Origin of the sequence: Myxococcus sp. CA056 (assembly GCF_013336715.1) — a bacterium.
Lineage (GTDB): Bacteria > Myxococcota > Myxococcia > Myxococcales > Myxococcaceae > Myxococcus > Myxococcus llanfairpwllgwyngyllgogerychwyrndrobwllllantysiliogogogochensis.
On the sequence record NZ_JABUMT010000013.1, the window covers coordinates 172013 to 281192 of the forward strand.

The 109180-nt window shown below is 67.1% G+C and carries 85 protein-coding genes (1 of these 85 only partly in view); 43 read left to right on the plus strand and 42 right to left on the minus strand.

The features are described from left to right. The 4 genes from ahcY to HUA76_RS35550 form a co-directional block, all read left to right on the plus strand. Positions 1-1219, plus strand: the 3' portion of a protein-coding gene (gene ahcY, locus HUA76_RS35535) for an adenosylhomocysteinase (protein ID WP_174463345.1). It extends 212 nt beyond the left edge of the window; only the last 1219 of its 1431 coding nucleotides appear in the window; the start codon falls outside the window, past its left edge; the stop codon is at positions 1217-1219. Positions 1220-1435: 216 nt separating this feature from the next. Then, positions 1436-3793: a patatin-like phospholipase family protein gene (locus HUA76_RS35540; RefSeq protein ID WP_254614686.1), complete on the plus strand. Its 2358-nt coding sequence runs from the start codon at positions 1436-1438 to the stop codon at positions 3791-3793. Between the two features lie 34 nt (positions 3794-3827). Continuing rightward, positions 3828-5036 (plus strand): extracellular solute-binding protein, encoded by a 1209-nt coding sequence (locus HUA76_RS35545; RefSeq protein ID WP_174463347.1) that lies wholly within the window; start codon positions 3828-3830, stop codon positions 5034-5036. A gap of 80 nt (positions 5037-5116) precedes the next feature. Then, the gene (locus tag HUA76_RS35550) at positions 5117-5431 is read left to right on the plus strand and encodes a hypothetical protein (RefSeq protein WP_174463348.1); all 315 of its coding nucleotides are present in this window, start codon (positions 5117-5119) and stop codon (positions 5429-5431) included. Positions 5432-5513: 82 nt separating this feature from the next. Here HUA76_RS35550 and HUA76_RS45805 read toward each other — a convergent pair whose 3' ends face one another. From HUA76_RS45805 to HUA76_RS35565, 3 genes are read right to left on the minus strand one after another with little or no spacing between them, the layout of a single operon-like run. Next, the gene (locus tag HUA76_RS45805) at positions 5514-5615 is read right to left on the minus strand and encodes a hypothetical protein (protein ID WP_141641538.1); all 102 of its coding nucleotides are present in this window, start codon (positions 5613-5615) and stop codon (positions 5514-5516) included. A 3-nt stretch (positions 5616-5618) separates the two neighbouring features. Further along, entirely contained in the window at positions 5619-6419 is an 801-nt protein-coding gene (locus tag HUA76_RS35560; RefSeq protein WP_174463349.1) for a hypothetical protein, read from the minus strand. Next, entirely contained in the window at positions 6395-6733 is a 339-nt protein-coding gene (locus tag HUA76_RS35565) for a hypothetical protein (RefSeq protein WP_174463350.1), read from the minus strand. The genes HUA76_RS35560 and HUA76_RS35565 overlap by 25 nt, the downstream gene beginning before the upstream one ends. 279 nt (positions 6734-7012) lie before the next feature. Here HUA76_RS35565 and HUA76_RS35570 point away from each other — a divergent pair, with 279 nt between their 5' ends. From HUA76_RS35570 to HUA76_RS35590, 5 genes are all read left to right on the plus strand, one after another. Beyond that, positions 7013-8395: a hypothetical protein gene (locus HUA76_RS35570; RefSeq protein ID WP_174463351.1), complete on the plus strand. Its 1383-nt coding sequence runs from the start codon at positions 7013-7015 to the stop codon at positions 8393-8395. Between the two features lie 87 nt (positions 8396-8482). Beyond that, positions 8483-9427: a type 1 glutamine amidotransferase domain-containing protein gene (locus HUA76_RS35575; RefSeq protein ID WP_174463352.1), complete on the plus strand. Its 945-nt coding sequence runs from the start codon at positions 8483-8485 to the stop codon at positions 9425-9427. 34 nt (positions 9428-9461) lie between these two features. Continuing rightward, positions 9462-10400, plus strand: coding sequence for a helix-turn-helix transcriptional regulator (locus HUA76_RS35580; protein ID WP_254614687.1), 939 nt, complete (start codon positions 9462-9464; stop codon positions 10398-10400). A gap of 68 nt (positions 10401-10468) precedes the next feature. Further along, positions 10469-11092 carry a hypothetical protein gene (locus HUA76_RS35585; protein ID WP_174463353.1) on the plus strand — a complete coding sequence of 208 codons (624 nt, stop codon included), beginning with the start codon at positions 10469-10471 and terminating at the stop codon, positions 11090-11092. Between the two features lie 265 nt (positions 11093-11357). After that, entirely contained in the window at positions 11358-11666 is a 309-nt protein-coding gene (locus HUA76_RS35590) for a hypothetical protein (protein ID WP_174463354.1), read from the plus strand. 32 nt (positions 11667-11698) lie between these two features. On the opposite strand, the gene HUA76_RS35595 is transcribed toward HUA76_RS35590, so the two are convergent. Beyond that, positions 11699-13012, minus strand: coding sequence for a M91 family zinc metallopeptidase (locus HUA76_RS35595; RefSeq protein ID WP_174463355.1), 1314 nt, complete (start codon positions 13010-13012; stop codon positions 11699-11701). Positions 13013-13082: 70 nt separating this feature from the next. After that, a complete protein-coding gene (locus HUA76_RS35600; RefSeq protein ID WP_174463356.1) occupies positions 13083-13352 on the minus strand; it encodes a hypothetical protein in 270 nt (89 codons plus the stop codon). Positions 13353-13385: 33 nt separating this feature from the next. On the opposite strand from HUA76_RS35600, the gene HUA76_RS35605 reads away from it, so the two are divergent. Next, positions 13386-13526 (plus strand): hypothetical protein, encoded by a 141-nt coding sequence (locus HUA76_RS35605; protein WP_174463357.1) that lies wholly within the window; start codon positions 13386-13388, stop codon positions 13524-13526. Here HUA76_RS35605 and HUA76_RS35610 read toward each other — a convergent pair. The 5 genes from HUA76_RS35610 to HUA76_RS35630 all read right to left on the minus strand — a co-directional run bounded on the left by HUA76_RS35610 (position 13511) and on the right by HUA76_RS35630 (position 17547). Further along, on the minus strand, positions 13511-13792 hold the full coding sequence (locus HUA76_RS35610) for a hypothetical protein (RefSeq protein ID WP_141641531.1): 282 nt from the start codon (positions 13790-13792) through the stop codon (positions 13511-13513). The two genes, HUA76_RS35605 and HUA76_RS35610, sit on opposite strands and share 16 nt — an antisense overlap. Before the next feature lie 159 nt (positions 13793-13951). Further along, positions 13952-14398 (minus strand): lipocalin-like domain-containing protein, encoded by a 447-nt coding sequence (locus HUA76_RS35615; protein ID WP_174463358.1) that lies wholly within the window; start codon positions 14396-14398, stop codon positions 13952-13954. Positions 14399-14454: 56 nt separating this feature from the next. Beyond that, positions 14455-15297 carry a hypothetical protein gene (locus tag HUA76_RS35620; protein ID WP_174458023.1) on the minus strand — a complete coding sequence of 281 codons (843 nt, stop codon included), beginning with the start codon at positions 15295-15297 and terminating at the stop codon, positions 14455-14457. 193 nt (positions 15298-15490) lie between these two features. After that, entirely contained in the window at positions 15491-16750 is a 1260-nt protein-coding gene (locus HUA76_RS35625) for a PKD domain-containing protein (RefSeq protein ID WP_174463359.1), read from the minus strand. 20 nt (positions 16751-16770) lie between these two features. Further along, a complete protein-coding gene (locus tag HUA76_RS35630; RefSeq protein WP_174463360.1) occupies positions 16771-17547 on the minus strand; it encodes a hypothetical protein in 777 nt (258 codons plus the stop codon). 178 nt (positions 17548-17725) lie between these two features. Between HUA76_RS35630 and HUA76_RS35635 the strand changes: the two genes are divergently transcribed. Both HUA76_RS35635 and HUA76_RS35640 read left to right on the plus strand, forming a co-directional pair. Continuing rightward, positions 17726-18796 carry a hypothetical protein gene (locus HUA76_RS35635; RefSeq protein WP_254614688.1) on the plus strand — a complete coding sequence of 357 codons (1071 nt, stop codon included), beginning with the start codon at positions 17726-17728 and terminating at the stop codon, positions 18794-18796. Between the two features lie 240 nt (positions 18797-19036). Then, entirely contained in the window at positions 19037-20650 is a 1614-nt protein-coding gene (locus HUA76_RS35640) for a cell division protein FtsK (protein WP_371823559.1), read from the plus strand. Positions 20651-20696: 46 nt separating this feature from the next. Here HUA76_RS35640 and HUA76_RS35645 read toward each other — a convergent pair whose 3' ends face one another. The 10 genes from HUA76_RS35645 to HUA76_RS35690 all read right to left on the minus strand — a co-directional run bounded on the left by HUA76_RS35645 (position 20697) and on the right by HUA76_RS35690 (position 40934). Beyond that, positions 20697-21938 (minus strand): hypothetical protein, encoded by a 1242-nt coding sequence (locus HUA76_RS35645; RefSeq protein ID WP_174463362.1) that lies wholly within the window; start codon positions 21936-21938, stop codon positions 20697-20699. 96 nt (positions 21939-22034) lie between these two features. After that, a complete protein-coding gene (locus HUA76_RS35650) occupies positions 22035-25505 on the minus strand; it encodes a PD40 domain-containing protein (RefSeq protein ID WP_174463363.1) in 3471 nt (1156 codons plus the stop codon). Next, a complete protein-coding gene (locus HUA76_RS35655) occupies positions 25499-26038 on the minus strand; it encodes a DUF1318 domain-containing protein (protein ID WP_141641522.1) in 540 nt (179 codons plus the stop codon). The genes HUA76_RS35650 and HUA76_RS35655 overlap by 7 nt, the downstream gene beginning before the upstream one ends. Then, positions 26035-29724 (minus strand): hypothetical protein, encoded by a 3690-nt coding sequence (locus tag HUA76_RS35660; RefSeq protein ID WP_174463364.1) that lies wholly within the window; start codon positions 29722-29724, stop codon positions 26035-26037. Before HUA76_RS35660 ends, HUA76_RS35655 begins: the two co-directional genes overlap by 4 nt. A gap of 187 nt (positions 29725-29911) precedes the next feature. Beyond that, the gene (locus tag HUA76_RS35665) at positions 29912-30541 is read right to left on the minus strand and encodes a hypothetical protein (RefSeq protein WP_174463365.1); all 630 of its coding nucleotides are present in this window, start codon (positions 30539-30541) and stop codon (positions 29912-29914) included. Continuing rightward, entirely contained in the window at positions 30534-37628 is a 7095-nt protein-coding gene (locus tag HUA76_RS35670) for a polymorphic toxin-type HINT domain-containing protein (RefSeq protein ID WP_174463366.1), read from the minus strand. The genes HUA76_RS35665 and HUA76_RS35670 overlap by 8 nt, the downstream gene beginning before the upstream one ends. 107 nt (positions 37629-37735) lie before the next feature. Beyond that, positions 37736-38809 carry a hypothetical protein gene (locus HUA76_RS35675; protein ID WP_174463367.1) on the minus strand — a complete coding sequence of 358 codons (1074 nt, stop codon included), beginning with the start codon at positions 38807-38809 and terminating at the stop codon, positions 37736-37738. A 140-nt stretch (positions 38810-38949) separates the two neighbouring features. Beyond that, positions 38950-39600, minus strand: a complete 651-nt coding sequence (locus HUA76_RS35680; RefSeq protein WP_174463368.1) for a hypothetical protein — start codon at positions 39598-39600, stop codon at positions 38950-38952. Between the two features lie 123 nt (positions 39601-39723). Further along, complete coding sequence (locus tag HUA76_RS35685; RefSeq protein ID WP_254614689.1) at positions 39724-40407, minus strand: hypothetical protein; 684 nt, start codon at positions 40405-40407, stop codon at positions 39724-39726. Positions 40408-40409: 2 nt separating this feature from the next. Continuing rightward, positions 40410-40934, minus strand: coding sequence for an RNA polymerase sigma factor (locus tag HUA76_RS35690; RefSeq protein WP_174463369.1), 525 nt, complete (start codon positions 40932-40934; stop codon positions 40410-40412). A gap of 208 nt (positions 40935-41142) precedes the next feature. Between HUA76_RS35690 and HUA76_RS35695 the strand changes: the two genes are divergently transcribed. The 5 genes from HUA76_RS35695 to HUA76_RS35715 all read left to right on the plus strand — a co-directional run bounded on the left by HUA76_RS35695 (position 41143) and on the right by HUA76_RS35715 (position 47918). Then, positions 41143-42405 (plus strand): DEAD/DEAH box helicase, encoded by a 1263-nt coding sequence (locus HUA76_RS35695; protein WP_174463370.1) that lies wholly within the window; start codon positions 41143-41145, stop codon positions 42403-42405. A 71-nt stretch (positions 42406-42476) separates the two neighbouring features. Beyond that, entirely contained in the window at positions 42477-45071 is a 2595-nt protein-coding gene (locus HUA76_RS35700; RefSeq protein ID WP_174463371.1) for a hypothetical protein, read from the plus strand. Next, positions 45068-45907: a hypothetical protein gene (locus HUA76_RS35705; RefSeq protein ID WP_174463372.1), complete on the plus strand. Its 840-nt coding sequence runs from the start codon at positions 45068-45070 to the stop codon at positions 45905-45907. The genes HUA76_RS35700 and HUA76_RS35705 overlap by 4 nt, the downstream gene beginning before the upstream one ends. Before the next feature lie 205 nt (positions 45908-46112). Further along, a complete protein-coding gene (locus HUA76_RS35710; protein WP_254614690.1) occupies positions 46113-47066 on the plus strand; it encodes an Ig-like domain-containing protein in 954 nt (317 codons plus the stop codon). A gap of 69 nt (positions 47067-47135) precedes the next feature. Then, the gene (locus tag HUA76_RS35715; RefSeq protein ID WP_174458039.1) at positions 47136-47918 is read left to right on the plus strand and encodes a hypothetical protein; all 783 of its coding nucleotides are present in this window, start codon (positions 47136-47138) and stop codon (positions 47916-47918) included. Positions 47919-47951: 33 nt separating this feature from the next. Here HUA76_RS35715 and HUA76_RS35720 read toward each other — a convergent pair whose 3' ends face one another. Further along, positions 47952-49595: a serine hydrolase gene (locus tag HUA76_RS35720; RefSeq protein ID WP_174463374.1), complete on the minus strand. Its 1644-nt coding sequence runs from the start codon at positions 49593-49595 to the stop codon at positions 47952-47954. A 253-nt stretch (positions 49596-49848) separates the two neighbouring features. Next, positions 49849-51312: a hypothetical protein gene (locus HUA76_RS35725; protein ID WP_254614691.1), complete on the minus strand. Its 1464-nt coding sequence runs from the start codon at positions 51310-51312 to the stop codon at positions 49849-49851. Between the two features lie 298 nt (positions 51313-51610). Here HUA76_RS35725 and HUA76_RS35730 point away from each other — a divergent pair, with 298 nt between their 5' ends. Both HUA76_RS35730 and HUA76_RS35735 read left to right on the plus strand, forming a co-directional pair. Further along, on the plus strand, positions 51611-53023 hold the full coding sequence (locus HUA76_RS35730; protein ID WP_174463375.1) for an amidohydrolase family protein: 1413 nt from the start codon (positions 51611-51613) through the stop codon (positions 53021-53023). A gap of 94 nt (positions 53024-53117) precedes the next feature. Further along, positions 53118-53852 carry a TetR/AcrR family transcriptional regulator gene (locus HUA76_RS35735; protein ID WP_174463376.1) on the plus strand — a complete coding sequence of 245 codons (735 nt, stop codon included), beginning with the start codon at positions 53118-53120 and terminating at the stop codon, positions 53850-53852. Positions 53853-53981: 129 nt separating this feature from the next. Here the strand turns inward: HUA76_RS35735 and HUA76_RS35740 are convergent, their stop codons facing one another. Continuing rightward, positions 53982-54251, minus strand: a complete 270-nt coding sequence (locus tag HUA76_RS35740) for a hypothetical protein (RefSeq protein ID WP_246137408.1) — start codon at positions 54249-54251, stop codon at positions 53982-53984. Between the two features lie 517 nt (positions 54252-54768). On the opposite strand from HUA76_RS35740, the gene HUA76_RS35745 reads away from it, so the two are divergent. From HUA76_RS35745 to HUA76_RS35765, 5 genes are all read left to right on the plus strand, one after another. Next, the gene (locus HUA76_RS35745; protein ID WP_174463378.1) at positions 54769-57621 is read left to right on the plus strand and encodes an SBBP repeat-containing protein; all 2853 of its coding nucleotides are present in this window, start codon (positions 54769-54771) and stop codon (positions 57619-57621) included. A gap of 75 nt (positions 57622-57696) precedes the next feature. Further along, complete coding sequence (locus tag HUA76_RS35750; RefSeq protein WP_174463379.1) at positions 57697-58563, plus strand: hypothetical protein; 867 nt, start codon at positions 57697-57699, stop codon at positions 58561-58563. Between the two features lie 40 nt (positions 58564-58603). Further along, positions 58604-60121 carry a kelch repeat-containing protein gene (locus HUA76_RS35755; protein WP_174463380.1) on the plus strand — a complete coding sequence of 506 codons (1518 nt, stop codon included), beginning with the start codon at positions 58604-58606 and terminating at the stop codon, positions 60119-60121. Between the two features lie 183 nt (positions 60122-60304). Further along, positions 60305-60985, plus strand: coding sequence for a DUF2490 domain-containing protein (locus HUA76_RS35760; RefSeq protein WP_254614692.1), 681 nt, complete (start codon positions 60305-60307; stop codon positions 60983-60985). A 351-nt stretch (positions 60986-61336) separates the two neighbouring features. Beyond that, positions 61337-62134: a zinc-dependent metalloprotease gene (locus tag HUA76_RS35765; RefSeq protein ID WP_254614693.1), complete on the plus strand. Its 798-nt coding sequence runs from the start codon at positions 61337-61339 to the stop codon at positions 62132-62134. Positions 62135-62280: 146 nt separating this feature from the next. On the opposite strand, the gene HUA76_RS35770 is transcribed toward HUA76_RS35765, so the two are convergent. After that, a complete protein-coding gene (locus tag HUA76_RS35770; RefSeq protein WP_174463381.1) occupies positions 62281-62814 on the minus strand; it encodes a hypothetical protein in 534 nt (177 codons plus the stop codon). A 171-nt stretch (positions 62815-62985) separates the two neighbouring features. Here HUA76_RS35770 and HUA76_RS35775 point away from each other — a divergent pair, with 171 nt between their 5' ends. After that, complete coding sequence (locus HUA76_RS35775) at positions 62986-63318, plus strand: MazG nucleotide pyrophosphohydrolase domain-containing protein (protein WP_141645212.1); 333 nt, start codon at positions 62986-62988, stop codon at positions 63316-63318. A 25-nt stretch (positions 63319-63343) separates the two neighbouring features. Here HUA76_RS35775 and HUA76_RS35780 read toward each other — a convergent pair whose 3' ends face one another. Further along, the gene (locus HUA76_RS35780) at positions 63344-65164 is read right to left on the minus strand and encodes a hypothetical protein (RefSeq protein ID WP_174463382.1); all 1821 of its coding nucleotides are present in this window, start codon (positions 65162-65164) and stop codon (positions 63344-63346) included. Positions 65165-65700: 536 nt separating this feature from the next. On the opposite strand from HUA76_RS35780, the gene HUA76_RS35785 reads away from it, so the two are divergent. Together HUA76_RS35785 and HUA76_RS35790 are read left to right on the plus strand one after the other, a co-directional pair. Continuing rightward, positions 65701-66951 carry a Tat pathway signal protein gene (locus HUA76_RS35785; RefSeq protein WP_174463383.1) on the plus strand — a complete coding sequence of 417 codons (1251 nt, stop codon included), beginning with the start codon at positions 65701-65703 and terminating at the stop codon, positions 66949-66951. 55 nt (positions 66952-67006) lie between these two features. After that, complete coding sequence (locus HUA76_RS35790; protein WP_174463384.1) at positions 67007-69901, plus strand: hypothetical protein; 2895 nt, start codon at positions 67007-67009, stop codon at positions 69899-69901. A gap of 88 nt (positions 69902-69989) precedes the next feature. Here HUA76_RS35790 and HUA76_RS35795 read toward each other — a convergent pair whose 3' ends face one another. After that, a complete protein-coding gene (locus HUA76_RS35795; protein WP_174463385.1) occupies positions 69990-71105 on the minus strand; it encodes a hypothetical protein in 1116 nt (371 codons plus the stop codon). After that, complete coding sequence (locus HUA76_RS35800) at positions 71075-71443, minus strand: hypothetical protein (RefSeq protein WP_174463386.1); 369 nt, start codon at positions 71441-71443, stop codon at positions 71075-71077. The genes HUA76_RS35795 and HUA76_RS35800 overlap by 31 nt, the downstream gene beginning before the upstream one ends. 112 nt (positions 71444-71555) lie before the next feature. On the opposite strand from HUA76_RS35800, the gene HUA76_RS45810 reads away from it, so the two are divergent. From HUA76_RS45810 to HUA76_RS35830, 6 genes are all read left to right on the plus strand, one after another. Beyond that, the gene (locus HUA76_RS45810; protein WP_174458053.1) at positions 71556-72209 is read left to right on the plus strand and encodes a peptidoglycan-binding domain-containing protein; all 654 of its coding nucleotides are present in this window, start codon (positions 71556-71558) and stop codon (positions 72207-72209) included. 21 nt (positions 72210-72230) lie between these two features. Further along, positions 72231-74183, plus strand: a complete 1953-nt coding sequence (locus tag HUA76_RS35810) for a hypothetical protein (RefSeq protein WP_174463387.1) — start codon at positions 72231-72233, stop codon at positions 74181-74183. A gap of 257 nt (positions 74184-74440) precedes the next feature. After that, the gene (locus HUA76_RS35815) at positions 74441-76279 is read left to right on the plus strand and encodes a DUF1549 domain-containing protein (protein WP_174463388.1); all 1839 of its coding nucleotides are present in this window, start codon (positions 74441-74443) and stop codon (positions 76277-76279) included. Further along, complete coding sequence (locus tag HUA76_RS35820) at positions 76279-77316, plus strand: hypothetical protein (RefSeq protein ID WP_174463389.1); 1038 nt, start codon at positions 76279-76281, stop codon at positions 77314-77316. The genes HUA76_RS35815 and HUA76_RS35820 overlap by 1 nt, the downstream gene beginning before the upstream one ends. Before the next feature lie 12 nt (positions 77317-77328). Continuing rightward, entirely contained in the window at positions 77329-78906 is a 1578-nt protein-coding gene (locus HUA76_RS35825) for a DUF1501 domain-containing protein (protein ID WP_174463390.1), read from the plus strand. A 60-nt stretch (positions 78907-78966) separates the two neighbouring features. Then, the gene (locus tag HUA76_RS35830; RefSeq protein ID WP_174463391.1) at positions 78967-79590 is read left to right on the plus strand and encodes a hypothetical protein; all 624 of its coding nucleotides are present in this window, start codon (positions 78967-78969) and stop codon (positions 79588-79590) included. 223 nt (positions 79591-79813) lie between these two features. Here the strand turns inward: HUA76_RS35830 and HUA76_RS35835 are convergent, their stop codons facing one another. Next, positions 79814-80476, minus strand: coding sequence for an START domain-containing protein (locus HUA76_RS35835; RefSeq protein WP_217440652.1), 663 nt, complete (start codon positions 80474-80476; stop codon positions 79814-79816). 287 nt (positions 80477-80763) lie between these two features. Here HUA76_RS35835 and HUA76_RS35840 point away from each other — a divergent pair, with 287 nt between their 5' ends. Both HUA76_RS35840 and HUA76_RS35845 read left to right on the plus strand, forming a co-directional pair. Beyond that, on the plus strand, positions 80764-81660 hold the full coding sequence (locus tag HUA76_RS35840; RefSeq protein ID WP_174463392.1) for a type VI secretion system accessory protein TagJ: 897 nt from the start codon (positions 80764-80766) through the stop codon (positions 81658-81660). Positions 81661-81738: 78 nt separating this feature from the next. Next, positions 81739-82266, plus strand: a complete 528-nt coding sequence (locus HUA76_RS35845) for a DUF6609 family protein (RefSeq protein WP_217440654.1) — start codon at positions 81739-81741, stop codon at positions 82264-82266. Positions 82267-82335: 69 nt separating this feature from the next. Here the strand turns inward: HUA76_RS35845 and HUA76_RS35850 are convergent, their stop codons facing one another. Next, positions 82336-83109 (minus strand): RICIN domain-containing protein, encoded by a 774-nt coding sequence (locus tag HUA76_RS35850; protein WP_174463394.1) that lies wholly within the window; start codon positions 83107-83109, stop codon positions 82336-82338. A gap of 205 nt (positions 83110-83314) precedes the next feature. Between HUA76_RS35850 and HUA76_RS35855 the strand changes: the two genes are divergently transcribed. The 3 genes from HUA76_RS35855 (at position 83315) to HUA76_RS35865 (ending at position 88028) form a co-directional block, all read left to right on the plus strand. After that, the gene (locus HUA76_RS35855; RefSeq protein ID WP_141645209.1) at positions 83315-83653 is read left to right on the plus strand and encodes a PadR family transcriptional regulator; all 339 of its coding nucleotides are present in this window, start codon (positions 83315-83317) and stop codon (positions 83651-83653) included. After that, positions 83650-84600: a hypothetical protein gene (locus HUA76_RS35860; RefSeq protein ID WP_174463395.1), complete on the plus strand. Its 951-nt coding sequence runs from the start codon at positions 83650-83652 to the stop codon at positions 84598-84600. The genes HUA76_RS35855 and HUA76_RS35860 overlap by 4 nt, the downstream gene beginning before the upstream one ends. Positions 84601-84800: 200 nt before the next feature. Continuing rightward, entirely contained in the window at positions 84801-88028 is a 3228-nt protein-coding gene (locus tag HUA76_RS35865) for an RCC1 repeat-containing protein (protein ID WP_174463396.1), read from the plus strand. A 160-nt stretch (positions 88029-88188) separates the two neighbouring features. Here the strand turns inward: HUA76_RS35865 and HUA76_RS35870 are convergent, their stop codons facing one another. Further along, positions 88189-90378 (minus strand): NBR1-Ig-like domain-containing protein, encoded by a 2190-nt coding sequence (locus tag HUA76_RS35870; protein ID WP_174463397.1) that lies wholly within the window; start codon positions 90376-90378, stop codon positions 88189-88191. Between the two features lie 340 nt (positions 90379-90718). Between HUA76_RS35870 and HUA76_RS46590 the strand changes: the two genes are divergently transcribed. Next, positions 90719-92743, plus strand: a complete 2025-nt coding sequence (locus tag HUA76_RS46590; protein WP_217440656.1) for a right-handed parallel beta-helix repeat-containing protein — start codon at positions 90719-90721, stop codon at positions 92741-92743. A 182-nt stretch (positions 92744-92925) separates the two neighbouring features. Further along, a complete protein-coding gene (locus HUA76_RS35880) occupies positions 92926-93546 on the plus strand; it encodes a hypothetical protein (RefSeq protein ID WP_174463399.1) in 621 nt (206 codons plus the stop codon). Between the two features lie 75 nt (positions 93547-93621). On the opposite strand, the gene HUA76_RS35885 is transcribed toward HUA76_RS35880, so the two are convergent. Next, on the minus strand, positions 93622-94341 hold the full coding sequence (locus tag HUA76_RS35885; protein ID WP_371745741.1) for a response regulator transcription factor: 720 nt from the start codon (positions 94339-94341) through the stop codon (positions 93622-93624). 589 nt (positions 94342-94930) lie between these two features. Between HUA76_RS35885 and HUA76_RS35890 the strand changes: the two genes are divergently transcribed. Next, positions 94931-95119 carry a hypothetical protein gene (locus tag HUA76_RS35890; RefSeq protein WP_174463401.1) on the plus strand — a complete coding sequence of 63 codons (189 nt, stop codon included), beginning with the start codon at positions 94931-94933 and terminating at the stop codon, positions 95117-95119. Positions 95120-95567: 448 nt separating this feature from the next. Beyond that, entirely contained in the window at positions 95568-96812 is a 1245-nt protein-coding gene (locus HUA76_RS35895) for a polysaccharide deacetylase family protein (protein WP_174463402.1), read from the plus strand. Between the two features lie 64 nt (positions 96813-96876). Here HUA76_RS35895 and HUA76_RS35900 read toward each other — a convergent pair whose 3' ends face one another. From HUA76_RS35900 to HUA76_RS35950, 11 genes are all read right to left on the minus strand, one after another. Then, the gene (locus HUA76_RS35900; RefSeq protein WP_174458068.1) at positions 96877-97386 is read right to left on the minus strand and encodes a hypothetical protein; all 510 of its coding nucleotides are present in this window, start codon (positions 97384-97386) and stop codon (positions 96877-96879) included. Between the two features lie 658 nt (positions 97387-98044). Continuing rightward, complete coding sequence (locus tag HUA76_RS46595; RefSeq protein ID WP_371823560.1) at positions 98045-98770, minus strand: immunity 52 family protein; 726 nt, start codon at positions 98768-98770, stop codon at positions 98045-98047. Positions 98771-98783: 13 nt separating this feature from the next. Further along, positions 98784-100028: a Tox-REase-5 domain-containing protein gene (locus HUA76_RS35910; RefSeq protein WP_371823561.1), complete on the minus strand. Its 1245-nt coding sequence runs from the start codon at positions 100026-100028 to the stop codon at positions 98784-98786. 339 nt (positions 100029-100367) lie between these two features. Next, positions 100368-101528: a hypothetical protein gene (locus HUA76_RS35915; RefSeq protein ID WP_254614694.1), complete on the minus strand. Its 1161-nt coding sequence runs from the start codon at positions 101526-101528 to the stop codon at positions 100368-100370. A 391-nt stretch (positions 101529-101919) separates the two neighbouring features. Next, on the minus strand, positions 101920-103176 hold the full coding sequence (locus HUA76_RS35920) for a protein kinase (protein ID WP_174463405.1): 1257 nt from the start codon (positions 103174-103176) through the stop codon (positions 101920-101922). A gap of 165 nt (positions 103177-103341) precedes the next feature. Next, positions 103342-105150, minus strand: coding sequence for a serine/threonine-protein kinase (locus tag HUA76_RS35925; protein WP_174463406.1), 1809 nt, complete (start codon positions 105148-105150; stop codon positions 103342-103344). A gap of 10 nt (positions 105151-105160) precedes the next feature. Further along, positions 105161-106060, minus strand: coding sequence for a DUF2381 family protein (locus HUA76_RS35930; protein ID WP_174463407.1), 900 nt, complete (start codon positions 106058-106060; stop codon positions 105161-105163). A gap of 262 nt (positions 106061-106322) precedes the next feature. After that, positions 106323-106622, minus strand: a complete 300-nt coding sequence (locus HUA76_RS35935) for a hypothetical protein (protein WP_174463408.1) — start codon at positions 106620-106622, stop codon at positions 106323-106325. After that, positions 106619-107071, minus strand: coding sequence for a hypothetical protein (locus HUA76_RS35940; protein WP_174463409.1), 453 nt, complete (start codon positions 107069-107071; stop codon positions 106619-106621). Before HUA76_RS35940 ends, HUA76_RS35935 begins: the two co-directional genes overlap by 4 nt. A gap of 12 nt (positions 107072-107083) precedes the next feature. Continuing rightward, entirely contained in the window at positions 107084-107617 is a 534-nt protein-coding gene (locus tag HUA76_RS35945; protein WP_174463410.1) for a M15 family metallopeptidase, read from the minus strand. Continuing rightward, positions 107617-107901 (minus strand): hypothetical protein, encoded by a 285-nt coding sequence (locus HUA76_RS35950; protein ID WP_371823562.1) that lies wholly within the window; start codon positions 107899-107901, stop codon positions 107617-107619. Before HUA76_RS35950 ends, HUA76_RS35945 begins: the two co-directional genes overlap by 1 nt. 110 nt (positions 107902-108011) lie before the next feature. Here HUA76_RS35950 and HUA76_RS35955 point away from each other — a divergent pair, with 110 nt between their 5' ends. Next, positions 108012-109082: a hypothetical protein gene (locus HUA76_RS35955; protein WP_174463411.1), complete on the plus strand. Its 1071-nt coding sequence runs from the start codon at positions 108012-108014 to the stop codon at positions 109080-109082. Positions 109083-109180: the final 98 nt, after the last annotated feature.

Below are 109180 nucleotides of genomic sequence, written 5' to 3' on the forward strand. Positions count from 1 at the left end.
GCTGCAGGCGCTGGGCGCCGAGGTGCGCTGGGCGTCGTGCAACATCTTCTCCACGCAGGACCACGCCGCCGCCGCGCTCGTCGCCGCGGGCACGCCCGTGTTCGCCCACAAGGGCGAGACGCTGAAGGAGTACTGGGACTTCACCCACCGCATCTTCGAGTTCGGCCCCGCGGGCAGCGACCACGAGGGTCCGAACATGATTCTGGACGACGGTGGTGACGCGACGCTGCTGATGCACCTGGGCAAGCGCGCGGAGAAGGACGCGAGCGTCCTCGCCTCGCCCCAGAGCGAGGAGGAGCGCGAGCTGTACGCCTCCATCAAGGCGAAGCTGGCCCAGGACTCGACCTGGTACTCGCGCAAGGCGGCGAAGATCCTCGGCGTCACCGAGGAGACGACGACGGGCGTGCACCGCCTCCAGGAGATGTCCGTGAAGGGCACCCTCCTGTTCCGCGCCATCAACGTCAACGACAGCGTGACGAAGAGCAAGTTCGACAACCTGTACGGCTGCCGCGAGTCGCTGGTGGACGGCATCAAGCGCGCCACGGACGTGATGGTGGCCGGGAAGATCGCCGTCGTCGCCGGCTACGGAGACGTGGGCAAGGGCTCCGCGCAGGCGCTGCGCGCGCTGTCCGCCCAGGTGTGGGTCACCGAAATCGACCCCATCTGCGCGCTCCAGGCCGCCATGGAAGGCTACCGCGTCGTCACCATGGACTACGCCGCGGACAAGGCGGACATCTTCGTCACCGCGACGGGCAACAAGAGCGTCATCACCCACGACCACATGGCGAAGATGAAGGACCAGGCCATCGTCTGCAACATCGGCCACTTCGACAATGAAATCGAGGTCGCCTCCCTGGAGAAGTACCAGTGGGAGGAGATCAAGCCGCAGGTCGACCACGTCATCTTCCCGGACAACAAGCGCATCATCCTGCTCGCCAAGGGCCGGTTGGTGAACCTGGGCTGCGGCACCGGTCACCCCAGCTACGTGATGTCCAGCTCGTTCGCGAACCAGACCATCGCGCAGATCGAGCTGTACTCGCACAGCGACAAGTACCAGGTGGGCAAGGTGTACGTGCTGCCCAAGCACCTGGATGAGAAGGTCGCCCGGCTGCAGCTCCGGAAGCTCAACGCGCAGCTCACCGAGCTGACCCCGGAGCAGGCCTCGTACATCGGCGTGGAGAAGAGCGGTCCGTACAAGCAGGACACCTACCGCTACTAATCCTCCGACCGGAGGACTCCTGCTGGAGCGCGAACCCGTCCGGGTTTGAGCTCCAGCAGGCCGGTGTCCCGTCGAACACGTGAGCGGTCATGAGCCGCCGCTGATGGAACGACCTCCGCTGGCGCAACATCCCTTCGCGCCAGTGGAGTCGACGATGTGGCACCCCGTCAGGAAGCCAGATGCGCCCGGGACAGGGCGGGTCTACGTTGCCGGGCCATGGGTTCCGTCGCAGCCAGCGAGGCACGCGCCGCACCGGCCGTCGCCAGGCCCTCCCCGCCCATCCGCCCTTCCATGCGCTTCCCGCTCTCTTTGTCTCCGCTCGCCCTCGCGTGCGCGCTGTTCCTCGCCACCGCGCCGGCGAAGTCACAGCCGATGGACCCGGAGGCCGCGCCCCCTTCGGCCGTCTCCCTCACCGTGAGCGGAGGCGTGTCCCTGGGTGTGTATGAAGCGGGCTTCCTGTACTACGCGCTCGCCTCGTCCCGGGGCAGTCAGCGCGTGGACCTCCGGCTGCTCACGGGCGCGTCCGCTGGCAGCCTGAACTCGCTGCTGGCGGTGCTGGCCGCCTGTGGCGTCGAGGCGCCCTCCCCCGAGAAGTCGCTGTTCTGGCGCACCTGGATTCCCATCGGGTTCGACCGCCTCTTCCTCCCGTCCTCGACGACGCCGCTCGGGATGTTCTCGCGGGAGTGGCTGGAGCGCGGAGCAGCCGGCATCGAAGAGGCCTGGAACCAGGGAGTGAGTCCCTCGTGCGACGTGGTGCTCGGCGTGTCCACCACGCGCGCGGAGCCTCGGGTCCTCTGGGCCGCGAATGGGCGCCTGTCGCTGCCGCGCATCGAGGAGAAGTTCGCCATCCGCATCCAGGGCCGAGGCCCCGGAAAGGCCCCCCGCGCCACCAACTACACGACGCCCGGCAGTCGTCGCCTGGAGCCGCTGCTCGTCACCGATGCCCAGGGCGAAATCCCCTTCGAGCACCTGCGAAACCTCATCCTCGCCTCCATGTCGTTCCCGGTGGCCTTCCCTCCGCACTCACTGCCCACCTGCGAGTCGAGCTCGTCCACCACCACGCCCGCGGTCTGCCCGCTGTCGGAGGCGAAGACCGCCCGGTTCATCGACGGAGGCATCTTCGACAATGCGCCGCTGCGGCTGGCCGTGGGGCTCGCGCGCGACGGGCTGCGGCCTGTCGACGGCAAGCTGAAGTGGCGCGACGTCCCCACGCCGGGGGTGCGCGACACCCCGAAGGGCATCGCCTTCGCGTTCGTCGACCCCGATGCCACCGAGTACCCCGTCCAGCTTCCCGCCGAGTCCCAGGCCGAGGCGGAGTCCCTGCCGGCCGAGTTGGCCGGGCTCGTCGCCGCCCTCGTGGACACGGCGCGCTCGAAGGAACTCTCCATGCTGCTCGAAGAGGAGCCCGAAATCGCCAGGCACCTCGTCGTGCCACGTCGGCACTTCCCCGCCGCGAGCGCGCCCCTCTTCGCCTTCCTCGGCTTCTTCGAGACCGAGTTCCGCACGTTCGACTTCTACCTGGGCATGTACGACGCCCGCAGGATGCTGGAGGACGTGAGCGCCGGCACGGCGCGCTTCGCGGACCCTCTTGGCGAGCCGACGGAGGAGCCCGGCGGGTGGGCGCCGTTCACCTGCATGCGCGCCGTCTATGACGGAGCCTCGGACGCCACGCGGGCCTGCCAGGGTGACGCCATGGCGGACTTCCGCGCGCTTTTGCAGGTGTCCCTGGACCAGCTCTACTTCGCGTGCAGCACCGCCCGGAAGCAAGCCGAGGGTACAACCTGGCGCAACCCGCACTGCGACCGCGCCATGGCGGGGCAGCCTCCGCCCCACGTCCCCGGCATCGCGCCGAACCGCTGGCCGGACTGGAAGAAGGGCGCCACGGAGCCGGAGCTGGACTACTCGATGCGGCTGCTGGGTGCCTATGGGTTCCAGTTTCGCGACCTCGGCGTGGAGCCGGGGCGTGGAGACCTCGCCATCGTGCGCATCCGGGAGTCCATCGGGCGGGCCCTCCACCGACTCACGTCCGCGCAGCCCGGCGCCGACAAGCAGGTGGTCGGCTTCGCGGGCAAGCTCGCCGCGGACAGCGTGGCCTTCGCTCCGCCGGACACCGTGATGCATTTCACCATGGGCCCCACGCAGAGCGAGGTCGGCCTGAGCCTGGGGGCCTTCGCGTCGAGGCTCCCCACGGGCCTCCGGTTCGCGAGCGCCGTCGGCTTCCGGGGCCTCGAGGACGTCTTCTCGTCGGGAGGAGGCGAGTCCTTCTCGGTGGCCCTCGTGGGAGGACTCGAGTACCGGCCCCGCACGGACCAGTCCTTCCTCGCGCAGAGCCGCTTCGGACTGCGTGGCGGGTGGATGTTCAGCGCCAATGACAACTATGGGACCACCGACTGCGAGGACCGCGGTGCCAGCCGGGTGACGGCCTGCTCGCGCCCCGTCGTCCAGGCCCTGGCGGGTATGGCCTTCCTGGAGCGGTTCCGCGTCCAGCTCGTCGGTGAGTGGTACCCGGGGTCCACCAACCGGAAGACGCTCTGGTCGATAGCCCCTGGCCTCGGTGTGGAAGTCGCGCTCTGATCTCTCCCTCACAGCGCCCAAAGGAAGCCACGCCATGCATTGGAGAGCCCTGCTCTGTCCTGTCGTCCTCGTCCTCGGTGCGTGCTCGGAATCACCCGACCCCACGCCCACCCCGCCTCGTCCGCTGAAGGCCGTCCTCTTCCCCTACATCCCAGACGCCGCCGGAGATGGCTTCGCGAGCCTCAAGCAGCGGCTCGAAGCAGACTTCGAGCGGGCGAACTCGGACATCGACCTGGACATCGTGTTCGACTCACAACTGGACCTCTATGACCTGGATGAAGGCGGCGCGCTGAACCAGCTCCTCGGTCAGGGCACGGGCGCCGCCCAGGTGGTGGAGGTGGACACGTTGATTCTCGGCTCGCTCGCGTCGAAGGGCTGGATTCAGCCAGTCCCCGTGCAGCCGGGCGTCTCACATCCCGCCGCCGAGGAGGCCGTGCGCATCTCCGGTGAGGACTATGGCGTCCCCACCTATCTGTGCACCTACGTCGTCTATTCGCGCAGCCCCCAACTCCAGACGGCCACGGATGGAGCGTCGCTCGTCCAGATTCTGGGCGATGTGTCCCCCGGCAAGCGCCCGCTCGCCGTGAACTTCGACGGGAGCTGGACGCTGCCCTCCTCGTACCTGGACGCCTGGGCGGACACGCATCCTGGCTCAGCGCTCGCGAGCGCCATCACCCTGCCGCTGGACTCGCCGTCCGTGGCGTCCTTCAAGACAGTCGTCGACAGCTGCGCGCTCGAGCAGGGTATCAATCCGTGTCTGGATGGCACCTACGACTCGAACACCGTGGCGGAAGAGGCCTTCGCGACAGAGCAGGCCAATGGCTTCATGGGCTACACCGAGCGGCTGTTCTTCATTCGCCAGGCCCGGCCCTCCCAGCCGCTCCCGCAGGTCATCTCCGTGCCGCTCGGCACCGGCTCGGCTCCGGCGGTCTTCGTGGACGCGCTGGTGCTCAACGCGAACTGCACCGGGACTTGCGCACAGGATGCCCACGCCTTCACCGAGTTCATGAGCGACCCCGAGGTTCGCCGGCTGATTGCCTTCAGCGAGGACGCTCCCGCGGGCACCTCGCCGCGCTACCTGCTCCAGGCCAACCGCGCCTTCTACCAGCAGGAGCCCGCGCGCTCCGACCCCATGTATCAGAAGTTCGAGCCGCTCCTCACCGGGGCCCGGCCCTACCCCAACCAGGGCTTCCCGGAGAACAGGAAGGCGCTTCAGACAGCGTTGCTGGAAGACTTGCGGTAGCACGCGAAACGGGAGGAGAAGGTGCCCGTTTCACCTTCGCCTGACGTATTCTCGTGGACCCCTTCTTCTCCGAGTCCCCCATGCGACTGACTGTTCTGAGCTTGCTCTGCCTCATGTTCACCCCTGGCTGCGGGTCCGACGTCCCGAAGTCCTCGCTCGCGGCCTGCTCGTTCACCGACAAGTGCGCGAGCGCCGAGGAGGTTTGCTACGTCAGCCAGGTCTGTGGCCCGCCCGCCTCGAACGGGGAGTCGCTGTGCCAGCAGGAGACGGGCGACCGCAAGTGTCACCGCCGCTGCCAGGACGATGACGCCTGCGGGTCTGGCGAGTCCTGCGAGACGGTCCGCTGGGTCCAGCGGACGGACATACTGAGCAACACCACCCTCTGCATCAAGTAGCAGGAGGCGCGACGTCTTGCTTTTGTGAGCAGTTGAGGGGCTGAGGACTCAGGTCCCCAGCCCCTCGACTGCTCACGGCCGCTCAGGGCTGGCCGAGGTTCGTCCAGGTGTTGGTGGCAGGGTTGTACCGCTCGATGGAGTCGTTGAGGTTCGTGGCGAGGAGGTAGCCGCTCCAGCGCCCCACCTCTCAGGGGCCGCAGGGAGATTGCATGTCCAGCCCCATGTCCAGATAGGCGCGGGCACCGCTGTTCCAGAACTTCTTCATGACGTGCTCCGCGTTGGGCATGGAGTGGCCCACTCCACACACATCCACCTTGATGGCCCCTGAGTTGGAATTGAAGTCAGCCTGGTCCAGGAAGTCCAGGTTGGGGTCCGTGGAGGACATGTGGCAGGTGCGGCAGTAGGGCTTCACGACGCCCCGATAGAGCCCCAGCCCCTTCTGCTTGGTGTTCTTCCAGTTCGGAGGCACGTAGGTGTCATTGGCCACGGCCGTCACATCCCAGACGGGCTTGGGCGCGTAGGTGCCCTCGATGAACTCACGGATGCCGTCGGTGGGGCCCGTCAGGGTCACCAGGTGGTTGAGGCGCCGCAGGGCGTCCGCCTGGGCCGCGTGGGTGAAACCCGCCGCCGTGGAGTAGCGGAAGCTGAAGACATCGAACGGGAGGAACTGCGCCTGTCCCACCACGGAGTTGGTGGCCGCGTTGTAGTTCGCCTTGATGCCATGGCAGGACAGACAGTTGCCGGGCACGAAGGTGTTGAACCCGGTGTTGTCGAGCTGCGCCGCGGGCGTCAGGAAGCCCGCGGCGTCGTAGACCATGAACTTCACGCTGTTGGGGGAGCCAGCCGGAGGCGTGAAGGTCATGGCCACGGTGGCGAACGAGTTCGTCCGGGCCACGGCGTCCTGAAGGGCGGACGCGGAGCTGCCGCCGAAGACCGGCTGGCCATTGAGCACCCCGTAGTTCTTCACATAGCAGGCAAGGCCCACCATGGACGGGGGGGCGCGGCCGTGACACTCCAGTGGAAGAGGGGCTCGGGCCGGTTGACGTGGGTGGGCCTGGTGGTGGTGATGGCCGTGGCGAACTGCTGCCAGTGGGACTCCACCGCCGGGTCCAGGTCCGGGGCCCTCAAGACCTGGAGGGAGATGGGCGTGCTCGGCTCGGGGTAGTAGCCCTCGAACAGGAACGTCTCTCCAATCACCGAGTCCCCGGTGGTGGTTCCATTGTGAGGGCCCGTCATACAGCCCGAGGTGGCCAGCAGCGTCAGACAGGACAACACGAGACGCCAGAACGAGAGCGGCGGCATGGTCGGAGCTCCTTCCGGGGAAGGCGCCCGAAATGGGGCACTTCCCCCCGAGGAGAACGGCCGCGCCCCTCCACGTCCTGACTCGCGTACCTCCAGGACGCGTCCGCGTCCAAGTCGAACGCGGCCTGCTGGGACACGGGGGTCTTGCCGACACCCCACGAGCGACACCGCTCAAAGCGTGGCCCTGGCGGACTCCCGGCACGGTGGCTGCAATCGAGGCTTCCGTGACGCACCCACCCGGGCACGGGGCTCCCCCACGCTCGACGATTGTGAGCCCGCATGATCATCAAGTGCAAAAGGTGTCATGAGAACACCTTCGTCTTCGAGTTCGAGAGCAAGAAGATGTGCAGGAGATGCATCCGCCTCGTCGCCCGGGGCCAACCCACGAAGGGCAAGTTCAAATACGGGGACAACAAGCTCGATCACCACAAGCAACGGGTCCAGAAGGTCGACATGCGGGTCAGCGGCATCTCGAAGACCCGGCACACGCTCCGGCGCACCCAGTCCGCCATGACGTTGTCAGAGGTCTCGGGGTCGGGCTCCGGGCAGGGGATGATTGAGGAGCCCACCACCGTCGACGACACGGCGCCGTATCTCCCGCCCAGCGTCATGCGACTGCAATGCATGACGCTCTTCATCCCCTTCGACGCGGGGAACAACTTCTACAAAACCAATGCGAAGAAAGGGACCTTCCAGGCGGACTTCATCCCCCAGCGAGACAACCACTTCGCATCGACGTCGGCTCCGACGACCTCCAGGGCCCTCTCCTCCCTCAACACCAGTGTCTATCCCGGTCAGCAGGTCTTCGAGGCCAGGTCGACTCCCATGACGCCCACGCAGATCGAGGGCAGCTACGACAACATCGTCCTCAAGCACATCATGGCCTGCACGAACTCGTCGGAATGGAAGCGGGTCCATGCCGCCAGTCCCATCGACCTGCATGTCCAGTTGAGCAGGCTCTGTCCCGAGGTCATCTTCCTCTCGGAGGAGCTCAAGGACGCCCCATTCCCCAAGGTCCTTCAGCCCTGCCCGGAGCTCAGGTACCGGAAGATCGGCAGCATCAAGGACATCCTCGGTCCCGACGCCGGCGTCGACGCGAAGAACGAGATTGCCGCCTACGCCCTGGTGGACGAGAAGTTCATGTCACATGTCCTGTACGACGCGAAGGTCCTCTTCCGACAAGGCGTCAAACACAAGGAGAAGTGGCTCTGCGTCCAGAAGATCAGTCCCGAGTTCCAGGTCCATATCGATATCGCTGGCGTCCACCTGGATGCCGGATACACGGGCTTCACGTCCGACACCAAGAAGCAGCAGGCCCTTGCGGCGGTAGGCGAGTTCGCGCGCCAGAACGATATCGACGCGCTGCTAGGTGACCTGAACATGGACTCATTCGAGCTGAACGGAGGGTTCTTCCCGAATCAGTTCAACTTCACGACGCTCGCGGACAACACCGTCAAGCCCACCTACACCCTGTCGCATTCCAATACCAATTCACAGAACAACTACATGGGTGGGTTGATCGCCAACACCGACCAGGTTGAAACCGAAGCCATGAACCTGAGAGGCGAAGACACGGTGTCGCTGTCCCGAACGCTGGATGGGAAGTTCTATTCAGACCACCCGGCCATCATGGCGAACTACTTCAAGTCCTTCCACGGCTGAGGCAGGCCGCGGATTGGCGCATTCGTTCAAGCCCGCGCGCTTTCGCGCTCCTACCCTGGCGATGAAGTTGTCACCAGGAGGACCCGCATGGCAGCGCCCGGCCCAATCCAGACTCCCGCCTTCCGCGTTGGAAGGACCTCGACGTCGTGGCTCGCAATCCTCTCGCTCGCGGTCGTCGGCGGTGCGTGTGGCTGCGCGACGACGCCCACCCGCCACCTCGTCTTTCCCTCCACCCCACTCTCTCAAGCAGAGGTCCGCGCACCTGGGACGGTGCTGATGGTCCTCTCCGCCGCGTCCGAGCAGCAGCTCGCGGACGGCTCCAGGCGTCAGACAGGGGTGTTCTTGAACGAGTTCTACGAACCCTATCGGGCGCTCGTCGACGCGGGCTACACGGTGGTGCTCGCGACGCCGGGGGGACGGACGCCCGCGTTCGACCCGGAGGGACAGAAGCCGTCGTACTGGAAGGAACGACCCGAGGCGCTCGCCGAAGCGCAGGCCCTGGTGGCGAAGCTCCCCGAACTGCTCGCGCCGCTCCCGCTGTCCGAGGTCCGCACGCGCGCGGAGGCGTTTCAGGCCATCCTCGTGCCGGGAGGACAGGGCGTCATGGTGGACCTGCTCCACGACACGGACCTGCACGGACTGCTCGTCGACTTCGGGGCCACAGCCCGTCCCGTGGGGCTCGTCTGCCATGCGCCCGCGCTCCTCTCGCGCCTGCCGGCCGGGCAGAGCCCCTTCGCGGGGCGGCGCGTCACCTCCGTGTCCGGCTTCGAAGAGTGGTACATCGAGACGTTCGTCATGGGCGCACGCGCACAGGTCCGAGGCATCGGAGAGCAACTCGACGACGCCGGCTATCACCATGAGACGGCGTTCCCGGGCCGCTCGCGCGCCGTGCGCGATTGCAACCTGGTGACCAGCCAGAACCCCTTCTCCGGCGCGGACTTCAACACGCTCTTCCTCGCCGCGCTCAGTGACTGGCGCAACGCGGGGCGGTGCGAGCTGGCGTCGAGCGCGGCTCCGGACACTTCTCCATGACTTGGGGCGGCTGACGATGGAGGACCAAGGCGTCATGACGAGCCCGGCCCTGAGCGCCGTGCTGAAGGCGGCCGTCGCTCGTGACTACCCGGAGATCGCCACGCAGGGGCGGGACAAGGTCGACATCCTCCAGGCCGTCATGGATGCCCATGGGTGGCGCCCGGTGTTGGAGCTGGGCCGCGAGCTTCGGACGCTCTCATCGCACCCCGTCTTGCGAGCCCTGGGCGCGGGGCAGACGCCCCGACACACCGTGGAACGATGGAGCACGCTCGAGCGCTTCATGCACTCCCGGCACCGTACGCGGCTCGTCGAGCATGACCAGGCCCGTGCGCGAATGACGCTGCGACACGTGGCCATCGACGGCGGGAAGATTCGCGTCGTCAACGACCTGTTCATCTGGGGCGTCCTCGTCGCCATCCTGGAGACCGCGGGCTTCACGGGGCTGACCGTGTCCCTCGAGTCCGTCGTCATCCACGGTGGGGCCTCACGCGCCGGCCCCAGGACGCTGCCGGAGGTGACGGACCTGGCGACCTTCTCGTGGAAGCCCACCCGACAGGCCCCCCCACCCGCCAGCGAGGCGCCGGGGACGGCGGAGCCACAGGAGGTTCGCGGCCGGCTCCAGAAGCTCATGGGCGAAGACCTGCTGCATCCCTGGACACTCGAGGAGAGCGCGCGGCGCCTCACCCTGTCCCGTCGCACGCTTCAACGCGCCTTGCGGCAGGAAGGCACGACGTTCTCGGAGATGCTGCAACGCTCCCGGGTCGACGCCGCGCATGCGCTGCTGGGAGATTCGGGGCTGACGCTCACGGACGTCGCGTTCTGTACGGGCTTCTCCGACCAGGCGCACTTCTCGCGGACGTTTCGCAAGTACAACGACATTCCTCCCTCGGCGCTGCGCGAGCTGGTGCGCTCCACGGGCTCCACGGCACGAGGCAAGGCCCAGGTCCTCGCGCGCCAGCGCTCACCGCGCTGATGTCATGGGTACGTCCAGGGATGCGTCCGGACGGGCGCATTCCCCACCGACACCCAAGGAGCGACGCCATGACCGACCATCTGCGACCTGAACCCGGGTCCTTCTCCCAGACTTCATCATCGTCCTATGAATCGGAGCTCGCGCGCCTCCTGATTCCGAACACCTCCTGGACGCTGCTCCTGGTGAGGATGCCTTCGTTTACTCCCGAGGAGGCGGTCTACATCCACGAGAAGTGGCCCGGTCCTCGCGTCATCGCGACCCGGATGGAGTCGATGCTCTGGCCCATCGTGAGAGACGCTTCGCGAGACACGGGAGGAACGCGGGCCTTGCCTTCGGTCGAGGTGGTCAGCGCGCCCATCGAGCCTCCACTGCTCGAGGCCCTGAAGCGACTCTGGAACGTCGCGCTCCTCAGGACGCGCTTCCCGCCCAAGGCCCATGTCTATCTGGACGGAACCAGCTACCACCTCGGCGCTTTCTGCCGCGGGGTGGGGAGCTTGACCGGACGGACCTGGAGCCCACCGCCCGCCTCCCGCATGGCGGGACTGGTCGACATCGGAGAGAAGCTGACGCGCTACGCGCGGGGGCCCGAGGAACAGCGCGCGAGCATCGCCGACGCGCTCATTGAAGAGAGCGCCGACCTGCTCCAACGGTTCGAATCCGAGGATGCCTTTGGGGGCCCGGCGCAGGAATAAGGAGGCGGTTGAACGGACAGGCCCCTGGGGCCAGTTGTCAGGGATGGCCCAATGATGATTCGTTGCGGCCCGGGTCGCCCGTGCGCCCCACAGGGGGAGTCCATGATGCGTGGCAGCCAGGGTGCATTGCGTCCTTGGAGTGGGCTGCTGTGTCTGGTGTTGCTGATGAGTTGCTCCGGGCAGGCCCCCGAGCCCGGCCCCGAACTCCCCGCCACGCTCGACGGTCATCAGCGAGACCGCGGCGCCCCACTGCGCCATTTCACGCGTGCGCGTTCGCAAGGACGACCGCTTCCCCACGGAGTGCCAGTCCTCTCCATCGGAAGCGGAGATCTCCTACTCCTACTCCGTCGCCTCGGACTGCAGGCTGTGCGGTGAAGGGGGCTGCCAATCGAATCCCGCGCCGACCTGGCTGGGCGTGCCGTTCGCGTTCGGGCAGAGCGAGGCGGTGGTGGACCTCTCGCCCTCCAGAGGAGCTCAGCTCTGCTGGAAGGCGACGGTTCGCAGTCCGAACTTCTCGTGCCAACCGGAGATCTTCAACGTGGACGTGGGCTACGAGGTCAGCCTCGTGCCCTGAGCCACGGCCTCCTCCGCGTGACGCCTCGCCCGTCAGTACTCCGGGCGGGGCGTCAGCCCGAGCTGCTCCCTGAGCTTGTTCTCGGTGGGGTGCGAGGGCCGGATGTCGGGCGTGCTGGCGTCGCCGTCGTGGTCATAGGGCAGCCCCACCGCGGCCAGCTCGCGGTTGTTCACGCCGTCCGTCTCTCCCGGTGCGCGCGTCCCCGTGGCGTAGTTGTAGCCATGCACCAGCTCATGGAAGAGCGTGGTGACGGGGGGCTTCACCTGCCAGGACTCGTCCCCCTCGTAGTACTCCGTGTCGGTGGGATTGTATTTGATGGTCGCGTCCGAGCCCGGCCCCGGCGTCCCATCGGGCCTCAACCACGAGTCGTCGTCGTTGGTCGGAGAGGCCGAATCTCCACCCGAGGTCTCCCGGATGGTGGTCGACCTGCCACTGGCATCCAGCCCCGAGAGCAGCTCCCGTCCCACCGGGAGGGATTCCAACGCCTCCAGGTCCGACTGCACACGCGCCTGGAAGTTCGCATCCCCCTTCACCGTCACCGACGTGCCCACGTCCTCGCTCAGGTCCACCGTGGTGACGGTGTCCTGGCGCGAGCGCGCCACGGTGTCGTTCTTCTGCGAATAGACCTCATCGCGCCCGGAGCCGCCGTCAATGGCATCCTTGCCGGCCCCTCCCGCGAGCACATCGCTCCCCGAACCGCCGGCCAGCGTGTCATTGCCCCGCCCGCCAATCACCTGGTCCTTGCCAGAGTCGCCCTTGAGGCTGTCATCGCCACGGCCGCCATCCAGGTAGTCCCGCCCCGCCCCGCCGCTCACGGCATCATTGCCGCCCAGGCCATACACCACGTCCCGGCCATCTCCGCCCCGGATGGAGTCATCACCCGAGCCACCCTGGAGATAGTCATCTCCCTTTCCGCCATGGATGGCCACGCCCGTCGTCACGTTGACGTCCACGGTAATCTTGTCGTTTCCGTCGCCGCCCTTGATGACCACATTCTCGGCCTGCTCCGCCGTGAGCTGGATGGTCGAGCTCCCGCTGGTGATGGTCAGCCCGCCCTTGGGGCCCTGGGAGACGGTCGCCGTGTCGTCCCCCGCGCCAAGATTCACCACCGTCCGTCCGGACCTGTCCTCGCTGACGGTCGGCGGGGTCGCGCTCGATTTCGCGCGAGGCGCGCCCGTCAGGTCCGGGCCAGGCCTCCGCTGCGCCACATCAAAGGAGTCTCGCGCGAAGGAACTCGCCGGCTTCGCGGCCTGAGGGAGGACCGGCTTCGGCTTCGCCAACTCGGCCTTCGGCGAGGACAAGAACGGCTTGGCGAGGACCTTCGCGGCGACCTTGGTACCGGACATGGAGGTGCTCCTCAGGGACGGAGAGACCTCTCCTACGGCGCGAGCATGAAAGCGGTTACACCCACGCACTTCAGGGGTGGCGGGTCCAGGGGTAGATGCGATAGCCCTGCCCGCGCGGAAGCTGCTCGATGGTGACGACATGGTCCTCCGTGCCCGTGTGACGCGCGCGGTAGATGACCGTCTCGTCGCGTCCCGCGTGGTGCTGGAAGACCCCTTGGAGTTCGTCGCCATGGACGACCCGGTAGCCGGCCCTGGAGCCGTCGATACCGTCGTCGAACTTGTATTCGGAAGACTGTCGTTCGAGGCCCTCAAACACCTCGGTGACCCAGGCGCGAGTCATCCCGCAAGCGTACCCGGCTGGAGAGCACGGGTCATGCGCGGCGAGACGCCGGACGTGCTCGTAGCAGGAGTCTCCCGCGAGGGGCGGCGTGACGGGCTCCTGCTCGGCGTGACACGCGAGCAGGAGCAGGCACAGCGGAAGGAGCGCGGCGCGCCGGCTCAAGGAGCGCAGTAGGCGATGCGCTCCTGGGTGTAGCGGCCCCGCTGCTCGCCGAACTTGTTGAGGATATCGGGGCAGTCGCAGTACTCGCGGCCGACCTCGATGTTGTTCACGTACCAGTAGCGGTTGAAGGCGCGCGTCCCGTCACACGCCCAGATGAGGGCCTGCTCGGTCGACTCGATGACCTCCGACCCGTCCACGGACAACTCCTCGGGTGCACCACCACAACCACTCAGGACCAGCGCGACGACACAAGCCAACTTCGCGGGCTGCTTGAACATTTTTCGGCTCCCATCCAGTGAAGGTATCGCCGAACGCATCTATCACAGGAGCAACTGGATTTCGAGCCAGTCTTGTTCTCCCCGCGTGAAACATATCCAGGCTCACGCGACGACAAAGCCGCCAGGGCAAGAATCCCTGGGGCTCCGCCGCCACGGGGCTCAGGTGGACGAGGGCGTCAACCTGCGCCATTCCAGGACGACCACGGCCTGGCTGCCCCCAAACGCGAGAGGCTCGGTGCGCAGGAAGAGCCGATGGCCATCCAGGACGGCCTTGCGTCGCTGCACAGTCCCCATCCAGTTCGGAAAGAGGCTGCCCTGGATGTGGTGAGAGACCGTGTCCGTCTCCTCGTCGACCTCGTAGGTCCCGAAGTACACGGCGGCTCCGTCCAGCGCGGCCTTCGCTTCCTTCTCCTGGCTCCCCAGCAGGTCCGCGGACTGGAAGCGGGCGCGGTCGCCCCGCATCAACTGCACCGACATGTTTCCATGTTTGTCATACATCAACATCCCCAAGAGCTGATGCCCGAAAGGATGGGCCCTGCTGCCATCGGGGAGGAGGCTCGCCAGGGATACGAGCTGCCAGGTGCCGACAAGTCCATCCTTGAGCATCGGTTCATCTCCTGCGGGGAAGGTTGAACGGCCATGCGGGCTGATTCAGCGGCGCCTCATCCATGCGAGTCGGGTCGCGCCTCGAGATGAAATGCAGCCAGGTGCTTGCCCTGGCCATTCTCCGCGATGAGCTTGAATTGGCCGGCCGCTTCGGCGATGCAGTTGAACAGCATGGGCTCCCCCGGGAGCGGCACGTCCTTGCAGGTGGCCAGACACTTGCTGATTCGATAGGCATCGAAGCCAGGGAAGTGACGCAGCAGTGAGAACGCATTCCCCGCCAGGAGGGACAAGGGACACAGCGCCCGCACATCGAAGTGGCCAACGAAGTCCTCGCGGGGAAACCCCTCCAGTTCGGCCCGCAGCACCTCACCGGGCTTCGTCCATTCCAGCTTCATCGGTCTCACGGGGTCCCTGTAGGGGCTGGGCTGGCCAGGAGCCCGCACGCCCACTGGTGAGGCATCAGCCCCCTTGATGGCCACGAACGCCGCCTCGGGGAGGGCAATGCACTCCCCATCCATGACCGCGTAGCGCTCGCCATCCTCCGTGAAGCACGTCGTGGTCGCCTTGAAGTAGGGAAACTGCTTGCGCTGTTCAATCCGCTCCACGCGCCCCACACAGTGAAAGGAGCCCGACGTGGTCGCCTGGATGGGGAGCACCTGGAGGTCCGCCCTGGCGGCGAGATAGTAGTGCCTGCCCTGACTGGGATTCGCCGCGGCACAGGTCAGCACCCCGTGGACCGCCAGAGTGCGAAGCGCCTCCGAACAGCTCATCAACGTCGTTTCGCCGTATCGCTGCTGCTCCGGCTTGAAGCGACTGTGCAGCACGCCATTGTCCACGACCAGGTCGTAGACATGGACATACGGCGCGGATTCCCCAATGAGGTCGAGTAGATTCGCCATCGAGTCCAGCCTTTCGTGTTCACACCCTGTCATTGGCAACATGTCCAGGAGGTGCATCTCAAGCCAATTGGACTCAGGTCGAATGCGACATCACTCCCAGACAAGCCCACCACCCGCACTCTGCGGGCAAGCGAATGCCATGCATTGGCCCGCATCGACAAACACGCCTACGGGACAACGCGTATGCTGTCCGCTACTTGAGGGGGAGTTGGGCCTCGACGGGGGACGTCACGGGCGCGGCCTCTCGTTTGAAGGAGGCCCACGACAAGGAGACCGCCCTGCCACCTTCGTCGCGTCCGTGAAGGACATCGACGACCCGTTTCACGGTCACCGCCAGCTCGGATGGGCGCACCGTGACGAAGCCCCGGAGGCCACCACGGCCCGCCTCCTCCTCCACCGTGATGACCTCGCGCCACGCGAGCGTGTAGGCATCCACCTGGTCGTTCCAGTGAATCATCGAGCGCTCCACACGCTCCCAGGTGACGACGCCTGGCTCCGGGACTTCGACGGACACCTCGCTCCGCCACTCCTCCGCGTCCGCACGAGCGCGTGACAACGCGAGCGTCGCCGGCAGCGGCTCCTTGGAAGGCGGCTGCCCGCGCGCACTCACGAAGGCGGTGGCGCTCAGCGCGGCCCCTTCGCCCCGCCCGGCCAGGAGCCTCACCGTGAAGGTCCGGACGTCCTGCGCACGGGTGTCATAGGCATGCGTGACTTCGGGCCCCGACGTGAACGCGGTGTTGCCGTCACCGAAGTCCCAGGCATGACCTGACAGCGACTCGGACTCCGCCGAGACGGCACGAAAGAGGAAGGCCCCATTGGCGCGCTGGATGACGTCGACCCGCAGCTGGCCCTCCTCTCGCGCGGCGCCGTCGTCGTCACAGTCACGGACCTCGATTTGGAGCAGCTCCTCGGCCAGGACGCCCACACGCCGTCCGCCCAGGTCCTTGCACACCTGGAAGCGCACGAAATAGGTGCCCGGCTCGGCGGGCGCGCGCCACTGGAGTCGAGCCCCTGGATGCAGCTCCGCCGCCGCATCCCTTCCCGGCCACACCCAGCGGTAGAGGGCACCTGACTCCGGCGCGCCCCCCACCCTGCCCGCAAGGGAGACCTGCCCACCCGCACAAGCCCAGGGCCGGTCCATCTCCAGGTGCTCGATGAAGGTGCTGGAGGCGAGCACCACCCGCTCCTCGTTCAGCGCCGTCGACAAGGCCTCTCCGGAGACATTGGCGGGAATGGGCGCCGAAGCCGCACGCGCTTCACGGACCTCGGGAGACCGAGGTGCCACCACCGGCGCGCTCGGAACCTCCGGCACCGCCGTCTCCGGGCGCCGGACCTCCCCCACCCCACCGTCACGCGCGGGGAGCACCACCGCCAGGGCCAGCAGCAGCACGGCGACGCCCGTGACGACGGCCACGCGCGTCCGAGAGCGGACTCGAAGAGGTTCGAGCGACATACGTCGGCTTCCGCGTGGCGCTAGAAACCGAAGTCGTTGAGGTGCCGGAAGGACCCCTTCGAGTTCGGCCGGTACCACTGGTCATCCCAGCCCTTGAAGTCGACGTCTTCGAGCAACCGCTCCGTCTTTCCGTTCAACACCACGGAGTTGATGAGAGGAACCCCTGTCGACCCCACGTTGCGGGACACCAGCGGCGCGGACGCCGTGTCCAGGTACTGGGCCACGTGGCGACTGCAGTAATCCTGGGCAAAGCACCCGCTGTCACAGGTGGCGAGGTTGTTGTATGTCGCGTGTTTGTCCTCGGCGACGTACAGCACGGGCCAGCCACGGTAGGCATTGCGTGTGTCGCGCGTGTCGTATTCGAGCTGCTCGTACGAATACCAGGCGGACGACTCACACACGCTCTTGCGGTGCGCCGACAGATAGACCCAGTCGAGATACCAGCGGCCCCCGGAGTAATGGACCTCGAAGATCTGGAACTCGGGGTCGCCGTCGTGGCCGGTGGTGACGCCCGTGTCCTCGAAGAAGGTGTCCAGATAGAAGATGCGCAGCGTCCGCGTCGCGAAGCCCTCGCTCTTCACCGCGAAGTAGGGACGGCGCTCGTAGCCACTCTCTCCCGTGTCGAACCAGAACAGCGGCATGAACCAGCGCGCGACCTGCTGCTCACAGTCGTCATTCAGGCCATCCCGGTCCGCGTCCGTCCCCGTGCCCCAGCAGTTGTCGCCGTAGGGAATGACGGACAGCCCATCCGCGCGCGCCCCCGTGGACGCGAAGGCGAGCAACAGGCCCAACGACACGGCGACGCAGCGCGCCGCACGAGCACCCGGGCGACCTGCCCCACGTCGTTCTCTCGAAGGACTTCGAAGCATTCTCTGCCGACCTTGAAAGATATGAAAGACTCACTTCATACCCTTCCAGGAGGCGGTGCAACACATGGTTCTCACCCCAGGGATTTCTCGTCGTGTCTTCTCCTGGATGAATCGCGTCTTGCTGTTCGGAGGCGTCCTCGCGGGCTGTGGCGGCCCTTTGGAATCCGACGGCGCGCTGGAGGCCCAGTCCCAGGCACTGGCCTATCCCAGCGGCGCCAGTAGGACGGTGGTGTCGCGGCGCGTCGTCTACAAGAACGCCTCGGGCGCCTATCAGGCGGCGGCCGGCTTCGAGCACTTCCGCGCGGCGGGTGCCTCCGACGGCACGCTCCACGACATCCGCATCGCGGAGGCGGATGCACCTGGGGTGCGCGAAGCGCTCGTCGTCATGTCGGCGGGCCAGAAGATTTCGAGCAGCGGCCACTCCAGTGGCGTCACGGGACAGTCGTCGAACTGGGACGCATCCTGCGACAGCGTCTCCTGCCCCAACGTGAGCCTGGACGGCCGCTCACTGGCGATGAAGCTGGACACCCTGGGATGGTTTCCTCGAGGGAAGACCTGGCTGGCCCTGGTCAATGACAGCAACTTCAACCACCTGGACGACAGCGACACGAAGCAGCGCATCGTCAACGGGTTCGCGGGCTGGCTGCAGGCCCAGGTCCGTCCGGAGACGCGCTCCATCTATCTCGCGGGCAGCTCGCGGGGCGGATGTCTGGTGATGCGCCTGGCCCAGGCGCTTCGCGCGAACACGGCGCTCGACGGCATCAACATCTATGTGTCGTCGTTCGACGGCGTGTGTCGCAACAGCCAGGACGAACTGGGGACCTTCGACAGCAAGATCAACAACCCCGTGCGGCCCTGGGGCACCTTCTATGGAGCGTGGGCCACGAACCTGACCGCCCAGTTCCCTCGTCGCGACAGGCTCCACATCTTCCATGTGGTGGGAGGCCAGGAGGTCGCCCCCGCCACGGGCATTCGAGCCTTCTCCGGGTACGCCGGCGGCACACCGCCGTCAACGGGAACGAACCTCGATTGGGGTTGGTACAAGCAGACCTGGGTGAAGTGGAAGCACAAGGAGATTGGCAACCCATACACCGAGCCTGGTGCATCCGAGCAAGCACAAGTCGTATCGGAGACCATCGACGCGCACCTGACGTGGCTCGACGCACGCATCCCCTGAGTCGCCGCCTCGAGCACCGGGTCCCGGCGACTTGACAGGAGGACCGCTGTTCCCTGCACTGCCCTCATGGCCGCGCCTCGTGAATTCCCATCATCCTGGGCGTCTTCGCCGCGTTGGCGCCGGTGCTGGCACACACCGTCGCGGCACCTGATGCGCGGGTCGCCGTCGAGGCGTAAGGGGCCCGGAGTAAGGCCCAGGTATTCAGAGGGGCGTCGGGCTCGAAGTCCTGAGGGAGGCGTCGTGCGCCGTTCTCCAATCGAGGTGACTTTGCTGGGCCTGATGACCTGGAGCCTCCTCTCCGTCAGCGTGGGATGTTCCGCCCTCGCGGCCACCAAGGAGGACGGCGCCCTGGACGACTCCAGCGCCGCCATCGCGGGCGACACCATCCTCTTCGTGGGCAACAGCTTCACCCACGGGCACGAGGAGCCGGCCTATTCGTACAACAAGGCCGCGGTCACCGACACGAACGGCTCCGGCGTGGGAGGAATCCCTGGCATCTTCAAGAAGCTGACCGTGCAGGCGGGCCTCTCGTTCAATGTCAGCGTTGAAACGGCCAGTGGCCAGACGCTCGGCTGGCATGCCTCCAACAGGGCCGCCATCATCGGCCAGCCGATCTGGACCGCCGTCGTTTTGCAGGAGCAGAGCACGACGCCGCTGCCCACGGCGCGAGGCGGCGCCCCCACGGCCTTCACGGACGCCGCGCGCACCCTGCTCTCACTGGTGCTCTCCAAGAACCCGGCCGCGAACCTGTTCCTGTATGAGACCTGGGCCTCGCCCACGGGCGTGGGCACGCAGGGCTACCCGAGCGGCACCTCGGGGCTGCAGGCGATGCAGACGGACCTGCGTGATTCCTACTTCAAGGCCTCCCGGGACCTGGGCTTCACGGGGGTCGCCCGCGTGGGGGAAGGCTTCCTGCGCGCGGTGGACCAGGGGCTTGCCGACCCGAACCCCGCGGATGGCATCTCCCCGGGCATGTTCAATCTGTGGAGCGCGCAGGACAGCCGTCACTCGAGCAAGTACGGCAGCTACCTGTCCGCGGCGGTGCTGTTCGCCAGGGTGACGCAGGACGACCCCCGAAGTCTCGCCACGGGCGCGGGCAGCGCGGCGGCCGAGCTGGGCATCAGCGCCACCGACGCGGGCAACCTCCACCGCATCGCCCATGAAATCACGACCCAGGCCGAGCCTCCCGTCGGAGGAGGCCCCACGCGCCTTCCCGCTACCCGCGCCACCTTCACGGGCGCGGTGACGGCGGGCACTCCGGCCGTCCTCACCGGCGTGGCCCAGTTGGCGTCGCTCACCACGGCGGAGGGAACCTTCACCCAGCTCGTGGGTGCGACGGCCCAGGGAATCACCGGCGGCAACACGCCGAGCGCCGTGGGCACCGCGCCCGCCAACGCCAACGTGGCCGCCTCCGGCCTGGGCATCCACGACGGCGCGAACAACGTCGGCACGGGCCACTTCCAGTTCGGCACCGCGTTCACCGCGAAGACGCGCTTCTTCATCGTCGACAGCACGACGACTTCCACCACCCTGGGCGACAGCGTCACCGTCACGCTGGTCAACGCATCCAATCAACCCGTGGGCAGCTACTCACTGGCGCTGCTCGCGAGCGACTTCACGCCCTCCGCCGCGGGCACCACGTCCACCGCCCTGGCGACTGTCTCGTACACGAGCGGCGTGGGCAGCATCACCGGCACCCCGCCCGGCACGGTGCAGTCCAAGCTGGGAGCGGTGTCATTCTCCCTGGCGGACCTGGGCGTGAGTGACGTCACGAGCGTCAGCGCCGCCACGGGCCTGCGGCTCTCCAGCGCCACGCTGGACCCGAACATCGTCGGGCTATACTCCGTGCCTTGAGCAATGAAAGCGCCAGGCGCTCCTCCAACCCGCCGTCACGTCCGCCTCAAGAGCCCCACACGAGGTGGAAGAGAGCCTGGCGAGGAGCCCGCGTGGAGTCGAGCGCGGCTTCCAGTGGAAGGAGCGCCTCCTCGGCGAAGGGGTCCTCCTGGTGGATGAACCCCAGGTCCAGGTCCTCCAGCTCCAACAGCGTCTCCACGGCCTCGGCGAGAGCATCAGGTGAGTCGAACGCGCGGACCTCGTGCTCATCGGCTGGAACCAGCGTGTCGATGAGGAAGCGGCGATAGCTCACCAGCGTGTCCTGGACGCGCTTGTCGAGAGGGACGCGCGAGAGACACTGTTCGAGCCAGGGGATATGGCTGCGCAGGCTGCCGATAAGCACCTGGTCATGTTCCCCTGTCCGCCGACGCGCCTCGGCCCAGAGAAACCAACGGCCGAAGTCGAGCTGCGCGGCGGGGAGCCGAGGAGAACGGAGGGGCTCCAGGTTGCGCTGGACACGCCCCGCCGTCGTCAGCCGGACAAGAGGGCCGTCCATCGTGACGAGTCCAGCGGAGCGCAGGCGCGCAAGCAGCGCGGACACAGACTCGACCTCGGTGAAGAGCCCGTCATAGGACTCCTGGAGCCGGCCGCAGTCAGGTTGCTCGTGGACCGCGTCGAGTGCGAGCTCCACCTCCGCGTCCTCCACCCAGGGGCCGCGACGACCTTCCGCGTGAGGACAGCCACGCACTTCGACCCCTTCCGGAACGGCGAGGGTGTTTCGTCGGGCGGGGAGGTTCTCCTGTCCCACGGACACGCGGCGCACGGAGGGATGGGGAAAGGCGTCGAACACAGGACGTGCCCCCAGCAGGTGAAGCTCCTGGAGATGGGGCGTCGCGGCGATGAGTGCGTCCCGCACCGTGTCGCTGACCTGCACACCGGGGCCGCTGGGGATGAAGGTGAGCTGAACCAGCCAGGGCCGTGGACGGCTCGCCAGTCGCGCCAGCGCCTGTTCATCACCGCGCACCGTGTAGCGCCGCACGAACGCCCCCAGCGGACTGTCGAGCAGGCCCGGAGGATGGAAGCGGTCATCGCGAAGCGCGTGGATGAAGCCATGCTGGACGAGGTGTCCCGCGCGGGCCGCGAGCGGCTCGCCCAGCCATTCCGCGAGCAGCGCCTGTCGTCGGTGCCGCCAGCCCCGGTCCTCGGGCGTGGGGTTCAGGTCCAGGGCCATCAGCTCGCCACGGGGGTCTCCCCGTTGCTGGAGGAGGTCGGCATGGACGGCCAGGGTCTCCAGGCGCCAGGACGTCACGAGTGACTGCTCGAGCTCGCTCCATTCACTGTCGGATGGCGGTGCCGGAGAGGTGCCATGACGAGTCATGCCTTCAGTCTCGCATGGGGGCGCCGATTACGGCTGGGCGGGCACCACCTGTGCGTCGCGGACCTCCGTGGGCGGGTGGGCGTTGAGCGCCATGTAGATTTCGAACCACGCCAGATACGCGCGCCAGGACGGGTCGCGCTGGTCGATGAGGGAGCGCCGCGCCTTGCCCAGGCGCTCGGGCACATCGAAGGGCATCCGTGTGCTCCCATTCGCCTGCAACTGCGCCGCGAACCAGAGCACGTCCAGTTGACCCGCATCGACGGGTGCATGGGTGCGCGCCACCAGCGCATCCGCGTGCTCCAGCGCCTTGCCCAGCCACCGGGCCGCCAGCGCCGGGTCCTGTCGGTCCACGGCATTCTCGGCCAGCCGCATCTCCGCCAGCGTCACCGCGCGGACGTCCTCATCCCGATCCAACTGGTCGAACTGCTCCAGGAACAGCTCTCGCCGCTGTTCGAGCGAACGGGCGGCGGCATCCAGTCGCCCGAGCCGCGTCTCCGCGTTCGCACGCAGGCCCGCGACGATGATGCGATAGGCGCGCAGCACGTGCTCCGGCGTGGAGCGTGCCCACTTCAGCGAGGCCCTCACCTCCGGAGCTGACAGGTCGCGCTCCACCTGGTCCAGGTCCGCCAACGTCCGCTCGGGCTGGCCCATCCCCAGCGACGAGGCGCAGCGGGCCAGCCTCACCACCAGCCGGTTGCGCAGCCCTTCCTCGTCACGAGCGCTCGCTTCAACGATGGGCAGCTCTCGGTCATAGAGCGCCAACGCACGCTCGAACTTGCCAGCAGCGAGGTTGTAGAGCGCCGCGCGGTCCACCGCGAGCGGGGTGAACCGGGCAAGCCTCGGGGTGGCATCCACCATGGCCAGGGCCTGGTCCGCCGCCTTCGCGGCCTCCTCGTCACGCCCGACATGCAGGAGCACTCGCGCCCGCGCCAGGGAGACGGCCAGCCCCGCCCAGTTGTCCACGTAGGGCAGCTTGTCCCGCTGGTCGAGGTAGCCCAGGGCGATGTGGTAGTTGCCCACCTGGGTGTGCAGCATCCCCAACGCCCCGAGAATCATCGCCTTGTAGCGGACGTTGTTGCGCATCAGGTCCAGGGCGACCATGTAGTGCCGGTTGGCTCGCTCGGCGGCGGCGGGGGCGCGGCTGCGCAGGAAGTCCTCGTGGTGAATGGCGCCCAGGAGGGCCTGCACCGCGCGCTGGTTCTTGAGCTCCGGCCACGCCAGGCGCAGCTCCTGCACGGCCGCCTTCACCGCCAGGGAATGGGCCTTGTCATCCAGCTTGGGGAGCTGGCGCGCCATGACGTAGGCCTTCACGAAGTGCGTGAGCGGCCTGGCCATGCTTGGGGACGTGGTGGTGACCTCCTTCTCCACGACCTCGGGGCTGACGTCGGCGCGCAGGCGCAAGCTCACCGATTCGACTGCGCTCTCCAGAAAGCCCGTCCGCTTCGTCACGAGGTCGAAGTCGGCGCGGGCCTCGTCCTTTCGCTGCCTCGCCAACCGGCGATAGGCGCGGCCCATCAGCGCGCGGCGGAACAGCCGCTCGGCCCGGCGACGCTCCTCGGTGCCGGGAGGGGCGTCGTCGACGTACACCGTCGCCAGGGCCTCCAGCACGCCGTCCGCGCCGAGCCCCGACGCACGCTCGACCGCGTCCTGCACCACCGCGCGTCGGCGCAAGGGGTCCTGCTGCTGACGGTAGAACGCCATCAACGCATCCCTCACGGGGCGAGGAGGCCGCTCGTCGTGCACCGCGTTGACGTGTCGCCCCAGCTCCAGGGCGAACGCGTAGGCGGAGCCAGCCGGGGCGGAGTCCAGGGCCTGGGCCATGGCGGCATCCGCCTCCGCATAGGGGCGCCCCCGGTACAGGGCGCTGACGGCGGCGCGCGCGAAGTCCAGCTGGTCATCCGCCGGGAAGACCTTGTGCATGGAGAGCCGGCGTCCCGCTTCGACCAGGGCCTCCCGGTCATCGAGCTTGCGGTACAGCGCGTCCGCCTGGGAGTACCAGGCCTCCAGCACCCCGCGGGGCGTGGTGTCGACAATCCGCGCCTGGGCCGACTCCAGCTCCTGACGTGCCAGCGAGAAGTCCCCCGCGGACTCCGCCAGCTCACTGCGCACGACGTGCTGGAGGACCTCGGTGGGCGGACTGGGCGCGACGGCGGGCGCCAGCGCGGCCATGCGTTTGCGTTCCGCGTCGCTCAGCTCCTCCACCATGCGACCGCGCTCGCGCTCCTTCAGCGCGCGCCGGTGGTCGATGAGGATTCGCAGCGGCTCCTCCAGGCCCGTGGTGGCGGGGTCACTCACCCGCCGCATCTGGTCGGCGTAGAACTCCGCCGCGCCAAAGTCCTCGGAGTCCAGATGGAGCCGGCTCAAGCGCATCATCAACAAACGGCGCACCTTGGGCCGAGCCTCGAGCAACAGGCGGTGGCGGTAGAGCAGGAGCTGGTCGGCGCGCCTGCCGACCATCTTCAGCTCCTCGTTGAGCTGAGGCACCTCCCACGTGCTGGGGACCTGCCCATCCAGTGGCAGTTGATACACATCCAGCGACTGCGCGCGTGAACAGGTCGCGATGAGGGACGCGGACGCGGGCGCGGGGTACTGGCAGTTCCAGGACGCGCTGGTGAGCTGGGTCGGACTGGCGGCGGCGGCCAGCGCGGGCGCGTCGTCGCGCTCCACCTCGAACGGCACCCGGAACAGCACCCCGGTGTCGCTGGCATCAATCATCCCGTCCCCGGTGGAGTCGGTGAAGAACTGCACCACGTACAGGAAGCGCCCATCGCGCGAGAACACCGGCTGCCCGGTCTGCCCCGGCAGGTCCAGGTCCATCGCGATGGGAGTCGCGCCTGGGACGTCCAACCGCAGCGCCTCCAGGTGGGTGGCGGCGCGCGCGGCGAAGCCAGGGCCCACCTGCGTCACGGAGCGCTCGACGGGGACGTACACCAGCCAGCGCCCATCGGGCGTGAGCGTGGGACTGGTCAGGTTGCGCTCGAGCAGCGTCTTGACGCTCCACTCGCGCCCCAGCTCCACTCGCGACAACCGCAGGTCCCCCTGGATGGTGGCCCGGCTCACCAGCGCGATGTGTGACGAATCAATCCACTCCGCCTGCAGCGCGTTGGCCTCCTCGTCGAGGCAGCGGCGCTCCTCCGTGCCGGGCAAATCCCTCACACACAACTGGCCGCCGGCCTGATTCCGGAACGAGATGTAGAGCAGCTGTTTCCCGTCGGGGCTGACGCGCGGCCACGTCACCTCGGCGCCTTCGTCGAAGAGGCGGCGCTCGCGGCCCTTCTCCAGGTCTTGCGTGTAGAGCTCGGTCGCGATGTTGCGGTTGGACGCGAAGATCAACGTGTTCTCATCGGGCCCCAACTGCCCGAGGAACTGGTCACCCACGCCCACGGTGAGCCGTGTCGGCATGCGCACACCGCCGTCGTTCTCGTCATCCTGCGCGCTCGCGCCGCTCGCGACGAGCAGGGCCAGCACCAGCAAGCACCGCCCCTGGGGCGTCAGCACTTCTTCTCTCCCCAGGTACCGTCAGCGGCCTCCACCCAGCCACCACAGACCACGCCCTCCGCGTGCATCTGATGCCAGCTCTGGCGCAGCGCCTCTTCTGTCACCGCCGGGCGCACGGTCCGCATCCACTTCCAGAGCTGGAGCCGGGACCGGTTCACCCGCTCCATCAGCGCGACGTCGTCGGACGTCAGACGCCCCGCCTGACAGCGACGACGGGTGTCGACGAGGAGCCCGTCCTTCCCCTCGCCCACGCAGTGGCGCCGCAGCAGCTCGTCCACGCGGTCCGCCTGTGTCCTGCCCAGGTTCTCCACCAGGGGCGTGGGCTGGATGCCCAGCTCCTCCAGTTGGTTGGGCGTGAGCGGCACCGGCGTCGGACTCATGCCCGCGCGCGCGAGCCGCTGCTCCACGTCCTTGAACGAGCCCGAGGCCTGCTCCTCGAGCGCCGTCGCGCGGTCCACCATGACGATTTCCGGGGCGCTGATGCACCCGGGAGCGGCCAGCGCGGCCACCAGCAGCAACCCGCGGTGTTTCATGGCGTGGCCTCCAGGGAGGGAACGGATTTGATGAGCTGATCGACGATGGGCCCCATGGGAATGCCCCGGATGTCGTTGATGCTGAGCAGCTTGGCCAGACCGCCCATGGTGATGCTCAGGCTGCCAAAGCCGTGGTTGAAGCTCACTCGCACGTGCTCCGGATAGCCCAGGCTCAAGGCATAGCGGACCCGGTTGGTGGCGGGGTCCACGTGGCGAGGGTCCTCCAGGTCGAGCAGGTCGAGCAGGTGCCGGTTGCCGATGCGCAGGATTTCCGCGCGGCCGTTGATGCTGCGGTCCTTGGCGGAGATGACCATGGCGGCATTTCCGTCGAAGGGCTCGCCGTGCGAGGACTTCACGCCGGTGGCCCGCACGCGCGCCTCCAGCGTCGACTGCTTTCCCTGCCAGTCCAGGAGCCACTGTCCGGTGATGCGCCCGCCGCGCACGCCCATCTCCAATTGGGTCATGGAGACCACGTGCTGGTTGATGGCCAGGTTGCCCGCCAGCGGTGAGATGGAGACCTGCGGCGTGGTGATGCGGGCCACCGACACGAACCCGCTGCGCGACAGCAAGGGGTGCTGGTCGGCGAACCGCAGCATCGGGTACGGGTTCACGTCGATGTCGTCCAGGAGCCGCACCTGGCCCTCGGTGAACTGGAAGTTCTCCGTGAGCGGGACGTTGCCGTCGAGCGCCTCGACGGCGATTCCCTGCTCGGGCAATCGGACATTCACGTTCTGGAACAGCAGGCTGGAGAAGGTCCGGAAGGCCACGAGGTCGGGAGACGCCACCCGGAACTCGACCGCGACCTTGCCGCTGCTCTCCAGGCGACCGGGCTGAGCGAGCTTGGACAGGTCCTGCGACAGTTGTCCCCGCAGCGCCAGGCGTCGGCGCTCCTCGCTGAGGTCCAGCCTGCCTCTCACCTTGAGCTCGGTGCTCGTCCCACCATTGGACAGGAACAGGTCGGGGACATGGATGACGCCCGAGGCCTTGCGGCGCGCGGTGAACGACAACGTCAGGTCCTGCACCGGATAGGGCAGCGCCGGCTTCTGCTCGAGCGTGCGCGCCTTCAGGTTCTGCTTCACCTCGATTTCGTCCGCCTCCCACTGGTCGGAGAAGGTGAAGGTGGCGTCGTGGGACAGGTCCGCGAAGGTGAACCGACGGTCCCGCAGGCCGACCGTGAGCTTCTCCGCGGTCAGGTCGCCGTGGACGCTCCGGCGAGGTCCATCGATGCGCGACTCGACGACCCAGCGCGCCGCGGGAAGGTTGATGGAGAGGGCATCCTCTCGCCAGCGGATGCCGAGCGCGTCCACCACGGCCTTCCCCTCGAAGCCCACGCCCCGCAGCGGAGGAGGCATCAGCCGCACCTCTCCCTCGGAGGTGATGTCCTTGAAGACGCCGAACAGGGTGCCGTGCACGTCGAGCTTCAGCGCGAACTTCGAGGCATCCACCGCCGCGGGCACATGGAACCGGGCCAGGAGCTTTGACAGGGGACCCAGGGGCGGAAGGTCCGCCGTCACATCGCCGCGAAGCGCACGGGCCTTCCGGTCGAAGGACAGCGCGACATCCGCCCCGCCCTTGAGCCCTTCCTTGCTGGTGACGACCAACCGGAGCGCCGGCTTCCGGCGGTCCAGGTCCAGGGTCATGAACTGGTGCTGGGTCCCCACCTCGAGCTCACCGGCGCGCAGCCCTTCGACCCGCGCGTCCAGTTCGCCCTTGTGTCGCCACGCATCTCCCCGCGAGTTGAGCACGAGGGCGATGTTGCTGGCCGTCACGTCGTCCCAGACCGGCCGCTGCACGCGCAGCTCCGTCCGGTGGTCCAGGCGAGGCGAGGGAGAAAAGAGCGCCATCACCGTGCCCTTGGACGTCAGGTCCACGCCCAGGTCCTTCCAGCCCAGACGCGCGGCGATGTCGTTGGGGATGAAGGGCCGCGCGATGACGAGGTCCGGCGTCTTGAGGGCCAGGGTGTACGCCACGTCGTCCGTTCCCTTGGTGGCATCCAGGGACGCGTGCACCGCGCCGACATCGAGCGTCACGCGGGCACGGGCCCGGCTGCGCCCCGGCTCGTCGGGCAGCGGGAACACCTCCGACGCGTCCAGCTTCAGGTGCACGGGGCCGTTCAGCACCTCGCGGCCATCCGCCATGACGACCTGGAGCGCGCCCACGGGCAGGTCCGCGCTCAACGCGAAGGGCGGCTCTTTGGCCAACGGGGCTCGGAGCTGGAAGCCCATCCGTTCGGCCTTCGCTTGGACACCCGAGGAACGGACGTCCAGCGCATCCACCGTGGCGGACAGCGTCGCGTCCCCCGCGACCATGAGCGGAGACGAGGGCTCCGGCCGCAGTTGGTGTCCCTTCAGCTCGCCGTGGGCCTTCGGGACTCGCAACGTGGTGGGCCCGTCGACCGCCAGCCCCCGCAGCGCGAAGGTGAGTTGAGCGGACAACCCCTGCTTCGAATCGGGCGTCGCGACCAGGGAGACGCGTCCATCTCCGAGCGCCACGTGAAGCGCGTCCTGGGCCATCCGGAGCGAGGTGACGTCGACGTCGAGCCCGAGCTTGCCCTGGGTGCCCAGGGTCGGCATCGCGCCCAGCGTGACGTCCCGCGCATCCAGGTGCGCCTTGCCGCGTTCGAGGGTGGCGGGTCGCCACTCGGAGGGAACCGCCTGCGACAACCGTCCGAGGTCCACATCCGCCAGGGCCCGCGTCACGACCACGGGCACGTCCGCCGCATCCGGCAGCACCGCCAGGACTTCCACCTGCGCGCTGTCGGTCAGTCGCGTGCGCTCCAACTCGATGATGCTGTGCCGCTTCTCGGCATCGAACCGCGCCGACACCGCGCCGTGCAGCAGGGTGCGAACGGTGAACCGTGAATCGAAGGTCTGCCGCGTGACCTCCAGGTCCACCTGGGCGCGAGCGGCCTCGGCCCCTGCCTCCACCGACAGGGCCAGCTCCAGCGCGGCCACCCCCGTGGGAGCGGCGGGGCCTTCACGGCTCAACTCCAGGGGAAGCGGAGCACCAGCCGCGCCCAGGTTCGCGAAGACCTTCCATCTTCCGTCCTGTTCCTTCAGGTCGAGCACGGCCGCGAGCCCGCGCAAGGACCAGCGGTCCACGACCTCGCCGCTCCGGACGCGGACGTAGGTCACCGACACGCCCGATACCTCGACCTTCGCGACGGGAGGCGCCGAAGCCAGGAAGGAAGCGAGCTGCTGGGAGGTTCCGAGGGGCGCTTCAGCGGGCAGTGGCTCCGGGGTTGCCTCGGGCTGCGTCAGGAGCGTGAGGGACGTGGGTCCCGCGTCGTCAGCCACCAGGACGACGGTCACGTCCCGCAGGGCCACCCGCTCCACCAGGGTCTTCCCACCGAGGAGCGAGCCCGGCGACCACCGCGCCTCCAGCGTGCCGACGCGCAGCAGCTCGGGCGCCAGGCCTTGAAACGGCGCCGGCGTCCGCACCACCAATCCTTCGAGTCGCAGCCCCGACAGGATGGCGACGTGGGCCGTCTGGTAGTCCAGTTGCAACCCCGTGGCCGCTTCCACCCTGGGGAGGAGGCGCTGCTTCACCCAGGGGCGGTCGAGGTTGTGCAGCACCACCCACGCCGTGAGCAGCGCGAGCGCGGGGAGCACGATGAGCAGCAGGAGCGCGCCCGCGACGATTCGAGCCCACCGCCGACGAGGCCTTTCAGCTCTGGGGGATTCCATGGTGCTCGATGAGGGCGAGCGGCCATCATCTCGGGGAGCCTGGGCGAAGTCGAGCACCCGTTGCGGGCAGGCGAGCGGGCGCGGGGAGGCAGGGAGGGCCGCTGGCGGGCCCCAGGGGCGGAGCGCGGAGATGGTGCACGGCCGTACGGTCCCGCACCTTCGTGGAAGAGCCCCTGCCGCGAGGGATTCAGGGCCCCGGAGGGAAGACTTCCTCCAGGACCTCTGGGTCCTTCACCGCGCCCCGGAAGGACTGCTCCAGCGCATCCGTGAACCACTCCGGCTTCAGGGCGAGCACCAGGTAGCTGAAGCACGCCCGCGCCGGCGTCAGCCCCGTTCCGAGCGGCGTCAGCCACCGCAGGTCGACGGGCATCCCTCGGCGCTGTCGGGTCAGCAGGGCGCGGACGACATCACGGATGAACCGGACGCCCACCACGGTGAGCGGAAACGAGGGCACGTCACACATCCGCCACAGCGCCAGCAGGAAGTCATCGCAGGTGCCCCCGGGAACGGCGAGCACCGCGTCGAGGACCTTGTCGAGCATCCCGCTGGACCAGCGCGGAGTGCCCGTGTCCACGTACATCGCCAGCAACGCCAACCTGCACGCGCCCTGGCGCTCCGACGCCCCGGGAAGGCCCCGCACCCCACCTTCCTCGGACAGGGGCGGGCTTCCCAGTGCGACCAGAACCGGGCCATAGGCCGCCCTGAGCGCGGGCGGCCAATCAGCGATCCGCGCGCGGAGGTCGTCCAGGTGGCCCGAATCACGGGCCCCCAGCAGCTCGGCCTCCGCGCCGTTCTTCAGTGAGGCGAGGTCAGTCATGAAGCAGGACTTTGACCATGGTTCCAGGGTCCATTTCACCACTCTGCACGCGCCGGATGATTTCCTCCGTCCGGTGGTGGCCACCCGACAGGCTCAATCCACCCTTCGCCCCGCTGGCGCTGATGGGGTCGTCGAGCCGGAACATGATCAGGTCGTCGTTGCTCATCTTCAGGATGCCCCCGCGCTGGATGTCATTCGTCGGGTGCAGTCGCGTGGCGATGCGCCCCGACAGCTCCCCGGCGGACAGCTCGTAGATTCGGGGATTGAACTCCGCGAGCGTGGGCGGGCGCGGATTCCTGGGACTGCCGAAACCGCCCTTGGAGATGCGGTACAGGACGCTCTCGGGCAGCTCGTTGAGGGCCACCCGGCTGGCGGCAATCGACGAGATGTTGTGGACCCAGGTGGACAGCTCGCCCACGAAGTAGGTGTGCGCGTGCTCGACCTCGAAGTTGTAGACGGTCTCCGGCCCCGGCAGCGACTGGAGCGAGTGGACCCGGATGGGATTGCCCGCCACCGTCTGCAGCGCGTCCCCCGGCGCCAGCATCTGCGCCTGGGTCCAGCCCCGGCCCTGGACCCAGAAGGGGTGCTCGGCGGTGACGCCCAGCGCCTCCAGCGACCCGGCGTCCTCGGAGATGAGCTCCAGCAGCAGCACGGCCCGGTCCGGCTTGACGAAGGTGCGTGACACCTGGTGCCAGCCGGGCTCCTGCGTCTCCTCGTCCCATGCCCAGACCCAGTCTCCCTCTCGGACCTCCTCGATGGGCACCGGCCCCGCGAGCGCGAGCACCGGTGTGCCCGCGACGAAGCAGCCTCCGCCCAACATGATGGCCCGGGCATAGGAGGTCGTGCTGGAGCCAGCCATCCGCAGCGCCATGGCTCCGTCGACGATGGCGGCCCGGAAGGCGAACTTCGCCACCCGACCCACGCCGCGCGTCAGCAGGTCCACGGCCACGAACTCCAGGCCGACCTTCACCACCTCGCCTGTCATGCGCCGGTAGTGCTCGAACCGCGCCATCTGCCATTCGTGCTCGGTGCCGTAGTACGTCCCCAGCGTGGGCTGGGACAGACCGTGCTGGGCCATGTAGCGCGGCAGGTTGCCGGGCTGCTGCCGGACCAGGGCCTTGTGCTGTGCCTCCAGGCTGCTGGTGCCGTTCTGGTCCGCGGAGCGAGACAGCTCCGCCGGAGGCCCCCCCCACTCCGCCGCGCCCGCGCCCGCCTCCAGGTTCGGCGGCTGGTATCGCGGCGCCCGGACAATCGTCTCGCCTCCATCCGGCAGGTCATCCCCCTGCGCCTGGAAGCCCGTCGGGTCCGTCCACCGGAGCGGGTTGTTCAGCGTGTAGGCGTAGCGGTTGTAGGACTGACCGTCATGCGGGAACTGGACGAAGGGGTCCGGCGTGAGGAAGCGCGCCGTCTCCGGGTCGTAGATACGCCCGCCCATGTTCACCAGGCCGAACTCGTCATCGGCCTCGTGTCCCGTGAAGCCCTTCTTCACCGAGCTGGTTCCCACCGACGCCGCCACGGGCAGCGCGTGCGGCATCCGTCCGGCGCCAAAGGGCTCGAACTTCATCCGCTCCCCGTCGAGCACGTTGCCCAGGGCATCCACCACGCGCTCGGTGGAGCCCAGGTGGTCGCCCAGCAGGTACAGCGTCTGGTCCGCGCCGCCGTCCGTCCAGACGACCTGCGCGACGGTGCGCGGGCCGCCCGACACATGGAAGACATGCTGCGTCTGGCCGCCCTGCTGACGCTTCTCGTAGAGGCCCCCCACGTACGTCGTGACACCGCCCAGGCTGCTGCGCTTGAGCACGCGCCCCTGGCCACCGTCGTACTTGAAGCTCACCTCGCGGCCCGCGCCAGTGATGCGCCGGGGCAGGTCGAACGCGGTGTAGGTCACCGCCCGGCTCGGCGCGCTCACCTGGTTGCCGTTCGCGTCGTAACCGTAGGCTCCCGCCTGCGTCTGCTTCACCGCGTGGGGCCCCGCTCCCGGGCCGGTATACGTGCTGGTGGTCGCCGTCCCGGTGCCTTCCAGCACGCGGCGCTCCAGCAGGTTGCCCAGGTCGTCGTAGTGGTACTCCAGGGCGGAGCGGCGGCAGTTCTGGAACACGGTCCACTTCTTGAGCCGGTCCAGGGTGTCGTACTCGAAGTCCTCCGTCGTCCTGGAGAGCACGTCGTTGCGGTTGAGGAGGTTGCCCTCCAGGTCCCACTCGTAGGCCAGGCCCTGGAGCGCGGTGGCGCCACGCTTCGAGTCGATGAAGCGCAGCCGGCCCCTGGGGTCGTGACGGCGGTGCGTCACCACGTCGTTGCCCAACTGCTCCTGCGTGAGCTGCCCCAGGTCGTCGTACCCCTGCGCCGTCCAGTACGCCTTGGGCTCGGTGGGGGAACGGACCTCCTTCAGGAAGCCGTAGTCCGAATAGGAATGGACCACGGAGAGGCGCCGGGCGCCCGCCTGCGGGTACTGCACCGTGGCCAGCCGCCCGTTCGCGTCATAGGTGCGGTTGACGGCGTAGGAGGAGCCCTCGATGTTCCAGGTGCTCTGCTCCAGTTGGCCCTTGACGTTGTAGAGGTGCGCGACGGTGACACCGTCCGGGCTGGTGGAGCTGGTAATCGCTCCCTTGAGCGAGGTGTCCCACTCCAGGGCGTACTGGCCATCCGGCGTCGTCACCCGCTTCTGGCGGCCCAGCGCGTCGTACTCGTCATAGACCGTCTGTCCGCCCTTCCCATCCGTCTCCAGACGCGGGTCGCCGAAGGCGTTGTAGAGGGTGGTGCTCACACCCGAGTCGGGGTCCGTCACCTGCGTCCTGCGGCCAAGCACGTCGTGTTCGAGCACGACCGAGTTGCCCGCGGAGTCGGTCACCTGGCGAAGCACGCCGAAGGGGCCGAAGGCATACGTCGTCCGCAGCTCCCGTCCGGTGGCTTCATAGGCACTGCTGGCCACGAGCTGACCGATGGCGTTGGACTCCGTGGTCGTCTTGTTGTTTCGCTCGTCCAGGCGCGTCGTCTTGCGGCCGTCGTACGTATAGGTGACGGCGCCCCCTTCCGGCGCGGTGAGGCTCAGCGGACGGTCCATCAGGTCATACGTGGCCACCGAGTAGCGCACCGGGGCCACCCCGGAGTACGGCCTCGACACGTTCACCTTGCGGCCCAGCGCGTCGTAGCTGCTCAGCACGGTGACGATGCGGTTGTCGAAGCCCCGCGTGTCACGGCGAATCTCGCGGCCGAGGTTGTCGGCGGTGACGGCCGTCTGCTGACCGCCCACCACCTGCGTGGTGACCTTCAGCCAGCCCAGGGAGTCCGCGCCGTAGTTGACGAGCTCCGTCTCACCCGACGGCGCGACGGTGCTGCGAAGCCGTCCGAAGCCGTCGTAGCGGTGATGGGTGAGCAACCCGTTGGAGTCCTCGATGACCAGCGGAATCCCAAGCCCGGGGTGATAGGCCATGCGATTGCGGTGCCCCTGGGCGTTGAAGGTGGTGGCCGGAAGCAGGTGCTCCACCGCGTCGTAATGCGTGCGCTCCACACGCGTCGTGCCCGAACCGGTGCGCGACACCTGCTCCACCAGTCCGAAGGCATCCCGTCCGTACAGGGTGGTCAACGTCACGTCCGCGCCGCCCGTCGGCTCCATCACGGTCTGCAGCAGCAGGCCCCGGCTGTCGTACTCGTGCGTCAGCACCCGCGTCTGGGTGCGCAGATCGGCGGTGGTGCTCGTCACCACCACCCGGCGAGGCAGGCCCATGAGCCAGTTCGCCACGAGGTTGTCGATGATGGGCACCTCCGTCTTGGTGTGCCAGGAGCGCCCGGTGAGCGCCCCCGCCAGCACCTCGTCATCGAACTGGTCGGTCGTGGTGGCGTTGCCGTGCGCGTCCTGCGCTTGCAGCTGCCGGCTGCGGCGCGTCAGGGGCAGCGTCGTCCCCGTGCCTTCCCGATACTCGTCCGTCACCTGGTTCGCGTAGAGGAAGGGCCGGCCTCCCGCGCTGGTCGCCACCGTGTAGAGGTGGCCGCGCTGGTGCTCGTGCCGGACGCCCGTGGCGAGCGTCAGCGCCGTCGCCTCCGTCGCGGGAATGAACGAGCGCAGGTACAGGCCGCTGGTCCGCGACTGGTTGTCATAGGTGGTCACCGTCGTGGCGTTCGTCTGCCGGTTGATGAGCGTGCGCTTGCCGAAGCCCTGCCAGCCATGGCCCTGGACGTCCGTGCGAGCGGCCTCATAGGCGTAGAAGAACTTGTTGAAGTTGCTGGTGCGCGTCCCGTCGTCGACGCCCGATTCGACGACGACCCACATGTTGCGCGGACACTGCTGCGGGTAGACGCAGGTGCCGGGGGTGTGGATGCGCGGCTGTCCCGACGCGGCCGGCTGCTGCAGGAAGTGCTGGTAGCGCGCCGTCACGGCCTTGCCATGCTTGCCCACCCGGACGGCCGTCAGCGCGTCCGGCAGCTCGCCCTGGCGCAGGTACACGCGGAGCACGCCGTAGGCCTTCTGCTGCGCCACGGGGACCGAGAGGTCGTCCTCCACCTGGATGATGTCGGCGAGGCCGTCTCCGTTCGCGTCGAAGACCTGGGAGAAGCGCTGCCCGTAGCCGAAGGGCTTCGCGACGGAGGTGCCTCCCGTCGAGTGGCCCACGGGGATGTCCAGCTCCCGCGGCTCGAAGTGGTCATCCCGGCCCAGCAGCACCCACACCTTCGCGCGGGTCTCCGTTCGGCCGCTGTAGTCCCCCGCGTCCGTCACCAGCAGGTCCTGCCGACCATCGCGGTCGAAGTCCATCACCCGCACGCCGGGGTCCAGGCCGCGAGGATTGGGGCGAATCCACGAGGGGCTCAGCTCGTGCCTCGCGTCCAGGTTCTGCGCCACGGGCGGCATGAAGCCGTTGCCCGTGTTGATGGAGATGAGCAGGTCGCCGTAGAGCGTCCCGTGCGAGTCGGTGTCGCGGTCCCTCCGGCTGCTCACCGCATCCGCGAGACCGTCGCCGTTGATGTCCACGAACCAGGTCCTGTTGTAGTGCCAGCGCCAGTTGAGCGAAGGCGAGGACGCCACCGGCACCGCGGACAGCCCGGCGTCGGCGTACCGGTATGCAGCCGCTGCCCCCACGCCCACCGCGAGGTACTGCGCGGAGAAGTCGTCGTCCGTGCGGGTGTCGGCGGTGCGCACCAGCACCTCGGTGCTGCCATCGCCGTCCACGTCGACGGTGTAGCCCGCGTGGTCCACGCCCGAGCGCAGCGGCACCTGCGTGTACGCCGACAGCACGAACCCGCCCTGGTTCATCCGGTAGCCCCAGTCATAGGGCTGCGGGGACTTGGTGGAGCGGAACAGCTCCGGCAGGCCGTCACCGTTCATGTCCGCGACCTGCATCACCGGGACGCGGACGGGGGTCGTGGACGTCGCGGCCTCCCACCAGAACTGGAACGTCTCCGCCGCCTGGATGTTGGCCGGCTCGAACGCCGAGCCGTTGAAGCGATACAACTGGTAGTAGCCGTTCTGTCCGCTGGCGTCCGCGCGCTGGAGCGCGACGACCTCCGACACGCCGTCGCCGTTCATGTCGACGATGCGCAGGTCGTCGTCGCCATTGCCCGACTTGGACATGGGGAGCTGGGCGTTGATGGGGGGGCCGAAGACGCCCGCGCTGGCGGCCAGACGGTAGTACCAGACAGAGTCACCCAGGCTGACCGTGTTGCCATAGACGGGGTCCGAGATGATGCGGGCCTGGTCGTTGCGGCGGTAGAGCAGGTCATCCCGTCCGTCGCCGTTGATGTCCAGCGTGTGGAGCGTCCAGAAGTCCTGGACGCCCGGAATGATCTGCCCACCCAGGGTGGCGTCCGGAGCCCCCAGCGTCTTGACGTCGCGGATGGGGACGTAGTTGCCACCCACGAGCTCCGTGGCCGTCACGGCCTGGAAGTCACGCAGCTGGACGACGGGGTCATCACAGTCGTTGTCCGGGCTGGCGCTGCAGTCCACGCCCTCCGTGTAGCTGAGCTCCACCGGGTCCCGGCAGATGCCCTGGCCGTCACATTCGAACACGCGATCAAGCAAGCTCCTGCGGGTGACGCGGGCGACGCGGTAGCTCAGCTCGTAGGCGCGAAGCAGCACGTCATTGCGCGTCGTGGGCGTCGAGGCCAGGCCAGGCCCATACATCTCGATGCGCGACAGCCGCTTCGACGCGCGCAGCTTCAAGCCCGACACGAAGCGCACCTCCGAGTCCGGACGGGCCGCCACCGGATAGACGAAGCGCACACTGCGACGGCGGAGGTTGTCCGTGGTGTCGCTCGTGTGGCCCGTGTAGTCGATGCGGTCGGGCACATGCTCGTAGCCACTGCTCGCGTTGCCATCCAGCACGTAGCGGATGCGCAGGTCATTGCCGGCGCGGTCACGGACCTCGGACAACGCCCAGCTCAACCGGACGGTGGTGTCGGGGCCCTGAGACACCACCCCGGTCGCCGGGTCCGTCGTGAAGCTCAGCCGCTGCCCCTCCAGACGGGAGAAGGTGGTGGCGTGCTTCCCGTAGGACAGGATGCGACCATCCTTCGAGTACACCTCGAAGTAGTCGGGAGCCCCCGTGCCATCGATGTGGGCGAGCACCTTGGAGAACGACTCCACCTCCGTCCGGTACTCGATGAGCGAGCCGCTGCTGGCGACAACCACCAGTCGCTTGCCATCCAGACAGAAGGCGTCCTCCGGGAGGAAGCGCACCGGGGCCGTCAGCCCGTCCTGGGCAAAGGTCTTCCGGCAGCGCATGACCTGCGAGAAGCCATTGACCGCCCAGCCCACGCCCACCAGCCCATTGCCCGCGCGGCTGTGGTAGCCGAGCGACAGCTTCGGCTCCAGGCCCGCGCGGCCCTGAGGCACCCAGAGCGGGAAGCCATAGGACGCCGCGCCGTCCGAGGTGACGTTGAAGTTCGCGTCCACCTGCCCTGGCGTGGTGCCGGTGGACTTCGTCTCCGTGTGCATCATGGAGAAGGGAGGAATGACGAGCGGGTCATCATTGAGCACCCGCTCTCGCGACTGTCCCAGCTCGGATTCTGGGGCAGGGCTCTGCTGGGATGACCCACAACCTCCCGCGCCGTGGAGCAGGGAGACGCTCAACACAAGCATCGACGTGAAGCGCTTCATTGCCACTTCCTTGCGAGTCCTTTGGACCCGGATTGGACCTACGGCCTGAATGGTCTGGAACACGTTGAAGGCAGCCTGAATCCGCGCGTCTTCCGACGCGGGTTCCGCTACCCGCCCTGGCTCATCCCGCAGGGGCCGCAATCCAGCGTCCCACCGCAAGTGTCCGTGATGACGCCGCAGTCCACGGCCTGCTGAGCACACGTCCTGGGCGCGCACGCCCCCACGCACACGTTGTTGTTGCAGATCTGCCCGGCGCCGCAGGCACCGCAGCTCAGCGTCCCGCCGCAGCCATCCGGGATGGAGCCGCAGTTCCTGCCCTGGGCCGCGCAGCTCGTCGGCGTGCAGGAGCAGGAGCCCAGGTCACTGCGGCAGATGTTGCTCTCGTCGATGGTCCCATCACAGTCATCGTCCAGGCCGTTGCACGCCTCGGGAGGGGCATTGCAGACGCCGGACCAGGAGCCCGTCGCACAGGCCTCCGTGGAACCAGGGCACGCGCCTCCGGGGCCCACACATTCACGCGTGAGGGTGTTCGTACCCTGGCCGGGGGCATTGTTGACGACGCCGTCCTGGTCATCGTCACATCCGTTGCAGAGCTCCGTGGTGGGCGTGTCACGAGTACAGGGCCCCACGGTGCCATTCTCCCGGCACCACCGCTTCGCCGAGTAGCCGCTGCAGTCATCCGCGCAGGAGAGATACTGGGTCCCCACCTGGACCTTGCAGACGAGCTGTCCGCTCACGCAGTGGAGCTTGCCGAAGCACCCGTTCTGCTGGGCGTCACAGAGGATGGTGGGGACATAGTCCTCGTCAATCTGTCCGTCGCCGTCGTCGTCACACCCGTTGCAGATGTCGTCCTGGGCCCGATAGGCCGTGCAGGAGGTCCCGATGACATTGCCGGTTTCGGAGCAGAAACGAGTGCCCGAGCGTCCACACACGGAGCAGGCGGTGGTGGACGAACCGTCGTATTCGCACGGCCCCCAGTAGTCGTCACAGGTACGGGTGCCCTGGCAGGTCCCCTTGCTGCACTCCTGGGTCGCTCCAGACGGATAACACGTGGCCCACGCCTCGGCGGGGACCAGTCCCAGGAGGAGCGCGAAGCCGCTCAGGAGGAGAGGGAGATACCGCCGGAGGATGCCCTCGGCCCCGGGAGACTGGCGTGGGCCGGGAACCGCATCACGGGACAACGGAGGCAGCACTCCGCTCACAGCAGGAGATGGGAAGGTACGCATGGTGTACCTGTCATACGAAGGGCTCCCGGTTTTCTGGTCGTCCCTCCCGCGCGGCGCACCTCCAGCGCCACTCGAAGACCTTCCAGCCCGTACCGCTATTCCTCGGCGTCGTTGGCGAGCAGCGCGTCAGGGTCCGTGAACAACTCATCCGCCCGTTCAGACAGCGCCAGGCGCTGCAATCCCTCGTTGGCGCCCTCACCCGCGAAGGCACAGGGCGTGTCGCGCAGCAGGAAGGCCTTCTCGGAGGACCTGACCGTTTCGGGCAGCTCGCCGTGGGTGTAGTACGTGTGGCTGGGGATGCTGATGGGTTCGTTGGTGTTCTGATACCGGTCCGTCACCCGCGGCAACACCTGCTCGGAATCAGCGCTCCTCCGACCGTAGGCGGCCTCGGTCATGTCGAAGCGGAGGAAGCACTGGTCCTCGCGTGTCGGCAGGAGGAGCTCCGCGAAGCCGTAGGGGACGTCGACGGAGTAGTGGATGACGGTGCCGGACGTGGGGTCCGTCAGCTTCACCTTGTGAGGGCCGCGACTGACCTCGAAGACGAGGTGGTCATCGTCCTTGCTCAGCTCCGGCGTCGGCTTCCCGTCCACGGCGAGCTCCACGGCGCTGCCTGCCACCGTCAAGACGTGCAGCCTGCCGACGCCGAGCGCCTGGTTGAGCACGGACGCGAGGCCCGCGCCGACGAACCCGACGACCACGACCACCACGGCGATGATCTGCACCTTGCGCACCACGACGACCCCCATTCCGGGTCGACTGACGACCCGTGCGCGCGGGACGATAATCCACTCCCCGGGCGCCTGTGGAAAAGGAGGAGCGCTCCCCGTGCGACCTGTCGCCCTTCTGGGCAGTGCGCACAGGAGACCCGGTTACTTCTCGATGCTTCGCGGCGACGCCTCGAAGGCCGCGAGACGGGCGAGTTGCTCGCGCGCCACGTTCAGGTTCGTCCCCGCGACGGCATGGGCCAGTCGCTGGAGCCACGCGGCCCCCGTGTGCCGCTTCGTGAGCCATCGACTGCCCACCACCATGATGGCCAGGAACACCATTCCGAAGAGCACATTCGCCGCCAGGTAGCCTGTCCCCAGCACCCGATAGGCGTCCACCCCGGCAAGCCCTCGCAGCCCGACGATGAGCAGCGGCGTCCACAGGAGCGGCGACAGCCACAGCACCCACTGTGTCGTGCGGACCGTGGAAGCCCTCAACGACTCCACGCCGGCCTGGAGCTGGGTGATGGGCGCGGCGTAGTCGAGCGCACCCACGCGCAGCCACTGGCGGGCCGAGACGGCCGTGAGGACGAGCGCCACGCCATGAAGGATGAGCGCGGGGACGACGAACCGGGGCTCGCGCACGTTCGCCGCGATGAAGGCCCCCAGCGCGACCAGGCTGACCAGCCCCAGCACCAGCTCGAACCCGAGCGACCATCGCAGCCGCCCCATCATGGTCCGCGTCCCCTCCAGCTCCGTCGCGCGCAGCAGCCGCCGGTTGAGGCGAATCACCTCGTCCAACCGCGCGTCATTCGCCTGCCAGCACTTCTGGAAGTCATCGAGTTCCATCGTCAGGTCTCCTTCGTCGTGTCGGTTGAGAGGCTGCGCATGTCCGCGCGCAGCCGGTCCTTCAGGCGGCCGATGCGCGTCGAGACATTGGCGGTGCTGATGCCGAGCACCTCGGCGATGTCCGCGTGGTCGTGGCCGTCCAGGTACAGCATCGCCAGGGCCTTGCTCAGGTCATCGAGCCGGGCGATGCACTGGTACAGGAGCGCGAGGTCCTCCGACGGAGGTCCCTCCACGTCCCGAGCCACCTCCAGCATCTCCTGGCTCTCGGGCGCGAGATGCCGCTTCCGGGTGCCCTCCCTCCGCTGGAAGGAGATGGCCACGTTGAGCGCCACCCGGTACATCCAGGTCGAGAACCGGAGCCGGTCGTCGTAGCGGGGAAACGACTGCCAGAGCTGGGCGATGGTCTCCTGGACCAGGTCGTCTGGCTCCACCCCGGGGCCGCCGTAGACGCGGGCGACCTTGTAGAGGATCCGCCGGTGCGCCTCCAGGAGGGCGAGGAAGCGGGAATGTCGGTCAGGTTCGGCCATCGAGGGTCCAGAGGTTGCGAGGGCGCGAGTGACGCGTCCATCGCCTTCACCCCATGGTTCGCGCCAGGAAGCGGAATCTCACACCGGCCCCTCTCTTTTCCGCTCGGGCCGGGCACGCCAGCCAGGGCGGCTGCCGCTGTGCCACCTCGCCTCCTTTGACGCCCTTTCGGACGGGTGCGTTCCCAACGGTGGGATAGGGTGCGCCGCCATGACCTTCTCCACCCTCGGTCTCTCGGACGCGCTCGTCCGCGCGATGAGCGACCTCGACTGCCTCGACCCGACCCCTGTGCAACGCGCGGCCATCCCGGCGGTGCTGCGCGGCGGTGACGTGTGGGCATCGGCACCGACGGGCTCGGGGAAGACCGCCGCCTTCGTACTGCCGCTCCTGGAGGCCCTGGCCCAGAGCCCTGGCGGCAATCCCCGGCGGACCCGCGCCCTCATCGTCGTTCCCACCCGCGAACTCGCCGCGCAAATCGCCGATGCCGTCGAGCAACTCGGCCGCCATCTGCCCCGGCGCCTGAAGACGTGCCTCGCGGTCGGCGGCGTCTCCATCAACCCCCAGATGCTGGCGCTGCGCGGAGGCGCGGACCTCATCGTGGCCACGCCGGGCCGCGCGCTGGACCTGGTGGACCAGAACGCGCTCCGGCTCTCCACTGTGGAGACCCTGGTCCTCGACGAGGCCGACCAGCTCCTGTCGCTGGGCTTCGCCGACGAGCTCACGCGCCTGCTCGCCCTGCTCCCCAAGCGCCGCCAGAATCTACTGTTCTCCGCCACCTTTCCGCCCGCGGTGGGGAAGCTCGCCGAGCAACTGCTGCACGAGCCCACCCGCATCGACATCCAGCCAGAAGCCCTGCCCGGCGCGGACCTCGTCGTCCAGCGCGCCATCGAGGTCGACGCGGGCCGGCGGACGATGCTGCTGCGTCACCTGCTGGAAACGCACGCCTGGTCCCACGTCCTGACCTTCGTGGCCAGCCGCTATGGGTCGGAGCACGTGGCGATGAAGCTCAACCGCGCCGGCATCACCGCGGCGCCGCTTCACGGAGAGCTCAGCCAGGGAGCACGCACGCGCGCGCTCGCGGACTTCAAGGCGAAGCGCGTGCAGGTCCTCGTCGCCACGGATGTCGCCGCGCGCGGCATCGACATCGTGCAGCTCCCCGCGGTCGTGAACTACGACCTGCCGCGCTCACCCGTGGACTACGTGCACCGGATTGGCCGCACGGGCCGCGCCGGCGAGCCGGGCATGGCCATCAGCTTCATCAGCGCGGACACGCAGGCGCACTTCCGGCTCATCGAGCGGCGCCACCAACTGCGCCTCGTGCGCGAGCAGCTCCCCGGCTTCGAGCCCGTCGACGTCCCCACCCCGCCCCTGGACGTGAATGGCGGCGTGAAGGGAAAGCGCAAGAGCAAGAAGGACAAGCTGCGAGAGGCCGCCGCCGAGGCCGCGAGCCGCCCGCCGTCGCGCCGCAAATAACGGGGCCATGAATCGAAGGCGGGAAGATCCGCGAACGCCTTCGTTCCTCTGGGGCACAACCCGGAGGTTTCATGCAACGCGGTGCATTCCTGTTGGCTCTCGCCAGTCTCATCCCCACATGGGCCCTGGCGGCGCCCCACGTCACGAGGCTTCCTCCCCAGAACGCCGCGGTCCACTGCGCTCCCGGCGCGACGTGTACCCAGCCCACGGTGGACGGCTGGGTTCCGCCGATGGAGTACGCCGACGGCAAGAAGTTCCCGTTGCAGGACTACGTGAACGGTGGCCCCAACGGCGAGCTCTACCTGTTCGTCAGCGACAACGCTGAATACACCTCGGACGAGTGCAACTTCGGAGTCCCCAATGCCGGGGGAATTCCCTCGGTCCAGACCAACCCCTGCCACTCGCAGACGCTGTTCATCGGCATGCGCCTGCCCCGGCCCAAGGACGCCAACGGGAACTTCCTGGACGCCTCCGGCATCATCGACGTCTGGCTCGATGCCCAGCGCGACGCCACCATCAACCAGGTCGCCGGGGCGAACATGCCCCGCTCCGAGGACCGTCACCTCCAGCTTCGCTACTCCACCGGCCCGAACGGAAACACCACGCTCTCGCAGCGGATGGGCAACAACGCGAATGGATGGATGGCGCTGACGGCCCCCAACCAGGCCTGGGCCACCAGCGTCACGGTGGCGACCCCGGGCGCGCAGCCGTCCCGCGTACACATCGAGTTCGCCGTGAAGCTGCGCTCGAGCGTGCCGCCCATCGCCGGCAGCGAGCCGCTGTCGGCGCTCGTCCGCAAGCTGGGCCTCGGCCTCCAGAGCACCGTCTTCTCGGTGGCCGGCGCCACGCAGAAGGTGGGAGGCGGCACCTTCCCCAACGTGAAGAACCAGCCGCCCGTCAACTTCATGCCCTCCACCTGGGAGACGCTCGAACTCAAGGAGCCCGTCTCCATCCCCCTGAGCTTCACGATGTGGAACGTGGGGCAGATGCCCGATGCGACCTTCTGGGTCAGCGACGGGGGCTCGGGAGAAATCGACACCGTCGCCGCGAAGATTTTCAGGAAGGAGGTCGCCTGCATCTCCGAAATCTGGATGTCCCATGAGCGCGGCGAGCTCATCGAGAAGGTCAACGCGCTGCGCGCCATCGAGTCGCTGCCACCCATGCAGGCCGTCACGGAGCTGAACGACGACGTCCTCAAGCTGGCCACCGAGAGCACGGGCCTGGTGCTGTTGTCCTCGCGGCAGATTCTCGAGGGAGGCGTGCACCACTTCCCCTCGCACATGTGCACCGGCAATGACTGCCTCCAGGACAAGGGCGTCATCTGGGCTCGCATCGCCACCCCCGCCGCGACCGAGCCGGTCATCGTCATGGAAGAGACCGGCGCATCCAGGGTCTCCACCGCGACGGACTACGGCGAGTTCGTCGACGTGTTCTGCACCCACGTCAACGCGGGAGAGAACGTCCCCGGCCCCGACACCGATGCCCGCGAGGACCAGCTCTTCGACATCAAGGCCTACGTTCAGCAGGTGCGGAAGGGCGGGCCCCTGCACGCCAACACCTTCCCGTACCTGCTCGGCGACGACGACATCTTCCCCCAGGGCACCTGGCCGAGCGGCCTGGACCGCCCCGCCTTCCTGCTCGGGGACATGAACACCCTGGGGCCCAAGGCCACCCAGGCCGACTCCAACTTCCCGGCCTATCAAGACATGGTGGGCCCCAGCTTCCTGGCCATCAACCAGCGCACCGAGTTCGAGAAGGCAAACACCCTGTTCTCCGAAGCCCGGGACCTGGCCCGCACCTCGTCCGGCCCGGACCCGATGGCGACCGGGACTTGGCTGAGCAGCCAATGCACGGACCTGGTGACGGACGAGCTGGGCTCCAAGGACCGCCTCGACTACGTGTTGGTGTTCCCCGCCGAGGACACGCTGGAGTTCCCCGCCTATGCCCTGCTCAAGGAGCCCACGGCGGACGTGAAGCCGCACTTCGACCCCGACTCCGGCTTCCTCCTGGAGAGTCCCCAGCAGTTCTTCCAGCAATGCCTGTCGGACCACGCGATGGTGGACGTGAGCGTGGCGTTGACGCGGGTGAAGGATGTCGTGAAGTACAACCCCGCCAAGCCGCACCGGATGGAGTACGCGGTGAAGCAGGTCACGGATTTGGAGACGGAGAGCGGCTGTTGCGCGGACTGGTTCACGCCCCGCGTACACATGACGGCGAATGGCTTCTTCCGGGAGAACGCCTTCCTGAACGTCGTCGAGGACCAGACCATCTACCCGAACTGGCTGGTGCACACCGGCCCTGACAATCCCACGCAGTTCCCTGACCTGCCGGCGAACTTCACGGGGGTGGTGAACATGACGTCGGCCATCTGGGAAGAGGATGTCGGCCCCAATGACCACTACGACTCCATCCCCGAGGGGGGCGCCGGGACGACGGTGGACGAGCGGGACGGCCACTTCAGCTTCTTCGCGGGGTCGGGAATGGTCCGCCGGGTGAAGGGTGAGACGAATCCCAATGATTGGTTCATGGGGCTCGAGCTGATGGGGAGCTTCCTCAATGGCTATGAGAACGGAATGACCCTGGAGACCGAAGGCAAGGACATGGACACCGGCGACAACGCCCGGGTCCGGCACTACATCCAACTGAAGGAGCTCGAGTCCCCATGAGCGCAATGAATCTGAAGTCCGCGGTGCTCGCGCTGCTCCTCGGGGGCACGGCGACCGCCCACGCCGTCGAGCCGATGGTGCCCTACGACAACTTCAACCCAACGGAGTCCAACCCGCCTCGCGCGACGAAGGTGCGCGGCATCGACCCGGCCCGGTGGGTCAGCCAGGAGAGCGGAAGCCGGCAGCAGGCCCTTCGTGAGCTGGCCTTCACCCGCCTGCGGCTGATGAGCCGCGCCAACACGGGCACCGGACGGTACGGACTGCGCTTCACCCAGCCGTCGACGGTGACGGCCATCGAGGCGAAGGTTCGCGTGAACAACGCCAGAAGCACGGGTTGCTCGGTCTCCAGATTCGGAGTCGCCCACGGCACGGCGGAGCTGTCCGGTCACTTCTTCAATGCCTCCTCTCCGGGCCGGGGCAGTGCGCGCGATGACATCACAGCCGCCATCCGCATCGTCTCCCGGTCGACAGACCCCGTGGGCTCGCAGGAGCTGCGGGTGGAGGCGGCCATCGAGCGGTGCAGGGACGCGTCCTGCACGGAGCGCAGCTCACTCTTCACCGCGGACCTGGGGCTGATTCACCAGGGCGAACAGGCGAGGCTGCGGGTCCAATGGGACGCGGTGAATGACCGCTTCGTGTTCCAGCGAGACACCCAGCCGGAGGTGCATGGCGCGTACACCGTCGCGGACACCCAGGCTCCCGGAGTCTCGAACAAGGAGTTGGTGGTGACCCATGCCCTGCCCACCTGCGCGAGCGGCAGTCCCAGTCCGCTGGGGTATGTGAATGCATACTTCCATGATGTCCTGGTGAACGAAGCGGCTGCCCCCGCGCTGTGAGGGAGCCCGGGACTGGGGGCATGCTTTGAGCCCCCAGCACCCGTCCTTCCTTGTCAAGGCCCCCTTCGAGGCGGGCTGTTTGATATGTCGATGCCGTGGTTGCTCCCAATCCATGCGAGCGCCACACCCCGAAGGGGGAATCCACATGGGCATCGTTTCGAGAAGTGGCCGGGGCCTGGTCGCCGCACTGGTCGGGGTGGGCGCAATGGCTTCCATCAATTGCGGTGAGGGTCAGGACCTGCCGGAGAATACCCAGGCACAGGTCCAGCAGGAGCGCGCGCCCCTGGATTGCGCCTCCTCCAGCGCGTGCGCCAGCCTCACGGCCCCCACCGTGGAGCTCACCGCTCCGGCTCCAGGCAGCTTCCTGCGTGGCACTGTCACGCTCACGGCGGACGCCTCGGATGACGTGGGCGTCACGCGCGTGGACTTCTTCGACGGGGCCACGCTCATCGGCTCCGCCACCCAGGCCCCCTTCAGTGTGAGCTGGAATACGACGACGGCCTCGGGTCCACGCACGCTGACGGCCCAGGCCTTCGACGCGAATGACGAGTCGGGCACCTCCAGCCCGGTGAGCGTCCTGGTGGACAACTTCGTCCCCATCATCCTGACCGGCTCCCCCCCGTACACGCCCCAGACCCTGAACTACGTGCGCGGCATCGTCAATCTGGGCTGGACGGTGACGGACCAGAACCTCTCGGGCGTCTCCCTGGTGGAGTTCCTCCTGAACGGAAACTTCGTGGCCTCACAGCCCGGCTACTCGGGCTTCACCTACAACTTCACGTGGGATACGCGGGTGCTGGGCAACACCTCCTACAGCCTGACCCTGCGTGCGACAGACCACGCGGGCAACGTCCAGACGAACACCCGGACCCTCATCGTCGACAACGCCCCGCCCTCGTCGTTCCTCTCCGCGCCGGCCAACGGCTCGGTGGTCAGTGGCGTCGTCACGCTGTCCGCCAATGCCTCCGACAGCCAGGCCTTGCTCTATGTTGTCTTTGAAATCGACGGTGTCATGCAGACGCCCTATTCAACCACCGCGCCGTTCACGAGGGCGTGGGACACGACGGGCAAATCAGGCACGCATGTGATTGTCGCCATCGCCTATGACCGGGCTGGCAACGGCCGACGCAGCAACGCCGCGACAGTCACGGTGCCCTGAGCCGCCCGCACCGGGGCGGGCCACGGGCGCAGGCGTGGCCCGCCCCGGTGCAATGAGGTGGGCCGCGCCTTGACGCACACCCGCCGTCATGTTCTCGTTGTAAACATGCCAATCATTCATGACGGAGTTGCTCTTCGGCGAGTGACGATTGCGATGACCGCACTCGTCCTATTGCTCATTCCCGCAGCTGATGCTTCGGCGCAGCCAGTTTTGACTTATTTGTCCGCAGCAGCACCGGGCAAAACGGTCCGTTTCTGGGATTGCTGCAAGGCAAGCGGTTCTTGGCCTGGGAAAGCCGCGGTCAACTCTCCGGTCAGGTCTTGCGACAAGGGTGGCGTAACAGTGAGCGATGTGAATGCGCAAAGCGGCTGCAATGGTGGCGCCAGCTACGCCTGCAATAACAACCAGCCCTGGGCCGTGAACTCGACCTTTTCGTATGGATTTGCCACGGCGGGCCTGCTTGGCAAACTGGAGAGCGACACGAGTTGCGCCTGTTACGCGTTGAAATTCACCAACACGGCCGTGAAGGGCAAGACGCACGTGGTCCAGGTGGTCGGCCAGGGGTCCACCACCAACTCGAACTTTTTCGAACTGCTGATTCCTGGCGGCGGGGTGGGACTTTTCAACGGCTGTTCGCCGCAGTGGGGCGCTCCAAGCTCTGGTTGGGGGGCACAATACGGCGGTGTCACCAGTAAAGCCCAATGCGCTCAATTGCCGGCGCAATTGCAGCCGGGCTGCAACTGGCGATTCGATTGGTTTCTCAACGCGGACAGCCCCGAGATGACCTTCCGTCGGGTCAAATGCCCGACGGCACTCACCGACAAATCGGGGTGCATCCGAAAGGATGGATGAGAAGAGAGGACAAAGACGCTCTGCTCCGAGCGACTAACGACGGGTGAACACGCCCAGCTTGTCGCGGTTCCACGCATTGATGGTCAGCGAAAGGACCTTCGTTCGTGGAGCCGCGAAGAGCGCCCCCGAGAACCCGCTCGCGTTCTCACCCGTGGTCTGGAAGTAGAACTCGTCACCGCTGTAGTGAGTGAGCGGGAATCGCTTGCCGGCGGGGCCGACGGTGAAGGACAGCGCACCGTCTCGAAGCGACACGGTGAGGTCACCGTAGACGCGATTCGGATAGGTTCCAACGTAGGCGCCAAGGTTCCGCGCGGGGGCCGGGTTCACCGCGGGCTTGGAGTACTTCGTCTGGTCCGGGGTGATGGGCTCGGCGACGATGGGCGCGAGGAAGGCCAGCCAGTCTCGCGTCGACGCATTGTAGCGGACGATGTCCACGAACTCGGCGGCGATGGCCTCCGGAACACCCCGAGGGTCCGAGTTCGTCAGCACGGCGATGGCCAGCTTCTTGGACGGATAGACGGTGATGACCGTGGACGCTCCGCGCCCGAAGCCTCCCGAGTGGCCCAGCCGCAGCTCCCCGGTGTCCTCGTAGTCGACGTTCCAGCCCAGCCCGTAGAAGCTCGCCCTCCCCCCCAGCTCCTCCGGACCATGGGTGACATTGTTGGGCCGCCAGATGGTCTGCAGCCCGGGCACGTCGACCACGAGGGTCTGAAGCCCCGGGAAGCCGCCCCCCGAAATCAACATCGTCAGCCATCTGGCCAGGTCGCGCACCGACGAGTTCGCGCCACCGGCGGGCGCCTGACCGTCATTGTTGGCGCCGAGGTCCGGCTTCCATTGGCCATTCACCAGCGTGTGCAGCGCCGCCCGGTTCTTGCTCGCCTGAAGGTCCGCGAAGGAATAGGAGGTACTGCTCATGCCGAGCGGCGCGAAAATCATCTCCCGCGCCAGGTCCTGCCAGGAGCGTCCCGTCGCCGTGGCGAATGCCTGCGCTCCGGCCGTCAGGCCATAGTTGGTATAGGCATAGTTGTCGCGAAACCGCGCCAGGGGATACAGCGCCAGCTTCGAGATGATCTGCTCACCGGTGTAGCCGAGGTCCTCGAGCAGGTCTCCCGCATGGTCGGGCAAGCCACTGCGATGCGAGAACATGTCGGCGACCGTGACGTGCTGCCCCACCCACGCATCGGCGAGCGTGAAGCCCGGACGAAAGGTCTGGAGCGTGTCGTTCCAGTCCACCTTGGCCAACCGCCGCGTCAACGCGGCGGCAATCACCGTGGAGCTCAGCGGCTTGGAGACCGAGGCGAGCTGAAACACCGTGTCCACATCGACGTCCCCCACCACGCCCGCCTGGCGTTCGCCCAGGCCCTTGAGGTACCGGACCTGGCCCTCGTACACCACGGCGACCGCGATGCCGGGCACGGAGGTGGCCGCCTTGTCCTTCTTGACGATGTCGTCGAGCACCGCCAGGGCTCGCGTCACGCCTTCGGCGGTGATCTGCCCGGAGGCCGTGGACGTCGCGGAGGCCACGGCCCTGGGGCCCGGTGCTGGCGCGGCCGCCGTCGAACCCGTCCCGGTGATGGCCGCCCCGACTCCCGCCGCGCCCAGGCCCCGCAGCAGCGTCCTGCGTGCCATTCCCGTCGCCGCCGTCGGTGCTGAACCCTGCCCATCGTCGTGCGCCATGACTCCCCCCGGAAGCCTCACGTCGAAACGGTTTCGACGCACCCGCGGAGCGCAGACTGAGAGGCCCGTGGAGGCACGCGCAAGAGACCCAGGTCCCATTGTGCCGCCGAGTCAACGCCCCCCCGTTTCCCAGCGGCCCCGCGTCGTCGCCGGAGCCAGCCGCGTCGCGGCGGACCGTCCTGGCGCCACGAAAAAGAGCCGCGCCCACCCTTGGAGTGGGGCGCGGCTCTCGGACATCAACACTGACAGCGGGCTACTGGCAGCCACCCGCCTGCAGGTAGTCGACCAGCGAACCACCGCCGCTCGAGTTCTCACGACTCACCAGGCACTGGCCCGCGCCGACGGTCACGCTCGAGTCACCCACGGTGAGCGACAGCTCGCCCGTCACCACCTGCACGCCGCCCTTGAAGCCGGTAGCGGCGTTGGCCCGCACCGGACGCAGGCTCGGGCCGCCCGTTCCACCCGTGAGGCGCACGCGATACGTCGCCTCTTCGTACGCCGACGGGACTTCCATCTCGGCGTCCGCCTTGAGCGGAGCCAGGAAGAAGCGCGCCACCAGGTCCACCTCCGGCTGCACGCGCACCAGCGGCAGCCCGTCATCCCCGCGCGACAGCGTCAGGTCGAAGTGGCGGCCGGACTGGCTGTTCAGGTCCAGGGTGAAGAGCTTGTCGGCACCCAGGCTCAAGAAGCTCTGCGCGTCGCCGAGCCCCACGTGGCCCACGGTGAAGTCCTTCTGGTTCTCCGTCGCCTCCAGGGTGAACGACAGGCCCGCCAGGGACACCGTCCAGTCCTTGCCGCGCAGCGCCGGCGCCAGGCCCGCGTACGGCAGGCGCACCTCGGTGGTGTTCAGGTCCAGCAGGAAGCGCGCGCGCTTCGCCGCGCCATCCGCCTCCAGCTCGACCAGCGGAGCAGCGCGCTCCGAAGAGATGGCGATGGTGCCATCCTCGCCCGTCAGCTCCAGACGCAGCGCCTGGAGGATGGAGCCGCTGACAATCCAGTGCTGTTCCCCCGCCTTCGTCACCTTCAGCTCCACCTGCCCCACCATCACCGTGGGCAGCGCCGCTGCCGCCTCCGCGTCGAGCTGCTGCACCGCGCTCTTCACGCCCCCCAGGTCCACCACCAGGGAGGTGGCCTTCGGCAGGAAGCGCAACGACACGGGCTGGGCACGCTTGGACCCGATGAGGAACGTCAGCTCCAGCCCGTCATCATCCAGGGTCGTCGCGCGCACGCGCAGCTCGGACTGGTTCACGAACTTCACGCAGTCGGCGTCCGGCAGCACGCTGCCATCGGTGCAGACCTTCTCGCCCTTGAGCAGGAAGATGGTGGAGTCACCCTCCGTCGACTCCACGTGCTCCGCGATGAAGACGCGCTCGCGGAGGTACTTCTCCAGTCGCGCGGACTGGGCATTCGTCTTGGCCTCGTCGGAGAAGTCGGGAAGCGCCGAGCCGCCCTCCTCATCCTCCTGACTCGGGAGCGCCGGCAGGGGGACGCCGTCAAAGCCCGCGCTGAAGACGGAGAGGGCCTCCTCCAGGCTGTCGACCGCGGGCAGGCCGTTCATCGTCCGCACGCTCGCGCTGACACCGCGCACCATCTCCGCCGAACGGCTGGCGGTGACATCCGCGACCTTCTGCGCATCGGGCGGGTTCTCGCTGTCGCATCCGGTGGCGACCAGGGCGAACACCGCGACGCCGGCAAGCCAGGACCTGGCGTTTCTCATGAGCTGCTCCTTGGAAAGGGTGTGAGTGCGTGCCCCCTCTTGAGCAATGCATGGGCCAACCGGGACTCCAGGTGTTTCCAGTGGTTACCACCACGACTGGGGGTGTAGCGCGCTGCACACCGCGACATCACTGTCACGAAGGCTACGCACCTCGCATCCCCGGCGCGCGCGCCCTGACACGGATTGGACGCACCGCGCGAGGCGGCTGGTTTGACTTAATATACACCGTACACTAATCAGGCAGGCCTTGATTCCGGCGGAGCGTGAGCACTGCACGTCCGGACAAAAGGAGCGACAGATGGCGGATCGTTGGCTTCTCCAGGGCGCCACCGTGGTGACAGGAGACCGGGAGCACGAAGACCTTCCGTGCGGCGATATCCTCATCGAGGACGGGCGCATCACCGCGATGGGCCGGGAGCTGCGCGTGGAGGGCTGCCGCGTGCTCCCTCTCGCGGGGAAGCTCGTGATGCCGGGGCTCATCGATACCCATCGGCACACGTGGCAGACGCCGTTGCGTGGGTTGGGGGGTGACTGGACGGTGCTCGACTACCTCGCGGCCGTCCGGGTGAAGCTCTCCCCCGCCTTCCGCCCGGAGGATGTCCATGCGGGCACGCTCGCGGGTGCGCTCGAGGCGCTCGACGCGGGCATCACGACGCTCGTCGACCACGCCCACTGCATCGCGTCACCGGCACATGCGGACGCGGCCCTCCAGGGGCTCCAGGAGTCGGGCATCCAGGCACTCTTCGCCTATGGCTACGCTGCCGGCTCCGAGCCGAGTCCCTCCTTGCCCACCCCTGAGCACCGCTTCGCGGATGCACGACGGCTCCGCGAAGGCCCGCTCTCCTCCGACAGCCGACGGGTGCGCCTGGGCATCGCGCTCACGGAGATGCAGATTCCGTGGGAGCAGAGTCGAGCGGAGGTCTGCTCGGCGCGTGAGCTCGGCGTGCCCATCACCCTGCATTGCTCGGCATGGCCCGTGACGGGGCCGAGCGAGGTCGAGCAACTGGAGCGTGAGGGCCTGCTCGGCCCGGACCTCCTCTTCGTGCACTGCACATTCAGCGGTGACGACGACCTGGCACGAATCGCGGGCAGTGGCGGCTCCATCTGCGCCACCCCGGAGTCGGAGCTTCAGATGGGCATGGGGTTCCCTGTCATCGGACGTGCCCTGCGCGCGGGGGTTCGGACGACGCTTGGCTGTGATGTCGTCGCGAGCAACGGAGGCGAGCTGTTCACCGCCATGCGGCTCGCGCTCCAGTCCGAGCGGGGCCGCGCGAATGCACTGGCGGGCCTGCCCAGGAGGCTCGACCTCAAGGCGGGCCGGATGCTCCGCATGGTGACGCAGGACGCGGCCGATGCCATCGGGCTCGGGGCCGTCACGGGCTCCCTGCGCCCCGGGAAACAGGCGGACCTGATTGTCCTCGCCGCCGACGCCCTGAACATGACTCCGCTGGGCCATCCGCGCGATGCGGTGGTGCTGCAGGCCCATGCGGGGAACGTCGAGTCGGTGATGGTTCGCGGCGAGCTCGTGAAGCACCAGGGGCGCCTCATTGGGAAGGACGTGGCCGCCGTCCGCCAGAAGGTCCTGCGAGCGCGCGATGCGGTGCTGGAGCGCGTCGGAGGGCTGTCCGCGCTCCTCGCCGACCACGCGAAGCTGGAGGAGCATTGGGACCTTGGGAACGGGCGTGCAACCGCCACCTCAGGGACGCGCTGACGACATGGCGTGAAGTACCCGTTTGCGTGCCTCGCGGAGCCCACTAGGTTGGACGCCGCCGCGGAGGGACTCGCGCGGCGATGCGAGGAGCGGGATGGCCGGTCGCGAAGGGGCTGCGGGAAAGAAGGCGCGGAAGACATTGGGACGCCCCGCTCGGCTGTCCCTCCCCCTCGTCACCGAGGCCGCCGCGAAGCTCGTGCGGGAGAGTGGACTGAAGAACCTCTCGATGCGCGTGCTGGCGGAGCGAATCGGCGCGACCCCCATGGCCGTCTACAAGCACGTCGGAGACCGCGAGGAACTCGTATCGCGGGTCGTGGAGCACGTCTTCGAGCAGCTCTCGCTGCCCGATGATTCGCTCGCGCCGCTGGACTGGCTGCGGGAGGTGGCGCTGCGCGTCCGCGTGCTCGGCCTGACACACCGGGGAGTGATGGACTTTCTTCTAGAGGAGGGCCCGGCCGTCCGCGGCGCGCTCCTCGTGTTGGAGCGCACCGTCAGCAAGCTCCACGAAGTGGGCGTGCCCTGGAGCGAGGCCGGGGATCTGCACAACACGTTCTTCTCCTGGCTCGCGGGCACCATTCGCCGCCAGGAGCAGTGGGCCGGCAGGGCCGAAGACGCGCCCGCTCCCCTCCAACGCTTCCACGCCGCCGCCCTCGCCCTTCCTTCCAAGGACTACCCCGGTGTGAAGCACACCCTGGAACGCATGCGAGCGCTGGATGTCGACGCGGAGTTCCAGAACAGCCTCGACTTCATGCTGGAAGGAATCGGCCGACGCATCCAGCGTCATCAGGATGAGGCCCCGCCCGCGAAGAAGCCTCGCCGGAAGGCGTGAGCGCCGCGCCACGGGAGAGCGATTGGACGCACCCGGCGGAAGCCAGCGACTCGTGAAGGCAACACCGCGAGGATTCGGTGGGCACCTCGCGGGCAGCGCCTGTCATCAACCGGGGCGAGTGGTGCCGGGTCATTCGTACCAGGTCGGCACGAGCTTCCGGACCTCCGGAAGCGCGGCGACGTCACAAACCATGGTCCACGCGGCGGGCGTGAGCGCCCCGTGGCGTGCCTCGCATTCGGTTTCGCCGGTGGGGATGAAGTAGAGCGTCTCCTTCGGCAGGTCGCAGCCGGCGCGGCCTCGGGAGGGGTTTGCCTCGATGGAGGGGGCGAGCGCTTTCACGCGGGCGAGCAGGGCTTCGTCCCCCGTCGGCAGGCAGAACTCTACTGAGCCATCATTCATGCACCCTGTCTCTCGGCTGAACCTGAGCTTGTGTGTCGGGCAGGCCTCGCCCTGGACCGAGGGGGCACCGGAAGGCCGCGCGCGTGGCGGAGGTGTAGCGCAGGCCGACAGCGCGGCGAGCAACAGGAAAGGCATGGCGAATCGTCTCACGACGATTCCTTTACACGCCTCCTTCACTGTCGGGGAAGCGCGAAGTCGCCCGAGAGACAGGTCCACGAAGACGGGGCCATCCAGTCCCAAAAGACATCACACGACTAAGGGAAATCCACAGGACTGTGACAACTCCACTTCGATGAAGTGACAGTCCAGGGGGTGCGGGCCGAGGCGGAAGAGTGCTAAACCCAACGAAGTCTCACAGCGGCCTCCACGGCCACGAAGCCCTCCACCCAAAACCAGCCGTCCACACGCAGCCCGAAGTTCGCTCCACCCGTCACGCTCATCCGCGACGAAGAACTCCGTCCATACAGCGACTGTCCATCTCCAGGGGCACGGGGGCAAACCACAAGGGAGACACGACATGCTTCAAAGCATGAGTCTGCTGTCGCTATGCCTGCTCACCAGCCTGCCAGCAAAGTCCGTCACACCTGGAGACACCGCGACGCAACAAACCGAATCGCCAGACAGCCCGTTCTCCCTGCTCCCCGTCTCTCCACGCGTCTCGGCGCCGCCCTCCGCGACAAAGACTGAAGCCGCCGGGCCCGCTCGCACGATGCTTCCGGAAGACGCGCCCAACTGGCTCCAGATGCGCGGCACCAGCGGCCTGGACCAGGGAACAGATGTCGCGGCGTCCTGCGAAGGCGTCTATGCGGTGGGCTACACCACGGGCAGCTTCGACGGGAGCACCACCGCCGTCGGGAGTGACTGGTTCCTGGCCAAGTACAATCTGGCGGGCGCGTTTCAATGGGCCCGCCAGCATGGCGCGCCCGCCACCTCCGCCAACCCCAACCCCGCGGACTTCGCCGAATCCATCGCCACCTTCGACGTCGGCGGTCGATGCAACGACCCCGTCATCTATGTCGCCGGCTACACCTCGGGCAACCTCGACGGGAACACGAACTCGGGCAGCTCCGATGCCTTCCTGACGAAGTATGACAAAAAGGGGACCCGCATCTGGACCCGGCTGTTCGGCACCCCGACCGCTGACCGCGCGACCTCGGTCGCCACCGACAAGAGCGGCAACATCTACATCGTCGGGTATTCAGCCACGGCCTCTTCGGGGACCGATGCCTTCGTCGTGAAATACGATGCGGCGGGGACCCTGCAATGGTCGAAGCCACTCGTCAGCAGCAACAACAAGAACGACCAGGCCCGGGGCGTCGCCACGGACGCCAATGGCGACATCTACGTGGGCGGCCACACCCACGGCAATCTCGGGGGAAACAATACGGACAGCAGCAGCCTGACCAGCGACGTCTTCATGGTCAAGCTGGGCCCCACGGGCACCCAGATATGGGCGAAGCAGTTTGGAACCACCACCCAGGATGTGATGGAGGACCTGGCCACCTCGCGACGACTCACCGGCGAGATTGATATCTATCTGGTCGGCTACACCATCGGGAGCTACGCGGGAACCAATCCCAGCGCCGAGTACGATGCCCTGCTCCTGAAGTTCCGGCCGGACGGCACGGTCCAATGGCAGCAGCAGTTCGGAACGGCCGGACGGGACATGCTGTACGGAGTCACCTCCGACGGCGGCGGTACGGTGTACGTGACGGGCATCAGCAACCACGACATCAAGACCGGCGCCCCGCTCGACAGCGGCGACCTGGCGGAAACCGATGTCTTCATGAGGAGCTTCAGCGCGACCGGAGCCCCGTTGAAGAGCCGGCAGATCGGCTCGACCCACCCGACGCTCCCCAACGCCGAGTTCGACATCGGCGCGGGCATCGCCGTCGACACGGGCGCTGGGGTCTACATCGTGGGCCACACCGACGCGGCCTTCCCCACCCTTCGCGCCACGTCTCAAGGCAGCACCGACCTGCTCGTGTTCAGGTACCTGGAAGGCTGCACCATCACGACGCCAGGCCAGTGCCACCTCAGCTATGGCTGGGGAGACCCGCACTACGTGACCTTCGACGGCTATGCCTATGACTTCCAGGGGCACGGAGAGTTCATCCTCGCCGAGTCGACCGTCGGCGACCTTCACATCCAGGCCCGCCAGCTCCCCTGGAACGGCTCTTCCCATGTCAGCGTCTTCAAGGCCGTCGCCGCCAGGCTTGGCACCGAGCGCGTGGCCTACTACCTGGGGGCTTCGCCTCCCTTCAAGATCAACGGCCTCGCGGTTCCCATCACCAAGGAGACCCCGCTGCGCGACGGAGGGCGCATCATCCCTCGAGGGAGCGGATACGTCGTCGAGTGGCCAACCGGAGACCACCTGGTCATCACTCCCGTCGGCTCCTACATGAATGTCGACGTGCTGCTGTCCCCGGCGCGCCGAGGCAACGTCCGGGGGCCCCTGGGCAACTTCAATGGCAACCGCGCCGACGATTTCGTCCTGCGCGACAACACGCCACTCGCCGCGCCTCCTTCGTTCGCGCAGATGTATGTCGGCCCACAGGCCTACGTGAACAGCTGGCGAATCTCCCAGGCGGAGTCACTGTTCGACTATGCCGCGGGCGAGTCCACCGCCACGTTCACCAACCTCAACTTCCCTGTCGCACCGCCGTCACCAACCCCCGCCCAGCGGCAGCAGGCCCAGCAGGTCTGCCAGAACGCGGGGGTCACCCAGATCGCCACGTTGTGGGCCTGCATCACGGACGTGTTCGTCACCAATGACACCTCGTTCGCCAGCGGCGCCGCGGCCGTCCAGACCAGTGCCCAGACCCAGGGCACTCCGCCTCCTCCCCAGCCCGCCCCCCAGTCCGTCTATCTGGTCAACTTCGAAGCGGGCGCGGGCGCCGGTGAGTGGAGCTCACAGCTCAGGAGCACGGTGCCCGCGGGAGGCCGCACCTTCCTCGGCGAGTTCAGCAACGAGACTGTCAGCCTCACGCTCCCGTCCCTGCCCCCGCACACCACGGCCACCGTCAGCTTCGACCTGTATGTCATCAATGGCTGGGATGGCAACGGAGCCTTCGGCCCCAGCCGCTTCCGGCTGACGGCATCGGGACTTCCCCTCCTGCTCGACACCACCTTCTCCAACACGCGGAGCAGCCAGTCGTATCCGGGGAACTACCCCACGGTGAACGCGGCCGGAGCAGGCGCTTTCGAGCGAAACACCCTCCTGTATCCCATGGGGGACTCGGTGTACCGGCTCAAGTACACGTTCAACCACTCGGCCACGAACCTGACGCTGTCCTTTGCCGCGGCGGACCTCTCCGGAATCAATGAAGAGGCCTGGGGTCTGGACAACGTCGAGATACAGCTCCAGTAGCGCCCACCAAGGCAACATGCGGCCCTTCCACTCCGTGGCTCCGGGTGGAGGGGCCCCTTGCCTGGAGCCAATCCCATGAAAAACCATCTCGGGCTGTTGCTCGCGGGGACTTGCACGGCCCTCGCCGCGGGTTGTGGTGCTTCCGAGGAGGTCCTCCTGGAAGGACCTGCCACCACGCGCGCCTCCGCGAGTGTCGAGGACGCCGCCTTCACGACGCTCGACTACCCTGGCTGCGAGCAGGACTATTCCGACCACAACACGCCGGTGCTCTACGAAGGAATCACCACCGAGCGCAAGGCGTGCAGTGGAGAGACGTCCACCGTCTTCGTGAACTTCCTTCACGAAGTCCCAGCGGGCATCACCCTCGACCTGTTCCAGGCAAACAGCTTCGGGAAGTTCGGGCTGGACGACAAGCTCGCGCAGCGCGCGCCGTTGCATCTCGTCAAGCTCGACACCTTCGTGAATCCCTGGGGCGTGCCGATAACGCGCTATCGGATCTCCATCAGCTACACCCTGGTCGAGTCCGAGTACTGCCGGCATGCCACCTTCTCGGCCGCCTACCAGCTCGCCACCGATTGCCCCGAGCTGCCGACGATTCGCTCACCGCCGCAGACCGACTCGCTCACTCCCAAGACGTACGCGGTCTATCCCTTCACCGTCTCCAGCGCCAGCAACGCAGGCGCCCACAAGTTCGTGGCCATCCCATCCGTCACCTCGTGTTCCGAGTGTCACAAACCGGCCTTGGGACCCACTCCCGAGCACGTCTTCGAGTACCGCCGCACCGGCACCACCCCGTGGTCCACCATCACTCGCGCCGACTACCTCGCGTTCGAGGTGACCGTGGCCTCGGCGGGCATCTACGAGTTCAGGTCGAAGGGCCGGCTCAAGCCCAATGGCAGCTACTCCAGCTACTCCCCAGTCTCCGTCCTGTACGTCCCGTAGCCATGAAGCCAGCCCCTCCAAATCGAGTCAGGGAGTCATCATGAATGCATTCTTTCAAGGCCGGTGCTTGTTCCCCAGAGGTGTCGCCCCCACGCTTCTCGCCGCATTCGTCGGGCTCGTGGGGGGCCTGGCTTGTGATGGGGAGGAGACCCGCCTCTCACACGAAGTGGGCTCACCCGAGGCCTCCACGGACCTGACGGCCGTTGTTTCTCCCATGGCCTCGGAGGCCTCGCTGGCCTCGCTTGCGCCCCGTTGGGAGGCCACCGGCTCCCTGAGCATCGACCGACACAGGGCCGCCAGCGTGCGACTGAACTCGGGCAAGGTGCTGGTGGCGGGTGGGTACTCGTACAACAGCAGCTCCAACAACTACCTGGCCAGCGCGGAGCTCTATGACCCGGCCACCCGGACCTGGTCCATGGCCGCGTCCATGGCCGTCAATCGCGACGGGCCCGTGGCCACCTTGCTCGCGAACGGAAAGGTGTTTGTCGTGGGCGGCTACACCAGCGCGGGCAGGACGGCGACCGCGGAAATCTATGACCCGGCGACCAACTCCTGGTCCGCCGCCGGCGCGATGCGCACGGCCCAGGAGGACTGCACCGCGACGCTGCTCACCAACGGCAAGGTGGTGGTGACTGGCGGCTACGTCTCCACCCCTGAAGTGTATGACCCGGCGACCAACACCTGGTCTCTCGCGGGAGCCCAGAGTCCGACCCGATTGGGCTCGACGTCGACCTTGTTGCCCAACGGGAAGGTGCTGCACGTCGGGGGATGGGATGGAGCGACCCACGCCACGGCGCGCCTGTATGACCCCGCCACGAACTCCTGGTCCGCGACCGCGTCCATGGCCACGGCGCGTTGGGACCACACGGCGACGCGCCTGCCCAACGGAAAGGTGTTGGTCGTGGGCGGTTGGGAAGATGTGGCGGCCGCGGAGCTGTACGACTCCACGACCAACACCTGGTCCCCCGCCGGAACGATGAGCACGCCCCGTGCGTTCCACACCGCCGCGCTGGTGGATGGCAAGGTCCTGGTCACCGGCGGCCACACCAGCAACAACCGGAACACACGGCAGTCCGCGGAGCTGTACGACCCCACGACCAACACCTGGTCCCTCACGGCCCCCATGGCGACCGGCCGCTCCTGGCACAGCGCCATCACGCTCGTCGATGGAAACATGCTCGTCACGAATGGAGGGCGGACCTCCGAGCTGTACACCCTCTCCTCCGCCCCCATGGGCAGGGTCGCGCAGGGCTACACGTGCGGCGCGGCCGACACCTTCACCCCGAGCTGCGCCTACAGCGCGTCCCCGGACGCCACCTATGCCTGGACGGCGCCCTCCACCGGCCTCTTCACCTTCACCACCGCCGGCTCCGACTTCGACACCGTCCTCGAGATTGTCGACAGCACCACGAGCCAGTCGCTCGGCTGCAACGATGAGGCGAACAGTTCGACGTCCCAGTCCTCGCTGACACTCTCACTCGTCGCGGGACAGAACATCACCGTCAAGGTCGAGGGATACAGCGTCCACTGCGGCAACTACGCGCTCAACATCCAGTAGGGCCGCGTGGGGCGGGAGTTGTTCATCAGCCAACCCGCTGCCGGAACGTGGCGCCTCCGGGAGACAAGGCCCACGCCGCGCCAGGACCGCTGCGGCTTCGTCACACAAGCCGCAGTCGCGTCTCTCACCGGATTGAGCCCGTGTCCGAGTCGTGGTCTAGGCATCCGCACCATGCGCTCGCAGATGTTGCGGTCCCTCCTCGGACTGATGCTTGTCATTCCCTTCCGCACCGTGGAGGCCCGGCCCGTCCAGGCGGAAGCCCAGCTCTGGTACACCGTGTCGGCACAGGGCCACATCGGAGAGCACTTCCTCTACTACCTGGAGGCGCAGCCGCGCTTCAGCAAGGACGACGGCCGCGCCATCCTCCGCTCGGCGGGAGGCGTGCGGCTGTTCCAGGACATGTCCCTGTGGCTGGGCCAGGGCTGGATTCCGCTCTGGGTCTGGGATGGAGACCCTGCGCTACAGCGAGGTGAGAGCCGCCTCTATCAGCAGTACCTCTACACGCCGAAGCTGGGGTCCGTGCGAGGGACGCTCCGGGCGCGCTTCGAGCAGCGCTTCCTCTCCGGGACGACGGAGGTCTCCCTCCGCGCGCGCGTCATGCTCCGCGGTGCCCAGCCCGTGGCCGCGGAGGGGCGCCTGTCACTGATTCTCTGGGACGAGGTCTTCTACCATCTCAACTCGGTGGAGGGCGGTCCCAGCGCGGGCTTCGACACGAACCGCGCGTTCCTCGGCGTGGGCTGGAAGTACGCAGACCACTCTTCCGTGGAGGTGGGCTACCTCAACGCCTTCATCCGCCGGCCCTCCTCCGAGACGGATCAACTCATTCACGCGCTCTCCGTCTCCATGCCCTTCAACTACTTGTAGCAAGGCGATCGGTGCTCCGGCCCCCAGTCCCCGTGCCTGGGGTGTCTTTGCCCCAGGGGGCAGATGACCGATAAACAGACATCACTGTGTGTTTCCGAAACACTTCGTAATTTCCCCACAATCCGCAGCAATTACGCGGAGCTGTGCGAAGCGCCGTCAACACCCTTTACGCGCTGGAGCGGAACACTTGGAGCACCCGTAGTCCATGTTATACGCCATTTGCGGGTTTCTCACCCTACGAGATTGCTTGGCCCATCGATTGCTCAAGGCCCGGAGCGCGTCAGGCCGCAGCTGGTGGACACCAGGCGGATGACGCGTCCCCCCGTAGTCTGAATGGACGAGGAATCTCCGATGCCCGTGTTCCAGAAGATGTTCAAGGGAGCTGCTGTCCTCGCGATGACCGGTAGCGCGCTGCTGACTGGCTGCGGCACCGACACGCAGGTCGATGACGCACAGCACGAGCAGGAAATCATCGCCAACCTGGTCGAGGCCGGCTTCCCGGCGAACGACATCATGGTGGCGGATGGCGACGTGTACGTGGGCCGCGACGCCCATGTGACGCTCGAGGCGTCCCGCGAGATGCTGCAGCCCGTCGAGGCCGGCCCGGAGCAGTACCGCACGACCAACCTGGTCGCCTCCAGCATCACGCGCATCTGCATCGTTCCGACGGCCGCGTTCAACGGCTACGCGCGGCTGAGCCAGGGCCTGGATCTGGCCATCGCGAACTACAACGCGCTGGGCCTGAGCTTCACCATGGCGCGTGGCAGCACGGGCACGTGCAGCGCGACCATCTCCGCGCGGACCACGACCGGCACGGGCGGCTCCGCGGGCTTCCCCTCCGGCGGCCGTCCCTACGGCACCATCAACATCGGCACCGGCCTCAACACCTACAGCGTGGGCGTGAACGAGCACGTCATCACCCACGAGCTGGGCCACACGGTCGGCTTCCGTCACTCTGACTACTACAACCGCGCCATCAGCTGCGGCTCGGGTGGCAACGAGGGCGCCGCGGGCGTCGGCGCCATCCACATCGCCGGCACGCCGACCACGGCGTCCACGGGTGGCTCGCTCATGAACTCCTGCTTCCGCTCGACGGAGACGGGCAACTTCACCGCCTCCGACCGCACCGCGCTGACCACCCTGTACTAGTGCTGGCGCGCTCCCCACGGATTCAATCCTGACGCCGTGGGGGTGCTCCTCGAGGGCTCCGCCCTCACCGCCCGAGCCTCCAGTCCGCGACTCACGTCCGGGCTGGAGGTTCGCGGCTTCATGCGGTGTGGCCCCCGTGTATCGAATCAGTTCTCTTCGGAGCGCTGGGACGTCACGAGCCAGCCCTTGCCGTCGAACTGGTAGAACCAGGTGGCGTTGCCCTCGCCCCGGTCGACCAGCCCCTGACTCGAACCCATGGGCGCGCCCTGGGGGACGTAGCGCTGAAGGCAGCTCACCTCGCGCGGCAGCGCCAGGACCTCCCGCACGTGCCCGCCGCGCGTGAAGAGCACCCGCACGGGGACGGACTGGTTGCACGAGTAGCCTTCGCCCGGGAAGGCGTAGTCCGGCGCTCCGTCCTGGTCGAAGTCACCCCTCACGCACGGCCATCCGTCCTTCCGCAGGACGTCCAGGTCCACGCCCACTTCCTCGAGTCGAGGCGCCGCGTCGCCGACCGTGCCCACGCACAAGCACCGGGTGCTCGTCTCCGTGTCACAGCCCTCGTCCGCGAGCGCGATCTCCACGCGTGACGGCGTCTCCTCGCCGCGCAGTGGCGCCTCCGCGCACCCTACGGCCACTGACAGCACAGACGCCCAGATGCAGGTCCAAGGTCGCTGAATCACGTATCGATGCCTCCTGGGGAAGCCCGATTGCAAGCCACGTGCACAGGCCCGTGCGGCCCTGGGGCCACACCTCCATCGAGGGGACAAGGCTCGTGACGCCGTCATGGCCCGCGAGCCCGCGAGCTCGTGGCGGCGGTTGACGTCCACCCCGTCATGGTCGAGGACGGGGGGATGATTGAACTGCCCCCGGGTGCCTCCATGAAGGACTACCAGCACTACATCCACGAGCTGGAGGCCCTGCATGGCTGGTTGAAGCTGGACCTGGTCCACAACTGCTTCCTCATGGGAGAGGAGGTGGGCGAGGTGTTCAAGGCGGTGCGCCGCCACGAGAAGCTCTATGACGAGGGACGCGGCACGCCCACCGAACAGGCCCGTGCCCATGTCGGCGAGGAGCTGGTGGACGTGTTCAACTACCTGCTGGCCATCGCCAACCGCGTCGGTGTGGACCTGGAGCAGGCCTTCCGCGAGAAGAACGCGCGAAACCAGCAGCGCACCTGGAGCTGAGCCAGGCGCCCCGGTCCAGGGCCCCTCAAGTCTTGCGCACTGACTTCTTCTTTTCGCGCTTGCCACCCTTCGATTTGCGCGTGGACCGCTTGTCGACCACCTTGGGCTCGTCGGTATCGCTGTCGTCTTCCCCCTGGCCCCCACGCGACTGTTGCTTCTGCTCGCTGGAGCTGGAGGAGGCCGGACCGCTCCGAGTCGCGGCGGCTCCGTCGAGAATTCCATCCGCGCCGCCAGCGGACAGCCCCGCGGCCTCGCCGAGCCCATCGCCCACATGGTCCGGCAACCGGGGCTCGGGGACCACGATTTCGGCGGTGTTCCCCTCGTCGTCATACACGGCGGACTCCCAGGCAGCCTCCTCGTAGGCCCGCTTCCAGGCGATGACGTAGGACTTCCGCCAGGCATTGATATAGGCGACACGCTCGGCGGCGTCCGCGCTCCCGCGAGTCGATGCCTCTCTGATGAGGTGGGCACCATCCGTCCGCGCCTGCAGCTGCGTGTAATGGTCCTCGATATAGGGAATGGCGTCGGGCGCCGGAATGGGAGCGGGCTCATCCAGCTCTGTCTCCTCGAACACCACCTCCCGATACTTCTCCTGGAAGTACCGGGTATAGGTGAGGGCGAACTCCGCCTCATAGGCCTGCCGGGCGGGCGTATCCGTGAGGTTCGTCACCGCGGCGCGGGGAATCTCGCTCAGGACAATCTCCCGGTTGCGCAGGACCGTTTCGTTGGCGCGGTCCGTCTCCCACCTGAGGGGCCCGGATGGGTGGTTCCTCCCCACCTGCCCGGCCAGCTCATCCGCATCGAAGGGTTCGTCCTTGTAGTGGTGGACGAAGTTCGCCACGGGAACCCTGGCCAGATCGATTTCCACCTCGCCATAGCCGCTGAAGCCCACGCCATGATTGGAGGTGATGTCTCCAGGCGTGGACCGGGCCGACAGCAGCTTTCCAACGCCCTTGCGCGTCTGGAGGAAGGACAGCAACCGGGGCTCGTTGGGGATTTCGTCCAACTGCGTGTTCGCGTGAGTGTTGAGCCACTCCAGGTCGCTCACCTTGCCCTCCCCCACGTTCCGGACCCGCGGCGTCGGCGCCCCCGTGCTCGCATCGAAGTTGTAACCGAGTCGCCCTTCCGTGAGGTGGCCCCGATTCATGGGCGTGAGCGCCCGGCCTTCCTTGAGGGCCTTGCGCTCGGGAGGGGTGATGCCGCGCCAGGCCTGGCGCCGAAGCATCCGCCCTCGGACCCGCACGTAGTCCCTGTCGCTGGGCCCCTCCAGGGTGTGTTTCTTGTAGATGTTGGCGACGCCATGCGCGGCCGGAGTCGCGAGCAGATACGCCGCGTTCCCCCTGAGGATGTTTGCCAATGGAGCGCCCTGGTAGGAGATGACATCTCCCGCCACGCTGAAGTCCTCATCGCCGCCCAGACGCGTCACCAGTCCCTGGGGGGTGAGCTCGGCGTTCTCCAGCGCATGGGAGTAGGCTGTCTGGGCTTCAATCTCATCCTCGTGTCCGTCGAAGTCGGCGACGGCGGCGGCCTTGCCAGCCTTGACCTCCTCTTTGTACGCCGCATGGATTTCGCGGAGCCGCTGGTGCCCCGCGGATTCGCGGGCCGCATCCGCCACACGGAGCCCGAACTTCGCGCCGCCCACGCGCTGGATGGGGGCGTTCGGCGAGCGGCCTCCCAGGCTCGCCGCCAGCTTCGCCTGCGCCACCACGCGGGGGCCCTGATTGAGGCGCGCCCCGAGCGCTTGCAGGGCAGCCACCCGGGGATGTGCCCCTCCCTCCATCCGCTCGTCCCGAGAGGTGACCTGCTCGACCATGGGCACGTCACGCCGCGGCTCGAAGCTCTTCACGACACACTCCTCTCGCTGGAGTCCCAAGCCTGCCACTCGGGTCTGTCCTCCACCCACGGAGTCGGTGAGGGCGGGACGACCCGGACAGTGCGTGAGCACCCGCGCTTCCACTGTCAGTACGACGCGCCACCGCTGACCGTCGGGTGCCCATCTGTGGAGAGACACCAGGGAGGCGAGCGTCGCGCGCGGCCTGGAGGAACGCGGCTGCGTCCCCATGAAACGCAGTGCCGACATCGCGCCTGAGCGCGGGTTGCGATCCCACCGCTCCACCCAGGGTCGGAAGGGACACGTCGGCGCGCGGTCCGAGCCCCGGCATCCGTCACGGCCCCCGGCCAGAGGCGCGCGTCCGTCCACCGCCCGAGGCGGGCCTCCTCCTGGGCCCATGGAATGGGGCGAATCAGCCCTCGCCGCGTCCACGGCACGAAATGTGGATTGCAGGCAGGTGGCACGTGCGACGTCCGCCTGCTGGCCCGTTCACGGGGGGGCTGGGCTCGCGCGTCTCCTCAAGGAACCTATTCAACTGGGATGAAGCCGGCATGCCGAGTGTCTACACCGTGTGTTTCTGTGGAACCGCCTGCGCGCGAGACGAGGGCGAAGTCACGCGATATTGGGACTACAAGCTTCTCGGCCTCTTCGCCAAGAACGACCAGCGCCTCATCAGCCACAAAGACATCTTCGACAAGGGGACCGGATACATCCCGGTACGGCTGCACACGGAGATCTCCACCCACCTCCAGGACACGAAGAAGAGCGTCACCGTTCGAGGTGTCGGCGAGAACGACTGGTACGACCAGATGGACACGTGTGACCCTCTGGACGCCACCCTGCCCGGCGCGCCGGAAGAGCTGCGCAAGTACGCGCGGGCCTACTCGGAAGGCAACCAGCGGACCATGGGGGGACAAATAGCGGGCTGGGCGGATGCGGCGCTCGCACTGCATGCCGCGAGCCGTGCCGCCGCCAGCGGGGCGGAACAGTACAACTTCGTCGGGCACAGCCGCGGCGCGGTCGAATCCATCATGGCCGCCTGGTTCCTGTATGCCTATGGGGGCGAGGCCTGTCGGAACATCCCCATCAACATCTTCGCCATCGACCCCGTTCCGGGCACCGGCGAGTGGTACGGCATCCAGACCCAGCTGCCTCCCAATGTCGTCAACTACGTCGGCGTCTACGCCTGGGACCACCTGGACGTGGGCTTCAGCGCGGTGATTCCCCGGCCCAATGCGAGGATGACCCAGCAACGCGAACACGAGGCCATCGAGGGCCGGGGCCTGGGGAGCACGTGGCAGACGCTCGCCAACAACCGCCAGTTGGCGGACCCCCTCCTCGCCTCCGACCTCCCCAAGCCCGAAGGGTATCGGCTCTACGCGACCCGAGGGCGCCACAGCACCGTCGCGGGAATCGGCACCACCGATGGCCTGTATGACCCGAAGAAGTTCAGCGACGACGTCGCGGCGGTTCCCAGGCTCATCTACAAGATGGCGCGGGGATACCTGACCCGATGGGGAACGACCTTCCACACGAAAAGCCAGGTCCGCGATACGGTCAGGCAACTGCGAAAGAGAATCCATACAGCGCATTCTCATTTCGACGCCATGGCGGGCGGGCAGACCCGGACGTCTCGTTATGTGACACGGCAGTCCGTCCGGCGGGTGTCCTCCATCCATGGCGTCCTGGGCTGGAACAAATACTACTTCGAGGACGTGGTGGGCACGCCTCCCTACAGGCTCGCCTATCCCTGCACCATCGAGCAGACCGGTGGTGGCTGGGTGGACTGGACGTTCCTGTGAATCAGGTCGTGGCTTCCGAGGGGCAGGGACAGCTCAGGCAAGGAGTGCGGAGCAGATGAGTCAGATCAACGCGGTGCGAAGCAAGATCGAACCCCGCTATTTCAATCACCTGAGCGGTGCGAGCTATGTGCGAATCATGGACACGCCTCGCATCTGGGGGCTCGACTTTGGTCCCGGCATCATGGACCAGGCCCGGAAGCGCACGAAGGAGTTCGAACGAGCGCTCGTCGAGGTCATCCAGAAGTCGAAGTTCCGCTGTGACGTGGCCTCGCTCAACAGCCCGGACCCCGAATGGGCCAAGGTGATTCTGGGGGCCATGGATGCCGCGCTGAGCGAGGACATGGGCAGGACGAAGCGGACCCAGTTCCGGTTCCTTTTCGGGCAGACGCCCATGCTCCTCATGAACGGCACGGCGCCCCCGCTCATCGACTTCCAGGGCGCGCTGATTCGACTGGTGAGGGCGCGGACGCGCCACTGGAAGATGAAGCCGGAGATCTGGATGGGCCAGTTCTACCGGCTCCGGGAAGGACTCCAGTCAGGGCTCCTCGCGCGCCTCGCGGAGTCGCTGCCGAGCTGGATGGTGTCGGAGGGTGATGACGACTTCACGAAGATGACGTGGAATCACTCGAAGATCATCGCCGTGGATGGCATTGAATCCCTGGTGGGGGGACACAACCTCAACATGGACCTGTTCACCAGCTATCCGCCGGTGCATGACGTGTCGGTCGTCATGCATGGTGAGGCGGCCCTGGGGTCGCAGCTGTACTTGAACCAGATGTGGGCGTGCAAAACGGATGTGTTCACGAAGGAGTATCTGGATGTCGATGCCGGCGTCTGGAAGAACGGCGATGACCACGTCGGCAAGCCTTGGGAGCTCAAGGACCCGCTGAACGAGCAGGATGCCATTGATTACCGGACCGAGCGTTTCGAGGCGCTCGCGCAGCTGCATGGTGGAAGCGTGGAGGACTTCAAGTCCTCTCCCAGCCACTCCAGCAAGAAGCTCTTGTCGGAGTCGGACGAGGACCTGGACGAGGACCTCATCGAGGACGACATCCGGAGGGATGACCTGCAGACCCTCGCCGACCTGGAGCTGCCGGTGTTCAAGGAGAAGAAGTACAGCTCCTACGCCAGCCTCGGTGAGTACAAGAAGGCGACCCGCGTCTTGTCGCTCGGCAAGTACTGGAAGGGCTCGAACCTGGAGGAGGACTACGAGAAGGCGTCCGAGCTGATGAAGCAGGAGTTGATCCAGGGCGCGAAGAGCATCCTCCGGTTGTCCCAGATGGACCTGGTGAGCGCGTGGAAGAAGAAGTGGTCCTCCCACGTCGTCTGCCACTGGATCATGGACGCGCTGCTCAAGAACGAGAAGCTGGTCGTCCAGGTCGTGGTTTCCCCCCTGGACGCCGGCGCGGGCGCGGAGGGAGACCAGTATTCGTTCGGCTCGGGTGCGTGTCGCACGTTCGAGCTGTTCCAGTACTACGCGACGCATGCCGTGGACACCGACACCCGGCTGCCAGATGCGGACGTGCGGGAGCGTGCGTTGGAGCGACTGCACATCGCGCCGCTCTATTTCACGGACAAGGTCCCCGAGGGGAGCACCACCGAAGGTGAGACCTATTTCTGGCCCAAGCTCACGGAGGAGGGAAAGACGGCGACCCTGAAACAACCCTCGCTCGCCACGGTGCCACCGGTCAAGGGCGTCATCGGGAGCGCACAGGAGTCGGTCAAGAAGGCCAGCGGCGCCTTCTATCCCAAGGTTCCGTCCGCGCCGGGCAATCACGCGAAAATCATGATTGTCGACGACGAGTCGTATGTCGTCGGGTCCGACAATCTCTATCCAGGCTTCCTCTCCGAGTTCAACTACCTGGTGGAGGGCGCGTCCGCCGTGAAGGACATGCTCGAGTTGTATTGGGAGCCCCTGTGGGACTACTCGGGACTGCACTGTGTCAATCCCCTGTGCGAAGGGGGTTGCAAGACGCGCCCTGAGAAGCCCAAGCCCAAGCTGCCCTCGTTGCTGGGGCCCCGACTCGGCCTCTATTCGTCGCTGCTCGGTGGCAGAGGAGGCAATCCCTTGCTCCTGGCGGGCCTGATGTCGACACCGCTCTTCGGCAAGACAGGCTTGAGCGGCTTCGGCGGAGGGAGTGGCCTGGGCATCTTTCCGCCGCTCCTGAGCAACGACAACCAGGGCAAGGTCAAACGGGTGAAGGTGTCCCAGACCGAGAACCTCGACACCCTCCTCCAGCAGGACGACGAGGCCGCGAAGGTGGGAGTGGTGGAGCGGCAGCTCGCCAAGGAGTCGGTGCCGTCGAGTTCGGAGCCCTCCTCGCCGAAGGCCCAGAAGAAGAAGGACCCGGACGTCCATTCGAACGGCGACAAAATCGAGGACGAGCACTACTACACGGATCGCCAGATTCTCCGACTCATGGAGCACTACATCGGGCACATGCCGAATGTGGTCGTGCGCCCCGGGCTCGGGGCCTACCAGCTCCGTCGCCTGGGGCCCGACGCGTTTGACGATGCCCTCCAGGGCATGGCCGAAGATCGCGAGCCCCGCATCATCGTCCAGCCCTACAACGTCAACGGCAACCACTGGGGGTTGATCTACATCAAGGCGGCGCCGTCACCGTTCGGAGGCAGGGCCCAGGCCCGCGTGCTCTACATCGACCCGCTCAACCCGAGCAGCGTGCCGAATCTCGGTCCCCTGCGGCGCGCGTTCCCGGACCTTGAAGTCGAGCGGTGCGACATCCCCTATCAGAATGACAATCACGGTGGTGGCTTTGGGGGACAGCACAGCTGCGGCCCCTGGATTGTCCACCTGTCGCGGTGCCTCGTGCACTCCGGGAACGCCCTGCCCCTCCCCGCTCCGAACCCCCGCACGGCCGCAATCAAGCTCCGCGAGGAGCACCAGAAGGCCCTGAATGGTCTGAACCAGGGCGGCAGCGACTTCCTCTGAGTCGAGGACGACGTCTCTGGCCGCGCGGCCGCCTCGAAGGGGGCTCCGCCGCGCGGCCCGGGGGCCCTCCGTGCGAGCGGGCCGGGTCTCAACGTCCTGGGTGAAGCACCCGAGTCCCCCGGAGCCGAAGGAGCCGGGCCCAGCCGCCCTCCTTCATGGCGAAGGCCTCGCCCGTCCATTCCCCCAGCACGAAGGGCTTCCGCACGCGGCTGCAACACGTGCTCCCCGGGATGGGCTCTGCCCACAGCTGCGCGCCCTTCAACCGGAGGAAGTGGTTGTAGACCGGGCTGTGCCGAGGCTTGCCCGTCTCTGGAACACCTCCGGTGACGATGAGCACGTCCTCCTTCTGTCCCTCCACGAGGAACCGGCCCTTCGCAAGCCTCGGGCGCCCCTCCGCCAGCGTGATGACCTCCGCGAAGCGCAGATAGTCGAAACCCAGGAGGCTGTAGCCCGTCAGCAGATACTCCTGGGGGTTGCCGGGAATCGGGGTGAGTCCGTCCAGGATGGCGTCGAGCTGGAGCTCCTCCAGCGACCTGTCGAGAGCGACCCCGAACTTCCCCTCGGGTGTGAGCCATTGGAGGTACGCGCGGCCTCTCTCCAGTTCGTCCTTCAGGCCTCGCGTGGCGCGCCGCAGGGTCCAGGACCGCAGGCGTCCGTCAGGCGAGGTGACTGTCTCCGCGCACCCGAGAGTCTCCGACTGGAACACCCCTCGGTCGTACCTGGCCATTCGCCGAAGCGCCTGGATGGCTTTGTCCTTCGTCTTCGGCACGCGGACCTTCATCGACGAGGAGCGACGCAGGAGGCGCTCGAAGTCCCCCAGGCCGCAGCTCGCCAGCTCCAGCTCCGCGAAGGCGACGGCGGCCTTCGGGCAAAACTCACCGAGCACGGACAGGTCCGTCACGCTGGAGATGAGCTTCTGGCAGGGACGGGAGGCCCCTCCCGCATCGGGGGGCACGGGACAATGGACCCAGACCCAGTTCTGGTTCCCGTGGGTACCCGACCATCTCCCGATGTCCACGCAGACGCCGCCATCCGCGGTGCTGAAGACGGGCGCCTGGGGTCCTCGGAGAATCGCCTCGGACAGGTCGAGGGCGGGGTCCACCTGCCACCCCTCGGTGACGTCGGAGAAGGAGGAGACCTCTCCGATATCGGGCCCCTCGGACGGCGACGTGCTCAGCAGTACCAGCAGGACCTGAGGCCACATGGCGCGCTCCGTTGCAGGGCCCGGCCCTTCTTGTCGAGCGCCACGATTGCCCCGTCTCCATTCGTATCCTCGCGGGCCTGACATCCCATCAGCCACCTCCCGAAGCGATGCGCCGTTCCAAACGGGCCGCTCGGAGCGGACGAGGGGGGCTCCGCGACAGCCGCGGCGGCCTTCTTCCCGGCCGAGGTCGAGGGCGAGGTCGCGCAAGCGGAGAGCATCAGCAACAGGAGCAGGATTGGGCGCATGGCGGGGGCGGGATACGTGGGGCGGTGTTTGACGCCGAAGCCGCGTGGACGGTTCCAGTCCTTCTGGATGGAGCGCGTCCTCTCGAAACGCATGCGCGTCTCCCACGCACGCACACCGGGCCTCCTCAGGGAGGCCGGCCCTCCTCGCCGCGAGCCTCTGGGGACATGCCCGTGCAAGGCACGTCACGTGCAATCTGGATGATTCATGGTGAACCGATTGAATCCGGGCACGCACCACACCGTGCGCGAGGGGGAGAGCGTCGAAAGCATTGCCTACGAATCCGGGCACGTGGGCAGGACGCTCTGGAATCACGCCGAGAACGAGCCCCTCCGGAAGGAGGGGCGTGACCCCAACGCGCTCGCGGCGGGAGACGTGCTCTACATCCCTCCGTTCCGCGAGAAGAAGGTCACCGTCAGGACCGGGGCCGTGCACAAGTTCACCCGCCGGGGCGTGCCCTCGGTGCTGCGATTTCTTCCCCTTGTCTTTGGCCAACCGATGCCTCGCACGCCCTTCACCGTCGTGGTGGAGGGAAAGGAGCTCCAGGGAAAGACCACGGACCGGGGGCTCGTGGAGTGTTTCATCCGCCCTGATGCGCCCCGCGCCACGGTATACCTGGGCGAGGAGCCCTTCCTGCTCACCTACGAGCTGGACCTGAGGATGCTCGCGCCCGTGGAGACTCCCCATGGGACGCTCACCCGCCTGCGCAACCTGGGCCTTCATGACGGCCCCATCGACAACCCTCCCGCGGACGTGCTGGAGGGAGCGCTGCGCCGCTTCCAGGAGCAGCAGGGACTTCCCACCACGGGTGAGCTGGACGCACGCACCCGCGAGACACTCCTCGCGCGCCACGGGCGCTGAGCCCCCACCGAGACCCTCTCCATGATTCAAATCTCAGCGGCCCAGAAGGGCCCCCCACCCGCGAAGCTGGTGGAGACCGCGAAGCAGGCCGCCGCGTGGCTGCTCGAATACAATCAGTTCGCGAGCACCGGACTCTCCGCGAGCCAGATCGCGAAGAACCAGGAGGAGTACCTCGCGAAACTGGAGATCAGCTCGAAGAGCTATGCGCCCAATGAGGTCAAGGCCCAGCTCGTCGCCTGTCACTACGGGAAGTGCGCGTATTGCGAGACGCGCATCATCCACAGCCACTACGGCGACGTGGAGCACTTCCGTCCCAAGAAGGGCGTCACCTTCTTCGACAAGACAGGCAAGATGGCGACCATCGCCGACGCGTATTTCTGGCGCGCCTTCGATTGGAACAACCTCTTCCTCTCCTGTGGCGTCTGCAACGAGCAGTACAAGAAGAACTATTTCGGCCTCTTGCCCAGCCTCACCGCCACCGCCGCCGAGCAACAGTACCTGGGCGTGGGCCCCCTGAAGGTTCCCACCGTCGCGGAGAAGCGACAGAGCCCCGCGAATCCCAACCTCCTCGAGCAGGCCATCCTCATCGACCCTGGAGTCGACGAACCGCGCGTCCTCATCCGCTTCGATGTTCGCAACGGGCAGGCCATGCCCAGCCCGACCATCAATCTGCTCCAGGGCGACAAGGCGCTCGCCTACGGTCGCACGGCCAAGACCATCGAGGTCCTGGGATTGAATCGGCCGGCGCTCGTCGAGGCGCGCGCCCGGCACCTCCTGAGCCTGCACCTGCTCCTGATACCCATCCTCGGCGACCTGCCGGCACTCCAGCAGTTCGTCCAGTTCGGAGCCCTGTGCGACAAGCAGAAGGACACCCTGGTTCCTCGCTCAGACCCGCTCGCCAACGTGCTCGCGCAGGCCGCGACGGCCGCCGGGAGCAACAAGGCCAGCAAGGAGGCCGTGCTGGCCTTCGGCAGGCTCGTCGCGAGCATCCAGCCCTGGGCTGAGTACACGGCGCTCTCCCTGGATGCCATCGTCACCTGGAGCATCCAGGAGTTCGAGCGCGTGCGCGCCGCGGTGACCCTGCAAGCCACGACGCAAGCCTCGGGAGGGAGCGCGAACATCGGCGCCACCCACAGCCTGGCGCCTCGGCTTCCGGCGAGCCTGTCCACGACGCTCGAAGGACAGACGCAGGACTACCGCCAGATCGTCGCGCACTACTGCAAGGACCGCTGGACCGTGGGAACCGAGGAGAAGGCGGACCAGAGCGCCATGCGGGTGGCGCTGCACGGCGAGTTGAACACGCTCATCGAGGACTACGAGGCGGCATGGAAGGAGGTCCACCACCGCGCCAAGGCCTTCAAGACCCAAGAGGCCGTGATGCGGCATGGCTTCCTCAAGGAGGAGGTGGAGAACTACCAGGAGCAGTTCGCCCGGGGCATCGAGGACGCAAGCGAGGAGCCGCTCCTGCTGGCCTGCCTCCAGAAGGTGACGGAGTCGCTCACCCCCCTCTTCAAGGAACTGCTCGCCTCCACGGACCTCGCCACGGCCCTCAAGCTCGTCACGCAGGGAAGCAAGCTGCTCCGAGTGGACATCCCGGCGTTCTATGCGCTTTGCATCAAGGACGCGGACACGAAGAAGGCGCACAGCGACCCCATGGCCCATTGGCTGAAGATGCATTCCTTCTTCGTCGAGCGGGTGGACCACACGCTCGGGAAGGCGCACATCTCCACCTTCGTGAAAGACTTCATGGAAGAAGCCCACGACAACTTCGTCGAGCTCTACAACCGCTTCACGGATGTGGTGGTGAGGTATCGGCTCAACAGCCTCTACAACAAGACGGTGGAGACCCGCGCGAATCCATTGAAGCAAGCCATTCAAGCCATGATTCAGCACGTCAGGGACCACGTGGCGGGCAAACCCACGCCCACCCACGCCCCGCTCGTGGCCATTTCCCTCATCCGAATCGTTGGCTAGCGCCGAGCATCCACGGGGGCGGCGCCAGGGATGGAGCGGCGCGGCATGGGGCGCTCCTGAAGGCGCCCTCGGACGCCCGGGAGAATCCGTCACCGAGGCGGTGTAGAGGGGAGTCCACCCCACCGTGGCCTCGAGTCACGGCCGCCGTCTGAACAAAAGACAGTCAGGTGTGGAGGGGAGTCCACCCCTCATTCTCGCGAAATGACAGACATTTCCTCTCGTGCCTTGTCACGTCGCCTGATGCTATTGTCGCATGTATGCACTGGCACCTGCACTTGAAGAGCGCGGCCCTCGCGGTCGTGCTGTTCGCGATGTCCGGGCTCGTCGTGCCCGACGCGCACGCGCAGCAATGTGGACCCGGGCCGACCTCGCCGGTCGATCCACCCGAGGACCAGCTGAGCGACACGCGCCTGCTGCGGCGCATCGTGCTCGGACTCACGGGGACGACTCCGACCCTGGAGCAGTACGAGGCCATGGCGGCCGCGGCCTCGCCCGAGGCGCGGGCCTCGCTGCTCCGCGCGACGCTCGACGAGGTGCTCGCCTCTCCGAAGTTCTATGAGCGGATGCTGCGCTTCGGACACGAGTGGATCGCCGTGGGCGCCTACACCACGGGCGCCACGGGCGACGCGTACCAGGGCGACATGTCCGGACACCTGCACCGGTGCGCCGACAACACCCTGCACCCGGGCGCGCTCTACGCGGTGAACGAGTTCGCCTCGGGGGACCCGGGCCAGCAGTGCTCCGACAAGGACGGTGGCGGGAACCCCGCCGTGCCGGAAGCGCGCACCGTCGAGCCCTGGTGGGCGCCAGGCACCACGGTCCAGGTGCTGGGCAAGGCGGGCTCCGACATCAAGCAGGTCGTCGACACCACCACCGGGAAGACCTGGGACTGTGGCATCGCGAGCGGCGGCTACTACGACCCCGGGCTGCCTCGGGGCTGTGGATGCGGACCGAGTCTGATGTGGTGCTCGCCGCTCGCCGGCCTGGGCTCCGCGAGCACCTCCACCCTCAATGGACAGCGCCGCCACCCCTACGAGGAGCCCGCGCGCCTGTTCGCGCACCTGGCGTGGCATGACCGGCCGCTCTCGGACCTGGTCGTCGGCAACTACTCGGTCGGAACCAACTGGCTGCGCGCGCTGTACATCCGCTTCGGCCGGCAGATGGGCAGCGACGTGGTGGACCAGAACAGCACGTGGTGGCGGCCGGACGTGGGCAATGCCCCGCGCGACCCGATGCACCCGACGCCGGATGATCCGCAGGCGTGGCGGGAGTTCGTGGTGGAGGAGCTGGAGCCCTACCACCTCTCGCTCACCCCCGACAAAACCCGCTCCGGCAGCATGGACCGCACCTATCGCTTCGACCCGCGCAAGACGAAGGACGTGCCCCTGGGCCTGCCCGCCGCCGGGGTGCTCACCATGATGGGGTCCATGTCGTCGTTTCCGCGCGAGCGCGTCCGGGCCGCGCGTTTCCTGGAGATCTTCGCCTGCCAGAACTTCTCGCCGCCTCCCGCGGACGTGCACTTCCCGCCGCTGGAGATAGACCCGGCGACGGGCGGAACGTGCCTGCACTGCCACAAGACGCTGGACCCCGCGGCCATCGCGTTCAAGCGCTGGGACTTCACGCCGTTCCCGAGCTACTACGTTCCGTGGCCCTTCATCGGGGGCATCGGCAACCAGCGCATCACCGCGGAGTGGCTGTCCGGGAAGTATCCGCACATCGGCAATGCGCCGGGCCTGCGCTGGAAGAACGCCTTCGCGCCCAACACGGTGCTGACCCCCGTCACTCCGGAGGAGCTCACGGCGAATCCGGAGGCGGTGCTGCTCGACACGATGCCGGAGTCGTACACGCTGCTGGGCGAACATGGCGATGGGACCATGGGCCCGTTGGGCTTCGGCAAGCTGTTGGTGCGCTCCGGTGAGTTCGACCGCTGCGCGGCGCGCAAGCTCTACGCGATGTTCATTGGCCGGGAGCTGAATCCGGCCACGGAGAAGGGCTTCATCGACAAGCTCGCGCGGGAGTTCGTCGCGGGGGAGCGCAAGCTGCGGCCCTTCATCCGCCATCTCTTCGAACAGTCCGAGCTGCGGAGGGGCCTGTGATGGGCACACTGCGTTCGTTGCTGGGGGCCGTCGCGCTCGCGTTCGGCCTGGGGGCTTGTTTCGGGGATGTCTCGCACCCGCAGGGGGGCGATGGCACGCCGGACGGGGGCGACACCTGCGCGGCGTCGAGCGACAACGACGCGGTCCGCCTCGCGCTCGCTCCCGCGTGTGAGGGCTGCCACGTCAACGGCAACAAGCCCTTCTTCGCCTCGCTCGCCGCGTTCGAGAGCGGGCTCGTCTACAACGAGCGGTTCGTGAAGCGCGGAGACCCGGAGGGCAGCGTCCTGGTCCAGATGCTCAAGGGCACCGCCCCTGGCAGCTACGCCCAGATGCCTCCGGGCCAGCCCTACGAGCAGCTCGTCGCCAACGGCCGCGTCACGATGACCATCTCCCAGGTGGAGGCGTGGATTCGCGACCTGAAGGCGCCCCCCGCGCAGTTGGAGACGCCGTCACCCGAGGAGTTCCGCGTCCGCCGGCTGTCCGCCGAGGAGATGGTGGTGACCCTGATGGACCAGCTCGGGCTCACGCTCGAGGACTTCGTCAGCACGAGCAACCCCGACTGGCGCAACCGGGCGTACGTCGTGAACTGGGGCAAGTTCTTCATCTGGCCTGGTGACTGGTCTCCCGGCATCTCGGGCGAGTACGTCTCCGACCTGCGCACCGTCGAGCGGTTCGAGGCGCTCGGAGGCGGCAACTCCCTGGCGTACCGCAAGAAGGACACGACCTTCGGCCCCTCCGCCGGACAGGCCCTGGTCCAGGTGTCCCAGGCCTGGTGTGGGCGCGCGGTGGACAAGCCCAACAACAAGGCGGTGCTGCGCTTCGTGACGCTCGCGGACACGTCCACGAAGAACCCGGACGCGGTGCAGAAGAACCTGCGCAACCTCTATCTGCGCATGCTGGGCCAGCCGCCCGACGACGCGGAGCTGAAGGCGCTGTATGAGCAGGTCTACCTCCCGCTCGAAGCGCAGAGCGCGCGCCTGGCCTGGGTTGGCACGTGCGCGGCGCTCATCCGTCACCCGCTGTGGATCACCTACTGAGCCGAGGACGCCATGCCGAACACTTCTCGACGCACGTTGCTCAAGTGGGCCCTCGGAGCCGGTCAGTTCGCCCTCCTCGACCGCGCGGGGCTCCTCGGCGCTGGCCTCGCGCACGCCGCGGACGCCGACGTCCCTTCACGACTGGTGGTGCTCTACGTCCCGGGCGGCTTCCGTCCGGCGTATTGCTTCACGCCGATGGAGGATTCGGAGATTCCGCTCTGCGTCCCGGGGTCCTCCAACTTCAGCAGCGAGCCGGTCTTCTACGACGCGAGCAAGGTGGTGAACCTGGCGCCCGCCAACGGCGCGTACAAGCCGTTGCGGACGTGGCAGTCCTGGAATCCGCAGGACCCGGCGGCGCGCGGTACCTTCAGCCCGCTCATGTACGGCTACCAGCACTTCGCGCTGCATGAGCAGTTGAGCGTGCTGCATGGCATCGACCAGGGGACCAATGACCATGCGAGCGCCTTTATCTCCGCGATGTGCGGCGTCGCGGGCGCGGACTATCGGGCGCCGGCGATGCACTCGGTCATCGCGAACCACCTGTATGCGCGGCACCGGGAGACCCGGCCGCTGCCGTTCGTGGTGGTCGCTGGAGACCGGGGCGTTCCCTCTGGCATGGGGTTGCCCTCGCACGCCTCGCCGGTCGGTGTGCCGTCCATCGATGCGCTCAAGCCGATGCTCTCCGGAAAGGCCGCGGACAACGCCTGGTGGTCGGGGCTGGAGGCGCGCACCGAGGGCGCGGAGCTGGATGCACGGGGCACGCCCACCGGGGCCCAACTGAAGACGACGACGGTGGAGCGCTACTCCCTGGCGCGTGCGCAGCCGCTCCTGGGCCGCTCGACGGCGAAGGTGGACAACTACCTGGAGGGCCTGCATGGCTCGCTGTCGTCCGTCTCCCGCGTGCTGGCGACGGACGTGGTGTCCCTGCTGGAGGGCACCAAGGGCATCGACACGCTGAAGACGAACCGGCCCGCGTACCTGTCGAGCTACCTGAACGAGACGTTCACCTACACGTTCGGCAACGCGAACTTCCACCTCACCGGGTTGGACCCGCGCATGGACATGGCGCTGCGGTTGCTCAAGTCGGACCTGTGCACGTCAGTGCATGTCTCGCTGCGCATGGACTTCGACACGCACAGCGGCGCGGGCCATGCCTTCAGTTGCGCGCATGGTCGCGGGCTGATGGATTGTGTCGCGCGCTTCCTGGGCGAGATGAAGGCCACGCCCGCTCCGGGCAAGCCGGGCAAGACGCTGCTCGATGACACCCTGGTGTTGGTGATGAGCGAGTTCGGCCGGAGCTGGGCTTCCCGCGCGAATGACGGCAGCTACAACCTGCCGGATGACCACCACCCCTACACCTCGGTCTTCTTCGCGGGGGGAAACGTGGCCGCGAACCGGCAGGTGGGCACGTACACGACGCGCGGGCTCGGCGTCCCGGTGGACATCATCGAGGAGACGGGGCAGACCCAGAAGCGCGTCCCCCGGTCCGCGGACGTCGTCACCACCGCGCTGCGCATCATGGGCATGGAGCCGAACGAGTTCTTCATCCCCGGTGGCTACGGCGAGGTCGTGGGACTCCGGAAGGGGTAGCGGCTGGCCTGCCGCGTCATCCCCTCGATGCGCCATCAAGGCGTATGCTAGGGCGCACTCATGCGCGCGCTTCTGATGCTGTCAGTGAGCCTCACCCTTGCATGTCAGACCTCGCCCTCGGTTGCCCCTTCAGAAAGGCGCACGGCTTCCCCTCGACTTGAAATCATCCTGGCAAACGACTCCGTGCCTGAGCAGAAGACACGCGAGCAACTCCGCCGCTTGATGGAGAGGTTCGAGGTCGACCCGTGGATTTATACGACCGCGGTTCGAATCGATGAGAGGTCCATTCCGCACAGCCACCCCGTGTTGACGCTTCACGCGCGACACCTCGGCAATGACATGCATCTGCTCTCGACCTTCGTGCACGAGCAGATGCACTGGTTCCTCGACGCGAACAAAACGAAGACCGAGCGGGCGATGGCCACCCTGCACTCGCTGTATCCGACCCTCCCGACAGGCTTCCCCGAGGGAGCCGAGGAGGTGGAGTCGTCCTATCTCCACGTCCTCGTCAATTACCTGGAGTACGCCGCCCTCCAGCGCGTCACCGGGAAGGAAGCAGCGAGGAGCGTGTTCGACTTCTGGGCGAACGACCACTACCGGGCGCTCTACCGCATCGTCCTGAAGGATGAGGCGCGAATTCGTGAGGTCGTGGCTCAGCACGGCTTGATGCCTGAAGGCCTTTGACCCGGCGACGGCTCCGCCCCCATCTCCACTTTCTCGTCAGGGTGAATACGTTGCCGGTTGTAGAAGCCCTCGACGGACACCGTATCCGCCTCTTCGTCAGTGTCCACCGAAGCAGGGACTCTCTCACTGCGCCTCGTCCCAGTGTCAGGGCGCTCGATGCCTGCGAGCGCGGAACGCGCAAGGTCCAGGGCGCGCTTCATCGCCCCACTCAACAAGCCGTACGTCAATCGCGGTGGGCGTTGCTTTCCTGCTGGCGCGACTCGGCGTGCTGCCGCGCCCGCTTCTCCACCGCGCGGAACGTGTCCTCCACCGCGTCCTTCTGGCCCATGCGCGCCAGGAAGCCAGGGATGGAGCCGGCCGGGTCCACGGTGAAGCGATACACGGCATGGGACTTGTCCTCGCCACGAGGCTCCACGCGCCAGCTTCCTTCATTGAGCCGGATGCGCACCGTGCCACGCCGCTGGGGAATGGCGTCCGGCTCCGCCTGCCACCTCTGCGCGAACACGCCCGAGCCGTCCTCCACCAGCTTGGACTCCAGCACCACGTTGCTGATGTAGTCCCGCGCGGACACCACCGGCAGGTCCAGCCTCGTGTAGGTGAGCTGCCCCTCGTCCGGCAGCTCCTTCAAGAGGCGGGACTCCTTCACGTACGGCATCCAGTGCCGGTAGGCGTCCACATCCCGCAACACCGCCTGTACGTCCGCGGCGCTCGCGGCCAGCTCGCCCTCCGCCCAGACGTCCTTGGCCTGAGTCCCCGGCCGAGCCCGGACCTTCACCACGTATGGCTTCTCCGCCACCGTGCTCCAGCCCTCCGCCGCCTGGGACGTCCCCGCGGCGAACCCCAGCGCACAGGCGGCAAGTGCCGCTCCACCCCACAGCATCTTCATGCGTTCTTCCTGGGCGACTCGGGCCCGGTGCGTCTTCACGTCCGCTTCCGACACACGAGAGCCCCGGCGAATTCGCGGAGGCACACCCGGTCAGGGGGCAGGGCAGCCTCCAAGCTGCCAGTCATGACGGCTCGGCAGCGCCATGCGAGCAGCCACGAGGCCCCGCGGCCCTCGACAGCGCTCGAATTCCTCCGAGTGGAGGCGCCAACCCAACCCATCCCATCCGAACCGATTTAGAGTCACGAGGACGCGCGAGGGTCGCCGCGCGGCACTTGGGGGCACGTGCCATGAAGCAGATTGAGCAACACCTCGCGGAGGGTTCCTTCCAGGAAGCACTCCAGTTGATTGACGCGGAGTTGTCGAAGGCCCCCTCGGGCGAGCGGCTGCTGATGGCGTTCAACGTGAGGGTGCGCCTGGAGGACTATGACGGGGCCCTGCGCGCGCTCGAGGAGTTGGAGAAGCTGGAGCCTGAAGTCTCCGAAGGGGTGACCTTCCTCCACCACTGTGCCGAGCTCGAACGCCTGCACTCGCTGCGAAGGAAGGACGCCGTGCGGGCCAAGGAGCGCGGGGCGCTGCAGGCACCACAGCCCTTCTCACGTGCCTACCTCCAGGCGGCGGTGAGCCATGCGAAGGGCGAGTTCTCCGACGCGGCCCGTGCCCTGGAAGAGGGCGCGCGCTCGGCCCCCAAGACCTCCGGAATGCTGACGCGGACCAATGGCGTCCGGGTGCGCTTCTCCGATTTGACCGACTCGGATGAGCTGACGGGGCCGCACCTGCCCTGCTTCCAGGGTGGCACCGTGCTGGACGTGCCCTTCAGCGAGCTTCGCTCCATCCAATTCGAAAAGCCGCAAAGCTCGATGGATGTCGTCTGGCTGCCGGCCCAGTTCCAGACGCTCGACGGCCGCGAGGTCGAGACCCGCGTGCCTTCGCTGTACCCGGGGTCAGGCCTGCATGAAGGCGCTCCCGTCCGCCTGGGGGAAATGACCGCGTGGCATCATGAGCCTCATGGGTATGCCGTTGCGTTCGGCCAGCGAGACTTCAAGCTGACACATGAGGATGGCGGCATGGGGATGGTCGGGCTCCTCCAGGTGGCAAGGATCGACTTCGATGATGCGAGCAGGCCCATGAGCGGAAAGCCGCAACCCCAGGCGAAGAAATCCTTCTGGTCGAAACTCTTCGGCTGAGTCGGGACCTCGGTGCGGGCGAATGCCTGTCAATGACGGGTCTTCCCATGCCAACGCAAGGCTGTCAGGCTCGACCTCGTGGACCTCTTCACGAACATGCCTGAGTTGTTCCCGCTCATGCGCGGCGGCGGCGCATTCCTTGTCGCCATCGGGCTCGGCATCCTCGTCGGGTCCTTCGGTCGCGGCAGATGGCCTTTCGGCGGGCTCCTCGCGGGCGCGGCCATTGGCATCCTGATCATGGCCGTCGGTGGTGCCACCCGGCTCATCTTCGACGAGGGTGTGCGCACGCCCATCTGGCAGTGGGGAGTGCTCGGCATCGCCATGCTCGTCGAGGTCTACCTCGTCAGCGTCGTCGCACAGAAGTTCCCCGACACCGAGTCACGTCCCTTCTGGATGTGGCTGCTCTTCGTCGTCGGCGCCCACTTCCTCATCCTCGGACCCAGCCACGGTCCCATCTGCGCCTTGCTCGCGGTCCTCTGCATGATGAACGCCTGGATCGGGCTTCGCGCGACCACCGTCGACCTCCGCGTGTCCTGGGCGATCGACGGGATGCTCAAAATCGGCGCGGGCGCGCTGATGGTCGCGGTCAGTTACAGATTCGTTTGATCCAGACGACAGGCACGATGTGTCGGGGCGCCCCAGGTGACTCGACGAAGCACCCGGGGCTGAGCCGGGTCAGATGTCCAGGTACCAGAGCTGGTTGTCCGCCGCCCTGTCGCGCTTCATGGGGTAGGTGATGAGCCGCCCCGAGCCATCCGCCCTGCCACCCTCGATGTCGAGCACGTGGCCGTTGAGCTGACTCTGGATGTAGTAGGTGCCGCGGACACGACCGGGCACCAGCTGCCACACCTGATGGGGCTGTCCGTGGGCCTCCCAGGTGACCACGCGTGTTCCCGAGGCCTTGTTGGCGCCCTCCACGTCGAGCACGAGTCCGTTGAGCCGGCTGCGGATGAGGTAGCCGCCGCGCGTGGGCACCAGCTCCCACTTCTGGTTGTCATTGCCCTCACGGTTGGACTTGGCCCGGTGGGCGATGAGCCCCGCGCCGGGCGAGCGGTTGTTGCCCGCGATGTCGATGACGAGCCCCGCGAGCTTGCTGCGGATGAAGGTGCTGCGCTGGGGACGCCCCTCTCCCCGGCCATGGTCCCAGTCCTGTCCGTCGTGGTCTCGGACCGAACGCCCGGGCGGCGGCGGGGGCGGCGCGGGGCGCGCCTCGCCCTGGCACCAGCCCGCGGAACTGCACGTGCGTGCGCCATCGCACTGGGAGGCATCGTGGCAGCGGTTGGGCCCGGGGTGGTTGCGCGACTCGTCCCTGCGGTAGTCCGGCCCAGGCCCCGCCGCCGCCGTCAGAGGCAGGAGCAGCAACGCGAGCGCCGCCCATCCCCTCCCCTTCGCGGACGACCGGTTTTCACTCGCACGAACACCCTCGGAGCCACTCCGAACCGCCAACATGGGACTTCTCCTTGTTTTTGAGGTCTCCAGCGGAGGGGCCGCTCTCGCCGCCCGCTCGCCCTGTGTCCTTCATGACGGAGGCCCGGGAACTTCATTCACCTGGCCGGGAGGTACGTGCCCTCGGCACCCTTCCTCACGAGGTCGCCAGCTCCCACGGGGACTGGTGCCCTTGCGGTACTGTGCGCCGCACAGTACTGTGTTCCACATGGGTCAGGCGGAGTCGTTCAGCAAGCTGGAACTCGAGCTGCGCCGTGGAGTGGTGGTGTTGGCCACCCTGTCGCAGCTGAGAGCACCTCGCTACGGGTACGAGCTGCGACAGGCATTGGCGGACAAGGGAATGCCGATTGAAGAGGGCACGCTGTACCCCTTGCTGCGGCGCCTGGAGACGCAGGGTGTCCTGCAGAGCGAGTGGAGGATCGAAGACGGGCCACCGCGGCGCTACTACGCGCTGAACGCGGACGGCCGGAAGCTGCTCAAGAAGCTCACCGACGCCTGGCAGGGCATGAATGACGCCATGGAGAAACTCCTGGAGGAGGGGCAATGAACGCGAATGACGTGCTTGAGTCCTACATCACCGATGTCGCCGTGCGATTGCCACGCAAGCAACGCGACGATGTGGCGTTCGAACTGCGTGCATTGCTCACCGAGGAGCTTCAGGCCCGGGCCCTGGCGGATGGACGCGACGCCGATGCGGCCATGGCCACGGAGCTGCTGCATTCCTTCGGCCATCCGGAGGTCGTGGCGGCGCGCTACCGCCCCCCGCTGACCATCATCGACCCAGCGGATGCGCGCGGCTTCCTGCGGGCGACCGTCATCGGACTGGCCCTCATCTGGTGCGCCGGCCTGCTGACGCACCTGTGGCAGCCCCTCCAGACTGGGAGGGACGTGCCCCAGGCGCTCGGTCAGTGGTGGGTGCACACGGTGGTGGGGTCCTTGTGGTGGCCTGGATTGCTGGTCGTGGGCTACGGCGGCGCTGCCTGGGTCCGCCGCCGGTGGCCTGACACGTCGAAGTGGAAGCCGCGTGCGGAGGATCGAATCCAGGGAGGCCGCGCGGCCATGGTCCTGGGCATCGTCGGCGTCCTGAGCGGAGTGTTCGTGCTCCTCGAGCCGACCTGGGTGCTGGACATCTGCTTCGGGGGCCGGGCAGCTCCCGCGGCGTACGAGGCGCTCACCTACGCCGACGGTTTCCGTCAGCGCCAGGCGCCCTGGTTGCTCGTGCTCCTCCTGATCAATGTCCCCATGTGGCTCGCCGTCATCGTGAGCGGGCGGTGGTCCACGGGCATGCGGCGCCTTGAGACGGGACTAAGTTTGCTCACGTGCGCGGTGATGGCATGGACCGTCCTGGATGGCCCGGTCTTCCGCACGGAGGTGAGCGACCGGACGGTCCGGTTCTGCCTGGTCCTCATCATCGCCTCCGTGCTGCTCCACTACGGCATCCGGATGTTCCGGACCGTTCGCCCTGCTCCATCCCTCCGCGGCATGCATGGATGACGACGTGCAGGGTGGAAATGACCCTGAATCTACAACGTCTGTCATGGCGCATAGGCTGCGCATCGCCGCGCGCGTGACGTGACTCGTTCCTCCTCGACCTGGCGTCTGTCGTTGCCCGGGTCTCCCGCCCGCCCTCGGTCATCTCGTCGTCAGGAACGGAGGCGCCTTCCCCTGGAGGGCGCCCCTTCAGAGGGACATGCATGAAGAGCAGTTCGACAAGCGCCGGCCGGCTCGGGTGGCTCGCGGTGTGTGCGTGGTTCGCGTGGGGCACGGGGTGCTCGGCGGGCCCCGCCGAAGAGGGACGCGAGTGGGACGAGCGTCCCGGGGTCGTCCACTCCGCGGAGGGGACGTTGGGTCAAGGGACGGTGGCCGCCGGGCGGCTGCACACGCTCGCGCTGCGCTCCGACGGCACGGTGTGGGCCTGGGGCAGCAATACACATGGGCAGTTGGGCAACGGCACCACACGCTCGGCGTCGAGGCCCGCCTGGGTCTGGGGGCTGAATGACGTCGCCGCCGTGGCCACGGGGGAGCTGCACTCGCTGGCCCTGAAGGCGGACGGCACGGTGTGGGCCTGGGGCTTCAACGACCGGGGCCAGTTGGGGGACGGGACGACCACCTCCCGAGCGGTGCCCGTGCGCGTGCCTGGGCTGACGGGCGTGATGGGCATCGCGGCGGGCTTCTCCCACTCGCTGGCGGTGAAGTGGGACGGCACGATGTGGGCGTGGGGCAACAACGCCACGGGGCAGCTCGGCAATGGGCTGACAGCGAACCAGCCGGTGCCGGCGCAGGTGCAGGGACTCGGAGGGGTGAAGGCCATCGCCGCGGGCAATGCGCACTCCCTCGCATTGAAGTCGGACGGCACGGTGTGGGCCTGGGGAGGAAACGCGGACGGGCAGTTGGGGGATGGCACCACGACGTCGCGCCACGTGCCCGCGCTCGTCGCGGGAGTGGCGGATGTGACGGCCGTCTCGGGCGGTGGCTCACACTCGCTGGCCCTCAAGGTGGATGGCACGTCGTGGGCGTGGGGCAGCAACGCCTTCGGTCAGTTGGGGGACGGCACCACGACCTCGCGCCACGTGCCCGTGGCCGTCGCTGTGTCCGGCCTGGCCCGCCTCACCGCGGTGGTGGGGGGCGGACAGCACTCCGCGGCCCTGGGTGTGGATGGGACGGTCTGGACGTGGGGTAGCAACACGCGTGCGCAGTTGGGGGATGGCACCACGGTGTCGCGCCTGCTGCCCGTGGCGTTGGGGGGCCTGAGCGGAGTGATGGGAATCACGGCGGGCGGTGGCCAGCACACCGTGGCGATGAAGGCCAATGGAGAGACGTGGGCGTGGGGTGGCAACAGCGAGGGACAGGTGGGCGATGGGAGCACGCTGTTGGCGCTGGTGCCCAAGCGAGTGCTGAGCCTGTCTCGCATCGAGTCCATCTTCGCGGGTGGGTACTACTCAGTGGTCGTCCGGGACGGAGGGACGGTCTGGACCTGGGGTTCGGATCGGCTGGGGGAGTCGGGGGATGACATTCCCACCCTGAGCCCGGTGCCCACGCGCGTGACAGGGCTGACCGGCGTGGTGAGCGTGTGCGGCTCGGGTCATCTGCTGGCCATCAAGGGCGATGGCACCCTGTGGGCCTGGGGCGCCAATGGCGCGGGCCAGCTCGGGGACGGAACCACGGTGTCCCGCACGAGCCCCGTCCAGGTGCCAGGGCTCACCCAGGTGGTCAGCGCGTCGGCGTCGGGCCATTCCCTGGTGGTGAAGTCGGACGGGACGGTGTGGAGCTGGGGAGCCAATTCACAGGGGCAGTTGGGCGATGGGACGTCCACGGCGCGTTCGGTGCCCGCGCAGGTGGCGGGGCTGTCTGGGGTGGTGGCCGTGGCCACGACAAGCAACCGGTCAGTGGCGCTCAAGAGCGATGGCACGGTGTGGTTCTGGGGCTTCGTCGGCAACGTCTATCCGTTGCAGAGGACAGCCGCGCAGTTGGTGGGGCTCACGGGGGTGGTGGCCTTGTCCGGTGGGTATGACCATGTCCTGGCGCTCAAGAGCGACGGCACGGTGTGGGCCTGGGGCTCCAATGGCTCGGGCCAGCTCGGCGATGGCACCATCACGCAGCGGCGCCTGGCCGTCCAGGTGGTGGGGCTGACGGGGGTGGTGGCCGTGGAGTCGGGGAACGACGACTCGGTGGCGCGGAAGGCGGACGGCACGTTCTGGAAGTGGGGCTCGGGTCAGCGGACCCCCGTGAGGGCGGCGTCCCTGGATGGAATGACGACCGTGAGCCTGGGCACCCTGCACGCGCTGGGGCTCAAGCCGGATGGGACGCTCTGGGCATGGGGTTCCAACGGCGCTGGCCAGCTCGGGCTCGGCATCGCGACCTACTTCGGTCCGACGACGACGCTGCCTCCCCATCTTCGGGAGGTCACCGTGGGAGATTTCTACTCGTTGGCCGTGAGGAGCGATGGGACGGTGCTGACCTGGGGCGCCAATAGCTCAGGTCAGTTGGGTGATGGAACCACGGCGCTTCAAGCCTCGCCGGTGCAGGTGTCGGGGCTCGACGGCGTGGTGGCGGTGGCTGCGGGCAACTCGCACTCGCTGGCGCTGAGGACGGATGGGACGGTGTGGGGCTGGGGCGCCAATCACCTGGGCCAACTGGGGAATGGGACCACCACCTCGAGTCCGCTGCCAACGCCGGTGGTGGGGCTCGTGAGCGTGAAGGCCGTCGCGGCGAACAGCACCCATTCCCTGGCGCTGAAGCAGGATGGGACTGTGTGGAGCTGGGGCTTCAATGGCGCGGGCCAGTTGGGGGATGGGACGCGAACCCAACGGCAACTGCCCGTGCAGGTGCTGGGGATGTCGAGCGTGGTGGCGGTGTCCGCGGGGAACGAGTTCTCCCTCGCGCTGAAGGCGGATGGCACCGTGTGGAGCTGGGGTTACAACTTCAATGGTCAGTTGGGAGATGGCAGTACCACGTTCAGCTCGAGTCCCGTCCAGGTGTCCGGCCTCTCCGGCGCGCAGGCGATATCCGCGGGACGCAGCCATTCGCTGGCCAGGAAGGCCGACGGGACGGTGTGGGCCTGGGGCTCCAACCAGAACGGCACCCTGGGGGATGGCGGCACGACGCCGCGACTCGTCGCGGGCCCCGTCGTGGGCCTCACGGGCGTGGTGAGCGTGGCGGCGGGACCGATGTCCGTGGCCATCAAGGCGGATGGGACGCTCTGGGTCTGGGGCACACAGTCCACGGAGGACGGGACGATTTCCCGGCGCTTCGTTCCCGTCCCGATGCCAGGGCCCACGGGCATCGTCGCCGCGTCCGCGCGAAGCGGCCACACCCTGGCGCGAACCGCGGATGGGACGGTGTGGGGCTGGGGCCACAATGCCTATGGCGCCCTGGGCAACGGCATCACCGGAGAGCGGAGCGAGCCCTTCCAGCTCTGGTGAGCGCGGCGGTCCGCCACTCGCGCATGTCTGGAATCAAGTGGTGACTTGAACTCTTGGATGATCGGCCGGGCCCGCCCTCGAACAACGCACGTTCGAGGGCGGGCCCCTGGCGCTTCGCTGCGCGAGCCCCCACCCTCCGAGGCCTTGGACGCGCCGTGGGCTACTCGATGGGCGGCGGGCAGGAGTGGGGGCAGTCGTATCCGAAGGTGCAGCTATCGCACGAGAGCGGCGGCATGACGCTGATGGTGAGCGGGAGCGTGCTCTGCCCGAACGGTTGATTGCCCTGCATGAGTCGCCACTCGAACAGGTAGGTCCCCGTCAGTGGAGGGGCGACGGCGGTGAAGAGGAAGGTGGTGTCCTCGCCCGGGTCCACGACTTCGTAGGGCGGCAGCGGGACTCGGGCCACTCCCCAGAACAGGTTGTCCACCGGGTTCTGGGAGCCGAGTTCGACGAGCGTCTGGGCGCTCCAGCTCTTGGTGCCCCAGTTCTTCATCCGGACGGAGAACTGGAAGCTCTCCCCTGGGGCCACGGTGGCGGGAACCAGGGTCTGCTCCACGAGCTCCGAGGCGAACGCGGGGGACTTCACGTTGACGGAGAGGGTCAGCTCGGGGCCGAACGCCGCGCCGTTTCGCTGCATCCTCCACCGGTAGGTGAAGGGTCCTGGCGTCAGGGGCGCGGTGGGCGTGACGGTGAACGTCTTGTGCTGGCCCAGGAGGATGGCGTCGCCTGGAGCGAGCACCAGGCTCTGCGCCCCGTCGAGCGAGACGCCGTGCGTGCCATTGGCCGCGCTCCAGAGCGTGGTGCCGGTGTTGGTGACGGAGACGGAGGCGTTGAAGGGCTGTCCGGCGACCACGGTGGGAATCCTTCCGTTGGAATCGCGCTGGAGTGCGCCGAGGGCGGGGGTGTCCAGGAAGCCGCCCAGAATCTGTTGGCGGAAAGGGAGGAAGGTTCCCGTCAGCAGATTGGAGAGGAGGAAGCGCGGCTCGTCGGGTGGGGCGGTGGGGTCCGGAACTTCGTTGGTGTGGACGAAGGACGTTCGGATGGGGGGGAAGGTGCCGATGGCGCCTCCCAGGTCCGCGAAGCTGCTGCGGTTGTGGCAGCCGGCACAGGACAGCGCCTGGGCGCGCGAGACGACCTGCTCGGGACTCAGCGGGCTACCGATGCGCTGGAGCTCCGCGGCGATGGCGGTGGCGAAGCGGTTTTCGGGAGGAGCGAAGAGGAACTCGTTGAGGTAGTTGTCCGAGGCGAGGAACGACTCCGAGTCGCTCTCGGCGTCATTGTAGATGTCGGGGACCTCATAGTTGAAGCGGTTGATGTCATCGACCGCGAGGCTCGCCACCTGGGTGATGAAGTACTCGCGGAAGCTCACCGCGAGCGGCTCCGTGTTGAAGATGTTGAAGAAGTCGCCGCGCGGGTTGGCTTTCACGGTGACGGGCACGAAGCGCAGGGTGCAGCCGGTGGGGCCACACTGCCGCTTGAGCTTGAACTCGTGGAGCATCCACGGGGCCGGCGGCCCCTGCTGGATGAACTGGTTGGTGCGAACCTGTCCCTCGCCCAGGGGGTTGTTGCCGTAGTGATTGGCGTGGACGACGGGGACATGGCCGGGGCTGCTGGCCTCCAGGAAGAAGGACTTCACGCGGGCGCGGCGGGCGACGGGGTCCGTGAGGGTGGAGAAGCTCGCCCAGGTCTGGGCGATGGGGCGGCAGCCCTCCAGACCCAGCTCGCGGCGGGGGTTGGGAAGGACGGCCTCGAAGATGACCAGGTTGCGGTCGGGGGGCGGGTGGGCGAAGACCATGCGGTATTGGCCGCAGTTGGCGCCATCGGGAGGGGCCAGGTCGAAGCGGTTGAAGAGGCCAATGAGGTTGTAGCGGTCCAGGACGGACCCGTTGCCGAGGACCGCCTCCCTCCCCTCGGACTGACGGCAGTGATAGGGCGCCCCATTGAGCGTGAAGATGTTGTCGCTGCAGTGCGCTCCGCCTGGGAGGTCGGCTTCACCCGGCGCGGGATTCTGGGTGTCCCAGAGCTGGCGGTAGAGCTGCTCGGCGGTGAAGCCCGTGCTCCCGGCCTGTTGGACCAGCTGGTTCATCACCATCCGGAGGGTGATAGTGGAGACGGTCGCGAAGTCGGTGATGGCGAGCGAGCGGCGCGGGTCGAGCGATGCGGACGTCGTGGAGGGTTGGTCGGCCAGGGGCGTGGTGTGGAGCCCGCCGCGCTCGGAGTGGGGAGAAGATGCGAAGGCGGAGCCCAGGCTCGCGAGGAGCAGGCTGACGCCCGCGAGCCGCGAGGCAGTGAGCCACCGGAAGGTGTGGCGTGAGTGCGGGACGGTGGAACGGGATGGTGGGTGATGCATGGCTGTGGCCTCGGAGACACCGATGTCCACGCGGCATTACGCAAGCAGGCATCAACCTGGTTGATGTGAACCGGCTGGTTCCTTCCGTCGACGAGCAGGTGTTTCGTCGGAGAGACAACCCACGGGGCCAGTTCGGCCCGGGTTCCGTGTCCGACGTCGTCCCGGGCTCCTTGCCACGCACCTGATCCAAGCTGCCTGGCGGGTGGCGGGTGAATGGCCGGTCCCCACTCGCTCACATCTCCTCCGGAGCGAACTCCCCTCATCGAGAGGCTCCAGAAGTTTCCAATGCCACTCAGGGGGGAAAGCAATGTTTGGTGCGTTCAGACGTATTGGCGGCCTCGTGGCCCTCACAGCGGGGCTCTGCGGGTATGGCGCCTTTGCCCAGGAGCAGCAGCCACAGGCGGAAGCGCCACCGCCCGTGCAACAGGCGCAGCCGGTGAAGCCACAGGCTGAAGCACCACCGCCCGTGCAGCAGGCACAGCCGGTAGAGCCACAGGCGGAAGCGCCACCGCCCGTGCAGCAGGCGGCCCCGGTGCCCGAAGCACCCGTCGCCAGTGAGCCCCCGGTAGCGGAAGGCGGTGGTGCCGAAACAGTCCCGGCGGCTCCGCCCGAAGCCGAGCCGCTCCCGAGTCCCATCGATTCAGGGCAGGAAGCCGTGGGAGGCAGTGGCATGGACGCGCAGGCCGTGCCGCAGGAAGCGCAGCCCGCCATTCCAGATGATTCGGGCCCGGTGATGGGAGAGCAGACCGTTCCCGTCGTCCCGCAGGAAGCGCAGCCTGCCATTCCGGATGATTCGGGAGAGGCGATGGGTGGAAGTGGGTCGGAGCCAGTCGCCCCTGCGACAGGAGAGGTCGTGGGGGAGATGGACGCTCCGACGATTCCTCCCGAGGCCGCGCCAAATCAGGCGGTCCAGGTGCCACCCGAGCCCGTGGCGCCGGAAGCGACGATGCCCGTCGAGTCTCCTCAGGCCTTCGTGAAGGAAGGACCACCGCCCCAGGTGCCTCAAGCCAAGGGGTCGCCAACCGCCACCTCATCCCAGGCACCGCGGCCGGCGACACCGGCTCCCGCTCCCGCCCAGCCGGCGGTGGCGGCGAGTGCGCCAACCGCCATGGCCTCGACGAGTTCGGCCATGACGGCCGCAGGGGGCCCACGGAAGGAATGGCACGTCAGCAAGGCCGGTAACGACAAACAGGCGGGCTCGAAGCAGGCGCCTTTCCGCACCATCCGTCGCGCGCTGACCTCCGCCCAACCCGGGGATGTCATCCGGGTGCAGGCAGGCGAGTACCCAGGGAACATCGTCATCGATGGCCCCGTGCGCGGAGGCCAGCCCGGCGCTCCCATCCGCCTGGTGGGAGAGGGCCGCGTGCGCATCGTCCCTGGCGGCGAGCGCGGCACCCTCGTCCAGGTGCGGCGCCCCTACTGGCGCGTCGAAGGCTTCGACGTGGACGTGCGTAAGCAGAAGCGCTTCGCGGTCGCGTTCGAGCGGGACACCCAAGGCTCCGCGTTGCTTCGCTCGACACTGCATGGTGGCGCGCTGGGCGCCGCCGTCAGCACCGCCATGGGGGCGCGGGGAGTGCTCATCGAGGGCAATCACATCCACGACTTCCGAAAGGCGGGCGGGGGTGACTCGCACGGAGTGGTGGTTCAGGCCACGTCGCGGAACATCACCATTCGCGGGAATGACATCCACGACACCTCGGCGGATGGAGTGCAGTGCCTCAAGCCGGACAACCGCAATCAGGCGCCCGCCGACGGGGTGCGCATCGAGAACAACCACCTCCACCACACCCGCGAGAACGCGGTCGACATCAAGACCTGCCGCAACGTCACGGTGGTCGGCAACCGGATGCACGGCTTCCGCAAGTCCCGCTCCTCCGCGGGCGAGGCGGTCGTCGTCCACTACTCGGCCAGCAACGTGCGCGTCGAGAAGAATGGCATCTCCGACGCGGGCCGGGGCATCTCGGTCGGCGGCGTGAAGGAGGGGCCTGACCCGAAGAACATCGTGGTTCGTGGCAATCGCATCAACGGCATCTCCAAGGCCGGAGGCAGTGATGGCACGGGCATCCGAGTGGAGAACGCCCAGGGCGTCCAGATTGAAGGCAACACCGTCGAGGGCACGGCCGGATACGGGATGATGCTCGGGCTGGGGTCCAACAACGGAGCCCCCAGCAAGGACGTGCTGGTGCAGGGAAATACCGTCCGCACGGCGAACCTCGTGCGCCTCGGCAACAAGCGCCCGGGGCTGCGGATGGACAACAACCGCTACGCGCCCAACGGCAACTTCAAGTCCGAAGGGAAGGAGACGAAGAGCATCAACGACTGGAAGAGTTTGTCCGGCGTGGACAAGGCCTCCAGCCAGCAGTGAGGTATTTCAGCGTTCCTCTGTCGGAGCAACGAAGCCCCCGTGGCACACCGCCATGGGGGCATTCCCTTGAGGACGGCCCAAAGTGCCATGTCGCAACAGGATTGCGCTTGGGCCTCGGATTCCCTCTTGTCATCCAGGCACACTCCCAGAGAGACTGAGCCCACTCTCCGGGAGTTCCGCGCATGAAATCCATCTCCAGTCATCCCTGGCGGCACATCCTCACCACGTGTCTCGCGCTCACGCTGGGCGCGCTCACGGCTGCCTGCATGGGGCTGGAAGCGGAAAGCTCGGAGTCCTGGACGCAGCAGGACGAGTTCTTCGAGGGCTCCGCCATGGGCGAAGCGAGCTACAGCGTCCACAACTGTCCGGCCGGCCAGGAGTGGGACGCCACCTGGGGCTGTCAGCCGGCGTGGGGCGTGTCCTGCTACTACACGCGCGGCTCGGGCTATGTCGGCTTCGAGCCATTCTGCAGCAAGCTCCCCTCGACCTCGCCCATCCCCCACAACACCAAGGTGTGCTCGACCACGCGCGGCGGTGGATGGTGCGGGACCGAGCCCAACTGCTACTCGTGCCCGGTCCACTGCTCCGTCAACCGAGGCCCTGAGTGGTGCGGCGGCGAGCCCAACTGCTACCTCTGCCCCCTGTCCTGTGAATCCACGCGGGGCCAGAACTGGTGCGGCACGGAGCCGAGCTGCTACGCGTGCGGCCCCTCCTGCTCCAGCACGCGCGGCACGGGCTGGTGTGGCATCGAGCCCAGTTGCTACACCTGCACCAACGGCGGCGGAACCTCCGAGGGCGGCTGAGCGCCTCGGAGGCCCAGCGAGGGGCCACGGACCATCGTCCCGTGGCCCTCCGCGATACCCGACACATCCATACAATCAACAGCGGTCGCCGCGTGCCTCCGGCGTGTCCCTCACGTCGCCACCAAGCAGCCTCACGATGAGCGCCACCCGCGAATTGACCTCGAAGCGCCGGTAGATGGATTTCGTGTACTGATTCACGGTGAAGCGGCTGATACCGAGCTGAGCCGCGATTTGCTTGTCACCAAGCCCGGCCAGGAGCAGCTCCAGCGTCTGGCGTTCTCGCCGAGAGAGCCTGATGCCGTAGGCCCCATCCCCCGTGATTCCTGGTGCGCCGAGGAGGGTCCCCCACTCCGTGTGGAACAGGTGGAGCAGCTCGCGGTCCGCGGCATCGAAGGGGTGCCTGCCTCGCCCACGGTAGACCCCGATGCACTGCACCACGCCGGGGAGCCTGGACCACCGACTCGAATACACCGAGTCATCGAGGCCTGACGGGTAGAGGAAGTGCTCGACGTAGGGCGCGTCGTACCAGGTCCGGTCCCCGACGAGTTCCTGCCTCATCGCGGTGATGACGGCGCCTGGAATCGACGGACGCTCCATCAATGAGCGGATGGCCGGATTGCTGTCGCTGCCCATCCGCTGGAGCGCCTCGAGCGCTGGCAGCGCGCTGCCTTCCCACCCTTCCAGGACGATGGCCGTGAATTCTCCGTGCCCTCCCGGCCTGAAGTCGCGCTCCAGGACGAAGGCCCCCGCCTCCGCCCCCAGGATGCGGAACACACCAGAGAGCAGATGCCGCACACGCGTCTGCCGCCCCTCTGTCAGCTCACGCGCCTCATTGACCAGACGAACCAGTGCACGAACCTGAGAACTTCGAAGGCTGCCATCGACCATCGGACCTCCCGAATCGCGCCCCATGGGGCATCCCTCATTTTAGCGAATTACACGATTATCCACTTTAAATCAGGATGGGCCCGCTGAACCTCACAACCCCACTACAGGAGAGAGGCGCATGAAAAGTCAGCTCAAGCGAATGGCTGCACAACCCGAAAGGGCTACAACATTCCCCTGCCACTGAGCAGCGCCGGCAACAAGACGGTGCACGTCTCCGCCCATGGCGCCACGTCCTCGAACAACGTGGGCTGCGCCCACCGCTCCGGTACGAGAGTCCGAAGCCATCAGTCCGTCCGAGACAGACACCCATTCGGAGAGCGCGGCAGTGCGTCCCCGGGAGGTGACTCCAGAAAAGGCAGTCGCACGACTGGATTCCCGATTCTTCAACGAGAGGGTGGACCTGGCCTGGAGTCAGGAGGCCACGCGGCGCGCGGAGCGACTTCGCGCCCAGCTTCCCCACGGGGCGCGCTTTGTGTCCATGGAGTGCCGCGGTTCCATGTGCCGGCTCGAGATGTCCCATCCCAGCCTGGAGACCTTTCAGCACTTCATTCGCGAGGGGCTCGTCCATGACACGAACGCGTGGGAAGGCCCCTTCATGGCCGCGCTCAAGAGCCCTCCAGGCCAGCTTGGAGCAGTGGAGGCGGTAGCCTATCTCGCACGCCTGGGAGCCGACCTGGCGCCCTGAGCGACACAAGCACATGGAATCGCAACACGCGCAGGGCAGCAGGCTGACCTCGATTGAAACACAACCACCGATGGGGAAACGCTCTCCTGTCCTTCCCCATCCTGGGTGCCAACGACGGCGCCATCTACGGAATGCCTGACAACAGGACCCTGGTCGCGATTGGCTTGACGAAGACGACCTGCCCGATTCCCTGAATTGAGGCGAAGCCCGCTGGAGCCTCCGCCGAGCTCGCCCCCAACGCCCCGCCAGAGGCTCGGCGCTCCGGACCGTCACCAGAAGAGCGCGGCACGCCGCTCCTCCCTCGGCCTCCGGGCCACCAGGCCCACGTGAGTCGGGGGCCGTGCACATGGTTCCAGGGGAGGCCTTCGCGCCGAAGACTCGTGCGCGCACGGTGCGGATGTCCATCCTCGCCTGCGCGCGCACGGGAGCAGCACCCGTCATGGAAACCATGGGCACAACCCGAGCCCTTCTGCCCGGTCAGGTCATCGTCTCGCTGAACTTCGATGACTGCCTGGCAACCCAGACCACGGGGGCCGCCATCATGGAGGCCCGTGGAATGCGTGGCACCTTCTACGTCCACAGCACCCGGATGGGACTGTCCGGCCGCCTCACGCTCGCCCAGGTGCAGGCACTCCGGGACGCCGGGCACGAGATTGGCGGGCACACGCTGACACACCCGCACCTCACCGAGCTTTCGGCCGATGAACAGCGCCGGGAAATCTGCAACGACCGGGTGGCCCTGTTGAACGCCGGCTTCCGCGTCACTTCGTTCGCCTACCCCTTCGGCGACAAGGACTCGACCACGCGACAGATTGTCATGGATTGCAATTACAACTCCGCACGGGAAAGCGGCGGGCTGCGCACCTCCTCGAGCGGCAGCAGCCCGGCCGCCGAGCCCGTGCCACCCGCGGACCCCTACGCCATCCGGACCCACGGCTCCGTGCAAGCCACCACCACGCTCACGGACCTGAAGAACTACGTCCTGCGCGCGGAGGAGTCGGGGGGCGGCTGGGTGCCCATCGTCTTCCACCACATCTGCGGCCCGTGCAATCCACCGCAGACCTACTCCATCTCGCCCACCCTCCTGACGTCATTCCTGGACTGGCTGGCCCCTCGCGTCTCGCGGGGCACCACCGTGGCCACCATGGACGCGGTCATCGGCGGCGTGCTGAAGCCGCCCGTGAGCTGGCCGCCCACGCAGCTCTTGCGGAACCCGTCGCTCGAAACGGACCTCAACGGGGACGGGACACCGGACTGCTGGCAGCGCGGCGGCTTCGGCTCCAACACATTCACATGGACGCGGACGTCGGACGCGCATGGAGGGAGCTGGGCCCAGCAGGTGCGCATCACCGCCATCTCCAGCGGCGACCGCAAGCTCATCACACGGCAGGACGACAACACGTGCACGCCCACTCCGGCGACGGGGCAGCACTACCGCATCTCAGCCTGGTACAAGGCCACCACGTCGGTCAGGTTCAAGGCGTACTACCGGACCAGCGCGGGTGCGTGGGAATACTGGGCCCAGGGTCCCCTGCTGCCCGCGCGCACCAGCTACACCTTCGCCGAGTGGACGACACCGCCCGCCCCTTCCGAGGCCCGGGCCCTCAGCGTGGGATTGTCCATCGACCGGGTCGGCACGCTCACCATGGATGACTTCGCGCTCTCGGACGTGGAGGCGAGCGCGTCCCCATGAGCCCCCACGGACAGGGAGCGGCATCGCGTCAGACAGCGCCGGGCGTGTGGACGAGGGGCAGCGTTTACTGGAGCAAGGCCCGGAAGGCGTAGACGAACCCGGCAAGCCCCCCGCCCAGAAACAGGATCATCCCCCCAACGAGAGCCACCAACTCCAGGCGCTCCCTCCAGTTCATGGGAGGCACTGCCGGCTCCCGCGCGTCCTCCTCGGTGAAGGGATATCGCGGCGCATCCGTCACGGCATCGAGCAGATAGGATTGACTGAAAGCCACCGCGTAACCGCCCTCCCACCTGTTGAGATACACCTCGATGACGGTCGCCTCCGCCAAGGTATCGGCATGCTTCCAGTCGATCCCGCTCGGCGGCACCAGGTCCCCGTCCCTGAGGCAACTCACCTCGAAGCTGATGCGCGAGGAGAGCAAGGCGGGGTCGCCACGGAACACCCGCGCGACCCGCCCTTCCACCACCGCCTCGCCCGGCGTGGGAGACGGCAGCACGACACGGTCGACCTCGACTTGAACGTGCAGGTCCGCTTCCAACGCGGCACGGGCGTGATAGTGGGCGGGAACGGCCATCGCCCCAGCCTATCCCAATCATTTCCGCCGCGCTGTCTGGCCTGGGGCGCACACGTGCTCCCGCGGTCCAAGCTGTTGTTGCGAGGCAGTCGCGCGGGATTGAGACAGCGGACTGACAGGAGCGCGTGAATCCACCTTCCATCCATACGCACCCAAGAAACATCAGTACCCGTGTGGTGTCTCCGCGCCCCGCGAGGAAGACGGACAGCCGTGTACCGCTGGCCTGATGAAGCGGCCACTCAAGCGCGCGCTCCGAGCACCCGCCGCGAGAAGGGGCGCATCGGCTGGCACGACTTGCGGCAGCCACCTTCCCTTGAAGGGTGTCCCGCTCGCGGTCGTCCAGGAGGAGCAGGCGGCCACGCAGCCCAAGAAAAAGCCCAGCAACCCGTACTGGATTGCTGGGCTTCTCACTGTGGAGGCGGAGGGAATCGAACCCTCGTCTGGACGGTGCGAAAACCCAGCAGAATCGCGCCCTTACCCCGTAACCGTCCGGAACGACTCAACTTCGGTATCCCTCCACGTCCCATCTCGTCCCGTCCTGTTCCGGCCCATTCCGCAGGCTCGTGCGACATACGTGCAACATGGCGGGCCCGACAGCGTAGGGCTTCAGGAAGAATAGAGAGGGGCCGAGCAGCGGATGACTCGGCTCCTCTTGTTCCTACGGCTGGGCCTGGAGCGGCTTCAACAGCCCTGCTCGGTCCAGCAGCTCTCGCACCCGCTCAGCCAGCGCTACGTGCTCCGGATTGCTTACCGTGAAGCGCTCGGGGGTGAGGACAATCAGCGTGCCCTTGTCCCCCACTGGCTCGACACGCACCGGGGCGGGGAGTGGTGGAAACGTGCCCCAGTGATGCGCGAGGTACGTGACCCATCCAACATACGGAGTCCCCTTCGGACGCCGTGGCTTCAGCGAGTCTCGGTGTTGCTCCGAAATGGCCACTCCCCAATCCGGCTCCCAAGCATCAGCCGTCTGTCGCATGAGAGCTGCGAGAGCAGGTGCCGAGAGGGTCCGCTCCAAGCTCGGGCCTTTGCTTGGCAACGTGTAAACACAACGATTTCCGGTCCATTCGGAGTAGCCACCGCACGCGATGAGGAAGCCGGTGGTTTCGTAGTCATCACCCGCCCCATTCCAACCACCAATGCTGAAGCCAAGCTCGTCGAAGGTGCGGTCCTTTCCTTTACGGACGAACGCCTCCAGCTCAGCAAGGTTGGGACTCAACGGACGCTTCAAGGCATCTGCGCGTGACTTGCCTTGTTGAAACCAGTGCCCGAGCGATGGGTCTACGGATGAAAGTCCTTCAAGGAGGACTTCCAGCCGTCGCGCGCATTCCTCGGACGACTCCTTCCTGGGCCCCCAATAAACTCCCGCGTAGTAGCTCTCGTTCACGATTCACGATTCCTCATGGCAGAGGGGGAGTGAAGATAACTTCTATTCCCTCAACATCGTTGGCATCGAACAGCTTCCGAATGGCCTCTGCGGTTTTCTCCTCCGCAATGTGCCACCGAATAGGCGCCCCCCTTGCGGCAGCGAGCTGGCGACGGGCCTGATCGACTAGCGCCTTGGCTCCCGACTTCTCGAACCAGACCTTCGGATTGAGGTTGTCGAGGAACTTGTTCGCATAGCCCGGTCCCTTCGCCTCCAGCAGCATGCGCTTCTCGTACCCATCGAACTTCACGCCTCCACTACCTTTGCCCACGCCTCCGACCCAGTATGCCTCGTCGGAGATGTGGCCCGTGATTTGTTCCTGGTAGCGCCGCGCACGGGGGGACATGGACTCTTGGGCAGGTCCCCACTGGCCAGGCCCCTTCGACGGCGAGGCCCCCTTCGCCCTCTGGAGGATGATGGCCGCGCCAGGCCCACCGCTCAGCACCGCCGCCGCGCGCCCCACCGGCACCGCGACGCGACCCATGACGAGCGCGCCTTGGGCCGAGAGCGACAGCACCGGCACCTCGGCTGTAGCGAGCGTCGAACCTGTCAGCGTGCGAGTTGCAGCCGACGCCGTCCCCCAGGTGGCGATGAGGTTCGTTACCAGCTTGGAGACAGCCTGCACCTGCTCGCCGCGCGGCATGTACTGGAAGCGCTCCAGGTACTCGGGCGACGAGGCCAGCAGCGCCGCCACGGCGGCAGGCATCTGTCTCAGCGCCGCGAGGGTGTCCGCTGGGGACGTGGAGAAGAGCTGCCCCACCGCCAGCGCCAGCCCGACGAAAGCCTCTTCGGCTCCGTCCAGCGTGCGGCTCAGGTAGTCGGCATCGTCGTGGACGTCCGCGAAGGCGCCTCCCCCGGTCTCCTCCAATCGCGCGTTCAGTTGTCGGAAGACACCGCCCTTGCCCGAGTAGAAGACGCCCAGTTCGAACTGGCCGGACCGGAAGCCACCGCCCTTCCACTCCACGGTGCCCACGCGCTGCTGTGTCTGCCCGCTGCGCACCCACGCGAGGCAACCGTCAGGGCGGAGGACCGCCAGTTGAGTGAATCTCCCAACGCGTCGCACCAGCTCGGCGCGCGACACTTCGCCCGCGGCGAGTACCTCGCGCAGCATGAAGCCCACCGCGACGCGTGCCGGGAACTGCCCCAGCGTCACGTCCTTAATGGTCAGCGCCTTCAGCAGTCGCGCGGCGTGTGTCGGCGTGAGCGAACTGCCTGACACGGGACGCTCGTCTTGGTCTCCCAGCCCCGCGTCACGAAGCAGCGCATCGAACGCATCGCTCCTCTGTCCTCGGGAGTGCCCCCCTTCCCCGAGTAGTGCGGAACGCTGCTGGAAAGTGCTCCTGCGCGTCGAGGGTTCAACGCCAGCGCATCCCGTCACGAGAAGAACGGCGCACAGCACCCAGCGGACAGCACGCATTCAGCACCCCCATGCCTCTCTCCAAGGGAGGCAAGTGAGTCGAATGCTGGCATTCCTGTCTGACAAATAGATGGCAACCGACTGCGCGGCGGAATCTTACAACGTCACTCCGACATGCACCCGCCCGCGTTGCGGAGCCGGTTAGCGCGCATTGTCCACCCCCAGCCCCATCGAGGCGAAGGCGCCCGGCCTCAACGCCCCTTCCGCTGTCGGGAACAACAGGGTGCCGCTCGTGCCCAGCACGTAGAACTTCCCCCCGAGGAATCTCCACCGCACCTCGGCAGCTCCCAGATAGCGCGCCCCGGGCTGACCCATGCCCACCCCCAGCCCCTTCAACGCCACTTCCAGGCTGCGCTCGCAGAGCTGCACCGCCACGCGCCCATCCACGTCGAAGCGCCCCCAGAAGAAGGCTTCAGCCCCCAGTGACAACCTCAAGTGCTTGTAGGGACCGCCGTAGCTGACGGCATCCCAGCCCACCTCCGCCTCACCAAAGACGGAGTAGCCCTCCGAGAAAGGAGCGTCCGCGAGCGGAACACCGTCAGGCCCTGCCGCCTGGAAGCGCGCCAACTCGTAGTCCGGCCCGAAGAATCCCTGTCGGAAGCCCCCCTGTTGGCGCCGCACTTCCAGTCGCAACAGCATGTCCAGATTGGGAGTCGCAGCGTCCGCCCCCACCCCCACCACAGCGCCCCAGGCGCCGCTCTCCCCGGGCCTTCCACCCCAGCCCGCGAGGACGTGCGCCTTGAACACAGGACGCATCAGGACCACCGCCATGGCGTCCAGATGCGCCAGCGTCACCGGGGCCGAGCCACCTCCAGCACGTCCCCAGTCATGCACTCCGGACAGGGCCAGCGTGTAGCGATGACGTTGCTCGGGATTGCCGAAGAGGAGGCGCTCCATGTCCAGTTCGACTTCCGCCCCCATCAGCCGCGCCCCCAGCACATCCGAGGCGAACGCTCCTGCGCAGACAGGACCCAGCCGTCCAGTGAGGAAGCCTCCGGCCGGGTGGTAGTCGGGATTGGTGCGGTTGGAGTAACGCCGCACCAAGTGCCCGGACATCAGGCTGTAGCTGTCCAACCGACCAAACCAGCCGCCCAGCGGCGCGTTGTCCGAGCCGAACTGGAGGCCGCGAACGAGTTGCCCCCAGTCCGAGAGCGTGTCCCAGTCCTCACGCCGAACGACACCGCCCCCTTCGGGCCCCCAGAGGCGCAACCGCAACGGAGACCCGAGGTTGATGCCAAACTCCGGGACGCGCTCGAAGCCGACGGTGGGCTCGACCTGCACGAAGCCCTCGTCAGTCCCCATTCCCGCTCGGGGCAGCAGAGCCCATGCCGACGCCTCGACTCGCAGCAAGGATGCCCAGCCCTCGGAGGGGTCGACTGGCGCGACCTCCGGCACCGACGATGCTTCGGCCGTTACGCCCCAGTGGGGCAACGGCTGCGCTGGCGCCTCGGGTGGTATCAGGTTCACGGCCTCCTCTTCTTCGGGCGGCGGTGGGTCAACAACCTCTTCGGCCCAAGACACTCCAGGCAGAGACAGCAACAGCGCGGCAATCCAACTTCGCGTCCTGCGCACACACGCCTCCTGTGCGTGCCCCGGCTTGAGGCACGAAGAACACACGTCTCCCGGTCGGCTTGAGCGACTTGCGTCGGGCCGGTGGTGAATCAGCGGTGGTGAGAGGGAATAGGTGCCGACGTCAGACGGTCGGCGGCGCCTTCACAGCTCGACGAGGCTCGGGAATGGGGTCCGCCGTCGGCTCGTCTTCATTGCGTGGCTCGGGCTGCGTCTCGGCGTGGTCCGGGTGCGCCCGCCAATCAGCCGGGACAAAACCGCCCTCGTCGTCCATCAAGTTCAACTCCTCCAGCGCGTCGCCCGCGTCGGTGAGAGCTTGCTCTACTTCTTTCACGGCATCCTTCGGGCCGAACGGGGGAAGCTCAGCCAATCGAACGCGCAACACACGCTCCAACTCGGAGGCCGTCCCGAAGCGTGTTGCGGGGCTGCGCTGAAGCAACCAGCCAAGAATGGTGCTGAGCCGGTCGGGTAGCCCCTGCACTGCCGCGCCTACATCCTCGGGGCGGTACGCCATGGACCAGTGAATGGCGTCCTCCGCGAGTGACGTCAGCCCCGCGTCCATGCTTCTGGCTGTCGCCTTCAGCAAGCGCCGCCGCTCCTCCTCGGACATGCGTGCATCCAGGTCGGTCATCTTCATATTGCCCGGGTCGTACAGGTGCCGACCCGTGGCGAACTCCAGCATCGTCAGGCCCAGTGAGAAGAGGTCCGCGCGCCCGTCAATGTCTTCTCCCAGCAGCAGCTCCGGTGAAGAGTAGATGACGTCGCCCTTGGGACGCGGGAGTGTCGTTGCAACTCGCCCGGCCAGACGCGAGAGGGCGACTCCAAAGTCCGTCAGCTTCACACCGCCCCGAGGCGTGAGCCGAATCCTCGTGGGATTGACATCGCGGTTGACGATGTTCAGAGGAATGCCGGCATCGTCCGTGCGCGCATGGGCGTAGGCCAAAGCCGCCGCGACTTCCGCGAACACATAGAGGATGAAGGCTTCGGAGAAGTAGCGTCCTCTCGCCTGGGCAATGCCAAGCAGCGAATCCAGCGTGAAGCCACCTACGCATTCACTGGCCACGCAGAGAGCGTGCTTCATCTCGAAGAGGCCATGGACTTGGGCGATGTTGGGGTGCTGGAGGAACCGCGCCAGCCTGACTTCCTCCTCCAGTCGAACGCGTGCGCGCTGGTGCTTATCCGTGAGGCCCGGCCCCCCGGAGAGCGCCACGTACTTGACCAGAACCTTGCCCTGGAACCCTTCGGGCGTGCGGGGCCGTGCGTAGAGGATGCGCTCCCCGTTGCGGCCCTCGCCGAGAATCTGGAAAAGAAAGTATGTGGTATCCCCTTGAGTAAAGAGGACCACGCCCTCTGTTAGCCGAGGGTTGGAATCATCAGACATGATGGGAGTCTCCTTATAGTCCTCCGCGAAAACTCTCGCGTGAAGGCAAACAGAAGGTACTCCCAGTCATGCCCAACGTGAACGACGCCACAGGTCGCGAACGGCACGAAGCCCGCCCATCGAAAAAGACCTCGAATTTGCGTAAATCCATTTTACATGGAGTGGCTAGGGCCAGTTCTTTACAGCATAGCCGTACATACTTCGGTTGAAGGTGACTGTCCCAGGCTGAGGGCCCGGCTCGGCTTCTTCGGCCCCCTTTTCCCCAATGGCGATGCAAACCGGGTATGTGCGCCCATTTGGCAACTTCGCCTCAGTGTAGCGAGCCAGCAGTGCACCACCACCCGTCCACACGCGACCCTGGAGCGCAGTTCCAGTAGGAATACTTCGATTCCCATCGCTGACAATGCCGCGCACCGGCCCGTCAGAGTAGACGCCTGCTTCACTCATTATTCCTGGTTGATTCTTATCGATGGTGACTACCACCGAATCCCCTTCAAAAAAGCCGAGCACCTTGAACATGGCGTCGCGCGCTTCCTCGGGGCATTCGCTGGGACCGGGGCGCACCTGACTACCCGGGCAGCCCATCTGCAATGCCACGACAGCAGAGGCAGCAGCGCACTTCTTGAGGAAGTCGGCCCGGACGCCACTGGTTGCAGGGGCCTTCATGGCCGGAGACTCGGACGAATTGGCGACGATGGGGGCACGCTTCACGGAGGGGGTTTCCTTCTCGACTGGAGCTTGAGGGGACAACGCTACCCCAGGGGATGATGTAACAGGCTCAGGAGAGACGATGCCGGCTCCCGGGGACGTACCGGCATCTTCCTGCGGGGCAACTACGAGAAGAGAGGCGCTTGTTCCGGCGTCCCTCTGTACGGAGGGCGCGTCGGAGACCATCGCGCTCGACTCCTGTCCGGCCTGTCTCGACGCGAAGAGTCCCGCCAAGGCCACTACCGCGAGCGCGGCCCCCAATGCTCCCAGCAGGATTCCACGGCGGGGCCGGGTCCTCTTGACCGCCTCGTCCGTTCCCGTCGCGGGAGTGAGTAGCGGCTTTGTCGTGAGGGTGTGAAGCGGGGTCACCCACTCGGGGCCGGTCTCCTTCGAGAGAGTCGCCAGCTCACGCCGCACCGCCTCTGCCGTGGGAGGCCGGTGCTCGGGCTTGCGCGCAATGAAGCGCATCACGGCGTCGCTCAGCGCACCAGGAACCCGCTCATTCAGCACCCGAGGGTCTGGCGGCATCGCTCTGCCTTCAATGGGCGTCTTCGCTGAGTCGCTCGCCGGCTGAGGGATAGTCAGCACATCGAAGAGACACACGCCCAGGGCATACACGTCGTCCGTGACTTTGAATTCGTAGCGGGCGTCGCGGTTATCGCCATTCTCCCGGAGGAAGCGGGATGCTTCGGGAGAGCGGTAACGGCGTGTGCCTGGGGGAAGTGGGGCGTCCGTCAGGTCTTCCGCGTGCGTGTAGTCTCCCGCGCTGAAGTCGATGATGAACGGCTCATTGTCCGAGGCGCGCACCATGACGTTGTTCAGCTTCAAGTCACGATGGAAGACGCCACGCCCATGCATGTAGTCCACGGCAGCCGACAGCTTGACGAAGAGGCGGACGACCTCCTGCGCCGTGGGATGCACCTTCTCCACCCACTCAGCCAATGTGTAGCCATCTACAAATTCGAGGATGACGTATAGCCAGCCGCTCTCGAAGTCAGGCCAGCGGCCATAGGCACGAGAGGCAATGATATTCGGGTGGCGAAGATGGACGAGACATCCCAATTCACGCCTCAACCGTGCGTCCGCCTTCTCTTCGTCTCCGCTTGTGGCACGGTGCATCGCGACCTTCATCGCGTAGTGCTTACCGTTCATCTCCACTTTGTAGACGGCACCATAGGCGCCCGCGCCAACAAGCTTCACGACACGCCATCCGTGAACTGTGTATCCGGGCGGGAACTGCGCGGGATGATGAATGACTGTCAGCATGGCGCATCCATTAAAACGCGAGCCTAGGAACAACTAGCTGCACGGCCCCGGCACTGTCGAGCAGTTCCAGGCGACACGACTCTTCAGACAGCCATGGGGGCACTTCTGTTTCTATTACCACCAGACCAACACCCTCTGGCGCTACCCGAGGAACTGCCGAGCGCACGCTAATCACGCCCAGCTCAACACCACTCCTGGAGTTCACGACGCGAGCCGATACTGGAGCCCAAGACTTCTTTCCGCCGGTTCGGACCTTGACGCTCACGGCCGCCCATGTGTCCGCTCGGAAAGTCGCGCCGTTCATAAACTTGAGAGCCTCTTCGTTACCTTTCTCTGTCGCCCCCTTGATGCGGTTTATTTTCAGTCGATGGTCCAACGCTCCGGAAAGAATCAGCTCAACAGGTCCGCCCAAGTCCCGCAGCGCCCGAAGTGTCTGAAGCTCTTGCGCCTGTGCCTTGAGCTGAGCGCGCGTGTCCACCAACTCGGCTTGGAGTAGCTCGACGGAGTCCTTTCGATGAAAGACCTCCACGCGCGTGTCCACCTGCGTCGCGTGTGAGACGAGGACAAAGACCCCACGATCCTGCGTGGCGCTACCGGCAAACCTGACCCGAAGCCCGATCCTCTCACCAGGACCCAAGTCCACGGCAGGCTCCAAGGCCAGGATTCGTTCCCCTACGTCCACAAAGCGGAAGCGCTCGCGCCCCTCCAGCTCCACTGAGCCACGGTCGAGAGGAGCGTCGAAGAGGAGGGTAGTCAGAACTCCCGTCGCGACTCGAAGCTCCGGCACAGGCTCGGCAGGGGCGCTTGAGAGAACTACACGCCGCTCCTGACGCTCGCGGGGGGCAGGAAGGGGCTGCGCCGAAGCGGCGACTCCCACCAGCAATGAAAGAATGGCAACGGGTCGAAGCAACGCGGAGGTCTCCCGTGCCGACCCTAGCAAACCGGGAAGAGGTCATCGTCGAGAAAGTCGCCCGAGACAGTCAAGTCCAGGGCACCCCAGGAGCCTCGCGATTGCCGCCATTGAGCGAGCGAGGAGCCATTCCCTCCGCAGCCCTTTGCGAGTTCAGGCCGACCTGTGCCTTAGTCCCACGCGGGCGGCTGCGGTGAGTGCCGCAGTATCACGGCGTAGCGAGGTCCCAGACCAACCGCGCCGATGCCGCAGTCGCCCGCTGTCAGTTCGCGAGCTTCGCAACGGCGAACCCGGCACCGATCCCCAGGACCAGCGCCACGATGGCGGACGTGAAGGACGCGTCGCCGGCATGCTCCCGCAGCGATTCGTTCTCGGCCCGGAGCCGCTCAATCTCGGCGGCGGTACGGACACAGCGGCTCTCGGAGAGCCAGCAGCCGCCCTGAACCTCGACGGCTGCCGCCCCACCATCCGGAAAGAGCTGAGCGCGCTCGACGCCGATGACCTCCGAGCCCGGCGCAGGAACCGCGACGAGCATCACCAGCACGAGCGCGCCGAGCTTCACTTGTCGCCCCGCCTGTCGAGCTGCTCAAGCACGGCAATCGCCGCGGCCTTGCCCGCGACCTGGCCTGCGGCAATCTCGCCCGCCTGCTCGGCGCTCTCAATGGCGGGGGCACCGAACAGGAGACGCTTGACGAGCGTGAAGCCACCAGCCGCCGTCAAGGCCACCTTCACGGCGGTCAGCACCAGGGCCAGCGAGAACGGCGCCCCAGCCGCGAGCGCGTTCGCCACGGCCCCCGCCAGCGAGACGCCGAGCACGAGCACCGCACCGCCCCGGTCCGTGTTGAAGAAGGGAACGAACGCGCCACCGAACTTCCGCAGCAGGTAGACCAACAGCACCACCACCAGGGACGCGACGAGCGCGTAGTTCTGGCTCGTCACCGCGTTGAACAGGAGCTGCGCGAACACGTCGAACTGCTCAGGGTTCGGCCCGATAACACCCACGTCAACCATGTTGCCTCCGAGTTAGAAGCCCAGCCGAGTCAGTTCGGCCGCGAGCTTCGGGTTTACGGCACGCCACTGCGGCGACTTGCGCTCTTCGTCGAGCCGAGCCCACACAGCGGCGACCGACCTGCTCTCCACCAGCGTTCGAAGCGGCGTGAGCTGAAGCGCGCTCACGTAGCCGGGCCACTGCACATGTGGCGCGTCGCCGAACCTGCCGCCCCAGACGAGTCCCGCCTTCGTCGATTCCTCGCCCAGCACGCGGTAGGCCGGCAGGCGCCAGTCGGGCTGAACACCGGGCTTGGCGTCTCCGTCACAGACAAAGTCGAAGGCGAGCCCGTAGTTGTGAGCGGACAGCCCCGCCGCAGATGCCTTGCCGCCCTTGCCCGCGAGGAAGAGGCTCCTCAGCTCGGCCTGCTCTTCAAGGGTTCGGAAGCCGTAGGTCGCGACGTAGCTCACGCCCCGGGCCTCGCAACGCGCCACGACTTGAAGGGCGACAGACACGAGCGGCAGGTAGACGCGGTCAAGGTCGACCCGCTTGAAGTTTGCCCTGACCATTAGGAGTCCCCCTCCCTGGCCTGGGTCATGCGGAGAAGCTCCAACTCGACCGTCTGTCGAACCTGCGCGGGAAGCCCCATGCTGAACTCGTCACGCCACCGACGCAGCGCGCCCAGTTCCACCGCGAGGGCGTTGATGCGCTCGTCCTGTCGGGCGACCTTTTCAACAAGGGAGCGAATCTCTCCGACGAGGGACTTCGCGGCCCACGTGAGTACGCCGACCCCTGTCGTTCCGAGCAGGGAGCCAACTACGAGTTGTATGGCCTGAGTCTCTTCGGCGGTCACGACGTCACCAGGGGCTTGGGGTTACCCTTGGTAAATGCGTGTGACTTCTGGGAGTGGCTCAGACCCACGCATGAGCTGCCCTAACAAGGGAAGGCTGCTACAGTGGCAACATGACCAACCCAGCATGGACACAAGCCCTGAGCGGGCTGGTAGTGAACATTTCCGATGACGTATCTCTCTTACAAAAGGTACTTCGCCCGGGAGGGCTCCATCCGAAACATCCTCTTCGACTAAACTGGGAGGCGCCGACCCCCAACTCTGAAATCCGCTTCGAGTTTCACCACTTAGCTGACGACATCCGCGCCACCCAGGATGCGCCAGGATTTGGAAGTCTTCGTCGGCAGCTAACAAAGAACGCCTCTGACTTCCAAAATTTCAGATACGAGCTTCGCATGGCGGCCTCGTTCGCGCGTTCCGCCGGCCAGCGACTCCTATCGCTAGGGGGAGATCACAAAGGCCCCGACATTGAGCTAACAGCTATCTCAAAGCACAAATGTGGGGTCGCCTGCTTTCGGGCAGCCGACAACCCGCCCAGCCTTGGCGAGACTTCGGACATGCTTAATGAACTCGCGATGAGCCTGCTTGGCCCCATTAGCACGGCCCCGGGTGAGTCGGATGTTATGCTGGAAATGGCGTTCCCCTCGTATCCGCTAAGTCGAGACATTTTCTCCGAAATGCACCGGTTACTCCCGAAGGCATGGAAACACCCTGAATATGCATGCGTCTTCGGAGCATCTGGCACCAGCGTCGTGAGGCATCCATACCCTGATTCGGTGGGCACCAACAGGCGCCGCGTTCGACTCAGGGCGCGAGTACCGGTGCCAGTAGGAGAAAAGAAGAGACTTCTCGAAAAAATCACCGAGAAAATTCGCAAGGAAGAAGAATGGGCATCTCGGTACAAAGGTGTGCCCATTTTTGCAATGGAAGCATCGAGCTTTGGAATGTTCCTCTCCGCAGAGGATCTTCGAGAGGTGATCGGCGACCAGTCTCATTCTTTCGCAACATTCATCATCACAAAGGCATTCTTTAATGACAATATCGACGGCACTGGACGACACCTCATGGAGCGCATCGAACCAGCACATCGGCTACAGGTTGGATTGAACATCGGCATCGAGACGTTCGGAGCCAGCATCCAAAGCTGGAGCGAAGCGGTGAGCGTCAAGGTAGATGTCGCGTGAGAGGGTTCAGCCGATGCGCTTCATCTCCTGCACGGCCGGGGTGAGGCTGGGCGAGGGGCCCAGGCGGACGGAGCCTGCGGGAGTCCAGTTGCGAGTGA

What these genes read in the sequence shown, in the direction of transcription:
- HUA76_RS35540 (WP_254614686.1), top strand. Translation starts at nt 1,436, where the DNA reads ATGGGTTCCGTCGCAGCCAGCGAGGCACGCGCCGCACCGGCCGTCGCC.
- HUA76_RS35545 (WP_174463347.1), top strand. Translation starts at nt 3,828, where the DNA reads ATGCATTGGAGAGCCCTGCTCTGTCCTGTCGTCCTCGTCCTCGGTGCG.
- HUA76_RS35550 (WP_174463348.1), top strand. Translation starts at nt 5,117, where the DNA reads ATGCGACTGACTGTTCTGAGCTTGCTCTGCCTCATGTTCACCCCTGGC.
- HUA76_RS35560 (WP_174463349.1), bottom strand. Translation starts at nt 6,419, where the DNA reads ATGGTGGGCCTTGCCTGCTATGTGAAGAACTACGGGGTGCTCAATGGC.
- HUA76_RS35565 (WP_174463350.1), bottom strand. Translation starts at nt 6,733, where the DNA reads ATGCCGCCGCTCTCGTTCTGGCGTCTCGTGTTGTCCTGTCTGACGCTG.
- HUA76_RS35570 (WP_174463351.1), top strand. Translation starts at nt 7,013, where the DNA reads ATGATCATCAAGTGCAAAAGGTGTCATGAGAACACCTTCGTCTTCGAG.
- HUA76_RS35575 (WP_174463352.1), top strand. Translation starts at nt 8,483, where the DNA reads ATGGCAGCGCCCGGCCCAATCCAGACTCCCGCCTTCCGCGTTGGAAGG.
- HUA76_RS35580 (WP_254614687.1), top strand. Translation starts at nt 9,462, where the DNA reads ATGACGAGCCCGGCCCTGAGCGCCGTGCTGAAGGCGGCCGTCGCTCGT.
- HUA76_RS35585 (WP_174463353.1), top strand. Translation starts at nt 10,469, where the DNA reads ATGACCGACCATCTGCGACCTGAACCCGGGTCCTTCTCCCAGACTTCA.
- HUA76_RS35595 (WP_174463355.1), bottom strand. Translation starts at nt 13,012, where the DNA reads ATGTCCGGTACCAAGGTCGCCGCGAAGGTCCTCGCCAAGCCGTTCTTG.
- HUA76_RS35600 (WP_174463356.1), bottom strand. Translation starts at nt 13,352, where the DNA reads ATGACTCGCGCCTGGGTCACCGAGGTGTTTGAGGGCCTCGAACGACAG.
- HUA76_RS35605 (WP_174463357.1), top strand. Translation starts at nt 13,386, where the DNA reads ATGCGCGGCGAGACGCCGGACGTGCTCGTAGCAGGAGTCTCCCGCGAG.
- HUA76_RS35610 (WP_141641531.1), bottom strand. Translation starts at nt 13,792, where the DNA reads ATGTTCAAGCAGCCCGCGAAGTTGGCTTGTGTCGTCGCGCTGGTCCTG.
- HUA76_RS35615 (WP_174463358.1), bottom strand. Translation starts at nt 14,398, where the DNA reads ATGCTCAAGGATGGACTTGTCGGCACCTGGCAGCTCGTATCCCTGGCG.
- HUA76_RS35620 (WP_174458023.1), bottom strand. Translation starts at nt 15,297, where the DNA reads ATGGCGAATCTACTCGACCTCATTGGGGAATCCGCGCCGTATGTCCAT.
- HUA76_RS35625 (WP_174463359.1), bottom strand. Translation starts at nt 16,750, where the DNA reads ATGTCGCTCGAACCTCTTCGAGTCCGCTCTCGGACGCGCGTGGCCGTC.
- HUA76_RS35635 (WP_254614688.1), top strand. Translation starts at nt 17,726, where the DNA reads ATGAATCGCGTCTTGCTGTTCGGAGGCGTCCTCGCGGGCTGTGGCGGC.
- HUA76_RS35655 (WP_141641522.1), bottom strand. Translation starts at nt 26,038, where the DNA reads ATGAAACACCGCGGGTTGCTGCTGGTGGCCGCGCTGGCCGCTCCCGGG.
- HUA76_RS35660 (WP_174463364.1), bottom strand. Translation starts at nt 29,724, where the DNA reads ATGGAATCCCCCAGAGCTGAAAGGCCTCGTCGGCGGTGGGCTCGAATC.
- HUA76_RS35665 (WP_174463365.1), bottom strand. Translation starts at nt 30,541, where the DNA reads ATGACTGACCTCGCCTCACTGAAGAACGGCGCGGAGGCCGAGCTGCTG.
- HUA76_RS35670 (WP_174463366.1), bottom strand. Translation starts at nt 37,628, where the DNA reads ATGAAGCGCTTCACGTCGATGCTTGTGTTGAGCGTCTCCCTGCTCCAC.
- HUA76_RS35680 (WP_174463368.1), bottom strand. Translation starts at nt 39,600, where the DNA reads ATGGGGGTCGTCGTGGTGCGCAAGGTGCAGATCATCGCCGTGGTGGTC.
- HUA76_RS35685 (WP_254614689.1), bottom strand. Translation starts at nt 40,407, where the DNA reads ATGGAACTCGATGACTTCCAGAAGTGCTGGCAGGCGAATGACGCGCGG.
- HUA76_RS35690 (WP_174463369.1), bottom strand. Translation starts at nt 40,934, where the DNA reads ATGGCCGAACCTGACCGACATTCCCGCTTCCTCGCCCTCCTGGAGGCG.
- HUA76_RS35695 (WP_174463370.1), top strand. Translation starts at nt 41,143, where the DNA reads ATGACCTTCTCCACCCTCGGTCTCTCGGACGCGCTCGTCCGCGCGATG.
- HUA76_RS35700 (WP_174463371.1), top strand. Translation starts at nt 42,477, where the DNA reads ATGCAACGCGGTGCATTCCTGTTGGCTCTCGCCAGTCTCATCCCCACA.
- HUA76_RS35705 (WP_174463372.1), top strand. Translation starts at nt 45,068, where the DNA reads ATGAGCGCAATGAATCTGAAGTCCGCGGTGCTCGCGCTGCTCCTCGGG.
- HUA76_RS35710 (WP_254614690.1), top strand. Translation starts at nt 46,113, where the DNA reads ATGGCTTCCATCAATTGCGGTGAGGGTCAGGACCTGCCGGAGAATACC.
- HUA76_RS35720 (WP_174463374.1), bottom strand. Translation starts at nt 49,595, where the DNA reads ATGGCGCACGACGATGGGCAGGGTTCAGCACCGACGGCGGCGACGGGA.
- HUA76_RS35725 (WP_254614691.1), bottom strand. Translation starts at nt 51,312, where the DNA reads ATGAGAAACGCCAGGTCCTGGCTTGCCGGCGTCGCGGTGTTCGCCCTG.
- HUA76_RS35730 (WP_174463375.1), top strand. Translation starts at nt 51,611, where the DNA reads ATGGCGGATCGTTGGCTTCTCCAGGGCGCCACCGTGGTGACAGGAGAC.
- HUA76_RS35735 (WP_174463376.1), top strand. Translation starts at nt 53,118, where the DNA reads ATGGCCGGTCGCGAAGGGGCTGCGGGAAAGAAGGCGCGGAAGACATTG.
- HUA76_RS35740 (WP_246137408.1), bottom strand. Translation starts at nt 54,251, where the DNA reads ATGAATGATGGCTCAGTAGAGTTCTGCCTGCCGACGGGGGACGAAGCC.
- HUA76_RS35745 (WP_174463378.1), top strand. Translation starts at nt 54,769, where the DNA reads ATGCTTCAAAGCATGAGTCTGCTGTCGCTATGCCTGCTCACCAGCCTG.
- HUA76_RS35750 (WP_174463379.1), top strand. Translation starts at nt 57,697, where the DNA reads ATGAAAAACCATCTCGGGCTGTTGCTCGCGGGGACTTGCACGGCCCTC.
- HUA76_RS35755 (WP_174463380.1), top strand. Translation starts at nt 58,604, where the DNA reads ATGAATGCATTCTTTCAAGGCCGGTGCTTGTTCCCCAGAGGTGTCGCC.
- HUA76_RS35760 (WP_254614692.1), top strand. Translation starts at nt 60,305, where the DNA reads ATGTTGCGGTCCCTCCTCGGACTGATGCTTGTCATTCCCTTCCGCACC.
- HUA76_RS35765 (WP_254614693.1), top strand. Translation starts at nt 61,337, where the DNA reads ATGCCCGTGTTCCAGAAGATGTTCAAGGGAGCTGCTGTCCTCGCGATG.
- HUA76_RS35775 (WP_141645212.1), top strand. Translation starts at nt 62,986, where the DNA reads ATGATTGAACTGCCCCCGGGTGCCTCCATGAAGGACTACCAGCACTAC.
- HUA76_RS35785 (WP_174463383.1), top strand. Translation starts at nt 65,701, where the DNA reads ATGCCGAGTGTCTACACCGTGTGTTTCTGTGGAACCGCCTGCGCGCGA.
- HUA76_RS35790 (WP_174463384.1), top strand. Translation starts at nt 67,007, where the DNA reads ATGAGTCAGATCAACGCGGTGCGAAGCAAGATCGAACCCCGCTATTTC.
- HUA76_RS35795 (WP_174463385.1), bottom strand. Translation starts at nt 71,105, where the DNA reads ATGTGGCCTCAGGTCCTGCTGGTACTGCTGAGCACGTCGCCGTCCGAG.
- HUA76_RS35800 (WP_174463386.1), bottom strand. Translation starts at nt 71,443, where the DNA reads ATGCGTTTCGAGAGGACGCGCTCCATCCAGAAGGACTGGAACCGTCCA.
- HUA76_RS45810 (WP_174458053.1), top strand. Translation starts at nt 71,556, where the DNA reads ATGGTGAACCGATTGAATCCGGGCACGCACCACACCGTGCGCGAGGGG.
- HUA76_RS35810 (WP_174463387.1), top strand. Translation starts at nt 72,231, where the DNA reads ATGATTCAAATCTCAGCGGCCCAGAAGGGCCCCCCACCCGCGAAGCTG.
- HUA76_RS35815 (WP_174463388.1), top strand. Translation starts at nt 74,441, where the DNA reads ATGCACTGGCACCTGCACTTGAAGAGCGCGGCCCTCGCGGTCGTGCTG.
- HUA76_RS35820 (WP_174463389.1), top strand. Translation starts at nt 76,279, where the DNA reads ATGGGCACACTGCGTTCGTTGCTGGGGGCCGTCGCGCTCGCGTTCGGC.
- HUA76_RS35825 (WP_174463390.1), top strand. Translation starts at nt 77,329, where the DNA reads ATGCCGAACACTTCTCGACGCACGTTGCTCAAGTGGGCCCTCGGAGCC.
- HUA76_RS35830 (WP_174463391.1), top strand. Translation starts at nt 78,967, where the DNA reads ATGCGCGCGCTTCTGATGCTGTCAGTGAGCCTCACCCTTGCATGTCAG.
- HUA76_RS35835 (WP_217440652.1), bottom strand. Translation starts at nt 80,476, where the DNA reads ATGAAGATGCTGTGGGGTGGAGCGGCACTTGCCGCCTGTGCGCTGGGG.
- HUA76_RS35840 (WP_174463392.1), top strand. Translation starts at nt 80,764, where the DNA reads ATGAAGCAGATTGAGCAACACCTCGCGGAGGGTTCCTTCCAGGAAGCA.
- HUA76_RS35850 (WP_174463394.1), bottom strand. Translation starts at nt 83,109, where the DNA reads ATGTTGGCGGTTCGGAGTGGCTCCGAGGGTGTTCGTGCGAGTGAAAAC.
- HUA76_RS35855 (WP_141645209.1), top strand. Translation starts at nt 83,315, where the DNA reads ATGGGTCAGGCGGAGTCGTTCAGCAAGCTGGAACTCGAGCTGCGCCGT.
- HUA76_RS35860 (WP_174463395.1), top strand. Translation starts at nt 83,650, where the DNA reads ATGAACGCGAATGACGTGCTTGAGTCCTACATCACCGATGTCGCCGTG.
- HUA76_RS35865 (WP_174463396.1), top strand. Translation starts at nt 84,801, where the DNA reads ATGAAGAGCAGTTCGACAAGCGCCGGCCGGCTCGGGTGGCTCGCGGTG.
- HUA76_RS35870 (WP_174463397.1), bottom strand. Translation starts at nt 90,378, where the DNA reads ATGCATCACCCACCATCCCGTTCCACCGTCCCGCACTCACGCCACACC.
- HUA76_RS35880 (WP_174463399.1), top strand. Translation starts at nt 92,926, where the DNA reads ATGAAATCCATCTCCAGTCATCCCTGGCGGCACATCCTCACCACGTGT.
- HUA76_RS35890 (WP_174463401.1), top strand. Translation starts at nt 94,931, where the DNA reads ATGTGCCGGCTCGAGATGTCCCATCCCAGCCTGGAGACCTTTCAGCAC.
- HUA76_RS35895 (WP_174463402.1), top strand. Translation starts at nt 95,568, where the DNA reads ATGGGCACAACCCGAGCCCTTCTGCCCGGTCAGGTCATCGTCTCGCTG.
- HUA76_RS35900 (WP_174458068.1), bottom strand. Translation starts at nt 97,386, where the DNA reads ATGGCCGTTCCCGCCCACTATCACGCCCGTGCCGCGTTGGAAGCGGAC.
- HUA76_RS35915 (WP_254614694.1), bottom strand. Translation starts at nt 101,528, where the DNA reads ATGGGGACTGACGAGGGCTTCGTGCAGGTCGAGCCCACCGTCGGCTTC.
- HUA76_RS35920 (WP_174463405.1), bottom strand. Translation starts at nt 103,176, where the DNA reads ATGTCTGATGATTCCAACCCTCGGCTAACAGAGGGCGTGGTCCTCTTT.
- HUA76_RS35925 (WP_174463406.1), bottom strand. Translation starts at nt 105,150, where the DNA reads ATGCTGACAGTCATTCATCATCCCGCGCAGTTCCCGCCCGGATACACA.
- HUA76_RS35940 (WP_174463409.1), bottom strand. Translation starts at nt 107,071, where the DNA reads ATGGTTGACGTGGGTGTTATCGGGCCGAACCCTGAGCAGTTCGACGTG.
- HUA76_RS35945 (WP_174463410.1), bottom strand. Translation starts at nt 107,617, where the DNA reads ATGGTCAGGGCAAACTTCAAGCGGGTCGACCTTGACCGCGTCTACCTG.
- HUA76_RS35955 (WP_174463411.1), top strand. Translation starts at nt 108,012, where the DNA reads ATGACCAACCCAGCATGGACACAAGCCCTGAGCGGGCTGGTAGTGAAC.